Source organism: Buttiauxella sp. JUb87 (genome assembly GCF_004361975.1).
GTDB classification, from domain to species: domain Bacteria; phylum Pseudomonadota; class Gammaproteobacteria; order Enterobacterales; family Enterobacteriaceae; genus Buttiauxella; species Buttiauxella ferragutiae.
On sequence record NZ_SNVY01000001.1, the window covers coordinates 519,044 to 634,386 of the forward strand.

The following is a 115,343-nucleotide window of genomic DNA, read 5'->3' on the forward strand; positions in this document are numbered from 1 at the left end:
TTTACACCGGTTGTTCGTTAGGTATTTCGCTGGCTCCCCAGCATGGTGAAGACCGGGAAAGCGTTATTCGCAACGCAGATACCGCGATGTATACCGCAAAAGAGAGCGGGCGCGGCAAGTTCTGTGTCTTCTCACCGGAAATGAATCAGCGGGTCTTTGAATACTTGTGGCTCGATACCAACTTACGTAAAGCGCTGGAAAACGATCAGCTGGTTATTCACTACCAGCCGAAAATGACCTGGCGCGGCGAAGTCAGAAGCCTGGAGGCGTTGGTTCGCTGGCAATCGCCGGAGCGTGGTTTGATTCCCCCACTGGACTTTATTTCCTATGCAGAAGAGTCCGGTTTGATTGTTCCGCTTGGCCGCTGGGTAATGTTGAGCGTGGTTCAACAGGTGGCGAAATGGCGCGATAAAGGTATCAACTTACGCGTCGCGGTGAACGTGTCTGCACGTCAGTTAGCAGACCAAACAATCTTTAGCGATTTGAAGCAAGCACTCAAAGATCTCAACTTTGAATACTGCCCGATCGATGTCGAACTCACAGAAAGCTGCTTGATTGAAAACGAAGAGTTAGCCCTTTCGGTGATTCAGCAGTTCAGTCGTCTTGGTGCCCAGGTGCATTTGGATGACTTTGGAACGGGTTATTCCTCGCTTTCTCAACTCGCTCGTTTCCCGATTGATGCCATTAAACTCGACCAAAGTTTCGTGCGCGATATTCATAAGCAATCTGTTTCCCAGTCGCTAGTGCGTGCCATCGTTGCAGTGGCGCAGGCTTTGAATTTGCAGGTGATTGCTGAAGGGGTGGAAAACCAAAAAGAAGATGCCTTTCTGACTAAGAATGGTGTCAACGAACGGCAAGGTTATCTGTTTGCGAAACCCATGCCCGCAGCCGTATTCGAACGTTGGTTAAAACGTTATCAAGCCAGAACTGCACGTTAACTGATTTATCAAACAGATAAGTGCCATATCATCCACCTGATATGGCACTTAATAGTGCAGCATAGTTAGTTTTGGTTAGCCCTTTGAGCAAAAACCTCTTTTGCGGCAAACAGCCCGTTAAGTGCGCATGGGAAACCGGCATACACCGCCATTTGCATCATCACTTCAACAATTTCTTGCTCTGAATTGCCAACATTTAATGCCCCTTGAATATGCACTTTGAGCTGTGGTGTCGCATTGCCAAGCGCTGTCAGTGCTGCAACCACCGCAATCTCTCTGGATTTCAAATCGAGACCTGGGCGTGAGTAAATATCACCGAAGGGGAACTCAATCAGCAGTTTTGCGAAATCTGGTGCAATGTCGCTCAAGCTGTTAATGACATTTTCACCTGCATTTCCATCAACTTCTTTTAATTTTGCAAGACCACGTAAGTAGCGTTCGTTTTCCATTTTTTAATCCTTTCAGTTATGGGATGAACGCACTCTAAATTTTCCGCAGCACAGTATCCAATACCCTTTTTGTGATACCTTTTCGGTATGAATGATGCAATCGATCTGCGACAACTTCGTTATTTTCTGGCAGTGAGTGAAGAACTCAATTTCAGCCGTGCTGCGTTACGCCTGCATATTTCGCAACCGCCTTTAAGCCGACAGATCCGCCAACTGGAAGAGCAGCTTGGCGTACAATTATTTCTACGCAGTAAAACTGGGGTGACACTTACCGAGGCGGGTGCAGCATTTTTGCCGGAAGTAAAACTGACTTTGTTGCAGGCTGAAAAAGCGATTGCGGTTGCCCGTGCGTCGAAAGGTCAGGATGGTGGAAGGTTTGTTATCGGCTACACCACAGTGTTCGAACGCAGCATTATCCCTAATGTAACAATTGAATTGACCCAACGTTTTCCTGACTGGCAAATCCTCTCAAAGGGAAACTATTCCGTTAATCTGATTCGTGAAGTGCAAAATGGCACGATGGATGCCGCGTTCGTTGGTTTGCACTCCGATACCCAAGATCTGGCTGTCGAAAAAATCATAAATGACCCGTTAGTCGTGGCTATACCCCAGCATCATCGACTTGCAGCGAAACGTAGCTTAAGTTTCGACGACCTTCGTGGCGAAGCGATATTCTGGTTCGAAAGGCGTATGAATCCTGGTTTTTATGATCATTGTCAGGCGTTTTTCCAGCGCATCAATTTCAAACTTAATTTGATCCCTGAGCCAGCAGATCATCACATCATGCTGGGGCTAATTGCCGAGGGAAACGGGATCGCGCTAGTTCCTGCATCATTGCAATGTATCAAGCGGCAAGGCGTGGTTTTTCGTAAGTTGAGGGAAGAATCTCATCACCTGACGATGGGCATCGCTGTCGTCTGGTCCAGGGAAAATCAGTCGCCTGTTCTGAAAACGTTTCTTGAACAGGTTCATTGTTCCCCTGAACCGCGCAGCAAAAAGAAGACGCCATTCTGAAGAACAGCGCCAACCAACGGCAGAGCCGTATTACAACACTCTTAAACGTTAACTCGCTTTACGCAATACCGTTGCAGTATGGCGGTTTTGCAACTGCACCAGTCTTTCCATATAAGCAATATCCTTAGCTTCGAGGCAGAATGCGGCATCCACCCAGTCTTCAGTGATATCCATTAATTCCGAACGAGGTAACTGGAGGACACGTTGACGGGCGCGCAACATTGCCCGAACACCATTTAGCTTAGGCTGCAAGGTATCGATAAAGGTTCGCGTCGCAAGGTAACCCTGGCCCGGTTCAAATAATTCATCCACCAGGCCAAATTGCTGATGCCACTCAGCGGTATGTGACTCCCCTTTATAAATCAGCTCCTCAGCCAGTTTCATACCAGAGCGACGGGCAACCAGCGAATACGCTCCCATTCCAGGGAACAGGTTAAAGGCGATTTCCGGGAACCCCATGCGCGCATCCCGTTGTGCCAGGACAAAATGGTGCGCAAGTGCGGCTTCAAACCCGCCTCCTAATGCACTCCCTTCGACCATTGCAAGGCTAATCGCTCCACTATCAAAACCGCGGGAAGCCGCATGGACGCAGTCCACACACGCGCGAGCATAAGCACGAAGTGCTTCACGACGGCCTTGCTGAATTGATTCAACAAAGAAGCCCAAATCGCCCCCCGTGTTATACATGCCTTGCACCAATGAGCCGGTCACCCAAAAATCAACGACAAAACCCTCCTGCTGCACCAGATACCGCAGGTTCATGATTTCTTCGATTAATTTATGGTTGAAACAAGGGCGAGGTTGAGCTCGTAACATCATCCATACAGTGCGTCGTTCTACTTCATAATAGCCAGACAATTGAGTGAATCGAGTAGTGTCCGTGAACAATTTGCAAGTTGGCTGGTTAATGACTGTCATTATCTTATCCTCATGTTATGAAAGCGCGTTACACGCAGGATCAGACTAATCCACTACTGCATTGGTATGAATGTATTGGAGTATTTAATAATTATTACTTATGTATTATTCGATAATTGATTGATGGATAAGAGTAAAAAAGCGCCTTAGCACCTTCTCTTTTGAGGGCTTTTTTTGCATTATGACGGTAACTTTTTCCCGAAAAACAGGATGCACTATGCCGACAGTGGACCCTCTGCAACTCGCAAAGCGTATTGATACCGTGCTGGATATTTTAGTGGGAGGCGATCATACGTCAGCCATTAATAACCTGGAGATTTTGAAAGCTGAATTGCTACTCATCGCAAATGGTGATGAACAAAAAGAAAGCGACTTAAAAAAGTCGCCCTGGGAGATTTGATCTGCTGCCGGCGAAAACCGGCACAGTTTTACAAGCTCAGTGAACCAAACGCCCCTTGCCAGTCCTTTTCGAATGTTGCAATCGCAGCATTCACCGCAGGTGTTGTCAGCAATTGCTCAGTGACATCAACCGGTAACGTAATCGCTTCACAACCCGCCAACAGGCAAGACATAGCCTGATGCGGCGTACGGAAACTGGCGGCCAGAACTTTCGATTGTGGTGCATGAAGCGTCAGCAATTGCTGTAAGTCCTGCACCATTTGAATACCATCGCCACCCTGCGCATCCAGGCGGTTCACATACGGTGCGACATATTCTGCACCTGCCAGCGCTGCCAGTAAGCCTTGCGCGGCACCATAAACCGCTGTCCCGAGTGTTGGGATGCCCAGTGCTTTTAATTGCTTCATTGCCGCCAGGCCTTCGACTGTGGTTGGAACTTTTACCACCAGACCCGGAACGCGTTTCACCAACAACTCGGCTTCTTTCACCATGTCATCAGCTTGTGCGGCAATGACTTGAGCAAATAATTTGCCTTCGCCACCCAGCGCATCCTGCAACGCGGGCAACACTTCCCAAAGGGAAATGCCCGCTTTAGCTACAATTGATGGGTTGGTAGTCACGCCCTGCAAAGGCAAAACACGCGCTAAGCGTTTCACTGCGGCAACGTCAGCAGTATCTAAATACAGTTCCATAAACTCTCCAGATTTGTCGAATATCTCATTGCTCACATCATAACGTCACTGTCTGTTCCTTTGCTGATCGAAATCAATAAAACTTTCATTCGAAAGTAATCTAATTTACGAACAGAAGATAAAGGCGGACTTATGCTATTTAATATCCAACGTTACTCAACACATGATGGTCCAGGTATCCGCACCGTGGTGTTCCTGAAAGGCTGCTCCTTAGGCTGCCGCTGGTGTCAGAATCCTGAAAGCCGTGCACGCAGTCAAGACGTTCTGTTTGATGAGCGCCTATGTCTTGCAGGCTGTGAGTTATGCCCACAAGCGGCTCCCCACGCTATCAGCCGTGTTGACGACTCGTTGGTTATCGCACGTGAGAAATTGCTGGCTGACGATATGGCCGCACTGGCCGACTGCTGCCCCACTCAAGCATTAAGCGTGTGCGGTGAGACACAGAGTGTTGATGCCATCATGCAGAAAGTCTTACGTGATAAACCGTTCTACGAACGTAGCGGTGGCGGTATTACGCTTTCCGGTGGCGAACCTTTTATGCAGCCTGATATTGCTGAGCAACTGCTGCGAAAAAGCAAAGAAGCGAGGATTCATACCGCTGTCGAATCTTGCTTGCATGTACCCTGGAAATATATCGAACCGACGCTCGAACATCTCGATTTGCTGCTCGCGGATCTCAAACATGTCGACGCTCAGCGTTTCAAACAATGGACCGATGGCAGCGCCGAACGCGTGCTGGACAACTTCCGTAAGCTGGCGGCACGCAATGTCGAAATGACGATACGGGTGCCATTAATCCCTGACTTTAATGCTGATGAGCAATCTATTCGTGCCATCTGCGATTTTGCCGCCGATGAAATTGGCGTCAAAGCGATTCACTTTTTGCCTTACCACACTTTAGGTATTAACAAATACAAGCTCCTGAATCTCCCTTATACGGCCGCGCACCAACCGCTTGATGCGCCAGAACTGCTGCAATTTGCTGAGCAGTACGCAAGCCAAAAAGGGATGACCGCCTGGATAAGAGGATAAACCGATGACCCAACTGAATCTGAACACCTTAAGCCAACGCATCAAAGATCATAAAGAAGCGTTGATTCATATCGTTAAGCCGCCGGTTTGTACTGAGCGCGCACAACACTATACGGCGATTTATCAGCAACATCAGGACAAGCCATTACCCGTGCGCCGCGCCCTCGCCCTCGCCCATCACCTTGCTGAACGTACTATCTGGATTAAGCATGATGAGCTGATTGTCGGGAACCAGGCAAGCCATGTGCGCGGTGCACCATTTTTTCCTGAATATACGGTAGGTTGGATCGAAACCGAGATCGATGAACTGGGCGACCGCCCTGGCGCTGGCTTCTCGATTTCAGATGCAGATAAAGCGGTAATGCACGAAATTTGCCCCTGGTGGCGCGGCCAGACGGTACAAGATCGCTGCTACGGAATGTTCACCGACGAGCAAAAAGAGTTGCTGGCAACCGGGATTATCAAAGCCGAAGGCAATATGACCTCTGGCGATGCGCACCTGGCGGTCAACTTCCCGCTGTTGCTGGAGCTAGGTATTGATGGTTTACGTGCCAAAGTCGCTGAGCGCCGCTCACGCCTGCATCTCACCGACTGGGAAGATTTGCATAAAGAACAGTTCCTGAAAGCTATCGATATTACGTTTGTCGCGTTAAGCGATCATATTCAGCGTTTTGCGGTGCTTGCTAAAGAATTGGCGGCCAGCGAAAAACGTGTTGCACGCCGTGACGAGTTACTGGCCATGGCCGAAAACTGCGAGCTGATTGCCCACCAAAAACCGACCTCGTTCTGGCAGGCTTTGCAATTAAGTTACTTCGTGCAGTTAGTCTTGCAGATTGAGTCTAACGGTCACTCCGTTTCGTTTGGTCGCCTGGACCAGTTTCTGTATCCGTGGTATCGCCGCGATGTTGAACTCGAGCAAACTTTGGGTCGTGACCAGGCTATCGAGTTGCTGCAAAGCTGTTGGCTGAAGTTGCTCGAAGTTAACAAGATTCGTTCAGGTTCCCACTCGAAAGCATCTGCTGGTAGCCCGCTATACCAAAACGTGACCATTGGTGGCCAAACGCTAGTAAATGGTGAGGCCGTAGACGCGGTAAACCCACTCTCTTACGCCATTCTTGAATCATGCGGCCAGTTACGTTCAACACAGCCAAACTTGAGTGTGCGCTACCACGCAGGGATGAGTAATGACTTCCTCGACGCTTGCGTGCAGGTGATTCGCTGTGGTTTCGGGATGCCAGCGTTTAACAACGATGAAATCGTCATTGAAGAATTTATCAAACTGGGCGTCAGCCGCGAAGATGCTTATGATTATGCCGCTATCGGCTGTATCGAAACGGCGGTTGGTGGCAAGTGGGGTTATCGTTGCACAGGCATGAGTTTCATTAACTTCGCGCGGGTGATGTTGGCGGCGCTGGAACATGGGCGCGATGCAACCAGCGGTAAAATCTTCCTGCCACAACAACATGCGCTCTCCGCAGGCAACTTCACCCAGTTTGATCAGGTGATGAACGCCTGGGATACACAGATTCGCTATTACACTCAGAAATCCATCGAAATCGAATGTGTTGTTGATACCGTTCTGGAAGAAAATGCCCACGATATTCTTTGCTCTGCACTGGTGGATGACTGTATCGAACGCGGTAAGAGCATTAAGCAAGGCGGCGCTAAGTATGACTGGGTTTCAGGTCTGCAAGTCGGTATCGCCAACCTTGGCAACAGCCTTGCTGCGGTGAAAAAACTGGTGTTCGAACAAGGTGTCATTGGCCAGCAACAATTAGCCGAAGCGCTGGCAAATGATTTTGACGGTTTGACGGGTGAGCAACTGCGCCAACGCCTGATTAACAACGCGCCAAAATATGGTAACGATGAAGACGATGTCGATTTACTGCTGGCGCGCGCTTATCAGACGTACATTGATGAGCTAAAGCAGTATCACAATACTCGTTTTGGCCGCGGGCCTATCGGCGGGACATATTACGCAGGGACCTCTTCAATTTCTGCAAACGTGCCGTTTGGTGCTGCAACCATGGCAACACCAGATGGACGCAAAGCGACAACACCGCTGGCTGAAGGAGCAAGCCCCGCTTCAGGAACCGACCGCCTTGGGCCAACAGCCGTAATCAGTTCAGTGGGCAAATTGCCAACCAGTGAAATTCTGGGCGGTGTGCTACTGAATCAGAAACTGAATCCGGCGACACTGGATAACCCACGCGACCGCGAAAAGTTGATGATTATGCTGCGGACTTTCTTCGAAGAGCATAAAGGCTGGCATGTACAATACAACATTGTTTCCCGTGAAACCCTGTTAGATGCCAAACAACATCCTGATAAGTATCGCGATCTGGTGGTTCGTGTAGCAGGTTATTCTGCTTTCTTTACCGCCTTATCTCCGGACGCTCAGGATGATATTATAGCCCGCACAGAACACACACTTTAATAATCCAGGCGGTGCTTTATGCACCGCCCAAAATTTGGCTGACATGAATTCCAGACAACAAATTATTTTACAGATGGTGATTGATCAAGGTCGCATGAGTGTGACCGATCTCGCTAAAAAAACCGGAGTCTCAGAAGTGACCATTCGCCAGGATCTCAATCTTCTGGAGAAAAAAAACTATCTGAAGCGTATCCATGGCTATGCCGTTCCGCTGGATAGCGAAGACGTTGAAACGCGAATGATGAACAATTATTCGCTTAAACGGCATCTCGCTGATTTTGCAGCGACTTTAGTTAACGATGGCGAAACGATTTTTATCGAGAATGGCAGTTGTAATGCGCTGCTGGCACGGGCACTGGCCGAGCAGAAAAAAATCACTCTGATTACTGTCAGCAGTTACATTGCTCATCTTCTGAAAGATACTGACTGTGAAGTTGTTTTGCTTGGCGGCATCTACCAGAAAAAAAGCGAAAGTATGGTTGGGCCTCTGACACGTCAATTTATCCAGCAGGTACACTTCAGCAAAGCGTTCATCGGCATTGACGGTTTCTTGCCTGAAACTGGATTCACCAGCCGCGATATGATGCGTGCCGACGTGGTGAATACCGTGTTGGAAAAAGGCAGTGAAATCATTGTTCTGACAGACAGCACCAAGTTTGGTGCGATGCACCCCTACACGCTGGGGCCGATTTCATGTATCAATCGCGTGATCACTGATGACGGTATTAGCGAAATCACCGGTCAGCAACTGCAAGACACTGGTGTTCAAGTTAATATTGTTAAACAATTTCCCATTACGTAATCACGACGTTTAACTGCCTGCATCCCCCGCAGGCAGTCCTCATATCAGAATTATCCTGCACACCCTTTAAGATTATTTACCTGTTGTAATCCACCGTATAAATTAGAATATTTAACAGCGATATAACAGAACGTGATAATCACTGGCGTTATCTTTTAGGTCTATATCGACATGCAGTTTCACGGTAACTTTCTTTAAGTAGGTTAATTGCCTCTATACTTAAAGTGACTTATTTCCGTGAATCAATAATTCAGGAGAGAGTATTATGACCTTAAATAACAAAAAAATTGCTGCCGTTGCTTTGGCCTTGACCGTTGCGATGTCTTTGAGCGCCTGTTCTAACTGGTCTACACGTGACCGTAACACTGCGATTGGTGCCGGTGCAGGTGCTGTAGGTGGCGCGGTCTTAACCGATGGTAGTGCATTGGGTACCTTAGGTGGTGCGGCGGTTGGTGGTATTATTGGCCATCAGGTGAGTAAATAATTTTTGCTGCCAGCAAAAGCGTAAACGCTTTAATAATTATAAAAGCTATAATATTCAGGTCTGACTCCCGGCAGTCATAATAAAAGGCCACGGTAATTTTACCGTGGCCTAATTATTTTAGATTTCGATAGGTGAATCAACCGCCTGCTAATTTTACCTTCATACCTTTAGCTTCAAGCAGTGATTTAATCAGGTCGCGTTTGTCACCCTGAATTTCAATCACTCCATCCTTTAGCGAACCACCGCAACCACATTTCTTCTTAAGTTCTGCCGCTAAAGTCGCTAATTGCGCATCATCCATATCAATACCGGTTACCAGGCAAACACCTTTGCCTTTTCGCCCGCTGGTCTGACGTTGGATGCGCACCACACCATCCCCTTTTGGGCGGATGGTCGCGGCTTTAGGCTCATCAATACGTCCAGATTCTGTGGAATACACTAAACGGCTGTTATCGTCTTTCATCACGCCCCCTGCTGTAAAGAGGCCCGGATATCACGCAGAGTTTGAGCAGGATCTGTCGATTGGGTGATCGGGCGTCCAATAACCATGAAATCTACACCTGCAATCTGCGCTTGCTGTGGTGTCATAATGCGGCGTTGGTCGCCTGCATCACTACCAGCCGGACGAATTCCTGGGGTGACCAGTTTGAAGTCTTGACCCAGTTCACTTTTAAAACGCACAGCTTCTTGTGCGGAACAAACCACACCATCCAAACCACAATTCTGTGTCAATCGAGCCAGACGTTCTGCGTATTCAGCAGGCGTGGCCGTAATCCCGAGATCGGCCAAATCGTTGGCTTCCATGCTGGTCAACACGGTTACTGCAATCAGCAACGGAGCATCGTTACCAAATGGCAACAAAGCTTCACGAGCAGCACTCATCATGCGCGCCCCACCACTGGCATGAACGTTTACCATCCATACGCCAAGCTCGGCTGCGGCAGCAACTGCACGAGCTGTGGTATTTGGGATATCGTGGAATTTCAAATCGAGGAACACATCAAAGCCACGTTGCTGGATGTCTCGCACCAGTTGTGGCCCAAACAGAGTAAACATCTCCTTGCCCACTTTCAGGCGGCAATCGCGCGGGTCGATACGGTCAATGAAAGCTAAAGCTTTATCGCGATTATCGTAATCAAGTGCGACGACAATAGGAGAATCAGTGGCAACACGGGAGGAGGAGGATGCAGTTGAATTCATGGCTAAACCTTCTGATGTTGGGCAGCAATGCGGCGCAAGAGATAAACGGCAAGCATTCTACCCGCGGGAGACACAAAATTACAGTTGCCATTGCACCTTGCAAGGCACAAACGACACGGTGTTGATGTGAGGATACCAGGATTAACTATTAGTATGTTGTAACTAAAGTATGGTGTTTTTTTATAACTGGGCAATAACTAACCGTTATTGCCCATCTAACCCCCGAATAGGTTTAATCGTCGACCAGGCACGGCAAGACGGACAATGCCAGTACAGCGTGAAAGCGGTAAAACCGCATTTTTGGCAGCGATAGCGTGGTTTGGTACGCACTTGTTCGCCAACCATATCACGTAGCACCATCAGGCTCTCTTTGGCACGCCCTTCTTCCGCTTCCTGCAAGTGATAATCCATCAACCGATGGAACAGACGCATGGTCGGATGACGCTGGAGTTGGCGGTTGATATAAACCTGCGCGACTTCAGAACCTTCTTTTTGCTCAAGGATCTCAGCAAGCATCAGTTCAGCACCTGCCCCGGTATTTTCTTCAACACAACGTTTTAAGAACGCTTCCCACTCTGGTCGTTTGTCTAACTGTTGATAGCAAGTTTGCAACATTTCGAGAGTTTCGCTGACTAACTCGCTGTCTTGATCGATAACACGTTGTAGCGATTCAACGGCTTTAGCGTATTCATTACGAGCCATGAAGATACGGCCCATCATGATTGAAATACGCGCGCAGTTTTTATCGGCTGCGGCCCCTTTTTTTAGCAATGACATGGCACGTTCCAGGTCATCACTGGCAATCAACTGCAATGCTTGTTCACAATAGAAATGGGCAATTTCGGTGCGTTGTTTATCTTTACCAAGCTTAACCAGGCGCTCTGCTACATCAATGGCTTTTTGCCAGTCACTGGTAGCCTGGTGGATAAGCAGCAACTGCTGTAGTGCACCAATGCGGAAATCAGTTTCATCAATCAGTTGCGCGAACATATCTTCGGCACGGTCATACAGACCAGCCGCCATATAGTCACGGCCCAACTGTTGTACAGCCAGCAAGCGCTGATCGTAAGTTAACGAGGCACTTTCCATTAATGATTGGTGGATTCGAATGGCGCGGTCAACTTCACCACGAGAACGGAACAAGTTACCCAGCGTGAGGTGAGCTTCAACAGTGCTGGTATCCTCTTTAAGCATATCGAGAAATAAATCGACAGCTTTATCTTGCTGGTTCGACAGCAAGAAGTTAACCCCCGCCACATAGTCACGCGACAGGCGGTTAGCTTCTTGTTGCTTATCTTGATGCGCGCTTCTGCGCCCCATATACCAACCGTAAGCGGCGGCAATAGGCAAGAGCAGAAACAACAATTCCAGCATGGCAGGTTATTCCTTCACAGCCGGTACCGCCGCTGCTATGGCGTCAGAATCCGTCGTAATTTGCTGCTCAAGGCGTTTGATCTTGCGATCGGCGCGTGTTAGCGAAACACGCAAACGCAGCCAAAACAGGCCACAAATAATCCAACCCAGTAAAAAACCCGCAGCAAAAAGGGTCGCCAGTAATGTGGAGACTCGATATTCGCCTTGTGCCAGCAGATAGTTAAAAGTAACAACCTGATCGTTTTGTGCGCCCAAAGTGACTGAAATCACAAAAATCGCTAGCACCAGTAAGAAAATGAATAAATATTTCACATTACTTCCCGTCATGTGGTCTTACGCGACTATCACCATTAACATTCGAGTGGCTGGCCGGCGGCAAGAAAACTTATCACGATGAGCTTACGTTCGTAAGTCATCCGGTAAGTGAGTGCAGCCAACATCCGCGCAGCTCGAAGGTTGTTGGAGATACATTAAGCGCTAATGTTTTTCCAACTATATAAACTACCATTTCCCGGTTCTTCGTGGAATCCATTGAGCGCGTTCAATTCATAAGAAATGGGGGTTAAATCAATAATCTCAAGGCTCGGCATCCCGTTCGGCTATTTCGTCAGCTTCTTGCGGCGGCGGCGATAATGGTCCGCACAATTTCTGAGCAAGCCAGGTTGCCAGTGTTATCAGCACCCAAGAGATAAGTGTGGCAACGACTAAGTCACAGGGCCAGTGCATTCCGAGCACTAATCGACTGCCCATCACCCCCGTCGCCCAAACCAACAGTAAAGCGATGGTCCAGGTTCTTCGGCGGGGCCACAGTAGCCCTACTCCCAATAATGCCCAACTTGCCGCAAACATGGTATGCCCTGACGGGAAAGCAAAACCGGTCTCTTTTTGCCAGTGTTGGCGTAACCATTCTGGTAATTCTTGCTGCGATTTAAGCTGATTTTTTACCAACTCGCTACGCTGTTTACGTTTTAAATTGTAGAACTCATCTGTCGGAATATGTTGTGTTTTTTCAAGCCATACCACGAAAGGACGAGGTTCCTGCACTTTGTCTTTGATGACAGATTTAACGCCCTGCCCAATAAGAATAGCGGCTCCGAGAATCGCAAACAGCATCAGCGCGGCTTTTAGGCGAAACCTTAGGCACCATAAAAACCAGCCACATAGCAAAACATGGGTAATGATGCCCCAGGGTTGGGTGACGGTCTCCGTGACCCAATACATCATTTTCAACCAACTACCCTGCCCGCCAGGAACCCACTGCCAACCAGAGATCCACACGGCTAAAGGCATCACCAACAGTAATCCAGCACCCATTGTTGTTCGTTTTGCTATCGCTCGCATTGCTTATCCTTATGCTATTTGAATCTCAAGGATACCCGATAAACAGCATCGAAGGGAAAGCGGGAAGTCTTACATAGGGTAAAACCAGGAGTCTGCCCAGTCTATTAGGCGAAGTGGTCGGCGTTGTGGCAAACTAAGCAGTAGTAATTAAACAAGCCAGTCAGCTGGCAGGCACCGTAAGTGCCACTATAAGTACCTGGAGAATCACATGCAGCTTAAACGTGTGGCAGAAGCCAAACTGCCAACCCCATGGGGCGATTTCCTGATGGTGGGCTTTGAAGAATTGGCAACCGGGCAAGATCATGTTGCTCTGGTTTTTGGTGATATAACCGGAAATGATTCTGTTCTGGCGCGTGTACATTCAGAGTGTCTGACGGGCGATGCCCTATTCAGCCTGCGCTGTGACTGTGGTTTTCAGCTTGAAGCTGCATTAACCCATATCGCCGAAGAAGGCCGTGGTGTGTTGTTGTATCACCGCCAGGAAGGTCGCAATATTGGTCTGCTTAATAAAATCCGCGCTTATGCTTTACAAGATAAAGGCTACGATACCGTGGAAGCTAACCATCAGCTTGGTTTTGCCGCTGATGAACGTGACTTCACGCTATGCGCCGATATGTTTAAGTTATTAGGTGTCGATGCAGTTCGTTTGCTGACCAATAACCCGCGCAAAGTAGAAATTCTCAGCGAAGCAGGGATTAATATTGTGGAACGTGTGCCGCTCATCGTGGGCCGTAACCCTAAGAACGCACATTATCTGGATACTAAAGCCGCTAAAATGGGCCACTTGCTGTCTGAAGATTAAGTTATTTTCTCCCCCATCGCTGGGGGAGAATTCTGGCTAGTTCAGCATGTTACGAATCACATAATGCAGGATGCCGTCATTTTTGAAGTACGTCAGTTCATTACCGGTATCAATTCGGCAGCGACATTCAACCACTTCTTTTCTTCCATCCGCAAACGTCAATGATACAGGAACCGAAACGCCCGGCGTAAGGTCGTTCAGGCCACTAATATCAACAAACTCCTCGCCAGTCAGCCCTAACGTTTTGCGCGTCACACCGTCTGGAAACTCCAGAGGAAGAATGCCCATACCAATCAGGTTGGAGCGGTGAATACGCTCGAATGACTCCGCTATCACCACTCTTACACCGAGTAACCGTGGCCCTTTAGCCGCCCAGTCGCGGCTGGATCCCGAACCATATTCTTTACCGGCAAACACGGCTAACGGAATACCTTTATCGCGATAACGCATCGCCGCATCATAAATCGAAATAACTTCATCACCTGGTAGCAAGCGAGTCATGCCGCCTTCTACTCCAGGCACCATTTCATTGCGAATACGGATGTTGGCAAAAGTCCCGCGCATCATCACTTCATGGTTACCACGGCGTGAACCGTAGGAGTTAAATTCTTTACGTTCAACCCCATGATTCTGCAAATAACGCCCCGCTGGGCTATCAGGCTTAATACTCCCTGCCGGAGAAATATGGTCAGTGGTAACAGAGTCTCCCAGCATGGCCAACACGCGCGCACCATGAATATCTTGCAGCGGTTTAGGTGTGGCTTCCATATCATCAAAGAATGGTGACAAGCGGATGTAGGTAGAATCGCTCTGCCAGCCGTAAGTATCTGAGTGAGCGACTTCAATATTGCGCCATTCCGGCGTACCCTCGAACACTTCCGCGTATTCTTTGTGGAACATTTCTGTCGAAACTTGCGCGACTGCGCGGGCAATTTCCAGACTGCTCGGCCAAATATCTTTGAGATAAACCGGATCGCCTTTTTTATCATGCCCCAGCGGATCGGTTGTCAGGTTCACATTCATGTTCCCGGCCAGAGCATAAGCCACCACCAGCGGCGGTGAAGCCAGCCAGTTGGTTTTCACCAAAGGATGAATGCGCCCTTCGAAATTACGGTTCCCCGAAAGCACGGCCCCAACGGTAAGATCGCCCTTCTTGATTGCTTGTTCAATCGGATCGGGTAACGGACCGGAGTTACCAATGCACGTGGTACAACCATAACCCACCAAATTAAAGCCTAAGGCGTTGAGATACGGCGTTAGCCCAGCTTTGGCCAGATAGTCAGAAACGACTTTAGAACCCGGAGCCAAAGAAGCTTTCACCCACGGTTGGCGTTTCAACCCTAAGGTCACTGCTTTTTTAGCCAGTAGCCCCGCGGCCATTAATACACTTGGGTTGGAGGTGTTAGTACAGGAGGTAATGGCTGAAATCACGACCGCACCGTCGGGTAATTGGTACTCACGCCCGTCCATGGTGTAGTCAACTGGAGCACGATCTTTATGAGAGGTGTTCACTTCCAGTTCGTTGCTGGCATTAAACGCTTTAGGAACATCGCCTAACGGCACGCGATCCTGTGGCCGTTTCGGCCCAGCCAGACTTGCTTCTACCTCGTCCATATCCAGTGCCAGTGTGCTGGTAAATACCGGTTCATCGCCAGTATTTCGCCACATCCCCTGCACCTTCGCATAGGCTTCTACCAGCGCGATTTGCTCCTCGCTGCGTCCACTCAGGCGCATGTAATCCAGTGTCACCGCATCAATCGGGAAGAAACCACACGTCGCGCCATATTCTGGCGCCATATTGGCAATGGTCGCACGATCGGCCAGTGGTAAAGTGTCGAGGCCGTCGCCATAAAATTCGACAAATTTGCCAACCACTCCGTGCTTACGCAGCATTTGTGTGACGGTCAATACCAGGTCTGTTGCGGTGATACCTTCACGCAATTTGCCATCAAGTTTAAAGCCGACGACATCCGGGATAAGCATGGAAACCGGCTGGCCTAACATGGCGGCCTCAGCTTCAATACCACCGACACCCCAACCCAAAACGCCAAGGCCGTTAATCATCGTGGTGTGGGAATCGGTGCCGACCAGCGTGTCAGGATAGGCAACCAACTCATTGCCCTGCATTTCGCTCCACACCGCTTTACCCAGATATTCGAGATTAACCTGGTGGCAAATCCCGGTTCCCGGTGGCACCACGCTAAAGCGACTGAATGCCTGCTGCCCCCAACGCAGGAAAACGTAACGCTCGTGGTTACGCTCCATTTCGAGGCGCACGTTTTCCTCGAAAGCTTCGTCATTACCGAAATGATCAACCGTTACCGAGTGGTCGATAACCAGATCAACTGGGGACAGAGGATTGACTTTGGCGACATCGCCACCAAGACGTTTTACCGCCTCGCGCATCGCGGCCAAATCAACAACGGCGGGAACACCGGTAAAATCTTGCATTAGTACACGTGCGGGACGATAAGCTATTTCACGATCGGCATGGGCATTTTTCAGCCAACCTGCCAGGGCATGAATATCGTCCTGAGTAACGGAGTTTTCATCCTGCCAGCGCAACAGGTTTTCAAGCAGAACTTTTAACGACTTGGGTAAACGGGTGATATCCCCAAGTTCCTTTGCAGCCAGTGGCAAACTGTAATAATGATAGGTTTTATTCAGCGCCTGTAGAGTGTCCTTACTGGCCTCGCGTAGGGTTAACGACATAGCTCCTCCTTAAATTTCTTAGGATAGCGGTATCCCGGATGAAGATCAGGGACAGTATTAAAGATAACACAAAGATGTCGTAACGATTTGATAACAACCCGAATTGATAAATCAGAAGGTGTAAAGGGAAAGGAAGAGTGAATCAGCGCCCCGGCAGAGAACCAGGGCACAAGCAAGAAAGTGTTACTGAGTCAGCATCCAGACCATTTGCGCCCAAAAGGCTAACGAAACGGTAAATGCGGTGAACCATGACCAGTACTTGACGCTACAGTGAGTATTCATAAGCCGCTCTCTTTATTTTAGTAAACACTGTGACTGAATAATTAATCAGTCGATTTGAATATTGCTGTGTGTAGTGATTACTTAAAGAGTGTGCTCTTAATCACGCTTAATTATAAAGTGTGACTGACAGCAAGTTAAATAAAGGTAAATGAGAATTATATTTATTGTTTAATATGTTCGTCTGTTGAAAACAGATCGATAAAGTCATTTTGTTGTTGCGTCAGTTGCCACGACTCTGGCACCTGAACTTTTCCAGGTTTCGCTTCTTGTTGTGGTTTGTCATCTTTCTGACGCACCGTTTTCTGCGCTTGTGTTTGAGCAAAGGAAGTCATTGTTACCCCCAAAAATGCCATGCAGCCACTGCAACGACTAGCCAAAACAAACCTGAGACCAGAAACACCGCCATCCAGGCTTTACGTTTCAGCCCTGATTCCCTTTGCGGTTCTTCACTTCCAGAAGGCATTGCTAACCTCATACAATCGGCACCACTTATCATATAAACTCAAACAATCGGTATAATTAATCGCTGACTGGGATTAATCCTAAAGAAACTCTAGTACAAAAGCCAGAGAAATTGCTCCCCGATTGCAGGAAAAGATTTAATCTTTTGACCTCAAATAAATAATTGAAACATTAAATTTGCATGGCGGTAAATTATTATCTACGGTTGTCTCTTAATTGAGACAGATTAACCACTTACATCTTATGGTTAATAAAAATCTGGCGGGGTATTAATTATCAGGCGGGTTGAAACATATTCTTAAGTGCAACTGAGAAGAGGTATCTTTCCCTATGGAAAAGATACCTTGGGATATTATTTTGCGGGTAACTTAATATCTTTGAACATCGCCTCAATATCTTCGTTTGAACGTAATGCGACCGCAGTATCGACAACATCGCGAGTCAGATGTGGTGCGAAACGCTGAATAAAATCATACATGTAACTACGTAAGAACGTGCTGCGGCGGAAACCAATTTTGGTCGTGCTGTGGCTGAATACGCCCTGTGCTTCAATACGGACCAGATCCGGGTCAGAGACAGGATCAACCGCCATACTGGCTATCACGCCCACACCTAACCCCAACCTTACATAAGTTTTAATCACGTCAGCATCTGTTGCGGTAAACACAATACGCGGCGTCAAACCTGCACGATTAAATGCGGTATCCAACTCGGAGCGCCCAGTAAAACCAAAGGTGTAAGTGACCAACGGATATTGCGCCAGCTCTTCGATAGAGACAGACTCTTTCGATGCTAACGGATGATCTGGGGTGACAACGATCGAACGGTTCCAGTGATAGCACGGCAGCATCACCAAATCATCGTAAAGGTGTAATGCTTCGGTTGCTATCGCAAAATCAGCATTACCCTTGGAAACCGCTTCCGCAATTTGCGTTGGCGAGCCCTGGTGCATGTGAAGCGATACTCGCGGATAGCGTTCAATAAAGCCTTTGATCACATTCGGCAGCGCGTAACGCGCTTGTGTATGCGTCGTGGCGACGTACAAAGAACCTTTATCAGGCCAGGTGTGCTCACCCGCGACCGATTTAATCGCATCGACTTTCGACAGCACTTCACGGGCGATACGGATAATCTCTTGTCCCGCAGGCGTCACCTGCGTCAGGTGCTTGCCGCTACGAGCAAAGATCTGAATCCCCAGTTCATCTTCCAACATCCGAACTTGTTTACTGATCCCCGGCTGAGAAGTATAAAGCCCTTCGGCCGTCGAAGAGACGTTGAGGTTGTGATTGACCACCTCGACGATATAACGAAGTTGCTGTAGTTTCATGGTGTTCCATCCGCAGTAAAAGCAGCCCCGATATGAACAGCGACGGGGATTCAGACGTGGTGAAATTTTCTTAAGCCACTATATCAGTTATATCTTCTATGTATAGTTTGAAAGAAAAAATAATAATAAGGTTATATACGCAGATATAAAAAAGCCGGAGCACAGGCCCCGGCTTTCAATGTTAAAGAGAGTTACTTCTTCCCTTCAACCCACTTACCATCCACAAAGAACGCAGACCAACCGGTCGCTTTGCCTTCTTTCTCGGAGGAAACATATTGCTGTTTCGTCTTACGGCTAAAACGAACAACGGCTTTATTGCCATCAGCGTCTTGCTGTGGTGCATCAGCCAGATAACGCAGTTTTTCTGGCAGACGGTCACGGAAGCGATACAGTTCTTCAACCAGTGGCGCACGTGTTTCACGAGATTTTGGGAAAGTGTTTGCCGCAAGGAAAACACCGGCCGCGCCATCACGCAGTACAAAGTACGCGTCTGATTTCTCACAAGGCAACTCTGGTAATGGAACCGGATCTTCCTTCGGTGGAGCCACATCGCCATTACGCAGGATCTTACGGGTATTTTTACAATCGTCGTTAGTACAAGCCATGTACTTACCAAAACGCCCCATTTTCAGGTGCATTTCAGAACCACATTTCTCACACTCAACAATTGGACCGTCATAACCTTTGATGCGGAACTCACCCTCTTCGATTTCGTAGCCATCACAAGTTGGGTTGTTACCACAAACATGTAACTTACGTTTCGGATCGATGAGATAGCTGTCCATTGCGGTGCCGCATTTAGCACAACGACGTTTCGCACGCAGCGCATTGGTTTCCGCATCATCCCCTTCGAGGACGTTGAGGACTTCATTTTCCGGCACCAGGTTAATGGTGGTTTTGCAACGCTCTTTGACGGGCAACGCGTAACCTGAGCAACCTAAGAACACACCAGTACTGGCGGTACGGATACCCATTTGACGACTACACGTTGGGCAATCGATACTGGTCAGAACCATTTGGTTTGGACGCATGCCACCTTCTTCCGGATCCAGTTCAGCTTTACCCAACTGTTCACTGAAATCACTGAAGAAGTTATCCAACACCCCTTTCCACTCGGCCTGATTGTTAGCGACCTGGTCGAGGCTGCTTTCCATTTGCGCGGTGAAATCGTAGTTCATCAACTCGCGGAAGTTTTCTTCCAGGCGGTCGGTAACAATTTCACCCATTTTCTCCGCATAGAAACGGCGGTTTTCCACACGCACATAACCACGATCCTGGATGGTGGAAATGATAGATGCGTAGGTAGACGGACGGCCAATGCCACGTTTTTCCAGCTCTTTAACCAACGAGGCTTCACTAAAGCGCGCCGGTGGTTTGGTAAAGTGCTGTCCAGGGATGACTTCTACAAGCGCCAGTTCATCACCCTGCTCAACAGCAGGCAATGTGCGGTCTTCGTCGCCCTTGCGCAGCGCAGGCATTACTTTCGTCCAGCCATCAAAACGCAGCGTGCGACCACGCGTTTTAAGACGGAAATCACCCGCTTGCACCGTTAGGGTGGTGGAGTCGTATTGTGCAGGAGTCATCTGACACGCTACAAACTGACGCCAGATCAACTGGTAGAGTTTTTGCGCGTCAGCTTCCATATCTTTAAGCGACTCAGCAACCACACTCACGTCAGAAGGACGAATCGCTTCGTGCGCTTCCTGCGAGTTTTCTTTGCTGGAATACTGGTTTGCAGCGGCTGGAAGATATTTCTTACCGAAACTCTCTTCGATATAGCCACGCACCATGCCCACGGCATCCTGGCTCAAGTTGGTTGAGTCGGTACGCATGTAAGTAATGTGACCCGCTTCATACAGACGCTGAGCCATCATCATGGTTTTCTTCACACCAAAACCAAGACGGGTACTTGCGGCTTGCTGCAACGTGGATGTGATAAACGGCGCACCAGGCTTGCTGCTGGTTGGTTTATCTTCACGCTCAAGCACTGAGTAACGTGCTTTTTCCAACTCGCTAACCGCAGACATGGTCTGCTCGCGGTTAACCGGGCGGAACGGTTTGTCTTTATGGTGGCTGACCTGAACCGGCAGACTGTCACCTTTCGGCGTCGTCAGATTCGCGTCAACTTCCCAATATTCTTCTGGCACAAACGCTTTAATTTCGCGTTCGCGGTCAACAACCAGACGTACAGCAACAGACTGTACGCGGCCGGCAGACAGGCCACGGGCAATTTTTTTCCACAGCAGCGGTGACACCATATAACCCACAACACGGTCCATAAAGCGACGCGCTTGCTGTGCGTTAACACGGTCGATATTCAGTTCGCCCGGCTTTTCAAACGCCTGTTGAATGGCATTTTTAGTAATTTCATTAAACACCACGCGGCTATAACGCGTGTCATCACCACCGATAACTTCCCGCAGGTGCCATGCAATGGCTTCCCCTTCGCGGTCAAGGTCGGTTGCGAGATAGATATGGTCTGCTTTTTCAGCCAGTGATTTCAGTTCTGAAACCACTTTTTCTTTACCAGGCAGCACTTCATATTGTGCTTCCCAGTTGTGCCAGGGATCGACACCCATACGATTTACGAGCGCGCCGCGTTCATCCTTTTTGACCTTTTTGGTCCCTTTGGTGGAGGCGGAGTCAGCGCTCTTCTTGGTGGTTGATCCACTGGTCGGCAAATCACGGATATGACCTACGCTGGACTTAACCACGTAGTCATTGCCGAGATATTTGTTGATCGTTTTGGCTTTTGCCGGGGACTCAACGATGACGAGAGCTTTACCCATATTCACCTTACCTAATGTAATTCTTCCAGGAACGTCGCACGTTACTTTCACCTTCCACTGGCGACTCGCTTTTCTATATTGCGACAGCGTCAATGGATATCAACTCTTTTTTCATCACCAGCCTGATTGAGCTAAATGCGCAGGTGATTGAGATAGCGAGTCTTTCGCATCGGTGACATAGCACGACGGAAGTTTGGTTGAATGTCAAGCAATTCCGTTGCCAGATTTGCGAAAGCGTCACACTCTACCTGATAAAATGAGTTAAGCAACTTTATTAGCATGCAGCAGCGATTCCTGCCAGAACAGTAAACGGATTAAATCACCCTGGGTTTACTCAGGAATATTGCCCTTTGCAGTATAGCGGAAGTACACTACTGCCAGTTTTTAAAGGAGGAAATAATGAAACCAACCACTCAACCTATCGATAAACAATCACTACTCGTTGAAGCCAACAAAGTCATCCGCGCACATGAAGACTTCATGCACGGAATGGAAGCAACGGACGTAGAGCAAAAAAACGGGGTGCTGGTGTTCAAAGGTGAATACTTCCTTGATGAGCAAGGCTTACCTACTGGGAAAAGCACCGCGATTTTTAATATGTTTAAGCATCTTGCGCATGTGTTTGCAGATAAATATCACCTGCAAGACTAATGAAAAAAACGAGGCCAAATGGCCTCGTTTTCATTTAATGTTGTTCAGCCATAACTGGCTTACAGCAATGGTTTTTCACCACGCTGCCACCAGCGCATCAGCAGGTTATCAACGCTATTTGCCGCACTGCCGGTAAATCTGTCCATCATTTTCTTGCGGCGCGTATAGTGAACATTAATCACTTCATGATTTTTCATCAGATTGATCAGTAAATCGTCGCTGGTGCTTACTGCATCAATCAAGCCTTTTTCCAGTGCTTGCGTACCGTACCAGTGCTCACCTGTCGCCACCGAATCGATATCAAGTGTCGGGCGCATGTCATGAACAAACTGCTTAAATAGCAGGTGAGTTTCATTGAGGTCTTCGCGGAATTTCTCACGCCCCTGCTCGGTGTTTTCACCAAACAACGTCAAGGTGCGCTTGTATTGCCCTGCGGTATGCAGCTCAACATCTATATCATTACGTTTTAACAGGCGATGGAAGTTAGGCACCTGCGCGACTACACCAATCGAGCCAATAATAGAAAACGGTGCTGCGACAATTTTGTCTGCCACACAAGCCATCATATAGCCACCGCTGGCAGCGACTTTATCCACTGCGACCGTCAGACGGACTTTGTTGTCACGCAGGCGCTGCAATTGCGAAGCAGCCAGGCCATAACCATGCACGACTCCGCCTGGGCTCTCCAGGCGCAGTAGAACTTCATCCTCAGGTTTGACGACCGCTAATACCGCTGTTATCTCTTCACGAAGCGAAGTCACTTCGTGGGCATCCATACTTCCTTTAAAATCCAATACATAAAGTGTTGGTTTATCAGAAATAACCTTTTCACCCCGTTTAGCACGCGCTTTAGCTTGTTTTGCTTCCAGCTTATGTTTTTTCTTCTCTGCTTTATGCCAGATTTTTTGCTGGTGATGGTCAAGCCTTGCCACCTGCATTTCTTCCTGCATTTCCTGATATTGTTCACTTAAATTGGTGAGATGTAATTCCCCACGCTGATGTCTTTTACGCCCTGCCACATTCACGATAATGGTGACAAGAATGCCAATAGCCGCAACGACAGTGACGATTTTCGCCAAAAACAGCCCATAGTTTGCAATTAGATCCACACTTTCCGCCTTCCGTTCAGAGCATTAAATACCTGTCGCCCAGTGTAACCGAGCACTGATTCTACGTCTGCAACCAACTATAAATGCTGCGAGATGCATTCCTGAACGGCTTTAGTAAAAGGAAACTTTTGCAAAATGTTAATCAAAGGTATTGTCTCCTGTTGCCTGATTGAAATAACCGCCTCTTTCAGGCATAAAGCCTGAAGGCCAAATAAACCCAGGCATTTCTGAGAATTAAGACGCGAGCTTTGCATCGCGCGAGGAGTTGAAAGTGCACTATCAACCGAAAACTGATTTACTGCAAAACCGCATCATTTTAGTCACCGGTGCCAGCGATGGCATCGGGCGTGAAGCCGCCTTAACCTATGCGCGTTATGGGGCAAGCCTCGTGTTGTTGGGGCGTAATGAAGAAAAATTACGCACCACAGCCCAGGAGATTAACACCCGCTTCGGTGGCCAGCCACACTGGTTCGTGCTGGATTTTGCCACCGCTACACCTGCAGATTGCCAGCATCTGGCGCAAAAACTTTCCGGGCTCACTCCTCGTCTGGATGGGGTATTACACAATGCAGGGATTCTCGGCGATGTTCGGCCAATGGACGAACAAGATCCGCAAACGTGGCACAACGTCATGCAGGTGAATGTCAACGTCACCTTCTTTCTGACCCAGGCCCTGCTTCCTTTATTACTGAAGTCAGATTCAGGTTCGCTGGTGTTTACCAGCTCCAGTGTTGGCCGTCAGGGTCGTGCGGGTTGGGGGGCATACGCGGTGTCAAAATTCGCCACTGAGGGCATGATGCAGGTGTTGGCTGAGGAATATAAACAGCATAACCTACGCGTAAATTGCATTAATCCAGGCGGGACGCGCACCGCCATGCGCGCCAGTGCATTTCCAACTGAAGACCCCGAAAAGCTTAAAACACCGCGGGATTTAATGCCGCTTTATTTATGGCTGATGGGTGATGATAGTCGCCGTAAAACAGGTATGAGCTTTGACGCGCAACCCAACCGTAAACCAGGAATTTCCGAATGAGTGAAGATCGTTATCAACAACGCCAGCAGCGCCAGAAAGAAAAAGTGGATGCCCGTGTTGCAGCAGCGCAAGAAGAACGCGGTATTTTGATTGTCTTTACCGGAAACGGTAAAGGTAAAACTACCGCAGCATTTGGCACCGCCACCCGCGCAGTTGGGCACGGACAAAAAGTGGGCGTCATTCAGTTTATCAAAGGTCAATGGCCGAATGGGGAGCGTAATTTACTCGAACCTGCCGGTGTCGAATTTCAGGTAATGGCGACAGGTTTTACCTGGGACACGCAAAACCGCGAAACGGATACCGCCGCCTGCCAGGAAGTGTGGCAACACGCAAAGCGTATGCTCGCCGATAGCGCACTGGATATGGTTATCCTCGACGAAATAACCTATATGGTGGCATACGATTATTTACCGCTAGAAGAGGTGCTGGCCGCGCTGACACAGCGTCCTGAGAACCAGACCGTGATTATTACTGGCCGTGGGTGTCATCGGGATATTCTTGAAGTGGCGGATACGGTGAGTGAATTGAGGCCGGTGAAACATGCTTTTGATGCGGGTGTTAAAGCACAGATAGGTATCGACTATTAGTAAAAAACCCCTCAGTTGAGGGGTTTGATATTTTAGCTGCTGCGTCCACCACGGCGGCCGCCGCCAGTGGTTTGCGTGTGGCGTTTCACCGCACGACGAATCTGGTTCGCCTTCATGCGACGACGGTCTTTTTCAACCGCCACTTTGCTTTCTGTCTCTTCCGGCAACTCTACCAGCTTACGCAGGTAGTTGGTTGGGCCCAGGTCGAGTTCAGTATAGCCGCCACGTGGCAAGCCTTTCGGCAACTGAATGTCACCGTAACGCACACGGATCAAGCGGCTAACCTGCACACCTACCGCTTCCCACAGGCGACGCACTTCACGGTTGCGGCCTTCGGTCAGGGTCACGTTGTACCATTGGTTAATGCCTTCGCCACCGGTAAACTTGATGGTTTTAAATGCGGCTGGGCCATCTTCAAGCTGCACACCACGACCCAGTTGCTTCACTTTGTCGTCGTCAATTTCGCCGAAGACACGCACTGCATACTCACGCTCTACTTCACGGCTTGGGTGCATCAGGCGGTTTGCCAGCTCACCATCCGTCGTGAAAAGCAGCAGACCGCAGGTGTTCACATCCAGACGACCGACCGCAATCCAGCGCGCACCGCGCAGTTTTGGTAAACGGTCAAATACAGTTGGACGCCCTTCCGGATCGTTACGCGTACACAATTCGCCTTCCGGCTTATAGTAAGCCAGCACGCGACAAATCTGTTCTGCGGATTCTTTAATAGAGATCAGGTGACCATCAATACGGATTTTCAGGGCCTGAGTCACTTCAACACGGTCGCCCAGCTTGGCAATTTTGCCATCAACGCTAACGCGGCCTGCGGAGATAATGGTTTCAATTTCACGGCGTGAACCGTGGCCGGCGCGAGCCAGGACTTTTTGTAACTTTTCGCTCTTATCGCTCATTGAGCTTCCTCGGGTGTCGCCTTCACAGGCGTCGAATTGGGATAATGGGGCACATCAGCCCCATTTTAGGCCGGACAGTATAGCTGTAGATGCACTTATAAGAAAGGTTTTGCGTCGCCCACGCCTTCACGAATAACCACTGGTGCATCATCCGTTAAATCAACCACGGTTGTCGGTTGCTGGCCAAGATAACCACCGTGGATAACCAGATCGACAACCTTCTCCAGGCGGTCTTTGATTTCTTCCGGATCTGACTCCGTAAACTCACTGCCCGGCAGCATCAGCGATGTTGATAACATCGGCTCGTCCAGGACTTCCAGCAAGGCTAAGGCAATCGGATTCGACGGCACTCGCAAACCGATGGTTTTGCGTTTTTCCTGCAACAAACGACGCGGAACTTCTTTGGTGCCTTTGAGAATAAAAGTGTAATTACCTGGCGTGTTATTTTTGATTAAGCGAAACGCCACGTTATCAACAAATGCGTAAGTTGAAAGCTCCGACAAATCACGGCACATCAAGGTAAAATTGTGCCCGTCGGGTAATTGACGAATGCGGCAAATACGCTCCATTGCCGTTTTATCTTCAAGTTTACAGCCCAGCGCATAACCCGAGTCGGTTGGGTAAACAATCACGCCGCCCTTGCGAACAATTTCAACCGCCTGGTTGATCAGGCGCTGCTGTGGGTTATCCGGGTGAATATAGAAAAATTGACTCATAAAACCCTCTCTTTTGCGATGTGGCCGCCACCCCAATTCTGCCAGACAGGCACCACACCTGCCGGGAGCCAAAGCTTGCGTCCTAGCTCAATCCACGCACACGGCATATGGAAATCTGAGCCCTGTGATGCCAACAAATTAAACTGCTGGGCATAACTGGCAAGCTGGGTGCGCTCATTGGGGGCTTGCTGACACTGCGCGACTTCCATGGCATCGCCACCACTTTCGGCAAACTGCGCCAGCAATCTTTTCAGCCATTTAGCCGTCAGGTCATAACGGCCTGGATGTGCCAGAACCGCCTGCCCGCCAGAATGATGAATCACATCAATAGCTTGTTCTATTGTACACCACTGTGGCGGAACGTAACCGGTTTTCCCTTTTGCGAGATATTTCTTAAACACGTCCGCCATGGTCTTGGCTTTACCGCACTCCACCAGGTAACGTGCAAAATGCCCACGCGTGACTTCCCCGCCGTTGGCATGGCGCATCGCGCCTTCTAACGCACCGGGGATATGTGCTTTTTCAAGCCGTTCGGCGATCAACGCCGCACGTTGTACACGGCGCTCACTTTGTTGCGCCAAAAATTCCGCCAGTGCCGGGTGATGTTCATCAACACCTAACCCAACGATATGGATTTCATGATTTTCCCAGAGGGTGGAAATCTCAACACCACTGATTAAACGCAATGGCAATTGCAGACGTGATACTGCTTCCCTTGCCGCGGCAATTCCGGCTACTGTGTCATGGTCGGTGATTGCCAGAATACCAACACGCATATCGACAGCACGTTGCACCAACGCCTCGGGCGTTAACAGGCCATCTGACGCGGTGGTATGGCTATGTAAGTCGTAAATCACCGCAAGTGTGGTTTCGCTCAAAATGGCTCCGGGTGTGTTAGTAAACTTAAAAAACGCCGCTCATCATAGCGATTTTATCGATAACTAAAAATCGCTATTGACTTTGAATCATCGAACTAGTTAACTAGTACGCAAGTTCACACGATAAAGGTATCTGAAAATGAAAGCGATAATCCGCATGCACAGCTGGTGGCGTACTTCCTGATAACGGGCAGTGTAATCGCTATGGCTGTAATTCAGCCCAGATACCAGGCCCGCCAACAAAGCGGGCTTTTTTTTGAACAAAATATGAGAGCAGAACATGCAAACACAAAAACCAGCGCTCGAACTCTTGGTTAATGAAGCGCCCTATCGCGATAACCCTGGCGCAGTTTTCCATCAGCTGTGCGGAGCGCGTCCGGCAACGTTGTTGCTGGAATCGGCAGATATCGATAGTAAAGACGATTTGAAAAGCCTGCTGTTAGTTGACAGCGCGCTGCGCATTACTGCATTAGGTGACACTGTCACCATTCATGCGCTTTCAGACAACGGTGCCTCACTGCTACCCCTGCTTGATGCCGCGCTGCCTGCGGGTGTTGAAAACACACACTCTCCGCAGGGCCGAGTTCTGCGCTTCCCGGTTGTTAGTTCCCTGCTGGATGAAGATGCGCGTCTGTGTTCGCTGTCAGTGTTCGATGCTTTCCGTTTAATGCAGCAACTGGTTACTGTGCCGGTCAATGAGCGCGAAGCGATGTTCTTCGGCGGCCTGTTTGCCTATGACCTGGTCGCGGGTTTTGAAGATTTACCAGAACTGGTGCAAGACAACCGTTGCCCTGACTACTGTTTTTATCTGGCTGAAACTCTGCTGGTTATTGACCATCAGAAAAAACACACCCGCATCCAGGCGAGCTTGTTTACCCCATCAGCCGCAGAAAAACAGCGTTTGCTTCAGCGCACTGCGCAGCTGATTAAACAAATGGAGCAAGAACCAGCTGCATTGCCGGTACAAAAAGTGGAACACATGACCTGCGAATGCAGCCAAAGCGATGAAGAATTTGGCGACGTGGTTCGTAAGATGCAGAAAGCAATTCGCATCGGTGAGATATTCCAGGTCGTACCATCGCGCCGTTTTTCACTGCCTTGCCCGTCTCCGCTCGCCGCTTATCAGACACTGAAAAAGAGCAATCCAAGCCCGTACATGTTCTTCATGCAGGATAACGACTTCACCCTGTTTGGTGCCTCACCGGAAAGCTCGCTCAAATATGATGCCACTTCGCGCCAGATTGAAATCTACCCGATTGCCGGGACTCGCCCGCGTGGCCGCCGTGCAGACGGAACGCTTGACCGCGATCTCGATAGCCGCATTGAACTGGAAATGCGTACCGACCATAAAGAGATGTCCGAGCACCTGATGCTGGTTGATTTAGCGCGTAACGACCTGGCGCGTATTTGCACGCCTGGCAGCCGTTATGTTGCAGACTTAACTAAAGTCGACCGTTATTCCTTTGTGATGCACCTGGTTTCGCGTGTGGTTGGCGAACTACATAAAGATCTCGATGTTCTACACGCTTACCGCGCCTGCATGAATATGGGCACGTTAAGCGGTGCGCCAAAAGTTCGTGCGATGCAGTTGATTGCCAAAGCCGAAGGCGTACGTCGTGGCAGTTATGGTGGTGCAGTGGGTTACTTCACCGCCCATGGTGATTTGGATACCTGCATCGTCATTCGCTCCGCCTACGTTGAAAATGGCATCGCCACCGTTCAGGCCGGGGCTGGCGTGGTTCTGGACTCTGTGCCGCAATCTGAAGCCGATGAAACCCGCAACAAAGCCCGCGCTGTACTGCGCGCCATTGCTACCGCGCATCACGCACAGGAGATTTTCTGATGGCTGACATTCTGCTGCTCGATAACATCGACTCGTTCACCTATAACCTTGCCGATCAGCTGCGTGCCAATGGTCACAATGTGGTTATTTACCGCAATCACGTTCCTGCACAGACTTTAATTGAACGTCTGGCGACCATGGACAACCCGGTGCTGATGCTTTCGCCAGGCCCTGGTGCGCCAAGCGAAGCAGGTTGTATGCCTGAACTGTTAACGCGTCTGCGTGGCAAATTACCGATTATTGGTATTTGCCTGGGCCACCAGGCGATTGTTGAAGCTTACGGCGGTTATGTCGGTCAGGCAGGTGAAATTCTGCATGGCAAAGCGTCGATTATTTCTCACGATGGCGAGGCGATGTTTGCCGGTTTGCCTAACCCGCTTCCTGTAGCCCGTTATCACTCACTAGTTGGCAGCAATATTCCGGCGGGTTTAACCATTAACGCCCATTTTGAGGGCATGGTGATGGCGGTTCGCCACGATGCAGATCGGGTGTGTGGTTTCCAGTTCCATCCGGAATCCATTCTGACCACCCATGGTGCACGTTTGCTTGAACAAACTCTCGACTGGGCGCTGCTGAAATTAAAACAAGCCAACACGCTGCAACCTATTCTCGACAAGCTTTACCAGGCGCAAACCCTGAGCCGCGAAGAGAGCCACCAGCTGTTTGCCGCCATTGTGCGTGGCGAGTTGAAACCTGAACAACTGGCGGCGGCGCTGGTCAGTATGAAAGTACGTGGTGAACATCCGAATGAAATCGCTGGTGCAGCCACCGCGTTGCTGGAAGCCGCAGCACCGTTCCCAAGCCCGGACTATCCGTTTGCTGACATCGTCGGTACCGGTGGCGATGGCAGTAACAGCATCAATATTTCCACCGCCAGCGCCTTTGTTGCCGCCGCGGTTGGGCTGAAAGTAGCCAAACACGGTAATCGCAGCGTTTCCAGCAAATCTGGCTCGTCGGATTTACTGGCCGCCTTCGGTATTAACCTGGAAATGAGTGCCGAATCGTCGCGTAAAGCCCTTGACGATTTGGGCGTCTGCTTCCTGTTTGCACCGAAATACCACACTGGTTTTCGCCACGCGATGCCTGTGCGCCAGCAGCTAAAAACGCGCACCTTGTTCAATGTGCTTGGGCCGTTGATTAACCCCGCACATCCACAGATGGCGCTGATTGGTGTCTACAGTGCGGAACTGGTGTTGCCGATTGCAGAAACGTTGCGTGTGCTGGGATACAAACGTGCGGCAGTGGTACACAGCGGCGGTATGGATGAAGTTTCTCTGCATGCCACCACTCAGGTTGCCGAACTTCACGATGGCGAGATCAAAAGCTACCAACTGGAAGCCACCGACTTTGGCCTGCCAGCTTATCATCAGGATCAGCTGGCAGGCGGTACGCCAGAAGAAAATCGTGACATTCTCACCCGCCTGTTACAAGGTAAAGGAGAGACTGCTCATGAGTCTGCAGTAGCCGCGAACGTCGCTATGTTAATGCGTCTGCATGGGCAAGAAGATCTAAAAGCGAACGCACAACGAGTGCTGGAAGTGTTGCGCAGCGGCGCGGCATATGACCGGGTTACAGCACTGGCCGGAAGAGGATAAGTCATGCAGGAAACCGTATTAAAGAAAATCGTCGATGATAAGGCGATCTGGGTTGAAGCACGCAAGCAACAACAACCCCTGGCAAGTTTCCAGAACAACATTGTGCCGGCGACACGCAACTTTTATCACGCACTGCAAGGTGCCCGAACTGCCTTTATTCTGGAGTGCAAAAAAGCGTCTCCGTCCAAAGGCGTGATCCGTGATGATTTTGACCCGGCACGCATTGCCAACGTCTATAAGCACTACGCGTCTGCTATCTCGGTACTGACAGACGAGAAATACTTCCAGGGCAGTTTTGATTTCCTGCCCATTGTCAGCAACATCGTCACGCAACCGGTGTTGTGCAAAGACTTTATTATCGACGCCTATCAGATTCTGCTGGCGCGTTTTTATCAGGCCGATGCTTGTCTGCTGATGTTGTCGGTGCTCGATGACGAACAGTATCGCCAGCTTGCTGCTGTTGCGCATAGCCTGAATATGGGCGTGCTGACAGAAGTGAGTAATGAAGAAGAGCTGGAACGTGCGATTGAGCTGAAAGCTAAAGTTGTCGGTATCAACAACCGCGACCTGCGCGATTTATCCATCGACCTGAACCGCACTCGCCAACTCGCGCCTCGTTTAGGCCACGGTGTGACGGTTATCAGCGAATCGGGGATCGGCAACTACGGCCAGATCCGTGAACTCAGCCACTTTGCTAACGGCTTCCTGATTGGTTCGGCCCTGATGGGTGAAGATGACCTGAATGCTGCGGTTCGCCGTGTAACGTTGGGTGAAAACAAAGTCTGTGGCCTGACTCGTCCGCAAGATGCCCGCGCCGCCTTCGAAGCCGGGGCAATTTATGGCGGCCTGATTTTTGTGCCTGCATCACCGCGTTTTGTCAGCGATGAAACAGCCGCTGCAGTTATTGCCGCAACGCCGCTGAAATATGTCGGAGTGTTCCGCGACACGCCAGTTGACAATGTCGTGCAAAAAGCAGAGCAATTTAATCTCGCCGCCGTGCAGCTGCATGGCGAAGAAAACCAGGCCTATATAGACCAACTTCGCGCAGCCCTTCCGGCAAGTGTCCAAATCTGGAAAGCGTTAAGTGTCAAAGAAAGCCTGCCCGCTCGTGATTTAAACCATATCGATAAATACCTGTTCGACAACGGCCAGGGCGGTAGCGGCCAACGTTTTGATTGGTCACTCCTTGCAGGCCAGAATCTGGAAAACGTGATTCTCGCTGGCGGACTGGGTGCGGATAACTGCATAGAAGCAGCGAAAGCGGGCTGCGTAGGTTTAGATTTCAACTCAGGTGTCGAAAGCGCACCGGGTATTAAAGATGCTAACAAGCTGGCTGCCGTCTTCCAGACGCTGCGGGCTTACTAAGGAAAATATCATGACATTATTGAATCCCTATTTTGGTGAGTTTGGCGGCATGTACGTGCCACAAATTTTGATGCCTGCACTGCGCCAACTGGAAGAAGCGTTTGTAGCAGCACAAAGCGATGCAGAATTTCAGGCTGAATTTAACGACCTGCTAAAAAACTACGCCGGCCGTCCAACAGCGCTGACCAAGTGCCGCAACCTGACAGCCGGCACCAAAACTACCCTCTATTTAAAACGTGAAGATTTGCTGCACGGCGGCGCGCACAAAACTAACCAGGTGCTCGGCCAGGCGTTGCTGGCAAAGAAAATGGGCAAAACTGAGATCATCGCCGAAACCGGTGCGGGTCAACACGGTGTGGCATCAGCCTTAGCCAGCGCCCTGCTCGGCCTGAAATGCCGCATCTACATGGGCGCAAAAGACGTTGAGCGCCAGTCGCCAAACGTGTTCCGTATGCGTTTGATGGGTGCAGAAGTCATCCCAGTACATAGTGGTTCCGCCACATTGAAAGATGCGTGTAACGAAGCGCTGCGCGATTGGTCCGGCAGCTACGAAACCGCGCACTATATGCTCGGCACCGCAGCCGGCCCGCATCCATTCCCGACTATCGTGCGTGAATTCCAGCGCATGATTGGCGAAGAAACCAAAGCGCAGATCCTTGAAAAAGAAGGCCGTCTGCCAGATGCGGTTATCGCCTGTGTCGGCGGTGGTTCGAATGCCATCGGCATGTTTGCTGATTTCATCAACGAACCTAAAGTCGGCCTGATTGGTGTTGAACCGGCGGGTCACGGTATCGAAAGCGGTGAACACGGCGCGCCACTGAAACATGGCCGTGTGGGGATTTACTTCGGTATGAAATCGCCGATGATGCAAACCGACGAAGGCCAAATCGAAGAGTCGTATTCCATCTCTGCCGGTCTGGACTTCCCGTCTGTCGGGCCGCAGCATGCACACCTCAACAGCATTGGCCGTGCAGATTATGTTTCGATTACCGATGACGAAGCTCTGGAAGCCTTCAAAACGTTGTGTCTCAAAGAAGGGATTATCCCGGCACTGGAATCTTCACACGCGCTGGCTCACGCCCTGAAGATGATGAAAGAAAATCCAGAAAAAGAACAACTGTTGGTGGTGAACCTCTCTGGCCGTGGTGACAAAGACATCTTCACCGTTCACGACATTTTGAAAGCGCGAGGGGAAATCTAATGGAACGTTATCAACACGCATTTGAGCAGTTACAAGAACGCCGCGAAGGTGCATTTGTTCCTTTCGTGACTCTGGGTGATCCATCACCAGAACAGTCTTTGAAGATCATCGACACGTTGATTGAAGCGGGTGCTGACGCGCTGGAGTTGGGTATTCCTTTCTCTGACCCGTTAGCTGATGGCCCAACCATTCAGAATGCCGCACTGCGTGCATTTGCCGCCGGTGTCACCCCAACACAATGCTTTGAAATGCTGGCGGTAATTCGCCAGAAACACCCAACCATCCCAATTGGCTTACTGATGTACGCCAACCTGGTGTTTAACCGTGGCATTGATGAGTTTTATGCACTGTGCGCCAAAGTGGGTGTCGATTCGGTGCTGATTGCCGATGTGCCGATTGAAGAGTCTGCGCCTTTCCGCCAGGCCGCCATGCGCCACAACGTTGCGCCAATCTTCATTTGCCCACCGAATGCCGATGACGCGCTGCTGCGTGAAATCGCCACACATGGTCGCGGTTATACTTATCTGTTGTCTCGTGCTGGTGTAACCGGTGCCGAAACACGCGCTCAATTGCCGCTTCATCACCTGGTGGAAAAGCTGGCTGAGTTTGGTGCAGCCCCTTCACTGCAAGGTTTTGGGATTTCTGAACCTTCGCAAGTTAAGGATGCGGTTGCTGCGGGCGCTGCCGGGGCGATTTCAGGTTCGGCCATTGTGAAGATTATCGAGCAGAATCTTGATAAGCCGGAAGTGATGTTAAGCGAGTTGAAAGCTTTTGTGCAGAGCTTGAAAGCCGCGACGCGCACGGCATAAGCAAACACAGAGGCCGGAGCAATTCCGGCCTTTGTTATCTCAACAACATTAGAAACGATAACCCGCCGAGAACATAAACACCCACGGATCGATACGCGTATTGATGTTCTGCTGCTCGCCACCGGCTTTAAACTTCACTTCAGTGTCGATATCCATGTACCAAACCGACATGTTCAGCAGCCAGTTTTCATTGATCATGTAATCCAGCCCCACCTGGCCTGCCACACCCCACGAATCTTTAACGCTCAAATCCGATAAGCCTGCATCTTTGCCGGTCTGGTTAAAATCAGCATCAAAGAAAGTGGTGTAGTTAATACCCACGCCGACATACGGGCGAACTTTACTTTGCGCATTACCAAAGTACCACTGCGCCATCAGTGTTGGCGGCAATTGGCTCACGGTTGCGATGTCGCCCGTTGGCCCTAAGCCAACGTGATGACGAAATGGAGTGGCGGCCAGTAGTTCGATACCGATGTTATCCGTCACCATGTAATCAAATGTCAGTCCCAGTTGGGTATTGTTGCTGACGCTAAACCCGCCCATTCCCAGCACATTGTCCGAACCCTCCGTTGGACGCACGGTTGCAGAACCGGCGCGCATGAAGAATTCACCTTGTTGATGTGCCAGCGCTTCACCTGACAAACAGGTTAATGCGAGTAACGCCACAGACAGTTTTTTCATAGCCCTCTCCTTGTTATGGTTTTAACAGCGGGCTGAATATACTCATTAATGAGTACAAAGTGATCTAGCATCGATCACACTTCACTGGCTAATTTAACATTTAATGATCTGGATTAATTTTTCCGCATATTGCTTAAAATGCCACTTACCCACTCCAGATCAATTTTTCTTACTGACAGTAACTTACTCAAGGCTTACATCTTGTCGGTGCCACATCCCTTCAACCAGGGTACAATTGGCCGCTGATTTTTAACCGAGCAACATCAAGGAGAGTGCATGTCTATCACGGCGGGTTCTGTGTACCGTGACACGGGGAATTTTCTACGCAATCAGTTTGTTACTGTCTTACTGATCGCGTTGCTTTGTGCTTTTATTTCGGTTGTGATCGGTCACGCCTTTTCACCCAGCGACGAGCAAATGTCTATCCTTAGTGAGGGAGATAATTTAGCCAATAGCGTTGGGCTGTTTGACCTTGTGCAGAACATGACGCCTGAGCAACAGCAAGTGCTACTCAAAGCCTCTGCGGCTTCGACATTTTCTGGTCTGATCGGCAATGCTATCCTCGCAGGTAGCGTGCTTGTACTTATCCAGATGGTCAGTGCCGGACAACGTGTGAGTGCCCTTCGCGCCATTGGCACATCGGCGCCTGTGTTACCAAAAATCTTTATTCTGATGTTCCTGACCACTTTCCTGGTGCAAATTGGCATTATGCTGATTGTGGTTCCGGGTGTGCTGTTAGCGATTCTGCTTTCATTTGCACCGGTTATGGTTGTTCAGGATAAAGCGGGTGTTTTCCAGTCACTGCGCAGCAGCATGCGTCTTGCCTGGGCAAATATGCGTCTGGTCGCACCTGCGGTGATTAGCTGGTTACTGGCGAAAACTGCTCTTTTGATGCTCGCGTCTTCATTTGCAGCACTCTCACCGTCTGTTGGCGCGGTGATTGCAAATACGATCAGCAACCTTATTTCTGCGGTGTTGCTCATCTATTTATTCCGTTTGTATATGCTGGTTCGCCAATAACTTTCACCTGCTCCTGAGCATGGCGCTCAGGAGTCATTTTACGGAACAGATTATGAAGCAGTTTCTCGACTTCCTGCCCCTGATTGTCTTCTTCGCATTCTACAAAATGTACGATATCTACGTGGCTTCCGGTGCGCTGATTGTCGCCACCGGTTTTGCACTGGTGTACAGCTGGTACAAATTCCGCAAGCTGGAAAAAATGGCGCTGATCACCTTCCTGATGGTGGCTGTATTCGGCGGCCTGACGCTATTCTTCCATAACGATGAATTTATCAAATGGAAAGTGACGGTGATTTACGGGTTGTTTGCTGCCGCGTTGCTGATTAGCCAGTTCTTCATGGGCAAACCGTTGATTCAACGCATGTTGGGTAAAGAAATCTCGCTGCCAGAAACGGTATGGTCGCGGCTGAACATCGCCTGGGCACTGTTCTTTATCGCCTGCGGTGCGCTGAACATTTATGTAGCTTTTTGGCTGCCACAAAGCGTGTGGGTCAACTTTAAAGTGTTTGGACTGACAGCTGCCACACTGGTGTTTACTCTGCTCAGCGGCGTGTATATCTACAAGCATATGCCGCAAGAAGAGAAGTAATTCTCAAGCTTTAAGGCAAAAAAAAGCACACCTTTAAAAGTGTGCTTTTTCATTTCTGGCAATGAACAATTACACCGATTTATCCACGGTGGTATTCGAACCTGAAGTCATGATGCGAACCTTATCCCCAGGTTTAAAGGTGGTGCTGCCGTTATAATCCTGTACCACCTGGATTATTTGCCCGCCATTAGTCTTGATCTGCAAATTCACCTGTTGAGGGTTCTGCTGCTGGCTTTGACGGTGGCGTGAGGCTTCTACCCCGGCAACCGCCCCCGTGGCGGTCATAATAGTTTTCCCGGAACCACCACCGAACTGGTTACCAATAGCGGCACCTGCAGCACCTGCTGCAATGGTACGCAATGGTCTGGAATGAGTCTGGGTGGTGATAATTTGGCTATTTTGAACAACGCCGTATTCCACCAGCGTTTTGCTTCCCGCAAAACTGGGCTGGCTGGATAGCGTGAGAAGACTAAGAGCAATAAGTGCGAATTTCTTCATGTTGTCCACTGTGTAGTATCAATTAAACCGCGATTTTGCCAGTCTTAAAACAAAGCCTTTAAGTCAATAATGCTACTTCGTGACTGAATTGTCTGATGCTATTAAACTATAGCAAGATACATAGTAACTGACCCTTAGTAATTTTCAGGAAGACAAATGACTCAGCAAGACACTCCTTCAGGGGAATTGGTATTACGTACGATGGCAATGCCTGCAGACACTAACGCCAACGGCGATATCTTTGGTGGTTGGTTGATGGCACAAATGGATATGGGTGGCGCAATTCAGGCCAAAGAAATCGCCAAAGGTCGCGTAGTGACGGTTCGTGTGGATGGGATGACATTCCTCAAGCCGGTCGCGGTGGGTGACGTGGTGTGTTGCTACGCCAAATGTGTAAAAAGCGGAACCAGCTCCATTACCATTAACGTGGAAGTGTGGGTTAAAAAAGTCTCATCTGAACCTATTGGTCAGCGTTATAAAGCAACAGAAGCCATATTCATTTATGTGGCAGTTGATACCGAAGGCAAACCGCGCCCTATTCCGCGCTAACCCAAGCTGGTCGCTATGAAACCCCGTGACAATGCAGAACAAAACACACAGTTGCTGAGCTCTCAGGCCACCCTCGATTTAGTGGAAAAACTCAGCCCCCATGTCACGTATGTGAAAGTACCGGCGCGCCGTCGCCTTTACTACTCCGCGAAAGGCGTCGACATGTGTTATCTCATCCGATCGGGGTTAGTACACATTCGCCGCGACATCGATGAAATTGTGCTCAGCTTGCTGCCAACGCCCAATATTGCCGGAATCACTAATTTATTGTCTAAAACGGGAGCGGGACTGTTTCTTGAAACACTCAGTGAGTGCGAGATAGCAACGATAACCACCGAACATGCACATAAACTGGTCGATGATCTCAATCTTTGGGAGTTAATGGCGAAACACGTGACTAAAGTTGCCAGTAATATTTACCTTCTTCAGGTCAAACTGACTGCGCCGACGGCCTACGAAATTGTGCGCTTCCAGTTATTTGGCTTAATGCGTGAACCCGAAAGCCTCAGAGACAAGACGTCCGCCGCCAAATACATTATGGACCGGACGCACTTGTCTCGTAGCTCGGTGATGAAGATCCTTGCGCAGTTAAAACAAGGTGACTACGTGCAAATTGAAGACGGCATTCTCAAAGCGCTGAATAATTTGCCCGCCAGGTATTAACCCTGTAACCCCCGGTTTTTCAGCATCGGTTCGCTATATGGCGCGTGTCCCCGCCAGTCGCTGTATAAGGTTTTAAGTTCGCGACTGTTGCCCTGTGCCAAAATCGCATCGCGGAAACGCTGGCCATTTTGCGCGCTCAGCCCGCCTTGTTCGACAAACCACTGATAACCGTCGTCCGCCAGCATTTGCGTCCAGATATAGGCGTAATAACCTGCGGCGTACCCCCCGCCAAAGATATGAGCAAAATAGCTGCTGCGATAACGTGGTGGCACCGTAGCCAGATTAATCCGTTCCTTTTCGAGTGCCTGATTTTCAAACCATGCGACATCATCGATTTCACTGCCCGCAGGCAAGCTGTGCCAGTTCATATCCAGCAACGCGGCAGCGAGTAACTCCGTCATGTCGTAGCCTTTATTGAATTGCGCGGCACGGAATAATTTATCTTTCAGCGCCTCGGGCATCGGTTCGTTGGTTTGATAATGGCGCGCATAGTTGGCGAAAACCTGCGGCTGGCGCGCCCAGTGTTCATTGATTTGCGATGGAAACTCGACAAAGTCGCGTGGCGTATTGGTACCGGAAAGTGTTGCATAACGCTGGGTGGCAAACAGCCCGTGCAAGGTATGGCCAAACTCATGGAACAATGTCACAACATCATCCCAGGAAATCAGTGCCGCTTCGCCGCTGGCAGGTTTGTTGTAGTTACAGACGTTGTAAATTACCGGGTCATTTTCCAGCAACGTGGATTGTTCCACAAAGTTGCCCATCCACGCCCCGCCGCCTTTGCTGTCACGGGCAAAAAAGTCACCATAGAACAGCGCCATGCCACGCCCGTCGTTATCGAAGATTTCCCACACGCGTACATCATCGTGATAAACCGGAATATCGAAACGTTCGACAAACTTCAGGCCGAAAAGCTGGCTCGCCGCCCAAAAGACGCCATTGGTTAGCACGTTGTTGAGTTCAAAATAAGGTTTGATTTGTGCTTCATCGAGGTCGTATTGCGCATGTCGAACTTGCTCGGCATAAAATGCCCAATCCCAGACCTCTGCTTTAAAGCCGCCCTGCTGGGCATCGATAACTTGCTGGATGTCGGCCAGTTCCCGTTGCGCGCGGGCAGTCGCCGCAGGCACGATATCACGCATAAATTGCAGTGCTGCCTGTGGTGTTTCTGCCATTTGGTCGGCAATTTTCCACGCCGCGTAGCTTTCAAAACCCAGCAGTTGCGCCTGTTCAGCGCGCAGGGTTGCAAGGCGCGCCACAATCGCCCTGGTATCATTGCTATCGTTATGTTGTGTGCGTTGCCAACCAGCATTAAACAGCTTTTCACGCGTTTGTCTGTCACGCAGCGATTGCAGCGCGGGCTGTTGGGTGAAATTGAGTAAAGGAATGACGTATTTCCCCTCCAGCCCTTTAGCACTGGCCTGTTGCGCGGCAGCAGCAATTTCTGCCGGAGTTAATCCATCAAGTTGCTGTACGTCATCAACCACCAGCCCCGCCGCTTTATTAGCGGCGTGCAGACGATTATTAAACTGGCTGTTCAACTGTGCGGCTTCTTTATTCAGCACTTTCAGGCGCGCTTTTTTATCGTCGCTAAGGGTGGATCCCGCCAGGGTAAAACTCTGCCAGACCACTTCAACCAGACGCAGGGATTCGTCATCAAGCCCCAGCGTATTACGGCGCTGGTACACACTGTTTAAACGCGAAAACAGTGCGCTATTGAGGCGCATTTCATCGGCTAATTCGGCCAACTCGGCGGCAAACTCTTCATCGAGCTGTTGCAGATAATCATTGGTATTTGCCGCGGTCATGGCAAAGAAAACCTGAGTAACGCGCGCCAGCATGTGGCCGGTTTTTTCCAGCGCCAGATAGGTATTTTCAAACGTTGGAGCCGCTGTTTCGTTGGCAATCGCCGCAATTTCTTCACGCTTAATTCGTTTCGCTTCGTCAAAAGCAGGACGATAGTGACTGTCTTTGATGTCATCAAAGTGAGGGGCTTGATACGGCAATAAACTGATGCGGTAAAACGGATTAACTGACAGCATCCTGAACTCCTGAAATAAGTCCTGCAGGAAGGTGGAACACGCTCACGCTTATCCACCCTACGAAGAAAGTTAAGTGATTGTAGGGCGGATAAGCGTGAGCGTCATCCGCCAGGCTCAACTCGCCGCCTGATACACAGCAATTATTTCGGCGGTGATGGCTACAGCAATTTCGGCTGGCAGTTTACCTTTCACATCCGGCAGCCCCACCGGGCAACGTAAGGTACTGAGTTGTTCCACCGTGATGCCTTTTCCCGCCAGCCGATACTCAAAGCGCTGGCGTTTAGTCTGCGAGCCAATTAACCCGAGATAACGGTAATCACCGCGCTTAAGTATCGCTTCGGTCAACTCCAGATCCCGCGGATGGCTGTGGGTCATGACGATAAAATAACTCTGCGCAGGTGCGGCGTGAACTGCATCCAGCGGGTCTTCTGCGTGAACGGTTTTCACCCCTTGCGGGGCGTCAGAAAATAAATCGGCGCGCTCATCAACCCAGGTAATGTGACAGGGTAACGTTGATAACAGCGCCACCAGCGCCTGCCCGACGTGGCCTGCGCCAAATACCGTGATCTGCGGTTGTGCCTGAATCAACGGTTCAAACAGCACCGTGGTCATGCCGCCACAACACTGCCCAAGCCTGGCGCCCAGATTAAAATGCTCGGTATGCAGCATCGTGCTTTGCTTCTCCAGCATCGCTCGTGCCATGGCGATAGATTGATATTCCAGATGCCCGCCACCGATAGTCAGAAACGTCTGTTCACGGCCAACAATCATTTTGGTGCCACAGTTTCGCGGCACCGAGCCTTTGTCAGCCAACACAGTCAACAACACGCAAGGCTCGCGCCGCTCGCGCAACTGCATCAAAATAGCGATCCATTCATCGTCGTTCATGGCGCCTCCTGACAACCCCAAAATACGCGTTCTGGCGTGGCGGGCGCATCCAGCATTGGGTGTTTCAGGTAATCAGTGACACTTGCCACGGCGTCCTGTAAGGCGCACCACACGGATATTCCCAGCATAAACGGCGGTTCACCGACGGCTTTTGAACGATAAACGGTGTGCTGAGGGTTGGCATAATTCTCCAGCAACTTAACCCGTAAGTCGGCTGGCGCATCGCTTATCGCCGGTATTTTGTAGCTCATCGGGCTGTCGGTCAGCAACCGTCCTTTGACATCCCAGACCAACTCTTCGCAAGTCAGCCAGCCTGCCCCTTGTACAAAACCACCTTCAATTTGCCCGATGTCGAGTGCCGGGTTCAGCGAATTGCCAACGTCATGCAGAATGTCGGTACGCAACAGACGGTACTCTCCGGTCAGCGTGTCGATAATCACTTCCGAACAAGCCGCCCCCCAGGAGAAGTAATAGAATGGCTGCCCACGACCGGCGGCACGGTCGTAATGAATTCCCGGTACTTTGTAGAACCCGGTGGCAGACAGCGGGACCTGGTTCAGCCAGGCAAGACTGGCGATTTCACTAAAGCTAAAATGCCACCCTGGGACTTTCACCACGCCATTACGAAACTCCACTTGTTCGGTTTCGCAACCGTGTAAACGACAGAGCATTTCTACCAGCCGCTCTTTAATGGTCAGTGCGGCAATTTCCGCCGCTTTACCGTTGAGATCGGCACCCGATGAAGCCGCCGTCGGTGAGGTATTCGGCACTTTTCCGGTGTTGGTTGCGGTGACCTGGATCTGTTCGACGGGGATTTGCAACACCTCCGCCACCACTTGCGCCACTTTGGTGTTCAGCCCCTGGCCCATTTCTGTGCCGCCGTGGTTGAGCTGCACCGTGCCATCGGTGTAAATCAGCAGCAATGCCCCAGCCTGGTTGAGGAAACTGGAGGTAAAAGAGATGCCGAATTTTACCGGCGTCAGCGCCAGACCGCGTTTGAGTATTGGGCTGCTGCGGTTAAAATCCGTGATTTCTGTGCGGCGCTTTGCGTAATCTGCGCTGGCCTCGAGCTGACGGGTAATTTCCGTCATGATGTTGTGTTCGACCGTTTGATGGTAGTGCGTCACATTGCGTTCAGTGTCGCCATAGTAGTTACGTTTACGCACTTCCAGCGGATCAAGGCCAAGCTCCCGTGCGATGTGGTCCATAATCTGTTCGATGGCAACCATACCTTGCGGCCCGCCAAATCCACGGTAGGCGGTATTCGATGCCAGATTGGTGCGGCAACGGTAGCCAGTCACGCGCGCATCACCGAGGTAATAAGCGTTGTCGGCGTGGAACATAGCGCGATCGCAGATCGATCCTGACAGATCCAGCGAATATCCGCAGTTAGCCGCCAGATCGATAACCACTCCGTTCAACATGCCAGAATCGGTGAAACCCACGTCATAGCGCACAAAAAACGGATGCCGTTTGCCGGTAATACGCATGTCGTCACGGCGTGCAAGACGCATTTTTACCGGGCGGCCAGTTAATACCGCTACCAGCGCGGCGTGGCAGGCAATACCCGCCGCCTGGGTTTCTTTGCCGCCAAACCCACCGCCCATGCGACGCATATCTACTGTGACTTTGTTCATCGTGACGCCAAGCACTGAAGCCACCAGCTTTTGCACTTCTGTCGGATGCTGGGTTGACGACCAGACCATCACACAGCCATCTTCCCCAGGCTGGACTACTGCAATCTGCCCTTCAAGATAAAAGTGTTCCTGGCCACCGATGTGAAATTGCCCCTGAATGCGGTGCGCAGCGCTTGCCAGCGCAGCATCAGCATCACCGCGTTGATGAACGTGCGGTTCCTGAACATAGTGTTCGCGACGTAATGCCTCTTCAACATCCAGCACCGCTTCAAGCACGTCATATTCGATAGCGATCTTTTGCGCGCCTGCACGCGCGGCTTCTGGGGTATCGGCGGCTACCGTGAGGACAACCTGGCCGTGATACTCAACTTTGTCGCGGGCAAATAGCGGGTCGCCTGGCGCTAACGGGCCAATATCCAGCTCGCCGGGAACATCCTGCCAGCTAAAAACGCGGACTACACCGGGAATGGCGTAACATTCGCGAGTATCAATATTGAGGATGCGCGCGTGGGCGTGTTGGCTGAGAACCGGGCATAAGTGCAACATGCCGGGCAAAGTCAGTTTGTCATCAATGTATTCCGCTTTACCGCTGACGTGTTTATCTGCGCTTTCATGTTTGCGGCTTTCGCCTGCGCCACCGTGCAATTTGCGAGAAAACTGCTCGATCAATGACTGTTCTGACAGGCGCACAGGATTAGTTGACATAATGTTGTACCTCAAGTGCGTAAGCCGTTTCGGCGTGTTGTAGCACCAGGCGTCGTAGCAGATTTTGCGCGAGTTTCAGGCGATAGACTCCGCTGCCACGGAAATCACTTAACGGCTGGAAATCTTCGGCCAGCGCGGCACACGCCTGAGCCAGTGATTGCGAGTTGAGCGGCAAACCTGTCAGCGCGTTTTCAGCCCTTTTTGCGCACGCCGGAACCGCAGCCATGCCACCGAAAGCCAGCCGAGCGCTCTGCACTTTTCCGGCGGAAAAATGCAGGTTGAATGCGCCAAAGACTGTCGAAATATCGTCATCCATCCGTTTGGATATTTTCCATGCGGCAAACGTCGGGGAGACTGCCGCCCGCTCAATAATCACCGCAGTGATAAATTCCCCAGGTTGCAAAGCTGTTTTGCGATAACTGAGGAAGAATTCATCGAGCGGCAACGTGCGCAGTTCGTTACCGCAGCGCAATTCCAGTTGCGCACCGAGCGCCAGCAGCATTGGCGCACCATCGCCAATCGGCGAAGCGTTTGCCAGATTTCCGGCAAGCGTGGCGTGATTGCGAATTTGCGGCGAGGCAAAGCGGTCGAGCATCTGCGAAAACGCCGGGATCACTGGCTGTAAAACCTCCTGACACGCCTGCAATGTTGCCATCGCCCCAATGCGAATTTGGCTGTCGGTGATGGAAACCGTTTTGAGTTCATCCACCTGATTGAGTGCAATAATCAATGGCAGTGTCTGAAATTGCTGGGTGATAGTCAGCACCAGATCGGTACCACCAGCCAGCAAGCGAGCCTGCGGATTTTGCTGGTACAGCGATGCCAGTTGCTCAACGGTCTTTGGCAACAGGCAGCGGTTGGATTTACTAACCTCGGCGACCTGCGATTGTTGCAGCGACTTTAAGCGTGCGACAGTTTGCATCTCAGTGCGAGTAAACTGGTCAGTACGCGTACCGCAACTTTGCTGCATCGCCTGAATAATTGGCCGATAACCCGTACAACGGCACAGGTTTCCGGCGAGTTGTTTTTCTATTTCATGACGGTCAGTCGGGCTATGCGCTTTTTGCAGTGCGAATCCCGACATCACAAAACCTGGGGTACAAAAACCACATTGCGAAGCGTGGCAATCGGCCATCGCCTGCTGCACCGGATGCAACTTGCTGCCGTCTGCTAAATCCTCCACGGTCAGCAACTGTTTGCCATCAAGCTGGCTGACCAGCGTGATGCAGCTATTGGCGCTGTCATAGCGCATTTTCTCGCCATCAACCTGGCCGAGCACCACCGTACACGCCCCGCAATCACCCGATGCGCACCCTTCTTTGCTGCCACAGCGCTGTTCACTGCCGCGCAGCCAGTTCAGCACCGTGGTATTTGGGTCAACGTTATCAAGGGTCTTTAAGGTTTGATTGAGCAAAAATTGAATCATGCCGCGACCTCCAGCGAGCCACGTTGCCAGACGCATTTACCGTTTACCCAGGTGTGCCAGATGTTACGGTCATCGCCGAGCGTCATCAGCACGAACAACTTTTCATAAATATCCCGACTGTTGGCGTAGCGCAGTTTCTGCAATGGCGTTACGGCTAAGTCCAGCACCACAAAATCCGCCTCTTTACCGGGCAGGAAGTTGCCGATTTTGTCATCCAGATCCAGCACGTGTGCACCGCCCAATGTGGCGTGATAAAACGCTTCGCTAGCGCACAGACGGTATCCTTGCAGTTGGGCAACTTTGTACGCTTCGGCCAGGGTTTGTAGCATGTTAAAGGTGGTGCCTGCGCCAACGTCGGTACCAATCCCCATGCGGATCCCCCGCTCATGGCACTGTTTGAGGTTAAACAGCCCGCTGCCGAGAAACAGATTTGAGGTTGGGCAAAAGGCGATGGCCGATTCAGTGCGGTGCAGGCAATCCCATTCACACTCTTGCAAATGGATGGCGTGAGCAAACACGCTGCGTTTTCCGGTGAGTTGGTACTGGTGATAAACGCCAAGATAGCTTTCAGAGTCGGGCCACAGGTTTTTCACCCATTCCACTTCGGCACTGTTTTCACTTAAATGGGTATGCAGCCAGGTATCGGGAAATTCTTCGCGCAGTGTCTGCACCACTTTGAGTAATTCAGGTGAAGATGTCGGCGCAAAACGCGGCGTCAGCGCATAGTTCAGGCGCCCTTTTTTATGCCAGCGCTGAATCAACTCACGCGTTTGCTGATAACTTTGCGCCGGTGTTTCGGTAAGATATTCCGGCGCGTTGCGATCCATCATCACTTTGCCCGCAATGATGCGCATGGAAAGATGTTCTGCCGCGCTGAAAAGCGCTTCCACCGACTGCGGATGAACCGTGCCAAAAACCAATGCGGTGGTGGTACCGTTGCTCAACAGTTGGCCAAGGAAAAATGCTGACATTTTCGCGGCGTACGAACTGTCCTGATATTGGCTCTCAACCGGGAAAGTGTAAGTTTGTAGCCATTCGAGTAACTGCTCGCCATACGCGCCTATCATTTCTGTTTGCGGATAATGCAGGTGGGTATCAACAAAGCCGGGAATGATTAATTTGCCGCGATAATCGAGATAATCACTTTCGCTACGCAAATGCATGCGCCCTTCTTCCCATGGCAACAAAGCCACCACCGTACCACCATCAATAAATAACAACGCATCATCATGGTGACGCGCATTCGCCAGCAACTCGTCAGGACGAGTTCCGGTTTGGGTTATATCGAAGAACTGGCCGCGTAACGCCTGCGTGTAATTAACTGTCATCGCCATGCCTGTAATGGTTTTGTGAAGAATGAGTTAATGATTGCAATGTTGATGCCACATTGAGGTTTGTCTTTAATCTTTTTTATAACAGTAGCTTAGAATACATTTTCCTTTGCTGCGCAACATTTAAGCAACTTTAGAGAAGGCAATCGGTTGCCTTTGGTCGCAATCGGTTGCCTTTTGGTATTATTAGTTGAGGATGCAAAAATCCGCGGGGTCTCATGCACCAGAAAGTTGCACACGGCAGATACCGCTGCACCAGCAGCGTGCAGGCCCTTGCAACGTCGTTTTTAGCACAAAGTTGAATTATCACTAACTGCCTTAGCATGCTAAGGTATTACCAAACAAAAACCTTTGAGGAACAGTGAGATGATTATTTTGGTGACCGGTGCAACTTCCGGATTTGGTGAGAGTATTACTCGTCGTTTCGTACAACAGGGTCATAAAGTCATTGCTACTGGACGCCGTCAGGAACGTCTGCAAGAGCTCAAAGATGAGCTGGGTGAAAGCATCATTACGCTGCAACTTGATGTGCGTAACCGTGCGGCTATCGAAGTGGCGATGGAACAGTTACCGGCGGCCTGGCGCAACATTGATGTGCTGGTGAATAATGCGGGCCTGGCGCTGGGTATGGAACCGGCTCATAAAGCGGACCCGGATGACTGGGAAACGATGATTGATACCAACAACAAAGGCCTCGTGTATATGACGCGCGCCGTGCTGCCTGGCATGGTCGAGCGTGATCGCGGTCATATTATTAATATCGGTTCTACCGCGGCTAACTGGCCATATGCTGGTGGCAACGTGTACGGGGCCACGAAAGCATTTGTGCGCCAGTTCAGCCTGAACTTACGTACCGATCTGCATAAGACGGCAATCCGCGTGACGGATATCGAGCCTGGTTTGGTCGGCGGTACTGAGTTTTCCAATGTACGTTTCAAAGGTGATGACGGCAAAGTCGAGAAAACCTATGAAAACGCCAACGCTTTAACCCCTGAAGATGTGACCGAAGCGGTTTGGTGGGTGGCGACACTGCCTAAACACGTCAACATCAATACGCTTGAGATGATGCCGGTTAGCCAGACGTTTGCTGGATTAAGCATTCACCGCGAAGGTTAATCACCTTGTCCATATTCGAAGGGATTTCGGGTATGGGCGACCGTGCAAATAAATGTTAAATTTGCACGGTTCTTCCAAAAAAAGAAAAATTTAATGCTACCGTCAACATTGCTTAACCCCACTCAGCCCGTTAACCAACAAATCTATCGCATTTTGCGTCGCGATATTGTGCGTTGCCTGATTCCACCAGGTACGCCGCTGTCTGAAAAAGAAGTGGCAATCCGCTTTGAAGTGTCCCGCCAACCGGTTCGTGAAGCCTTTATCAAACTGGCGGAAACTGGCCTGGTGCAAATTCGCCCGCAGCGTGGAACTTACGTTAATAAGATTTCCGTCAGCCATGTTAAGAACGGCTGCTTTATCCGTGAAGCGATTGAGCGTGCGGTAGCGAAGCGTGCGGCAAGTATGGCGACAGACGAGCACCTTTATATGCTCGAGCAATTGCTGAACCAACAACGCACCGCCATTGACCGCAACCAGTTAGACGACTTTTTCCAGTTAGATGACGAATTTCACCAGCAACTGGCGCTGGTAGCCGATTGTAGCCTGGCCTGGGACACGGTCGAAAACATCAAAGCGACGATGGACCGGGTGCGTTATATGAGCCTTGATCACGTTTCGCCACCAGAGATGCTGCTCGCACAACATTACGATATTTTCGACGCCTTAAAACGCCATGATGAAGACGGTGTGGATCAGGCGATGTACCGCCATCTGCATGAGATTAGCCAGTCGATATTATTGATTCGTAAAGAGAAGCGTGACTGGTTTAGTGAAGAGTAATGTTTGAAGAAGAATGATTGAAGTCTCGCCCGTCACCGGGCGAGACTAGTACGCAATATTTAGAACTTAGCTACTGTCGCTTTCGCACCGTTTTCACGTAACGCCAAATAACTCTCAGTGACTCGCTGAACGAATTTCTCGTTAGCTGGCAGATCCTCACCAAAGATAGTTTTCAGCCCCAGCAGAGCTTTAACACGGGTTTCCCCTTCTTTGCTTGACGCCACCGCTTGCTGAATCGCCGGCAGCAATGGATCGCTCACTTCAATTGGATTACCCTGCTCATCAACACCGCCAACATAACGCATCCAACCTGCAACACCCAGCGCCAACAGATCAAACTGACTACCGTTTGCCAGATGCCAACGAATGGAGTCTAACCAACGTTGTGGCAGCTTCTGGCTACCGTCCATGGCAATTTGCCAGGTACGGTGGCGCAGTGCCGGGTTGGTGTAACGGGCAATTAATGAATCCGCATATTTTGCCAGATCAACACCCTGCACGGTTAAGGTAGGTGCTTGTTGTTGCAGCATTAATGCCTTAGCAGTCCGACGGTAGTTTTCATCCTGCATACATTCAGAAATATGCTGATAACCCGCCAGGTAACCCAGGTAAGCCAGGAAGGAGTGGCTGCCGTTGAGCATGCGAAGTTTCATTTCTTCGTATGGCAGAACGTCTTTTACGAGTTCCGCGCCTGCTTTTTCCCATTCAGGACGGCCAGCAACGAAGTTATCTTCGATGACCCACTGACGGAAAGGTTCGCAAGCCACAGCCGCAGGATCAGCAACGCCGGTCGCTTGTGCCACTTGTTCCAGCGTTTCAGCCGTAACCGCTGGCACAATGCGGTCAACCATGGTGGATGGGAATGTCACATTCGCTTGGATCCACGCCGCCAGTTCCGGGTTCAACGCCTGCGCATAGGCAGTAATAACGTTACGGGTGACATGACCGTTTTCAGGCATGTTGTCACAAGACATCACGCTAAATGCTGGCAGACCCGCAGCTTTACGGCGCGCCAGCGCTTCAACAATCACACCTGGCGCAGATTTTGGCTGCTGTGGATTAGCAAGATCATGGGCGATTAACGGGTGGTCCAGCAGGATGGTGCCGGTAGCTGGAGTGTGGCAATAGCCTTTTTCAGTCACGGTCAGGGAAACAATGGCCACTTCAGGTTGGGTCAGTGCACTAAATACCGCTTCCAGACCATCGACCTGCGCATGAATGGCGTCTTTCACCACACCCACTACGCGGCAATGCCAGGCGTCGGCAGACATTTCTGCCACGCTATAAAGGTTGTCCTGCTGCTTCAAATCAGCAATTTGCTGCTCGCCACCAATCAAATTGACTTCGCAGTAACCCCAGTCGCTACCATGTTCATTAGCCAGGATGTCGGCATAAACTGCCTGATGTGCGCGATGGAACGCACCAAAACCCAGATGAACGATGCGTGATACCAGTTTGCTACGGTCATATTTCGGGAGAATAGCTTTTGCAGATAAGAGTTTGTTTTCCATTTTTACAACTCGCTGTGTAGTAACTTGGGGACAGCTACAGACTACCTGCTATGGTAGTCTGCATTTTGATTTGAATTAAACTTTAGCCATTTGGTATGACACGAAATTCAAAGTTGTATAACAACTCATGGTTTGCGCTTTCACACATGCAGGCCTTTTACCGCGCGCTGTGATTTTGGCGTTTCAGCGGCATCTTCCAGTACGCTGAGGTCGCGGTCTCTGACTTCCGGCATCAGCAGTGCTGAAATCAAACCAACGACAGAGTAAGCAATCATCATCACTACAATCGGCCACCAGGAATCGGTCATGTTGACGAAAATACCCGCCAGCACCGGGCCAAAGCCGACGGCTACCAGACCACCTGCCTCTTTAGATATTGCCATTCGGGTAAAGCGATTACGCGAACCAAACATTTCTGCCATGGTGATATTTTCCAGAGCAAACAGCCCCAGTACCGCCACATTATGAATAATGATGATCGAGGCCATAATCACATTCACCTCGTTGCTCTTATCCATAATCATCGACAGCATTGGATACGCGAGAATAATCGAGGAGATACTGACGATAATATAAGGAACACGACGCCCTATTTTATCGGACAGCCAGCCGAGGAATGGAATGGTAAAGAAGCCAATCACGGAGCTAATCATCAGGGCATCGGTCGGTACACTTTTCTCAAACAGCAGTGTCTGTACGAGGTAACCGGCGAGGAAGGTTTGAATCAGCCCTGAGTTACCCGCCTGACCAAAGCGCAACCCTGTAGCCAGCCAGAATGATTTACTGGTGAACATCGCACCCAAAGAATGGGTTTTATCCGCGGCTTGTTTTGCCGCCGCAGTGTTCCCTGCTTCGTCGTTTACTTTCTCAAATACCGGGCTTTCTTTGAGGTTCATACGCAGCCAGATGGCAAAAATCATCACCACTACACTTGCGAGGAACGGCACACGCCAGCCCCAGGCCAACAACTCTTCTTTTGACAGGAAGAAGAACATGATGGCCCAGATAGCGGTCGCAGATAATGTGCCGCAGTTAGTCCCCATCGCCACCAGCGAAGAAATAATGCCGCGCTTACCTTTTGGCGCATATTCAGCAAGCATGGTTCCGGCACCGGATATTTCGGCACCCGCACCCAATCCCTGAATAATACGCAGCAACACCAGTAACATCGGCGCAAAGATACCAATTTGCGCGTAGGTCGGTAACACGCCAATTAAGGTGGTACAGATCCCCATCATGGTGATGGTAATAAACAACACTCTCTTACGACCAATGGTGTCCCCCATGCGGCCAAAGAAGAAAGCCCCCGCGATACGGGCGATGTAACCGGCTCCATAAGTCCCCATCGCCAGGATAAGTGCCATAGCGGCAGATTGTTCCGGGAAGAAGATTTCGTGGAAAACCAGTGCCGCCCCAAGGGAGTACAACTGGAAATCCATGAATTCCAGCGCGGTTCCCAGCCAACCGGAAACCGCGGCTTTAACTAAATCGGATGTACTTCTTTCAGGCTGACTATTATTTAGCTCTATTTTTGTATTCATTTTTCTGTTCTCTGCAATTTGTCGTTGTAGGTACAGCAAATATTCGGGTTCAGAGGTTGTTGCTTAGAATTTCAATAGGACCTTGCAGCATTGCTTTTGGTCTTTCTCGAAGAGTTCCATTGCATCAAGCACCTGTGTGTAGGCGTACTGGTGGGTGATGAGTTTCTCCGGTTGGATCTTCCGCTCAGTCATCCAGTTAATGACCATTGGGAATCGATTACTGTTAAGGCGCGAACTATAAATAGTCAGTTCTTTGCTAGTGATGGCCTGCTGGCTCAGAACACAGGGATCAGAAGAGAATCCCATAATGCCAATACGTGCCGCAGGCGAGGCAATGCCGATAGCTTCCGGCAAAATCGAAGGATGACAGGCAGCGTCAATGATAAGCGTCGGGCGAATGCCCAGTTTTTCGAGTTCGGTTTTCAACTCAATATGAGTGTTGTTGATGACCCGGTCAGCACCATTGGCTTTCGCCATATCCAGGCGTTCATCAATACGATCAGCAACAATGATTTCTTTCACGCCGTAAACACCGCGCAGTGCCTGAATCGAGGTTAACCCCATTGGGCCTGCGCCATAGACAAGCGCCGTATCCAGCGGGCCAGGATTCATCTGGCTACAAATGTTTGCCGCAATGGTAAACGGCTCGACCATGGTGGCTTCGTTATCGGGAATACTGTCTGGCACCCGATGTGCATTGTTGGCAGGCAAAGTGACATATTCGCTAAACCCGCCATCGCGATGTACGCCAATCACCTGAAGTTCAGCGCAAACATTTGGCCGCCCGACTAAACACGGATAGCAATGACCGCAACTCACCACCGGGTCGCCAACCACGCGCTCGCCAATGCGTGAAGACTCAACACCTTCACCCACCGCATCTATGTGGCCGAAAAACTCATGTCCAATGACGCGTGGGTATTTAGCAAACGGGTTATGGCCACGATAAATATGCACATCGGAACCACAAATACCGGCGCTGCTCACACGAATACGCACTTCTCCCGGTTGTGGTTGTGGAACGGGACGTTCTTCAATGACCAATTTTTCAGGCTGCTGTATGGTTACGCTTTTCATAGTTTTCTCTCCTGTTACCAGTTCCACAAGGTGCCATCTTCAAGGCGTGCGACCGGCAAGTAAGCAGGTTCGTAGGGGTATTTCGCGGCCAGTTTTTCGTCGAACTCAATTCCGATGCCCGGTTTTTCACCCGGGTGCATGTAGCCATTGTCGAACGTCCAGTTGTGTGGGAACACTTCGAGCATTTGTTCGGAGTAACCCATGTATTCCTGCACGCCGAAGTTCGGTACCCACAAGTCAAAGTGCAGCGCCGCAGCGTGGCAAATTGGCGAAAGGTCAGAGGGCCCATGCGAACCGGTGCGCACCTGGTAAAGCGAAGCAAAGTCGGCAATTCGGCGCATCCCACTGATGCCGCCCGCGTGAGTGATGGTGGTGCGGATGTAATCGATAAGCTGTTCTTCGATAAGTTGTTTACAGTCCCAGATGCTGTTAAATACTTCGCCCACTGCGATCGGCGTAACGGTGTGTTGACGAATTAAACGGAAGCACTCCTGGTTTTCGGCAGGTGTCGGGTCCTCCATCCAGAACAAGCGGTGTTCTTCGATGCTCTTACCAAAGCGCGCAGCTTCGATTGGCGTCAGACGGTGGTGCATGTCATGCAGCAGATGTTCGTTAAAACCAAATTTATTGCGCACCGCTTCGAAAAGCTTCGGTGTGAAATCGAGGTATTTTTCAGTGGACCACAGCTGTTCTTCCGGCCAGTCGCCTTTGGTTGCTGGTTCGTAAGCCTGCCCTTTTCCTTTTGCCATGCCGTAGGTCGTTTTCATGCCGGGCACACCGCACTGCACGCGAATGGCTTTGAAACCCAACTCTTTGTGACGCGCGTAGTCGTCCAGTACCTCGTCGATGGAATGGCCGGTGGTGTGGCAGTAAACCATCACTCCTTCACGGGATGCGCCACCCAACAATTGGTATAGCGGCATGTTGGCGGCTTTGGCTTTAATGTCCCATAACGCCACGTCGACCGCCGAAATTGCCGACATAGTGACAGGGCCACGACGCCAGTACGCGCCTTTATAGAAGAACTGCCAGATATCTTCGATGCGATGTGCATCACGGCCAATTAACTGCGGGCAGACATGATCTTTGAGGTAGGAGGCGACAGACAACTCGCGGCCATTTAACGTGGCATCGCCCAGCCCGGTGAGTCCATCGTCAGTAGTAATTTTTAGCGTGACAAAGTTACGTCCAGGGCAAGTGACAAAAACTTCTGCTTTTACAATCTTCATTCGGATTCCCTTACAACACATTGGTCGACAGTCTTCAATGCATGTAAAACTACGTCACTGCCAACTACCATACAAGTATGCTTATTGAATTTTAGCGTGTTGAGTCACAATTAATTTGTGACTCTTGCGTAGTGTTTCAGTGGGAATGCGAGAAAAGCAGGAAGATTATCCGAAGGGAAATGACGTATCAGGCGCGGCCCCAACCCGCCACGATAATTAACATGCCGCTAAACGCGACGGCCGCCCCCACCCAGTCGTATGTACTTAACTTAACGCCGTCAATCCAGCGTAACCACAGCAAAGCTGTCATCACATAAACCCCGCCATAAGCGGCATACACGCGCCCACTAGCTGCCGGATGGAGGGTTAACAGCCAGACAAACATCGCCAGTGATAATGCCGCAGGAACCAGCAACCACGCCGAACCATCGCGTTTTAACCAAAGCGTCGGTAAAACACAGCCGATGATTTCAGCGAGCGCAGTAACAAAAAAGAGCAAGGTTGTTTTGATCATATTGAACATTGTCTGGAATAATGAGGTCAATAAGTGGGTCATCTGATATATCCCACTCGCCAGTGGTATTTTTTACATCAACAAAAGGGGCTTCACCCTAAAAGGAATCGACAATGAACACAATCCTTCGCAAACGTCTGTCCGTGGCAATTTTGCCGTTGGCAATGTTGCTGAGCGCAGTTGCGTTTGTTCAACCAGCTCATGCTCAGACAAGTAAGCTGATCGTTGAGTCAGGTGACAATGCGCAAACTCGCCAGGATGCGGCGATGGACAAAGAGCAATGGAATGACACACGCCAGTTGCGTCAGAAAGTGAACAAACGCACCGAGAAAGAGTGGGATAAAGCCGACGTGGCTTTCGATGCCCGTGATAATTGCCAGAAAAGCACCAACCTTAACGCCTATTGGGAACCCAACACCCTGCGTTGTCTGGACCGTCGTACCGGTCGCGATGTCGCACCGTAACTGGCAACTGTAGTCAATAAGGCTTCTGCCTGGAAGCCTTACCACTTTGAAAGGAACTCACATGCCCCACGATTTGCAAATCAAACTTCGCCCGCTAGAACGCGAAGATCTCCGTTTCGTCCATCAACTGGATAACAACGCAAGCGTGATGCGCTACTGGTTTGAAGAGCCCTACGAGGCGTTTGTCGAATTGTCAGATTTGTACGACAAACATATTCACGACCAAAGTGAGCGGCGTTTTGTCATTGAATGTAATGGCGAGAAAGCCGGTCTGGTGGAATTGGTCGAAATTAACCATGTTCACCGCCGTGCCGAATTCCAGATAATTATTTCGCCAGACTATCAGGGCAAAGGGCTGGCATCTCGAGCCGCTATACTTGCGATGGATTACGGGTTTATGGTGCTGAACCTGTACAAGCTGTATTTAATTGTTGATAAAGAAAATGCCAAAGCCGTGCATATCTATAAGAAACTGGGCTTTATGGTGGAAGGCGAATTAATCCACGAATTCTTTATTAATGGTGAATATCGCAACACTATCCGGATGTGCATTTTCCAGCATCAGTATCTGACAGAGCACAAAACCAGCGGCAGTCTGTTAAAACCTACCGCGCAGTAAACAAGTCCATCTCACCCTGGACCAGGGTGAGATGTCCTATAAATGCGGGCTATGACAGATTCAGCGTGGCGCGATGTTTGGCAGACTCCATCCCCAGCTCAATCATTTCCATAACCTGAATAGCTTGTGCTGCCGGCACTGGGTTTTCGCCGTGACCGGTAAGAGCATCACGAATCGCCGCATAGTAAGCCGGGTAATTACCAGGCACTGTCAACAGCGTTTGTTCCGCCATCACGTCGCCCTGCGCCAGCGTTAATACGCCATCACGCATATCATAACCCCAGTCTTCCTGCGGTAGACGTTCGCCCGCTTTCAGGCGATCTTCCTGTGGGTCCAGGCCATATTTGATGTAACTGCCACGCGCTCCGTGCACGATATAACGAGCAGTTTCTGCCGCCGCCAACAAAGTGCCGTGTAAGACAACGCGGCGTTGAGGATAGGCCAGTACCGCGTGGAAGTAGTCAGTGGCTTGCGCACCCGGGCGCAACTGGCCTAAATCCACGGTCAGGCTTACCGGCAATCCGAAAAGATTTAGCGCCTGGTCGATAAGATGTGGCCCTAAGTCGTACCAGATACCACTGCCGACACCAGCCTGCTCACGCCAGCGATTGCGAACTTGCGGACGGTAGCGGTCGAAGTGCGATTCAAAATAGGCCACTTCGCCCAAAGTACCGTCTGCCAGCAGCCCTTTCAGGGTTAAGAAATCACTGTCCCAACGGCGGTTATGGAATACTGAGAGTAACAAACCACAGCTTTTTGCCAGTGCATCCAGCTCACGCGCTTGTGACAACGTCACGGTAAACGGTTTATCGACCACCACATGCTTGCCTGCTTCCAGCGCGGCTTTAGCCAACGGGAAATGCGTGTCGTTAGGTGTTGGGATAACAATCAGGTCGATATTTGGGTCGTTGAAAAGATGATGAGGGTCAGAGACAACCGGCATGTTTGGCCAGTCAGCATGAACTTTCGTGGCATCGCTGCTGGAAACACCCGCCAGGACCATGCCAGGCGTACCGACAATTAATGGTGCGTGAAAGGTTTTGCTGGCGTAACCGTAACCGATTAGTCCGACACGAATGTTATCACTCATTTGCGTTCCTCATTATTTTTGACGGTTCATTTGACACCATCCCACAGATTGTAACAACAGGTAATTATATTGTTGCGTGCTAGTTGCGTATTCCACAGCCTACCTGTCCGTAAGACGGCATCCAACTGGCGTTTTTGCCATAACCAGCCGATGAAAACTCCTAAAAATTTAAACTCGGGTTATTCGTAGATAAATAAAAAGCGATTTACGGTTATTATTCGGACAAAACAAACGTACTGCGTGCCCTTTCCTCTTTTATTTTATGGATAACCACCCCCCATGACTGCTCTCGATTATTTAATGAAGTTCCGTAAAATCAGTTCGTCCGAAAGCCTTGAAAAACTGTTTGATCATCTTAACTACACCCTTACAGATAATAATGAACTGATGAATATGTATCGCGCAGCCGATCATCGTCGGGCGGAATTAGTTTCAGGCGGACGTCTGTTTGATTTAGGCTGTGTGCCAAAATCGGTCTGGCGGTATGTGCTCTAGCATCACAGGTAGCAAAGCGCTGAAAAAACCTTATAATCCTCCCGCCTTATGATTCGCATAAGGAAAGTCTCATACTTTTTCGGGAGGTAACATGACGACGACCCAAGAACCCATGCAAGCACCTCGTATTGCAGGCTGGCTTCTGGCCCCTCTCGCCTGGCTTTTGATGACGCTTCTCAGCAGCACTATTGCGCTAGCCATTTATCTTATGATGCTCATCACCCCAGAAAGCCATCGACTTATGAGCGCACAAGGCCCCAAAATGGTGCTCCTTTGGTACACCTCAATTGCCTGTGCCATTGCCATGTGGGGTTACACCATGTGGTTGACTATTGCCTTCTTCAAACGTCGTAAGAATGTGGTACGTCATTATATTCTTTGGTTATTACTGTCAGTACTGTTAGCGATTAAAGCCTTCGCATTTTCCCCAGTAAGTGACAGCCTGGCATTACGTCAGTTGATGTTTCCTTTATTGGCTGCCGCCTTGTTGGTTCCTTACCTCAAGCGTTCACAGCGCGTGAAGCAAACATTTATTAAACCGTAATAACCCTATAATCGTTCTGTTGTCGTCATCGGCCTGTTGGCCGATAATAGGCGGCTTTTTTTTGGTTTCAGGTCTTATTCATGACAGATTATTTGCTGCTCTTTGTTGGAACGGTGCTGGTCAATAACTTCGTATTAGTGAAGTTTCTTGGTCTGTGTCCGTTTATGGGGGTTTCCAAAAAACTGGAGACCGCTATTGGCATGGGGCTGGCGACCACTTTTGTACTGACGCTGGCTTCTATTTGCGCCTGGCTGGTCAATGAGTTGATCCTTATTCCTCTCGACTTAGTCTATTTGCGCACGCTGGCCTTTATTCTGGTGATTGCCGTTGTTGTTCAATTTACCGAAATGGTGGTTCGCAAAACCAGCCCGGCGCTCTATCGCCTGTTGGGGATCTTCTTGCCACTGATTACCACTAACTGCGCGGTGCTCGGCGTTGCGTTGCTCAACATCAATCTTGGCCACAACTTCCTGCAATCCGCGCTTTATGGCTTTTCAGCCGCGGTAGGTTTTTCACTGGTGATGGTGTTGTTTGCGGCTATTCGGGAACGTCTGGCGGTTGCCGATGTGCCTGCGCCTTTTCGCGGGAATGCCATTGCACTAATCACCGCAGGCTTGATGTCTTTGGCCTTTATGGGCTTTAGCGGCCTGGTAAAGTTCTGATGAGTACTATTTGGATTGCGGTGATAGCTCTGGGCCTGTTAGGCCTGGTATTCGGGCTGATTCTCGGCTATGCCTCACGCCGTTTTCGTGTCGAAGAAGACCCGATTGTCGATAAAATTGATGAGTTGCTGCCGCAAAGTCAGTGCGGTCAATGCGGTTACCCTGGCTGCCGTCCCTATGCCGAAGCGGTAGGAAACCAGGGTGCGAATATCAACTTGTGCGCACCCGGCGGTGAGGCGGTGATGCACAAAATTGCCACATTACTTAACGTCGACCCGCAACCTATTGATGGTGATGCCGATGCGCAAGAGCCCGTGCGTATGTTGGCGGTTATCGACGAAGCCAACTGTATTGGCTGCACCAAGTGCATTCAGGCTTGCCCGGTTGACGCCATTGTCGGCGCAACCCGAGCCATGCACACCGTTATTAGTGACCTTTGCACCGGATGCAATTTATGTGTCGACCCGTGCCCAACGCGCTGTATTGATTTGCGCCCGGTCGAAACCACCACAGAAAGCTGGAAGTGGGATCTGCAAACCATCCCGGTTCGACTCATTCCGGTGGAGCAAAATGTTTAAGCTATTTACCCGTTTCAAAAAAGATAAAATTTGGGATTTTGACGGTGGCATTCATCCACCGGAAATGAAAACTCAATCCAACGGCACGCCGCTACGCCAGGTTCCTTTACCGCAAAAACTGGTTATCCCGTTAAAGCAGCACATTGGTGCTGAGGGCGAGCTGTGCGTGAAACCCGGTGATTACGTGCTGCGTGGTCAACCATTGACTCGCGGGCGTGGTCGCATGTTGCCGGTTCACGCTCCTACCTCAGGAACCGTTACCGCCATTGCGCCCCACTCTACAGCTCATCCTTCTGCGCTGGCTGAGTTGAGTGTCCTGATTGAAGCCGATGGCGAAGACCAATGGATTGAACGCGACGGCTGGCAGGACTATACCTCCCGCAGCCGTGAGGAGCTGATTGAGCGCATTCATCAGTTTGGCGTGGCAGGTTTGGGTGGCGCAGGTTTCCCCACGGGGAATAAATTGCACGGTGGCGGCGATAAAATCGAGACGCTGATTATCAATGCGGCTGAATGCGAGCCGTACATTACTGCCGATGACCGCCTGATGCAGGATTGTGCCGCGCAAATCGTCGAAGGTGTGCGCATCCTCGCGCATATCTTAAAACCTCAGCGCGTTTTAATCGGTATTGAAGACAATAAACCGCAGGCGATTTCGATGCTGCGTGCGGTGTTATGTGATACCCACGGCATTCAATTACGCGTCATCCCGACCAAATATCCGTCTGGTGGCGCAAAGCAACTGACTCAGATTCTGACGGGGAAACAGGTACCACAGGGTGGGCGTTCTTCCGATATCGGCGTGCTGATGCAAAACGTCGGGACGGCCTTCGCGGTGAAGCGCGCCATTGTTGATGGTGAGCCTTTAACTGAGCGCGTGGTGACGTTAACCGGCGGTGCCGTTCAACAGCCAGGTAATGTCTGGGCACGGTTAGGAACTCCGGTTCGCCATCTGCTTGATTTTGCAGGATTCCATCCGGGCCATGATCAACAAGTGATTATGGGCGGCCCACTGATGGGCTTTTGTCTGCCGTGGCTGGATGTTCCGGTAGTTAAAATCACCAACTGTTTGCTGGCCCCATCGGCCAACGAAATGGGTGAGCCGCAGGAAGAACAGAACTGTATCCGTTGCAGCGCCTGCGCCGATTCTTGCCCGGCTGATTTGTTGCCACAGCAGCTTTACTGGTTTAGCCGTGGGCAGCAGCACGATAAAGCCCAGGCTCACAACCTGAAAGATTGCATTGAATGCGGCGCTTGCGCCTATGTGTGCCCCAGCAACATTCCGCTGGTGCAGTACTTCCGTCAGGAAAAAGCCGAGATCCGCGAAATCGAGCTGGAAGCAAAACGCACTGCTGAAGCGAAGATTCGCTTTGAGGCACGCCAGGCGCGTCTTGAACGTGAAAAAGCCGCTCGTCAGGAACGCCATAAGAAGGCAGCGGTTCAGCCAACTGCGAAAGATAACGATGCAATTCAGGCAGCTCTTGCTCGCGTGAAAAACAAGCAAGCACAAAGCAATGAACCGATTGTGATTCAGGCAGGTAGTCTGCCAGATAACCAGCATGTTATTGCGGCGCGTGAAGCTCGCAAAGCGCAGGCTCGCGCTCGTCAGGCAGAGAAAGATACGCAAACAAGCGTGGCAGAAACCACGGCGACAGACCCGCGCAAAGCAGCCGTTGAAGCGGCTATCGCCCGTGCTAAAGCGCGTAAAGCGGCGCAAGCTGGCGAATCTGCTCCGGTAACTGAGAGTGCTGAAGTCACTAAAGTCGACGCCGTTGACCCGCGTAAGGCGGCTGTCGAAGCGGCTATCGCCCGCGCTAAAGCGCGTAAAGCGGCGCAAGCTGGCGAATCTTCTCCGGTAACTGAAAGCGCTAAAGCCACTAAAGTCGACGCCGTTGACCCACGTAAAGCAGCTGTCGAAGCGGCTATCGCCCGTGCTAAAGCGCGTAAAGCGGCTCAGGCTACAACCGAATCTGTAGCAGAATCTGCCGAAGAACAAGATCCGCGCAAAGCCGCGGTTGCTGCGGCCATCGCCCGAGTCCAGGCACGAAAAGCAGCGCAACAAATGGCATCAGAGGAATAGATGGTTTTCAAGATAGCAAGCTCCCCTTATACCCATAACCAACGCAGCACATCGCGGATTATGCTGCTGGTGACCTGCGCCACTTTGCCAGGAATCGCCATGCTGTGGTACTGGTTTGGCTGGGGAAGCCTGGTGCAGATTGCATTAGGTATCCTCACCGCCGTCGCCGCAGAGCTATTTGTGCTCAAACTGCGTAAGCAACCCCTGAAAATCCTGGCTGACAATTCAGCTGCGTTAACCGGCCTGCTGTTAGGTATGAGTATTCCGCCCCTTGCACCGTGGTGGATGGTGATTCTCGGTACCCTATTCGCCGTCATCATCGCTAAACAGTTATATGGCGGGCTTGGTCACAACCCCTTTAACCCAGCGATGGTCGGCTACGTGGTATTACTGATTGCCTTTCCTGTGCAAATGACATCATGGCTGCCGCCGCAAACTCTTGCCGCGACGGTGCCGGGTTTTGCTGATTCAGTGCATGTTATTTTCTCGGGTGCGACTGCAGTGGGCGACAGCATGTCGCAACTACGTATGGGCATTGACGGTATAAGTCAGGCGACTCCGCTTGATACCTTTAAGACCGGGTTACGTGCCGGGCATTCCGCAACGTCCCTGATGCAGGCACCTATCTACACAGGCGTACTGGCAGGAATCGGCTGGCAGTGGGTCAACCTGGCCTTCCTGCTGGGTGGCGTGTTCTTATTAATGAAAGGCGCAATTCGTTGGCATATTCCGGTCAGTTTCCTGATAACACTGGCGGTGTGTTCCACTCTGGGTTGGGTGTTTTCCCCGGAAAAATGTGCCTCGCCGGTGATTCACCTGTTCTCTGGCGCAACCATGCTGGGAGCATTTTTCATTCTCACCGACCCCGTCACTGCCTCGACGACGAATCGAGGACGCCTGATTTTTGGCGCACTGACCGGTGTGTTGGTATGGCTCATTCGCACCTATGGCGGCTATCCGGATGGCGTGGCATTTGCCGTACTGCTGGCAAATATTACCGTCCCGTTGATTGATTATTACACCCGCCCTCGTGCTTATGGGCACCGCTAAGGAGTCGTCATGCTGAAAACAATGCAAAAACATGGCGTGACTCTGGCGCTATTTGCCGTAATGGCGACCGGACTTACGGCAGTCGTCAATGCGTTAACCAAAGACACCATCGAGCAACAGGCCGTGGCCCAACAAAAGCTATTGTTTGATCAGGTGATTTCCCCCGATCTCTACGACAATAATATTCAGTCCAGTTGCCTGGTCGTCAGTGAGCCACAATTGGGCAAAGGTGAACGCCATATTTACGTGGCGCGTAAAGGCCAACAGCCCGTTGCCGTGGTGATGGAAGCGACAGCGCCTGACGGCTATTCTGGCGCCATTCAATTACTGGTTGCGGCCGATTTTAATGGCAAGGTACTGGGGTCACGTGTCACAGAACACCATGAAACTCCGGGGCTGGGCGATAAAATAGAAACCCGACTGAGTGACTGGATTACCCATTTTGCCGGTAAAACCATTGGTGGCAGTGATGACCCAAGCTGGGCGGTGAAAAAAGATGGTGGGCAGTTTGATCAATTTACCGGGGCCACTATCACACCACGTGCAGTCGTCAATGCGGTAAAACGAGCGGGACTGTTCGCTAAAACATTACCATCGCAAATTGATAACCTTCCTGTTTGTGGAGCACAGCCATGAGCGAAGTAAAAGATATTGTCGTTCAGGGGTTATGGAAAAATAACTCCGCACTAGTGCAATTGTTGGGCCTGTGCCCACTGCTGGCAGTAACATCAACCGCCACCAATGCCCTCGGGCTTGGTCTGGCAACCACACTGGTGCTGGTGCTGACTAACAGTGCCGTTTCTGCCCTGCGCCGCTGGGTTCCGGCAGAGATTCGCATCCCCATTTACGTGATGATTATTGCCTCGGTTGTCAGCACCGTACAAATGCTCATCAACGCCTATGCTTATGGTTTATATCAGTCTTTGGGGATATTTATTCCGCTGATTGTGACGAACTGTATTGTCATCGGTCGCGCCGAAGCGTTCGCCGCCAAAAGCAGTGTGCCACTGGCCGCCCTCGATGGGCTTGCCATTGGCCTGGGTGCCACAAGTGCCATGTTTGTATTAGGCTCCCTGCGCGAAATCATTGGCAACGGAACGTTATTTGATGGGGCTGATGCGTTACTTGGCAGTTGGGCTAAGGTGCTGCGCATTGAAGTCTTCCACACCGATACCCCTTTCCTGCTGGCGATGTTGCCACCGGGTGCGTTCATCGGCCTGGGTTTGATGCTGGCGGTGAAGTATCTGATCGATGAAAAAATGAAAACGCGCCGTACCGCGAAAGCGACGGCACCGGAAGGGAATCCAGAGAAAGCGTAATGAATAAAACCAAGCGGCTAGAGATCCTGACACGTCTGCGTGATAACAACCCTCACCCGACCACGGAGCTGCATTTCAGCTCCCCGTTTGAATTGCTGATCTCGGTTCTGCTGTCAGCGCAGGCCACTGATGTCAGTGTCAATAAAGCCACGGCAAAGTTGTATCCAGTGGCGAATACGCCACAAGCCATGCTCGATTTAGGAGTGGACGGCGTGAAGTCGTATATCAAAACCATTGGCCTGTTTAACAGCAAGGCGGAAAACGTCATCAAGACCTGCCAGATGCTCATTGAGCTACATAACGGTGAAGTCCCTGAAGACAGAGCGGCCCTGGAAGCCCTGCCTGGTGTAGGGCGTAAAACCGCCAATGTGGTGCTCAATACCGCATTTGGCTGGCCCACTATTGCCGTCGACACCCATATTTTCCGCGTTTGTAACCGCACCAATTTTGCACCAGGTAAAAATGTTGAGCAGGTTGAGGAAAAGCTGCTGAAGGTGGTTCCGGCAGAATTTAAAGTCGATTGCCATCACTGGCTAATCCTTCATGGCCGTTACACCTGCATTGCTCGTAAACCGCGCTGTGGCTCATGTATCATTGAAGATCTGTGCGAATTCAAAGAGAAAGTTGAACTCTGATTTCCCGCCTGCTTCTTAAGAAGCAGGGCATTCCATTCCCTTATACACTTCCTCATAGCTGCCAATACCAATAAATCCATTCATTTGTTCTGCGTATTGTTACCACTTCACTTACTTCATCTGGTGAATAATCACCCGACCAGGTTAATCGTTTTTTTACGATAAGAATTTTCCATAAATATGTGACAAAGATCACACTGATAACTTGATGTTAAATTTTGGTCATCAAAATGAAACAAATAACCACGTAATACACAGTGATAACTCCAACCAGGCAGGACAATTACCTGTACAAATCTTTACACCTGGCCTATATCACTACACATTTGCCAGTAGAGCAGAACATATAACTAAATTGCCGTTATTTTATCATTTTATGAGAGAATAAATTGGTAAAGCGCATTTTGATAAAATTTAACGCTGAATAACAATTTGGTTTGCGGAGCTTTATCTTGCACGGGATAAATGTAACAGATCATTACAAACCTCTTGCCTGAAGCCTCAGGATAGTGAACATTACCCGCCGTTTCCCCTTTCTTATAACTAAAAAAGCGAATGCACACTCGGCATAACGCTTAAAAAATTCCTGTTAAATTGGGATGTAAAAAAAGAGGTATATGTGTCGACTGCAAACAAAGAACCAGCAGAAAGCATCAGTCTGAATGCTTTCAAACAACCTAAATCGTTCTACCTGATTTTCTCTATCGAATTATGGGAGCGTTTTGGCTACTACGGCCTCCAGGGCATCATGGCCGTTTATCTGGTCAAAATGCTTGGGATGTCCGAAGCTGACTCCATCACCCTGTTCTCTTCCTTCAGTGCACTGGTCTATGGCTTAGTAGCAATTGGTGGTTGGCTGGGCGATAAAGTTCTCGGCACCAAACGTGTCATTATGCTCGGTACTATCGTACTGGCTATCGGTTATGCGCTGGTGGCATTTTCCGGTCATGATGTGGCAGTGGTGTACATGGGTATGGCGACTATCGCTGTGGGTAACGGTCTGTTCAAGGCTAACCCGTCGGCCCTGCTTTCTACCTGTTATGCGAAGGATGACCCGCGTCTTGATGGTGCATTTACTATGTACTATATGTCCATCAACATTGGTTCGTTCTTCTCTATGCTTGCCACACCGTGGCTTGCTGCGAAGTACGGCTGGAGCGTTGCGTTTTCCCTCAGCTTCGTCGGTATGCTGATTACTCTTGTGAACTTCATGTTCTGTAAGAGATGGGTAAAAGACTACGGCTCCAAACCAGACTTTGAACCTGTTCACTTCGGTAAACTGATTGCCACTATCGCGGGCGTCATTGTGCTGGTAACAGCTGCAACCTGGCTGCTGCACAACCAGGGTATCGCACGTATGGTACTGGGCGTTGTGGCTCTGGGCATCGTGATTATCTTTGCTAAAGAAGCCTTTGCCATGCAGGGCGCTGCGCGTCGCAAGATGATTGTTGCGTTCATCCTGATGGTTGAAGCGATTGTGTTCTTCGTGCTGTACAGCCAAATGCCTACTTCTCTGAACTTCTTTGCTATTCGTAACGTAGAGCACGCGATTCTGGGTATTACGTTCGAACCGGAGCAGTTCCAGGCACTGAACCCATTCTGGATTATGATCGGCAGCCCAATTCTGGCCGCTATCTATAATAAAATGGGCGACCGTATGCCGATGCCGCATAAATTTGCCTTCGGTATGGTGCTGTGTTCCCTGGCCTTCCTGGTACTGCCTGTTGGCGCTAAGTTCGCATCTGACGCCGGTATCGTATCGGTTAGCTGGTTGATTCTGAGCTATGCGCTGCAGAGTATCGGTGAGCTGATGATTTCCGGCCTTGGCCTGGCAATGGTTGCACAACTGGTACCACAGCGTCTGATGGGCTTCATCATGGGTAGCTGGTTCCTGACTACCGCTGGTGCAGCAATCATTGCCGGTAAAGTGGCTAACCTGATGGCGGTTCCTGAGAACGTGACTGATCCGCTGCAATCTCTGGCTGTTTACGGTCACGTGTTCATGCAGATCGGTATCGCTACTGCTGTTATCGCTGTTCTGATGATGATCATTGCACCAAAACTGAACCGTATGACCTTCAGTGATGAAAAAACTGAAACCTCTACGGAAACAGCTACCGCGTAATGTAGCGGGAAACATAAAATTTTAAGCCGTTAGCTTCATGCTTAACGGCTTTTTTTTTGCCGGTAAGCGCACTAACATAAGGTATCTTAGCGCCCAATAGGAGTTCAGTAATGAAACTGTATTATAAAGCTGGTGCCTGTTCCCTCTCCCCTCATATTATTCTGCGTGAAACGGGTATTGATTTCTCTCTGGTTAAGGTCGATTTAGCGGCGAAGAAAACCGAAGCAGGTGATGACTATCTTGAAGTCAATGCGAAGGGGCAAGTCCCTGCGTTGCTGCTGGATGACGGTTCACTGCTAACTGAAGGCGTGGCGATTGTTCAGTATTTGGCGGATAAAGTACCTGACCGCCAACTACTCGCTCCGGCAGGCAGCATGACGCGTTACCACACTCTCGAATGGCTGAACTACATCGCGACCGAGTTGCACAAGGGCTTCTCCCCGTTGTTCAACCCAGCAACGCCTGACGAATACAAAACCATTGTACGTGCCGCACTGGAGAAGAAATTCAAATACGTTGACGAAGAGCTGAATGATAAACAGTGGCTGATGGGCCTGCGCTTTAGCGTGGCAGATGCGTATTTGTTTACCGTGCTGCGCTGGGCGAATGCGGTGAAACTGAATCTGGAAGGGCTGAGCAACATCGAAGCGTTTATGGAGCGCATGAAAGCGCGTCCGGCAGTGGCTGCTGCATTAACAGCTGAAGGGATTTAATTAATACGGCGGATAGGCGCAAGCTTCATCCGCCATTTTTTATTACAGTTTCACTGCAGTGAAATAATGCTCAGGATTTGCAATACCTTCTTGCGCTGCCACCAGTTGCAGTTCGTACTCTTCCATTTTCTTGGTTACTACCATGATGTCGTATACCGCGGCGGTAACATGCTCCAGCGCTTCGCGTAACGTGGCACCATGCAGCAGATTCACCAATAACAGTCCACTCGTCACATCACCCACCCCGACTGGCTGACGGTCGCCAAAGTCGACCAATGGGCGGTGAATATGCCAGGCTTCATCTGCCGTCACCAACAACATTTCAAAGCGGTCATGCTGGAACGCAGCACGCGCCAGGTGTTTCACCAACACAATTTCTGGCCCCTGGGCAATCAGCTCTCTCGCGGCACTGACCGCTTCTTCAACGGTGTTTACCGTATGACCGCAGAGAATCTCAAGCTCAATTAAGTTTGGGGCAATAATGTCACTGGCTGGCATGGCATAACGAGTATGGAATTCGGCAACACCAGGTGCAACGATACAGCCCTTTTCTGGATGCCCCATTACCGGGTCACAGAAGTACTTCGCTTGCGGATTAGCTTCTTTAACTTTACGAACAATAGAAAGAATGTGCTCGCCCTGCTCGGCAGAGCCAAGATAACCACTCAGTACTGCATCACAACGCTTTAACTGCCCAATATCTGCAATCCCCTGCACAATCTCGCTGAGGTGGCTGGCTGGCATCACGCTGCCTGTCCATTTACCGTATTGGGTATGGTTTGAGAATTGGACTGTGTTCAGCGACCATACGTTGGCGCCCAGACGGCGCATCGGGAATTCGGCAGCACTGTTACCTGCATGACCGAAAACGACATGAGACTGGATGGCAAGGATATTTTTCATTTCTCTACTCGGAGGCAACGATTTTTTTAGGGGTTGCGAAATGACAACGGGTGGCAAAAATAAAGGGCGTGGTTTCCCACGCCCTTTAAGTTTATTCTCAATTACTTCCAGCAAACGAGGCAGTAATTTTTCTTACCCCGGCGCAACAAGGTGTAGCGATTGAAAAGAATATCGCTATCAGCAAAGGTATATTCCGGGTCAGACTGCTTCTCGCCATTAATGGTGATCGCGTTCTGTGCAATGGTTTTACGTGCCTGGCCGCGTGACGGTTGCAGTTCAGAATCAACCAACGCCTGTTGCAGGTCAGCACCACGATCCATTTCCACCATCGGTACGCCGTCTTGTGCCAGTTGCTCAAGGTCAGCTTCGGTCAAATCGCTCAAGTTGCCGTTGAACAGGCTGCTGGTGATACGTTTTGCTGCTTCCAGGCCTTCTTCGCCGTGAACCAGACGAGTCACTTGCTCGGCAAGCACGTATTGCGCACGCGGAGCGGTACCGCTGTTTTTGTCTTCTTCTTCCAGTGCGTCAATTTCTTCGAGGCTCATGAAAGTGAAGAACTTCAGGAAGCGATACACATCGGAGTCTGCGGTGTTAATCCAGAACTGGTAGAACTTGTACGGGCTGGTTTTCTTCGGATCAAGCCATACTGCGCCACCTTCAGTTTTACCGAATTTGGTACCGTCAGATTTGGTGATCAACGGAACGGTAAGACCGAACGCTTGTTGCTGGTGCAAACGGCGAGTCAAGTCGATACCAGAGGTGATATTGCCCCACTGATCAGAACCGCCAATTTGCAGCACCACGCCGTGCAGTTTGTTCAGGCACGCGAAGTCATAACCTTGTAACAGGTTGTAGGAAAATTCGGTGAAAGAGATACCAACATCATCACGGTTCAGGCGCTGCTTCACCGCTTCTTTGTTAATCATCTGGTTAACAGAGAAGTGCTTACCGATATCACGCAGGAAGGTCAGAACGTTCATTCCGCCAAACCAGTCGTAGTTGTTAGCCGCGATAGCTGAGTTTTCACCGCAGTTGAAATCGAGGAAAGGTGCAACCTGACGGCGGATTTTTTCCACCCACTCTTGCACTGTGTCTTCGGTATTCAGTTTACGCTCTGAGGCTTTGAAGCTAGGGTCACCAATCAAACCTGTCGCACCACCCACCAGCGCAACCGGTTTGTGGCCAGCTTCCTGGAAGCGTTTCAGGCACAGCAGTGGAACCAGATGGCCCAAATGCAAGCTGTCAGCGGTAGGATCAAAGCCGCAATACAGAGCAATTGGCCCTTGCGCCAGTCGCTGTGCTAACGCTTCTTCATCCGTTACCTGGGCGACTAAGCCCCGCTCTTGCAATTGTTTTATCAAATTGATGCTCGCCATCAAATTCTCCATCTATATACGACTGCACCTTGGCCGGTACACGGCTTTCCGCCTGTTGGCGAAAGGAGTTAATTTCTTAGGGGACATAGGATAAAGCGCCAACAGCAGGAGTGCCAGCGCTTAAAACAACAATTTCCCTATGTTATGGCGCCAAACGGTCTATTTTCCAGGAACTGCCTTCGCGCTGGTATAAAAAACGATCGTGTAGACGATGTTCGCCGCCCTGCCAGAATTCCATTTGTTCAATTGTTACGCGATAGCCACCCCAGAAACTGGGTAATGGAATGTCGCCTTGCTGGAATTTCTGTTTCAGCTCGAGGAATTTACTTTCCAGAATACCTCGTGCGGAAATTCGGCTGGACTGTTTGGAAACCCAGGCACCAATTTGGCTATCGCGCGGGCGACTGTGGAAATATTTCATCACTTCGAGGGTAGATAAACGCTCCGCAGTGCCTTGCACCATCACCTGGCGATCAAGCATATGCCAGGGGAAATGCAGGCTAATACGCGGATTATTTTCCAAATGATGCGCTTTGCGCGAACCAAGGTTGGTGTAAAACACCAGCCCGCGTTCATCATAGTGTTTGAGCAAAACGATGCGCTGATATGGCTGACCGCTCTCATCGACAGTAGCCACCACCATGGCGGTAGGATCAGCAAGTTTTGCCTCGCAAGCTTGAGCTAACCAGCGCTCAAACAAGGCTAACGGTTGTTCAGTAAGATCATTGCGGCGCAAACCACCTTTTGTGTATTCGCGGCGCAGATGCGCAATTTGTTGCAAAGAGTCGTTATCAGACATGGCGTTACGTCAGGCTATCGTAAGGTGGAGCTATTGTGCGCTCCACCCTTAGAAATCTCAACGCTTGGGATTTTGTAATTGGCAATTATCTAACACAACAGTGTCTTTCCGATAAACCGTGGCGGTATCGCCTTTCGACCAGAACACGTAAACCCCATCAGTATAACGAACACCCGATGCCGATAATCCCTGAGTCAGGGACAAGTATTCATTGTCGTAAACGAAATTCACCATGCTTTTCTGGTTATTCAATTTAACGGTGAGGGGTTTATCATCGCACTGATACTGCAAAGTATCGGTCTGCATACGCTCAACAAAAGTGTTGTAGTAGCTACATCCGGCAAGCATGAAGGGGATGGTGGCAATAAGTAGTTTTTTCATCTGCATATCCTGAAGTTCTTATTATTTCTTATAAAGGGGGAGCATAACTTCCCCCATTCACTTCAGTTTAGAGATTTAGTGCTTAAGTTAATTTCAGTTAACTCTGATTTTTCAGGGAATATTGTACAGTGGGTTGGCAGGAAAAATTGCCCCTATCACGCTAGCAGCCGATGCTCCCGTTACCGAAGGTAAATTGCCCGGTAATCCAGATAACGTTCGATAGGCAAGCCAGGCGAAAGCCAGCGCTTCCATGTCATCGCCACTGATTCCTGCTTCGTCAGTTGTCGTGACTTCGATTCCTGGCAGAAGCCCTGCCAAACGAGCCATCAATAAAGGATTGCGACTTCCCCCACCGCACACCATCAAGCGCTCACAACCACCGCTCAACAATACTTGTTCTGAAATCGTTACCGCAGTCAGTTCGGTCAGCGTTGCCTGGACATCTTCTCCGGCAAGCCCAGGGAATGCCGCGAGTTGCCGCTCAAGCCATCCATAATTGAAATACTCGCGCCCGGTACTTTTTGGTGCTGGCATCGCAAAGTAAGGATCACTCAACATTTGCTGCAGTAAGGGGATAATCACCTTGCCGCTGATCGCCCATTGCGCATCTTTATCATAGGCTTTCCCGCGCTGACGCCAGATCCAGGCATCAATCAGCATATTTCCCGGCCCGGTATCGAAACCGCGCACTGGTTGTTCAGGAATCAACAAAGAGAGATTAGCGATACCACCAATATTGAGCACCATGCGATGTTCAGTGGGATGGCCAAGTAAAGCCTGATGGAAGGCAGGGACTAGTGGAGCGCCCTGCCCACCCAGAGCCATATCACGGCGGCGGAAATCACCGACAACGGTGACTCCGGTACGGGCAACAATTTGGTTGTTATCGCCAATTTGCATAGTGTGCGCCGCTTCACCTTGTGGCTCATGCCATACAGTTTGCCCATGGCAGCCAATAGCGGTGATATCCGTATACGTCAGGCCTTGTTCGGTCATCAGAGTTTGTACTGCCTCAGCGAACAATTTACCCAGTCGATTATCGAGCTGACCGAGTTGAGAAAGAGTTAATTGCTGGCCCTGGCAGATTGCCAGAATGGCATTTTTAATATCCAAAGGAATGGGATGGCTGTAACTCGCTTGCTGAGCAACAAGATGTTCATCAATCGCAGCAAGAACGACATCAATACCGTCCAGGCTGGTGCCTGACATCACGCCGATATAACGCCCTGATTTCATCTGTTACTCCTGAAAACTCGCCAAATTGTGGGATTAAGTGCCCCATAAACTAACATTCAACACAGTGATTGATTAATAGTTTTTAACCACGTTGCGTCACAAAATGATATTGAAAGCGCTGTTATACCTCAACAATGGCAAATGGTTTAAGCCCGGTTAAAACTCACTTATCTAGAATCAATGCGACCATGTGGCTGAACTAATATTAAATTCGGCACCTAAATACCATATAATTAGGCCCGATGGATGCTCGGTTGGGCGTTTTAAGATGATCAGGAGAGTCACAAATGATTTCACGTATACTGGCGGTCTCGTTAGTAGGTTTAACTTTGGCTGGTTGCGCTAACACCAGTACGCTTTCAGGCGATGTGTATAGCGCCTCAGATGCTAAGCAAGTTCAAAGCGTAACTTACGGCACATTGGTCTCCACTCGCCCGGTACAAATCCAGGCTGGCAATGATTCAAATGTGATGGGCGCGATTGGTGGTGCAGTTCTGGGTGGTTTCCTGGGTAATACTGTCGGCGGCGGTTCGGGCCGTTCACTGGCTACAGCTGCAGGTGCTGTGGCAGGTGGCGTAGCGGGTCAGAGCGTCCAGAGCGCCATCAACAAAACTGATGGTGTTGAGCTGGAAATCCGTAAAGATGATGGCAATACTATTCTGGTCGTGCAAAAACAAGGTAAGACCCAGTTTGCTGCTGGTCAACGTGTAAGAATCGCCAGCAACGGCAGCCAAACGACTGTATCACCAAATTAATAATGAAGAGGTGGCTTGCTTGCAGGTCGCCCTACTTTATTGCGGTGGAACAAAGTTTGTAGCGCGAAGTTTGCTAAAGAGTAAGCCTCACCGAAAGATGAGGCTTACTGAGAGAAATTACTCTTTAGTCTGAAGATGAACGATGTTTTGTTCCAGTCGATTAATCAGATCAAGAAGTAGCGCTTGCTCGTCGGAACTGATCCCCAACAAAATCTCATTGCGCGTTTTTTTAATCACCGTTTCCATCTCATTGATGATTGGCTCAGCGCGTTCAGTAAGCTTAATACGTTTTGCCCTGCGGTCATTCGCGCAGGTTTGACGTGAAATAAGCCCTTTCTCTTCAAGCTGGTCGAGCGTTCTTACCAATGAGGGTTGTTCGATACCAATCGCTTTCGCCAACTGAATCTGTGACTGCTCGGGCGGCAACTGATGAATATTGTGCAGCGTAACCCAATGCGTCTGTGTCAACTCCAGAGGTTTTAGACGATGGTCAATCAGAGCACGCCAAATGCGCACTAACCTTGCCAGATCTGATCCTAGTGGCGATTCCAATTTCATCTCCTTATAATTAGCTTGCTAACTTATTATACTGATTTTAAACTATTGTGCAGGCATTCATTGAAAAATTAAATTCCTTACTTTTGCTGATGTTAAGCAACCAGCTATACTTTTAGTTTACAACTAAGTCAGGGGAAACGGCAGTCATCCCCAGTAATTTAAAGGATTATCTGACGTGATATTCAGTTTTATAACATCAGGCTTACCTCTTCAGGACTTGGTTGTCGGGGCTTCCATCTACTTTCCCCCTCTTTTCAAAGCCGTTATCCTTGGCTTTTTTATCTGGCTCATTCTGCATCATTTGCTGCGTGACTGGATGTATTCAGGCGATATCTGGCATCCGACATTAATGGATTTGTCATTATTCTCGCTGTCCGTTAGCGCAGGACTTGTCATTTTAGTGATGTGGTAAGCAATAACATGAAAACAATAAAGTACTTCTCCACGCTGCTGATTTTCGCTGTCGCCATTATTGTTGGCTGGATGTTGTGGAATTATTACATGCAATCCCCGTGGACGCGAGATGGGAAAGTGCGTGCCGAACAAGTCAGCATCACTCCTCAGGTGTCGGGAACCATTACTCAGTTGAATGTCGAAGATAACCAGTTCGTTAAAGCGGGCACCGTGCTGTTCACTATTGACCCCACGCCTTATCACATTGCCCAACTCAATGCACAAGCGCAGCTAGCCCAAACGCAGTCTGAACTGGCGAAAGCCAGCAACGAAGCACTGCGCCGCAGAAATTTACCGCGTAATTATATTTCTGCTGAAGATATGGATACGGCGAATATCAATGTCAAAGCCGAACAAGCCGCAGTTAAAGCTGCCGAAGCCACACTTGAGCACGCGAAATGGCAACTGACTCAAACAACCGTCAGCGCGCCAGTTGATGGTTGGGTCACCAATCTCTCGACCCGTACCGGTAACTATGCCACTGTGGGTCAACCGGTCTTTGCGCTTATCGACAGCCACTCTTTTTACGTGGTCGGTTACTTTGAAGAAACCAAGCTGCGCCATATCCAACCCGGTGACACTACGCAGATTGTGCTGTACAGCGGCCATGTCCCGCTAAGCGGCAAAGTGCAAAGTATCGGCCGCGCTATCTACGATCAAAGCGTGGAAAGCGACAGCAATTTAGTTCCAGATATCAAACCCAATGTGCCGTGGGTGCGCCTCGCCCAGCGCGTTCCGGTGCGCATCAAATTAGATAGAATTCCCGAAGGCGTTACGCTGGTTTCCGGCACCACCTGCACAGTTACCATAAAGCATTAATCGGCTGATGAAACTCTCCGCCCTGCAATGGCAAAACACCCCGTGGGGAAAGGCGAATGCCGGGCAATGGCGTTATGCGCTGCGTAACGCTATTGCGATGTGTCTCGCATTAACTATTGCCTATTATCTCGATCTGGACGAACCGTACTGGGCGATGACTTCAGCGGCGGTGGTCAGTTTTCCCACCGTAGGCGGTGTAGTCAGTAAAAGTTTGGGGCGTGTTGCAGGTAGCCTGATTGGTGCGACGGCTTCGCTAATCATCGCGGGGAATACGCTGAACGACCCCTGGCTGTTTACCTTCGCAATGGCGTCCTGGCTGGCGCTGTGTACGTGGAGTTCGAGTCATTTCCAGAATAACGTTGCCTATGCGTTTATGCTGGCAGGTTACACCGCCGCAATCATCGCTTTCCCTATGGTGAATACCGTCGATACCACGCAACTTTGGGATATCACTCAAGCGCGTGTTTGCGAAGTGATCGTCGGGATTTTGAGTGGGGCATTTATGATGATGGTGCTACCCAGCACATCGGATGGCACCACCCTGCTGACAGCTCTGCGGAATATGCACGCCCGGCTGTTAGAACACGCATCTATGCTGTGGAAACCAGAAACCACCGATGCCATCCGCACCGCGCATGAAGGTGTAATTGGGCAAATTTTGACCATGAATTTACTCAGGATTCAGGCATTCTGGAGTCATTATCGTTTCCGCCGCCAGAACAATTTGCTTAACTACCTCATTCATCAGCAATTGCGCCTGACCAGTGTGATCTCCAGCCTGCGCCGGATGTTGATGAACTGGCCAAACCCACCTGAAAATTTGTGGCCAGTTCTCGAAGCTTTAATCAAAGAGTTGGCGCGGGAAGAAGTTCATAAGTACACCATTGCACAACTGCTTGCGCAGATCGCCCCCAGTACTGAAGATGATTACCGGCATCAGGCTTTCTGGCATCGCCTGCGCTACTTTTGCTGGCTCTATCTCAACAGCAGCCGCTGGTTACGCGAGCTGGAAAATGCCACGCCGGTCGCTGAATTAAGCCCGCCAAAAACACCGCCACTGGCTCGTCATACCGACAATACCGAAGCGGTCTGGAGTGCTTTGCGCACGTTTTGTGTAATCACCGTTACCGGTGCCTGGTGTATCAGCACCCAATGGGACGCCGGGAGTGGTGCGTTATCACTGGCGGCCATTAGTTGTGTGCTCTACTCGTCAGTACCATCGCCGTTGAATTCGCTGACTCTGCTAATGCGCACCTTATTGTGGCTTTCGGTGTTCAGCTTCCTGGTCAAATTTGGCCTGATGGTGCAAATCACCGATCTGTGGCAATTCCTTGTTTTCTTACTGCCGCTGTTGGCAACCATGCAGTTACTGAAGCTACAGCAACCCAAGCTAGCTGGACTGTGGGGACAACTGATAGTTTTCATGGGGTCGTTTATTGCCGTCACCAATCCGCCAGTCTATGACTTCGCTGATTTTCTGAATGACAACCTGGCAAAAGTGATTGGCGTGGGGCTGTCGTGGGTTGCGTTTTCGGTGCTGCGCCCCGGTTCTGATACACGCAAAGGCCGCCGCCATATTCGTGCATTGCGCCGTGGCTTCGTCGACCAACTTAGCCGTAAACCGCAACATTCTGAGAATCAGTTTGAGTCATTGGTTTATCACCACATCAGCCAGCTCAGTAGCAGTAAAGATGAAGTGGCACGCCGCTGGCTACTGCGTTGGGGTGTGGTGTTGCTAAATTGTTCGCATGTTGTCTGGCAATTACGCGGATGGGAAACTCGCTCGGACCCGCTTTCTCAGGTACGTGATGTGTGCATTCATACTTTGCGTGACGTGATGAGTGAGCGTGGGGTTCAACAACGTTCTTTAGCCACCTCGTTGCAGGAATTGCAGCGGATGTCGGAAACACTCTCGCATCATCATAATCCGGCAGCGCGCGAACTGGCGGGGATCATCTGGCGGCTTTACTGCTCTCTTTCACAGCTAGAACAAGCGCCACCTGCCGGAACGCTGGCAGGCAGCCACTGAGTTTATTGAATTACACCGCAGGCGTAACGCGCACCACCACCACCCAGCGGTTTAGGTTGATCGGACATATTATCGCCGTCAACATGAACCATCAGCGCCTTACCTTTGACTTCATCAAGGGTTTTCATGCGCGGTGCCGTGACTGGTTCAGTTGCGCTGCCATCATTATCGACCACCAACACCGGTAAATCACCCAAGTGTCCAACCCCCATCGGCCCCATATGCTTACCGGTTTTGTCAGGATCAAGGTGACCACCAGCGGCCTCAGCAGCCGAAGGCTTACCGTTTTTCATTCCGGGGTCACAACTGCCATTGGCGTGAACGTGAAAACCATGTTCACCAGGAGGAAGAGTTCGAAGGTCGGGCGCGAAAACCAGCCCTTTATCGGTTTCGGTTATTTTCACCGTACCAAGAGAATGGTCAATTCCCTTTGACGTGACGAGATTCATTTGAACTTCAGTGCTGGCAGCCTGAACAGCAGCACAGCTAAAAAGCGTAAGAAAAGCCAGACTAATTCGCTTCATAATATCTCCCAGATTGACTTTCAGCCTGTTAAGCATAGGCCATACCAGTCGAATGCTCCGGGAGATCGCTATTTTTGTGGTTATGGCACGTCGTAACCCAGCGCAGCTTTACGAATGCGGAACCACTGTTGGCGGTTCATATCGAGGCTTAAAGAGTGAATCGCTGAACGTACGCGCTCAATCTTACCGGAGCCGATAATTGGCAACGGCTTCGCGGGTAAACGCATCACCCAGGCATAAACCACTTGTTCGATAGTTTCCGCCCCCAGTTCATCTCCCACAGCACGCAGCTCATCACGCAACGGTTGGAAAGCTTCATCATTAAACAAGCTCCCGCCGCCCAGGCAGGACCACGCCATAGGATGAATGCGCAGTTGCTGGCATTGATCCAGCGTGCCATCAAGAATCGTTGGCTGATGCACTGGGGAAATCTCTACCTGGTTCGTCGCCAGCGTAAACGGCAGACGTGATTGCAGCAGACTAAATTGCGCAGGAGTGAAGTTAGAGACACCAAAATGGCGCACTTTGCCGCTCTGATGCAGCGAGGTAAACGCCTCAGCCACTTCGTCAGCATCCATAAGCGGATCCGGGCGGTGAATTAACAGCAAATCGAGGTAGTCGGTAGCCAGTTTTTGCAGTGAAGAGTCGGCACTGCTGATGATGTGTGATTTGTCAGTAATGTAATGCCCCAGTGCATGGCCTGGATTTGCGGTGGTGGCAATCCCGCACTTGGTGACAATTTCCATTTTCTGCCGTAGGTGTGGCACCAGACGCATCGCATCGCCAAAGGCAGCTTCGCACTGATAACCACCGTAAATATCGGCGTGATCGGCTGTAGTGATTCCCAGGTCGACATGTTCTTCGATAAAACTGGCCAGCTGGCGAGCGGACATGTTCCATTCCATCAAACGCCAATAGCCCATAACAAGCCGAGAAAACTCAGGTCCCTGCGGGGAAATCGTAATGCGCTGTACCATAAAGCCTATCCTCAGTAAGAAACGAATTCTGCGAGTGAGTATAGCGAGATCAGCGAATTAAAAAAGTGAGGGTTGCTGCGGTTCTTCGGGGGGAGTGGACTTGCTTGCGCGTAATTTGCGTATCAATCTCTGGCGGCATAAGCGCAGTACTTCCTGCTTTTGCCCATCGCTCATTTGCTGCCACTGAAAACGCTCATCGCGGCTACGCATACAACCACGGCAAAAGCCGCGCTCATCCGACTGGCAGATCCCGCGACATGGGCTTTGTATCGGGAAAAACTCTAGCTGTTCAGACACCCTCACCCCCGTAATCTTGTGTTATTTCAATTGAAGCCCTTCATCCAAAATGTTGCAAGCGCGGCGGTGAATATTCTCAACACGTATCCCGAATAGCGGACGATGACCGTTTTGCTTAAATTAAGGTTCACCTAATCTTCATTCTTTAGTCTGTGCCCATTACTTATGAGCACTTATGGCTGTCATGGAAACCCTGAAAAAGTTACAGTGTAACGATTCAAAGTTTAATCTCTACTGCGCGTTCTTCTTCACCATAATCAATTTCTTGTTGATCAAACGCAGCTGGGAAATTATTGAACCAAATTCGTTCCACAGCTGGATTTTCGCCATTTCGGTGCCAGTGGTTTTATTTAGCGCCTGGTTGATAATCTTTAGCCTGATTAACCTGCCGTGGTTGCGTAAACCATTACTGGTGATTTTGGTGCCTGGCTGCGCGGCCTGTAACTATTTTATGTTCACCTGTGGCGCAGTTATCGACAAAAACATGATGACCAACGTCGTGACTTTGGTTACACCGCAATTACTGATGTGGACTGGGCTCACCGGTATTGTATGCGCAGTGTTTTTGGCCACGATTAAAATCAAACCTTCGCGTTGGTGGTACACCCTGCTATCGCGCACCGTTGGCGTACTGGCGGGTCTGCTAATCATTATTCTGGTGGCTTCCGTATTTTATAAAGACTACGCCTCGCTGTTCCGTAACCACAAAAATATCGTAAAAATTCTGCCACCTGACACTTGCATTAGACCGACTGGTCTATTACAGTTCTTTCCATGAACAGACATCCCGCACATGACACTCGTGAACATCTTCTTGCTACCGGCGAGCAGCTTTGTCTGCAACGTGGGTTTACTGGCATGGGATTAAGCGAACTGTTAAGCACCGCCGAAGTACCGAAAGGTTCCTTCTATCACTACTTTCGCTCAAAAGAGGCGTTTGGCGTGGCGATGCTGGAGAGGTATTACACCGCTTATAACCTGCGATTGCAGCAGCATTTTTCGCAAGACAGCGGGAATTACCGGGAGAAATTAATCGCCTGGTATCAGGAAACTGTCACCTGGTTTTCGCAACATGGCAGCCTGATCAGTTGTTTGACGGTTAAACTTTCGGCTGAAGTGTGTGACCTTTCAGAAGATATGCGCACAGCCTTAAATAAAGGTTCGGCGCAAATCGTTTCCCAGATTGCAGATGCACTGGAGAAGGGGCATGCCGAATCAAGCCTTAAATTAACCGACTCGGCGTTAAGCCAGGCACAAGTGATTTATGCCCTGTGGCTCGGAGCCAGCTTACAAGCGAAAATTTCACGTAGCGCGATACCGCTGGAATGCGCCCTCGCCCACGTTAGCCAATTATTAGCGGAGCCTGTCTCCTGACAGGCTTTTTTATTTACTCAATTACTAGACGACCGGTCTATTCAAAGGATAACCCATGTCAGCAGATAAATTATTTACCCCACTGAAAGTCGGTGCCATTACCACACCAAACCGCATTTTTATGGCGCCATTAACTCGTCTTCGCAGCATTGTGCCTGGCGATATCCCAACCCCATTGATGGGCGAATATTATCGCCAGCGCGCAAGCTCCGGCCTTATCATCAGTGAAGCCACGCAAATTTCTGCGCAAGCTAAAGGTTATGAAGGCGCACCCGGTCTGCACAGCGATGAGCAAATCGCTGCGTGGAAGAAAATCACTGCCGGTGTTCATGCGGCAAAAGGTCGCATTGCGGTACAACTCTGGCACACCGGCCGTATCTCTCACTCCAGCATTCAGCCAGGCCAGCAAGCGCCTGTCGCGCCATCGGCAATTTCTGCGGGTACGCGCACCTCACTGCGTGATGAAAATGGCCACGCGATTCGCGTCGACACCTCTTTGCCACGCGCGCTTGAGCTGAATGAAATCCCGGGCATCGTCAATGATTTCCGTCAGGCGGTAGGTAACGCCCGTGATGCTGGTTTTGACATGGTCGAACTGCACTCCGCGCACGGTTATTTGCTGCACCAGTTCCTGTCACCGACCTCCAACCATCGTACGGACGAATATGGCGGTAGCCGCGAAAACCGTGCGCGTCTGGTACTGGAAGTGGTCGATGCCGTGAGCAAAGAATGGAGTGCCGACCGAATTGGTATCCGCGTCTCGCCAATCGGTTCATTCCAGAACGTGGATAACGGCCCGGATGAAGAAGCCGATGCGTTGTATCTGATTGAAGAATTGAACAAGCGCGGCATCGCTTATCTGCATATGTCAGAGCCTGACTGGGCTGGCGGCAAACCGTATAGCGAAGAGTTCCGCCTGAAAGTGCGTGAACGTTTCAACGGCGTGATCATCGGCGCGGGCGCTTATACCCCAGAGAAAGCGGAGTCGTTAATCGAGAAAGGTTTAATCGACGCTGTCGCTTTTGGCCGCGATTACATCGCCAATCCGGATTTGGTCGAACGCCTGCATCACAATGCCGAACTCAACGCCCAACGTCCTGAAACCTTCTATGGCGGCGGTGCTGAAGGTTATACCGATTACCCAACTTTATAAGACCTGTCGATTGATAGCGGCGTGAATTCGCCGCTATACTTACCCTCACATTTAGAAATTAACCCTTTAATTTTACCCAAATAATTCTAGTTGTGGCCAGGCGGCAAGCTCAGGAATCCCCGGGAGCTTACTTGAGTAAATGACTGGGGTGAGTGAGTGCAGCCAACACCGTCACAACTTGAAGAATGAAGGGGAAAAGAGGAATTTATGCGCTTACTTCATACCATGCTGCGCGTTGGCGATCTGCAACGCTCTATCAATTTTTACACCAACGTACTAGGGATGACCCTGCTGCGTACCAGTGAAAACCCAGAATATAAATACTCTTTGGCGTTTGTTGGCTACGGCCCGGAAACCGAAGAAGCCGTTATCGAACTGACTTATAACTGGGGTACCGAGAGCTACGATCTGGGCAACGCCTACGGCCATATCGCATTGAGCGTTGATAACGCCACCGAAGCTTGCGAGCGTATTCGCAACAACGGTGGCAATGTAACCCGTGAAGCTGGCCCGGTAAAAGGCGGCTCCACCGTTATTGCTTTCGTTGAAGATCCAGACGGCTACAAAATTGAGCTCATCGAGAGCAAAGATGCGGGTAAAGGCCTGGGTAACTAATACTCAACTAACGGGCGGTATACCTGCCCGTTAGCTTCCCTTCTTAAAATTTGCCATAATGCGCGCTGCTTTTTCCCCGTATTAAGAGATCCTGATGTCTGACAACACGCAACTGCAAGGCCTGTGTGACCGCTTTCGTGGTTTTTATCCGGTAGTCATTGACGTTGAAACCGCTGGGTTTAACGCGAAAACCGATGCTTTACTGGAAGTCGCTGCCATCACCTTGAAGATGGATCAGGACGGCTGGTTAATGCCTGATGAAACCCTGCATTTCCATGTCGAACCTTTCGAAGGCGCTATCCTTCAGCCTGAAGCGCTGGCCTTCAATGGTATTGACCCGCACAACCCGTTGCGTGGTGCCGTCAGTGAATATGACGCGCTACATGCGATTTTTAAGATGGTGCGCAAAGGCATCAAAGACAGTGGGTGTAACCGTGCAATTATGGTGGCGCACAATGCCACCTTTGATCACAGCTTTATGATGGCCGCGGCAGAACGCGCGTCATTAAAACGTAACCCTTTTCATCCGTTTGTCACCTTTGATACCGCCGCACTGAGCGGACTGGCATTAGGCCAAACGGTGCTGGCGAAAGCGTGTATTGCTGCTGGTATGCCGTTTGATAGCAGCCAGGCGCACTCTGCACTTTATGATACCGAGCAAACCGCGCAGCTATTTTGCGAGATAGTGAATCGCTGGAAGCGTTTAGGTGGCTGGCCGCTGCCACTCCCTGCAGACCCCGAATCGTGAGCATAAAAAAAGCGACCTTAACGGTCGCTTTTTAATAACTAATAGCAAATTACTCTGCGTCTGGCTCTTCAGATTTATGCTTAGCAGCAGATTCTTTAATCAGCGCCTGCAATTCACCACGTTGATACATCTCAATGATGATGTCGCAACCGCCAACCAGCTCGCCATCAACCCACAATTGCGGGAAAGTCGGCCAGTTGGCATATTTTGGCAACTCAGCACGGATGTCCGGGTTCTGCAAAATATCAACGTAGGCGAAACGTTCACCACAGGCAGACAGCGCCTGCACAGCCTGGGCTGAGAAACCACAGCTAGGCAGTTTCGGGGAACCTTTCATATAAAGAAGGATTGGGTTTTCAGTAATCTGTTGTTGGATTTTTTCAATAGTGCTCATTGCTTGCTTCCTCAAACCTGGTCTCGGCAGTAGCCTGCCATTGTAGCGATCGATACCCTCTCCAGAAAACACCAATTTTTGCAGGGTTTCTGTGTACTACGCGATGGAGGGATAACATGTCTCAAGAATAACACTTTTCCGGTAGCTGCAAATCAGGAATTAACCCTATCCCTGATCAATAAATCACCTTATGACCTTAAGTTTGATGATTTTTTTTGCGACTGGTTACGAAACAGCACGACGATAGGTAAAAGGTTGTTAACTTTATCTCACTTAATAGATTAGAATCGGCGGGTTTCGCAAAATCATACACGGGCATGATGGTAATTATCATGCATTCATTTTAACCAGGGGATTGTCGAGTGGCGCGGATAACAAAAATTTCTATCACGCTCTGTGCTCTGCTATTTACCTTGCCGTATACACCATTGACGCAGGCGTCTGAGCACGCTCGTCCCGTGGCGGCGCATAAAGCGCACGTTGTGAAAAGCACAACCAAGAGCACAGAAAAGAGCAGTAAGAGTAAAGATAAAACCACTACCGCCAGCAAGAAAACCAACACCACCTCCAAAACAACCAGCAAGAAAAAAGAAACCACTGCCTCAACGAGCAAAACCGCTAAAAACTCCAGCAGTGCTAAAACAAAAAATCTTGCCAGTAAAGACCGCAAAAAATCCTCTCAGCTCGCGAAAGTCCAGCCTGTTGCTCTCACCGAAAAATGCAGTAAACCTCGTAAAGGTTATAAAACGCATTGCGTGAAAGTCAAAGCAGAGCAACCAACGACGATTGCCGCTGCGCATAAAGTCCGGGTGCAAAAAGCACAGAAAACGGCGATGAACAAATTGATGGGCCAGATTGGCAAACCGTATCGCTGGGGTGGGACTTCACCGCGTACCGGTTTCGATTGCAGCGGTCTGGTTTATTACGCCTATAAAGATTTGGTGAAGTTCCGTATTCCACGCACTGCCAACGAAATGTATCACCTGCGTGATGCCTCTTCGGTGGATCGTGGTGAGCTGGAAACAGGTGACCTGGTATTCTTCCGTACACAAGGTCGCGGTACTGCGGATCACGTAGGCGTGTATGTAGGCAACGGTAAGTTCATTCAGTCTCCACGTTCTGGCAGGGATATCCAAATCACTTCCTTGAGCGAAGATTACTGGCAACGCCACTATGTTGGCGCTAAACGTGTCATGACCTCCAAAACCATTCGTTAAAAATTCGTCGAAAATCTGCGCCTGCCCTTCATTGGGCAGGCGTGTTCCTCTTTTGCTTACCCTTTCAATTTGTTACCCTAAACCCGCACTAAAAGTGTTGTCTAGATGTAAACAATAATAAGGAGTTAGCAATGTCGTTCGAACTACCTGCACTACCGTATGCAAAAGATGCTTTAGCACCGCATATCTCCGCCGAAACCCTGGAATACCATTACGGTAAACACCATCAAACCTATGTCACTAACCTGAATAATCTGGTTAAAGGCAGCGCGTTTGAGGGTAAAACCCTCGAAGAGATCGTTCGTACTTCCGAAGGTGGCGTATTTAACAACGCCGCTCAGGTCTGGAACCACACTTTCTACTGGAACTGCCTGGCACCAAATGCTGGCGGCGAGCCAACTGGCGAACTGCTGGAAGCCATCAATAAATCTTTTGGTAGCTTCGCTGAGTTCAAGCAGCAATTTACTGATGCTGCTATCAAGAACTTCGGTGCTGGCTGGACATGGCTGGTTAAACAGGAAGATGGCGCATTAGCGATTGTTTCTACCTCTAACGCTGGCACCCCACTGACGACTGCAGCTAAACCGCTGTTGACTGTGGATGTGTGGGAACATGCGTACTACATCGACTACCGCAATGCTCGTGCTGGCTACCTTGAGCATTTCTGGGCGCTGGTGAACTGGGCGTTTGTTGCGAAGAATTTAGCAGCTTAATGCAAAAGTAAATGGGCCGCGATTTGCGGCCCATCTTGATCAAAGCGTAAAAATCAGTGCAGTACGGCAGTTAGTGCGCCGAAAACAATCAAAGCCAAAACAATTACCGTCGTCGTGATTGAAAATTTCAAATCGGTGCTCATCATTAAACTCCTTTTATATCCATACAATCGATGTGTCAGGGTGATTTTCCCACAACCAGAGATAAAAATCCTCCAGGTTTTAATCTGATATCAATTTTCCCTCTTCCACTTTTCGCCTGGATAGGCCAAAATCCCTCGCTAATTTGTTGCGTATCGTCAATTCAATGCCCTCCTCCCGTTTTATGTCGCAATCCCGGCATACCTGCAACCATCATGTTGCCTGTGGAGTCAGCGTACGCAAACGTTTAACATAATAGCAATCAAGGGTTTACGATATAGCCCGGAGTGAATTTTAATGGCGACAATCAAGGACGTGGCGAAGCGCGCAAACGTTTCCACTACAACCGTATCACATGTGATTAACAAAACCCGTTTTGTGGCGGAAGAAACGCGCAATGCGGTGTGGGCAGCAATTAAAGAATTGCACTACTCGCCAAGCGCCGTAGCACGAAGCCTGAAAGTTAATCACACCAAAACGATTGGTCTGCTTGCCACTTCCAGTGAAGCACCCTATTTCGCCGAGATAATCGAAGCGGTGGAAAATAGCTGCTTTGAAAAAGGCTACACCCTGATTTTGGGCAACGCGCACAACAACTTTGAAAAGCAGCGCGCTTACTTATCGATGATGGCACAAAAGCGTGTCGATGGCCTGTTAGTGATGTGCTCTGAATATCCTGAATCATTGCTCACCATGCTTGAAGAGTACCGTCACATCCCTATGGTGGTGATGGACTGGGGCGAGGCTCGTGCCGATTTCACCGACTCCGTGGTCGATAACGCTTTCCACGGCGGTTATCTTGCTGGACGTTATTTGATTGAACGCGGCCACCGCGAAATTGGCGCCATTCCCGGGCAAATGGAACGTAACACCGGTGGCGGCCGCCATGCAGGCTTTATGAAAGCACTGGAAGAAGCGGGAATTTCCATTCCGGAAAACTGGATTGTTCAGGGTGACTTTGAACCTGAATCAGGTTACCGCGCCATGCAGCAGATCATCGGCCAGTCTCATCGCCCAACAGCGGTATTCTGTGGCGGCGACATTATGGCGATGGGTGCTATTTGCGCTGCTGATGAAATGGGGCTGCGCGTGCCGCAGGATATTTCCGTTATCGGTTACGACAACGTACGCAACGCGCGTTACTTCTCACCAGCATTGACCACCATCCACCAGCCGAAAGATTCGCTAGGGGAAACGGCGTTTAATATGCTGCTGGATAGAATCGTCAACAAACGCGAAGAGTCGCAGTCGATTGAGGTTCACCCGCGTCTGATTGAACGCCGCTCTGTGGCTGATGGCCCGTTTCGCGATTATCGCCGCTAAGTGTGTGTCGGATGTCGCGCAAGCGACATCCAGCAGACTTACAGCGGCTCCTGTAACCACTCCTGATTCATCGTGTCACTATCGCCTAAGTAATCCAACAGCCAGGCCAACGCTGGCGATGCATCGTTTTGCTGCCATGTCAGGCAACATGCCGCGTCAGGGAATGGATTATCCAGCGTTAATTCGCGCCATTTCCCTGAAGCAACCCACGGTTTGGCAATATGTAACGGCACCATGCCGATACACAACCCCGCGCTCAAGCAATCCGAACCGGACGCCCAATCAGGCACTACCACGCGGCGCTGGTTATCTAACAGCCAGGTAATTCGTTTTGGTAATGAACGCGAAGTATCTTCCAGAACTAGCGATGGCCAGGCACGCAGGTCATCATCGCTTAACGTCCCGTCGCACTGTGCCAGTGGGTGCGAGGAAGCCACCACGCAACGCCAGCTCAACGTTCCCATATCACGGAAGGCATAACGCCCCCCAACCGGAATCGCCTGAGTCGCGCCAATCGCCACTTCTACGCGTCCATCCGCCAGCGCATCCCACACGCCGTTGAACACTTCCTGAAAGATACGTAATTCGATATCAGGAAAATGGCGATAGAAATCCAGCACCAGTTGCCGCGTTCGCTCCGGTTTTACAATGTTATCAACTGCAATCGCCAGGTGACCGCGCCATCCATTGGCGATCTGTTGGCACTGTTGCCGTGTCGTCATCATTTTTTTGATAACAGAGCGGCCTTCTTTGAGAAAAAAGACGCCAGCAGGGGTTAATTCAACATCCCGATGACGACGTTCGAATAGCGGAACGGCTAACCAATCTTCGAGTTGCCGCACCGTATAACTAATGGCAGACGGAACGCGGTGCAACTCTTGTGCTGCACCGCTGAAGCTGCCATTGCGCGCTACCGCATCGATGACTTCCAGCGAGTATTCTGACCACATTTCTTTGCTCACAAATTTTTTGAACGCAACCTACAAATATTAGCGTTTCACAAGCGTAATTGCACTCCGTACACTCTCGCGGCGATTAACCTGCAAGATAAAACAAGAGAAAATTATGCAACCATCAAAAGGATTTCTTATCTGGCTGGCCGGATTAAGTGTGCTGGGGTTCCTCGCCACAGACATGTATCTGCCTGCTTTCGCTGCCATTCAGCAAGATTTACAGACCGACGCCTCTGCCGTCAGTGCCAGCCTGAGTCTGTTCCTTGCCGGCTTTGCGTTTGCCCAGTTGATGTGGGGTCCATTGTCAGACCACTTCGGTCGTAAACCGGTATTACTGGCGGGTTTGAGCCTGTTCGCCATCGGTTGTATTGGCATGCTGTGGGTTGAAAGCGCCACCGCGCTACTGGTACTGCGTTTTGTTCAGGCGGTTGGCGTCTGTTCTGCGGCCGTCAGTTGGCAAGCTTTGGTGACCGATTACTATCCGGCGAATCGCGCTAACCGTATTTTCGCCACCATTATGCCACTGGTTGGCTTGTCTCCGGCGTTGGCACCGCTGCTCGGTAGCTGGATTTTGACTCACTTTGACTGGCAGGCGATTTTCGCCACTCTGTTTGCCATCACGCTGGTGCTGATGATCCCGACTTTACGTCTGAAACCCCGCACTCAGCACCATCCGCAAACCGAAGATAATAAAGTCAGCTTTACCTCTTTGCTGCGCTCACGCGTGTACAGCGGGAACGTATTGATTTATGCCGCCTGCTCCGCCAGCTTCTTTGCCTGGCTGACCGGTTCGCCATTCATTCTTAACGATATGGGTTATAGCCCGGCGGTTATTGGCCTGAGTTATGTGCCGCAAACCATCGCCTTCTTGATTGGCGGCTACGGCTGCCGTAGCGCGCTGCAAAAATGGCAAGGCAAGCAAATGTTGCCATGGTTACTTGCGCTCTACACCCTGAGCATTTTCGGTACCTGGGGTGTGGCGGTCAGCGGCCATGCCAGCCTCACGCTGCTATTGATTCCATTCTGCGTGATGGCGATTGCTAATGGTGCGATTTACCCGATCGTCGTTGCTTCAGCCTTGTTGCCATTCCCACAGGCCACCGGTAAAGCAGCTGCATTGCAAAATACGCTGCAATTAGGTTTGTGCTTCCTGGCAAGTTTGATGGTGTCATGGTTGGTCGCAACCCCGTTGTTGACCACCACCAGCGTCATGCTGGTGACCATCGTCTTAGCCATGTTGGGCTACTTGCTGCAACGCCGTAGTCATGTCAAAGTCTGGCAACCTGCTGAATCCGATGCACATTAATGTATCGTTTGCGTGACAGCAATGTAGTTAGCTTGCTAACAATATTTCATTGAATCACCGCCTGGGCGAGCCTATACTTATTTACGGCTTGACCGTCAGCACAATAATAATGACGTTTTGACGGGAGCCTTTGTGCTCCCGTTTGTTGTTTTAGAAGCTTTTTTTGTGGGCTCTCGCCCCCCTTTCTCTGTTCTACGTCGGATATCAGGCTCGCGGTATTTTCCGTGACATTTCTCACATGCCCAAAATAGCGTCTACGCTGTTTTAAGGTTCCTCTCACAATGGTGATGGAGAAGCTATGAGTTCATCGTGTATAGAAGAAGTCAGCATAAGAAATAACCCGTGGTATCGAATCGTGAGCGAAATGCTCACGCAGGCTGGCGTGGAAATTAACGGCCCGCGCCCTTTCGATATCCAGGTTAAGCATCCCGATTTTTTTAAGCGCGTGCTGCAAGAAGGCACCCTCGGGCTGGGTGAAAGCTATATGGACGGCTGGTGGGACTGCGAACGGCTGGATATATTTTTCAATAACACCATCCGTGCCGGACTTGAGAATCAACTCCCCCGCCATTTAAAAGACACCCTGCGCATTGCTGCAGCCCGAATATTAAATCTGCAATCCAAAAAACGCGCCTGGATTGTCGGTAAAGAACATTATGATCTTGGCAACGACTTATTTAGCCGGATGCTCGATGAACATATGCAATATTCCTGCGGCTACTGGAAATCAGCCACTACCCTTAGCGATGCGCAGAATGCCAAACTGAAAATGATCTGCGATAAGTTGCATCTTGAGCCAGGTATGACGCTGCTGGATATCGGCTGCGGCTGGGGTGGGCTTGCGGAATATGCCGCACGGCATTATGGGGTCGTGGTTCATGGCGTGACCATTTCTGCCGAGCAGCAGAAAATGGCTCAGGAACGTTGTCTCGGGCTGGACGTGACTATCTTGCTGCAAGATTATCGCGATTTAGAAATGCAGTTTGACCGCATTGTTTCAGTTGGCATGTTTGAACACGTCGGGCCGAAAAACTATGCCACCTATTTCAATGTGGTTGACCGCAACCTGAAACCGGAGGGTATTTTCCTGCTGCACACTATTGGTTCGAATAAAACCGATAACTGCGTTGACCCGTGGATAGACAAATACATTTTCCCGAACGGTTGCCTGCCGTCCGTGCGCCAGATTGCCGATGCCAATGAAGGCCATTTCGTGATGGAAGACTGGCATAACTTTGGTGCCGACTACGATAAAACGTTAATGGCATGGCACGAGCGTTTCCAGAATACCTGGCCGGAATTTGCCAGTAACTATTCAGAACGATTCAAACGGATGTTTAGTTATTACCTTAATGCGTGTGCCGGAGCCTTCCGCGCCCGCGATATTCAGCTGTGGCAAATCGTCTTTAGCCGCGGCATCGAACACGGCTTACGCGTCCCGCACTGATTTAATACCCCGGCTAGTCCGGGGTTTAGCATTTTCTTAACAAATCGTGAACTTCTTCACGTTTCCAGCTCTCCTTTCCTCACGAGTTTGATCTCGCTAACACTTATCTCTTTATTCAATGGAAACCGGTTTCCCTGTTGTTTCACAATCAATCCACTTACCCCGACAATAACAAGGATACCGCCATGAGCATCTACCAAAAAATGGTCAATGTGATTGAGCAAAAAGTCACTCCCATGGCCGGAGCGATGGGCTCTCAGCGCCATGTCATCGCCATCCGCGACGGCTTTATCTCTGCCCTACCGTTTATGATCATCGGTTCTTTCTTGTTAGTATTTATTTTCCCGCCGTTCTCACCTGACAGTAGTTGGGGTTTTGCCCGCTCGTGGTTGAGTTTTTCTCTCACCTACCGCGAACAGCTGATGTTGCCGTTTAACCTCAGCATGGGTGTCATGACATTCTTTATTTCGGTCGGTATTGGTGCAAGCCTCGGAAAGCACTATAAGCTCGACCCGATTATGACCGGCTTACTGGCATTTATGGCTTTTTTACTGGTCGCAGCACCGTATAAAGACGGGCAGATTTCAACACAATACTTCTCTGGACAGGGCATCTTTACCGCTCTGCTGACGGCCATTTATGCCAGCGAAATGTATGCGTTCCTCAAACGCCACAACATCACTATCCGCTTGCCGAAAGAAGTCCCAACCGGTGTTGCGCGTTCGTTTGAGATCCTGATTCCGGTGGTGGTGATTGTCGCCACGCTCCATCCGCTGAACTTATTTATTGAATCGACCACCGGAATGATTATTCCGGAAGCGATCATGCACCTGCTGGCACCGCTGGTTTCGGCCTCTGACTCATTGCCTGCGATTCTGATTTCGGTGTTTATCTGCCAGATCCTGTGGTTTGCCGGTATCCACGGTGCACTGATTGTCACCGGGATTATGAACCCATTCTGGATGGCCAACCTTTCGGCGAACCAGACCGCACTCGCCGCCGGTAACGTGCTGCCACATATCTACCTGCAAGGTTTCTGGGATCACTACCTGCTGATTGGCGGCGTCGGTTCAACATTGCCGCTGGCGTTCTTGCTGCTGCGTAGCCGCGCCATTCACCTGCGTACTATCGGTAAAATGGGCGTGGTGCCAAGCTTCTTTAACATCAACGAACCCATTTTGTTCGGTACGCCAATCATCATGAACCCGCTGTTCTTCTTGCCGTTTACTTTGGTGCCGATGATTAACGCAACCCTGGCTTACATCGCGACTAAATTAGGTTGGGTGGCACAAGTTGTGTCGTTAACACCGTGGACAACCCCGGCACCCATTGGCGCGTCGTGGGCAGCAAATTGGGCGGTAAGTCCCGTAATCATGTGCCTGATTTGTATGGTCATGTCGGCTGTGATGTATTACCCCTTCCTGAAGGCTTACGAGCGCACCCTGCTAAAACAGGACGAAGAGCGCAGTGCACAGGAAAACGAGAACCCGATTACTGTAAGTTAATTTTTTATAGCCTGCCGGTCTGGCAGGCTCGTCAAATGAGGAACAAAAATGAAATACCAATTTCCTGATAATTTTTGGTGGGGCAGCGCCAGTTCAGCACCACAAACGGAAGGCGAAACACTCGGATTTGGCAAAACGGCCACCATCTGGGATCGGTGGTTTAAAGAGCAACCGACCCGTTTCCATAACGGCGTAGGCCCGGCAGAGACTTCCACCTTCTACAAGAACTGGAAAGAAGATATTGCGCTGCTCAAAGCGCTTAATCACAACACTTTCCGTACCTCGATTTCCTGGGCTCGCCTAATTCCGGAAGGCCGCGGTACGGTCAATCAGGAAGCGGTGACCTTCTACAATCAAGTTATTGATGAATTACTGGCGCAAGGCATTAAGCCGTTCATCAACCTGTTCCACTTTGATATGCCAATGGTGATGCAGCAGCAAGGCGGCTGGGAGAATCGTGACGTTGTCACGGCTTATGCTGAATTTGCCAGCAAGTGTTTCGAATTGTTCGGCGACCGTGTAAAGCATTGGTTCACCTTCAACGAGCCAGTAGTACCGGTTGAAGGCGGCTATTTGTACGACTTCCATTACCCGAATGTAGTGGATTTCAAACGTGCAGCCACCGTGGCTTACCACACTATGATTGCGCACTCTCTGGCGGTGAAGGCCTACCACGAGCGTAACGACGGCGGCGAGATTGGCATTATCCTCAACCTCACGCCATCTTATCCACGCTCACAAAACCCGGCAGATGTGAAAGCGGCAAATATTGCTGACCTGATGTTTAACCGCAGCTTCCTCGACCCGGCGCTGCGTGGTGAATATCCGCAAGAACTGGTGGCGCTGTTGAAAGAACACGGCCAATTGCCAGTCTGCCGGCCAGAAGACAAAGCTCTGCTGGCGGCGGGTGTGGTCGATTTATTGGGTATCAACTACTACCAGCCGCGCCGCATCAAATGCCGCGACTCGCTAGTGAACCCTGACAGCCCGTTTATGCCAGAGTGGTTCTTCGAAGCCTACGAAATGCCTGGCCGCAAAATGAACCCGTACCGTGGCTGGGAAATCTACGAGCAAGGGATCTACGATATTCTCACCAATCTGCGTGAAAATTATGGCAACCCAAATTGCTATATTTCAGAGAACGGCATGGGCGTTGAGAACGAGCAGCGTTTCGATGAAAACGGCCAGATTCAGGATGATTACCGCATTGATTTTGTACGCGACCACCTGAAGTGGCTGCATAAAGGTATCAGCGAAGGCAGCAATTGCCTCGGTTACCACATGTGGACGTTTATTGATAACTGGTCCTGGTGTAACGCCTATAAAAACCGTTACGGTTTTGTCTCGTTAAACCTTGAGACACAGCAACGCACTATCAAGAAAAGCGGTGAGTGGTATCGCACGACCGCTGCAGAAAATGGCTTTAACGACCGGACGTAATCTCAGCACTCGGGCCGCAAGGCCCGTTTCTGGCTGAGAAGTGGGAAACAGACTATGTCGAATATTAATGATGTTGCACGTCTTGCGCAGGTTTCCAAAGCCACGGTTTCGCGCGTATTAAGCGGCAGTCGCGGCGTCAAAGAAGAGAGTCGTCAGGCGGTTTTACGCGCCGCCGAAATTCTGAATTACACCCCTAATGCCATTGCGCAATCGTTGAGCAGCCAGTCGACGAACTGCATCGGTGTGATTTGTGCCACCGAACATATTCAGCAGTCTACCGGTTACCTGCAAGCGCTTGAAAAACAGCTCAATCAACATCACAAGCACTTGTTATTACGCTTCGCCAATGACCACAACAGCGTGGTACAAGCCGCTCAGGAGTTATCGAAGGGGTTATGCGACGCACTGGTAGTGGTCGGCGCGCGTTTCCCACTGCCGACGCTTGCTGACGACATCATGCTGATTGACTGCCTGAGCGGTTCCGAAAATTTCAGCGTTCAATGCGATCATGTTTTTGCCGCAGAAACCGCCGTGCACTATTTGTGTAACCAGCAACGGCGGCAAATCGCCTTAATCAACTTTGCCAGCGGAGAAGCGGCAGCGTTAACACTCGAGGGCTATCACCAGGCGCTGCACAACCATGTGGTGCCTTTTAACCGCCAGTTAGTGATTGAAGATGAGTCATCAGTACGCATTGCGCTGCAACGCCTGATTAACCGTGGGGTGAAGTTTTCCGCCCTGTTAGTTACAGACGATACCCAGGCACAAGAAGCCGTGATGATGCTCAACCAGTACCAGTTAAAAGTGCCCGAACAAGTGATGGTATTTAGTCTGGATGGCTCCACCCGAATGCCGGGGTCGAACACCATTCCGGCGATTCAATACCCGCTGGAAAGTATGGCGCGTCGGGCGGTGGAATTACTGTTAGGGGAACGCCAGACCAGCGATGTGGTGCGCGGCAGTTTATTGATTGCGTAAGAATGTCGGATACGGCTCGAAACTGTAGGGTGGATAAGCCAAAGGCGTCATCCACCGTATAATCCTTATTCCTTCGGTAACAGCGCTTCCAAAGTCGCTTCACGTTGTGCCAGCACACGCTCAACGGTATCGACAATCGCCTGCGTTTGCGGGTCGATTTCAATATTAATGCGGTTGCCCAATTTCTTGCTGCCTAATGTGGTGCGCTCAAGCGTTTCTGGAATTAAATGTACACAGAAACGTGAAGCCGTCACTTCGCCCACTGTCAGGCTAATACCATCGATGCCGATATATCCTTTATGCAGGATATATTTCATCAAGGTTTTATCGCGCATTTTAAACCAGATCTGGCGGTTATTTTCCGACGTCAGGATCTTCGCCACTTCTGCCGTGGTCATAATATGCCCCGACATCAAATGCCCGCCGATTTCATCATTAAATTTGGCGGCACGCTCGACGTTAACGCTGTCGCCCACCACTAACTCGCCGAGGTTGGTGATACGCAGCGTCTCTTTCATTAAATCAAAGCTGACGTGATTGCCATTGATTTGGGTGACCGTCAGACAACAGCCGTTGTGCGCCACCGATGCCCCAGTTTCAAGGCCTGGTAACATCGCATCTGGCATTGCGACAACGTGCGTACGGAAGTTAGGTTTCTCATCAATGGAGACCAGGGTTGCTGTGCCCTGCACAATACCTGTAAACATCGTAAAGCTCCTGGTAATTAACGGCAGCTGAAAATTATATGGCAGCACTTTAACAGTTGGAAAAAAACCTTGCCAGTCATCCGCGCTACCCCACCATTATTTGACTGGCGTATTCGTTTTCTCCCGCTACAATAGTCAGGCTATTTCCCCTGCTATTCCTATTTTCCTGCCTCTTCTGGCGGTCTTGTTGTCTATCTAATAACTAAAAATAATCAGGTGTATAAATGCAGAAGTACATAGTTGAAGCCCGCCAGTTGCTAGCGCTGGCGATACCCGTAATGCTGGCGCAAATTGCACAAACCTCAATGGGTTTTGTCGATACCGTGATGGCCGGTGGCTACAGCGCAACCGATATGGCCGCAGTGGCAATCGGTACCTCTATCTGGCTACCTGCGATACTTTTCGGCCATGGTTTGTTAATGGCTCTGACGCCCACCGTCGCCCAACTCAATGGTTCTGGCCGTCGTGAGCGCATTGCCCACCAGATTCGCCAGGGCTTTTGGCTGGCGGGCATCGTCTCGGCAATCATCATGATTGTGCTATGGAACGCGGGATATATTATTCACGCGACCAAGAATATCGACCCGCAACTTGCCGATAAGGCCGTCGGCTATTTGCGTGCGCTGTTGTGGGGTGTCCCGGGCTATTTGTTCTTCCAGGTGGCGCGTAACCAGTGTGAAGGTTTAGCGAAAACCAAACCCGGCATGGTGATGGGCTTTATCGGCCTGCTGGTCAATATTCCGGTCAACTACATCTTTATTTATGGTCACTTTGGCATGCCAGAACTGGGTGGCGTGGGCTGTGGCGTTGCCACTGCTGCGGTGTACTGGGTAATGTTCTTCTGCATGATCTCTTATGTGAAGAAAGCCCGCTCAATGCGCGATTTGAAGCTGGAAAAAGGCTTCATCAAGCCCGACTGGAAAGTGATGAAGCGCTTAACTCAGCTTGGGTTGCCGATTGCGCTGGCGCTGTTTTTTGAAGTGACGCTGTTTGCGGTTGTAGCATTGCTGGTTGCGCCATTGGGGATTATTAACGTCGCCGGTCACCAGATTGCCCTGAACTTCAGCTCGCTGATGTTCGTATTGCCGCTGTCGCTATCAGCTGCGGTCACTATTCGCGTCGGCTTCCGTTTGGGCCAGGGTTCAACGCTTGATGCCCAAACGGCGGCATGGACGGGGATTGGTGTTGCAATGTGTATGGCGACGCTCACCGCTATTTTCACGATAGTGATGCGTGAACACATCGCCCTGCTCTACAACAGCAATCCGGAAGTGATTGCCCTGGCAGCACATCTGATGCTGCTGGCGGCGGTTTACCAATTGTCTGATTCTGTTCAGGTCGTCGGTAGCGGTGTGTTGCGTGGTTATAAAGATACCCGTTCGATTTTCTTTATCACCTTTATCGCCTATTGGGTTCTGGGCTTACCGAGTGGTTACATCCTGGCGCTGACCGATTGGCTGGTCGAACCGATGGGCCCGGCAGGATTCTGGACCGGTTTTATCATCGGTCTGACGTCAGCGGCAATTATGATGATGCTGAGGATGCGTTGGTTACAACGCCAGCCATCCGTGACAATTTTGCAGCGCGCTGCACATTAAACCCGAATAGCCGCCGTTATGGCGGCTATTTTTCCATCGAGTTGCGCAGATGCGCAGCAAACGAGTGAAATATGGAAGAAAATTGCGGTTTAACGCTTGCAAGGTTTAAGGGGTGCCGCTAATATTCGTCCCCGTTGTCACAGACAACACAGTGCGTCCGTAGCTCAGTTGGTTAGAGCACTACCTTGACATGGTAGGGGTCGGTGGTTCGAGTCCACTCGGACGCACCATTTTCTAGTTTTACTGCAATATGTAGTACCGCAACACACAGTGCGTCCGTAGCTCAGTTGGTTAGAGCACTACCTTGACATGGTAGGGGTCGGTGGTTCGAGTCCACTCGGACGCACCATTCTTAGTAGTAAACACCTTTATTCCCTCCCCACAGCAAAATCAACCCCTAAGCTATAACTTCTGTATTAATCAAATGACAGCGGCAATTCAAACGCGAAAGTAACGCCCAGTTCACTCTCTTTTGTCGAGCTACCCTGCGTATAACCCACTCCACTGTTCAGCGTCATCTGTTTATACAGCGGCGTTTGCCAGCCCAGTTCGATGCCCTTCAGCGTGTCTGAATGCGGGAAGGCCTGGTTTATGGGCTGTGACAGACGGTTCACCCGCGCCCAGACTAAACGCGTGCTCAGGCGCTGCTGGTTTGCCAGTACCAGTTCGAATTTTCCCGAATAACGAGTACCGTCGCCGCCCATCGCCTCACCCAGCGGCGAGCCCTGCTGGTAGTAACCCTGCTGATAGCAATAGTGGTAATAGATAATGCCGGTTTTCTGCATCCCTGAGCGGGTATCGGCCCCTTCGAGGGTCCAGTTAAGCTGGCTTTCACCCCACACATTTACGGCATGATGACCTTCTATTCCGGCAATAAAAGTATTGTGCGAGGGCAAAACGCCCGCCTGATCTTCACCCGTCACCTGCCCGTAAACGCTCAGTGGCAGGTCGATCAGCGGCGCGAGTTTCAGGCGAAAATCCACCCCGCCTAACTGGTCACCGGGATCTCTGTCCTGGCTACCGGTATTGTCACGGCCAATAAATGCATCGCCAAACGAGTGGAAGGTATTGGGCCGCCCTTTTCCGCCCCACATCATGATGCGCGAAGCCCCCAGATCCAGCGCGCTGAACGGGGAAATAGTCAAGCGACCGCCAATCAGCTTCGGTTGTTGCGGACGTTGATACTGGCGTAATTGCCCGGCCGATAGCTGATACTGCCAGCTTCCCAGCCACGACAACCACGGCGTTTCAAAAGGCGACTGGTCAGCGCGTTGCACTAAAAAGCCCACCACCGGGCGCGCCGCATCCGAGCGAATGGTGCTGCCGTCGTTACCCGGCCCCCACCATTGTGGGATTTCACCAAATGCCAGCCACTGATTAAACAGTTTCACCCCCGCGTAAGCGCCGTTAAGGTTGATGTTGGCAGAGTCCGCAATGTACTGATGGCTTTCAAACTGCGCCTGCAAATTCACATCCCAGAAATCACCATTGCTGGCAAGTGCCGCACCGATCCCATGTGCACTGGCAGGCGTGTCGGCAAAACCCAGGGGTAATGGCGGGTGGTCGGATTGCGTCCAGCCCTTTATTCTTACCGGGGCTTTCAGGAAAGCCAGGCGCTGCTCAACACGTTGAAGTACGGCCTGGTTTGCGGCACTGCTCTGCAATTTTGCCTGTGAAATAGTGCGGGTTATTTCTTCCTGGCTTAACGGCCAGGTGGAAAGGTTAATGTGAATAACGTCCCTGTCCGCCAGCCAGGTCAGATCGCTGCGCAATTGCGCGTCATTACTGACAAGCCCTGCGGCAACGCTGTTACTGCAATAACAAACTAACGCCCAGCACAGACTCTGCCGGCATAATAGAGCCAGAGGTTTCATTGCCATTCCTTTGAATTATCGCCCTGAGAAAATCCTGTTTTAATTCGCTTCCAGACTTTGATTAAATAATTCGAGCGTGCGTTTTTCTTTTAATAAATTATTTAAAAAGGTCAATAACTCAAAATCCGTATTCAAGTTAAATTTGGTCATAATCATGCGCTTGTGCGCGCCAACCGTTTTCGGGTTGATCTGTAAATCACTGGCGATCTTTTCTGTGGTATCACCACGATAAAAATGCGCCGCAATTTTGACCTGTTGCGGTGATAACGTGCGATGGCGGCAATCCAGGCAGCTCCATTGTTTCTTTTGCTCCTGTGCGGCCCGGCAATCCTCCCAGCCGCGCATAATCGTGGTTTTAGTTTTATTCACCGGCTCAGCGCGGTTCACAAAGGCAATATCAGTAATGCATAACGGTAACTCTGCGTAGCGCGGGTTTTTACTACCTTCATATAAGCCAATGACCAGGCTGTTTTTCCTGCGGGTGTGCAGTAAGGGCTGGCAAATACAGCTGACGCCGACATCATAATTTTTAAAGATAATATCCGCCGTGGCGATATTGGTTTCGTTTAACGTAACAATCTCGACTGTTACATTCATTTCTGCTGAAAATATCTGCTTCAACAGCATTTCCAGTCCATGGCGATATAAAGCATTTTGCTCATCAATAACAATTTTTAACATACCACTGCCCCAGCAAGAATCGACAACAGCAATTTCCTCGAACACCCGTTATTGATTAAAAATCAACGCCAGATTCCGGCAATAAACTCCATACCATGCACCCTATAAGCGTAGCGATAATTAATCCTTTAATCAGATATGGTCCATAGCGATATAAAAAATACATATCAATATTCCTTACTCTTTTATTACTGCGGCTACTGGTAGGTGAACGTCATGGTGACCACACTATTAATGGCTCCTGAACCCACATTCCCGCCAGGCGTGATGACCCGAGCAGCCAGGCCAAACGTGGCGGTACGCAGAGTGGGATCAATATTTGACGTCATGGTGGTGCTGTTGCCTTTCGCCAGTGTACGGTTGCTGTTATCCACCATTTGAATCGCCATGTTTGTCGCGCTGCCTGACGATGTGGCATTTTGATAGAGCGTGGCATCCGTGGGATAAGGTGTTCCCTGGAATGTGACCGTTGCTGTGACAAGTGCTGCCGGGCAATTGATCAGTTTAACGGTGAACGGTACCCACGCTGAAGCCGAGCCCGCCGTTCTGAGATCGGTACCAAGTAGTTGCCCAAAGTTAATATTCTGACTCACTGAACCTGGGTCAACCACACAAGGTGTGGGCAGTATTCGGCCTGTCACATTAATATTCACTATATCTGCGGCAAACACTGGCCCAACAGAAAATACGCTGGACAAGGCAACCATTAAATACACTTTAAGTGGCAGCATATTCTTCCCTTTTTATTATTGATAAGCCATGGTCACAGTGGCCGTTGCATTGGCTGTACCGGGCACCACCGTACTGGCGGTCTGATAATATCTGGCGGTGAATGGCACATTTAATGTGTCCCCCGCATTAACCACATTGCCGGCTGAGAAATAATTATCAAACACCGCTGGGCTGCTGTTATAGAGTAATTGGATACCAATCCCGCTGGCATTATTCGCACCCGCTGTTAATGCCATCACCGCATTGGGTTTCGAAATATAGGCCGCAGAGGTCATATTCATCATCACATTCACTGGCGCATTACAGGTTACCGGCACATTAAAAGCCTTATCCCCGGCGGTTGATCCAATACCTGAAAAATTAGCCACGATCATATCGTCTAATGGCACCGGAATATTGGCATCCACTGAACAAGAAACAGCGCGATAATAAAGTGTGCCGGTATAGGAAACCGAACTATCAGTATTGCTACCCAGACCATAACCGGTGTTATACATCCCGATACCAAACTTGGTTTGTCCTGGGGCCATAGCACCACTGCCAATAGTATTGCTGGTTTTAACTAATGCCAGAGTCATACTAATTGAATAGGTTTTGGCACTGGTGTTAGAGATATAACCTAATGGAGTATTTCGTGTATCACACGACGTCCCTGCCCCCGTTACTCTCTGACCACTCGAGTTAATGAGGGTAATACCCACGCCAGCCACCCCGGTATTATAGACGCCAGGCATACCCGAAACTTCAGTTCCCGTTCCGTAATAACAGGTGATAATCGCAATCCCCTGCGGCACCGCCGATATTGTCGAACAGTTGCCTGAGAAACTGAATACGCGTTCAGTACCGGGTATGGTTGAACCTATTGGCAAGGTTGAATCCACCGCCGTTGACGATAACGTCGCGATACCCGGTATCGCTGGCGTAGAGACACATCCGGTATTAGCAGCGAATACATTGGGGGAGATTAAACACAGCCCCAATAATAAACTGCATAGCATCATTATTCTTTTGGCAATAATAAATAAGCCCATTTCATTCCTCACTTGCACTGGCCATTAACGGTCTGGATGCCAGCCGTGTTATTTGTCTGTTTTGACAGGGAATAGGTCACCTGGCATTTTTGACTGGCATCGCTACCCCAGGTGACATTCAACGTGCCGCTGTCCGCCATCCCGGTCAGGTAAACCTGCCCTGCATCACCAACGATAAATGCCTGTGCGATTTTTTGAGTGGGGTCGCTCACCATTGCGCCAAACGGTACGGTTTGACTACCCGGACGGAGTAATGTCATCAGCACACGTTGGCCGACGTTCGCTTCAAAGTTTGCCCGCACCACCGCACCGCGCGTTGGCACCACGTTCTGGTCGGTGAGTGTCAGATCCACATTGTCCGGCAACGTTTCTGAATTTAATTGCAGACGGTCTTTGCGATACGGGCTGGTGTACGGAACAATCGCGTAGCCTCGCCAGTCGGTCTTCACGCCAGTTTGGTTATTGACTCCCACACCGCTGGCACCCGGCGCTTTCACCAGCGCAATGGTTTCACCTAACGGCTGACCAAACGTCACGCCATCCTCATGCACGACAACCCCGCCTTGCACGCCGTAATTCAGGCGTTGGCTGTGGCGGTCATAGCCATAACCCCCCTCCACTTCGCCGTAAGTACCACGGTAATCGGCATTCATGTTGCCGCTGTTACCCGTCCCCTCGGTGCCATAACCTTCCTGCACGCTCCAGCTCAGGTTATTGTCCGCAAGTGCCGTTCCGTTAAGGCCAACGCTCTGGGTGGTATTACCCTGTTTGCTGGTATTTAAGTTGTAACTGGCCCAGGTATTGGGCAAGAAACGACTTAATGGCACGCTGATATTTAAACTAAATATCTGGTCACGATCGTAAATACGCCCGTGGCCTGCTGCATCACTGCTATTACTCGCCTGTGAGTTTTCGTTGTAGCTGTAATTAAGCCCGTAACTGACGTCATTCCAGTTGTTGTTATATCCAACCCCAATTGAACGCATGGTACGATGGCTATTCCAGTAGTTTTCACTGACCCAACTTAATGATAATGAACCTGCGTTTTCCCACAGATTCTGGCTAATCGTCATCTCGCTACGGTTGCGGCGTCTTTCAATAATTGGGCTTGGGGTGCCGTCGCGCCAGGTATCCATCACTTCCTGGAGGGTATAAAAACCATTGGTCGAATAACGGTAACCGGCGATAGCAAAGTTAGTGCCGGTCTGGACGATATTCTTGCTATAACGCACGCGCCACGACTGGCCGTTATCTTTTGGCTTATCCTGCATGGTTGACCAGGCCTGAGTCACGTCAGTTGAGACGGCGCCAAAATCACCAAAGTTTTTCCCGACACCCAGCGCCAGTGACTGATAATGGCTGGCAAACTGCCCGCCGCCATAGCCCGTGAAACCAGCAGGTAAACCATAAATAGCCGTCCCCTGGGTGAATGGGGTTTTATCGACGCTGCCGTCATAAGAGCGATACTGGCCGCTGGTCAGACTGTATTTCAGCCGCCCTTCACGTTGCAGTACCGGCAGCGAAGCAAATGGCACCACCAGCTGCTGTTCACTCCCGTCAGCCTCTTTAATAGTGACGTACAAATCGCCAGACCCACCGGTTGGGAACATATCCGTGATTTCAAAGGCACCCGGTGCGACATAACTTTGGTAAATGATGTAACCGTTTTGACGGATGATCACCTGCGCGTTGGTACGCGCAATACCGCGAACAACTGGGGCATAACCACGCATGCTGTCGGGTAACATGTCGTCATCGGAGGCAATTTGCGCGCCTCTGAATGGCACGCTGTCAAAAACATCACCTGGCGATGAGCTATCACCGAGGGTTAATTGGCTTTTTAGCGAAATAATATTGCGCTGGGCGTAGGTGTATACCGTGTCCCATTTATCCTGGCCATTAGTATCCCGATTCCAGGTGGTATAGTTACGCAAACGCCACGGCCCGATATTAATACCCGGACGCAGGTTGGCATATTGTGTATTACTGTCATTGCCACTGCTGTCCCGCGAGGTATTATTCGCACCACTGAGATTGTAATTAAGCAGGAAAGCCGTAATACCATTATCCCACTGGCTTTCGGGTACATATCCGCGTGCTTTTTGTGAGATGGCTATTTGCGGAATACTCAACAATAACTGCTGAGCACTAAAACGAAATTGTGCTGAAGCCTGAGGGATCGCCGTTAAATTGGCACATTTCTCGTCGGCTGCGCCTAGATCGGGGAACTGCGGAGTTTTAACCCCCATGTCGCTGAGGTCCGCCACGCTCAGGCAGGGTTGTAAACTCTCTTTGCCCTGTGCATCTTTTTGCAAACTAAACTCAACATCACGCGTCTGTTGTTGTTCGTTATTAAGATAAATATCGACGCGATAAGTACCGGGGAGTTGTCCTGCCCCATCTTCAAACACAGAAAGATCCGTACTCCCCAGAGCTGTATTACCTTGTTCCAGTAAAGCGGGGTTAAATACATCACGGGCTTGCGCATCGAATGAAAAAGCATTCAATAAAACCACATAGCCAGAAATTAAATATGCCAATTTACTGATATTAAATGAAGGGACAGGTTTGTTGCTCCCTTTAATAATAAACATCAATTAACTCCTTGTGCAAAAGGCATGAGATACCCTGGTAATGTGGTAAACATTTATTGGTGGTTTATCGGTTTATATGTCTGCTGAAGATTTAAAGGGAGCTTTTATGCTCCGGCCCAATCGCGCCGTAGTCACTGATAATCGTCCAGGTGACGCTACCGGAGCTGGCACCCACAGGCATTGCGAAGCTCGCGGTACCGCCGGGAGCGACATAAGTCACATCCTGCACGCTTTTACCCGCCACTTTCACATCCATGAAATTCATATAGAACGGCGTCGGGTTGCTGACTTGTATATTATTCCCGCTACGGTGCCAGGATAATTTATCGGTCATCTCTTCCGGAACCCCTTTCAATCCCTGCGGGCGATAGATCAATTTAATGCGCGTTTTCACGGCAATTTGCAGTGTATTAATATTCGCCGCGACATCAGCGGAAGGAATAGCTTTGATATTCATCCAATAAAGCGATTCTTTATCGGAAGGCAAGTTGCCTCCCGCACGTACCACGCGCAAGACGTTATTTTGCCCGCCATCAAGACGGAACAGTGGCGGAGTCACCACAAAGGGGGCTTTCTCAGCGCCACCCTTTTCCATTTCCACCCACGACTGGATGAGAAAAGGCTGTTTGTCGGGGTTGCTGACGCTGAGTGAAGACTCCTTTCTGGCGCCGTCATAAATCAAGCGCGTGCCACCAACAATCACACCAGCCTGGGCTGCGCAGGTGCTAACCAGCAGGGCAACCAGCAAAGTTCCAGGGATAAATTTCATTACTACACTCCAGAATAATCAGGGATAAAAGCCGGTAACAGTAGCTACCGGCCAGCTGTTCAACTCTCAGCCCGCACAAGGCCTCAAATTGAATTAGTTGTAAGTGACAGAGAAGTCAGCGGTAGAGTTCGCAGGGCCCGCGGTCACAGTGGAAGAAGTCGCGATATAACGCGCAACGAATTCCAGGTTGTTATCAGCAGTGCTGGACAGCGGATACGCTTTAGAAGTGGTGAACAATGGCAGCACGGTATTCGCATCATCAGAAAGCTGAATACCTACGCCCGTTGCCACACCAGATTCCTGTGTCAGAGCCAAAACTGAGGTATCACCGCTAACGTTAGTACCATCGAATTTAACCATGGCGTTATGTACGGTCGCTGGGCAGTTAGTTAATTGAAGAGTGAATTTAGTAGCAGCTGCTGTAGAGCCTGCACCTGTGAATTCAGATTTTGCCACGCTACCTAAAGTCACTGTCAGTGGGTTAGATGGGGTATTCACAATCGTACAGCCGGCATCGATGATTTCACCCTGAAAATTAACCTGGCCACCCGCAGCGAAAGCAGAAGCAGTAGACAGAATGGCAGTAGCGGCGAATGCAACAGCGATTAAATTCTTTTTCATAACACTTTCCTTGAATATATTTACCGTTAATAGAAAGCCATAGCCCTTTATCTTTAATAAGGTAAAAGGGCTATCTCTGTTTAATGATCAACATTTATTGCTGAGCAATTCTCAGGCTTTCAGATAGTTAAATAGTGAAGCTAGTTATTAATTGCTTTTAGTTAAATACAGCAATTTTTACCCTTACTATTTACAGGGCAGATTTTGATATAAACACAGAGATCATTTCAACATATTTTTGGGTGTACTTTTACACCGCTAATTTCTTTTAAAAATATTTTGTTTAAGCATAATCCCAACCATCAAATTTTATTATTTTTCAAATAACGGCAAGCCTAAAATGAAAGACTTTCAATACGAAAATCCTTTTTTTTCAGAGAATTACCTATCCAAAAGCAAGAAGCCTGTTGATGACATTATGGCTTTAATAAAATACCTGACCCCCATGAGCAACAAATTAGAAACAACTGACAGACAATTCATTAACCATAAAGAAAGCGATAAGCGTATGTGCTTTATCCTACATAAAGGCAGCGTGACACTTTACCGCCGCAACGATGGGATAATATTAAACTCAGAATCTGCCCCCTACATTTTCGGGCTTAGCACCCAACACCTTGCGCAGGATTATCTTTCTATACGCACTAATGAAGACTCAGAGATCAGCTTTTTATCGATTGATGACACCAACAAAATCATCGCCCGCCATAATTTATGGAAGCAGTTAAGCTACTTGATGATTTACACCATTACGCGGATTTATGATCATTGCAGCAAAATATCGTCACTGTCGTCCTATGAGATAATCTGCCACCAACTCTATGAATTGATGAACGAACCTGAAGACGTCAGAAATCAAGTGAGTGTCGCCACTTATATCAAGGACAGAACGTTTTTATCGCGCAGCAGCATTATGAAGATTCTTGCGCAATTAAAGGAAGGGGGTTACATCGTGACAGACCGCGGGGTGTTAATTGAATTGTTTACCCCGCCGAAAAAATATTAATCACAGCAAGGTCGGTGGATTAGCGCTAGCGACATCCACCATTTTTTTGCCCGCAGCCAGGTTTAGCGTTTTTTATCGGGAATACAGACCAGCAATAAGCCGATGAAAATCACCCCAACCCCGACCAATTTTCCGGCGCTGAAACGCTCATGCAGCCACGGCAACCAGATAGCCGCCGCCCAGACCAGCACGTAACTCAAACTGAGCAGTGGGTAAGCTTTGCTGAGCGCCACGCGGCGTAATGCCATAAACCAGCATGCCATCGAGCAGACATACGCCAGCAGTCCAATCACCAGTATTTCAGCGCCAGGGCTAATTCCCCAGAATGCCGAAAAAAGCTCGCGTGGGCGGTCAATTGGCGGCAGCGCCATCATCGCCCATTTCATCATCAGCTGCGCGCAAGTGACCAACAGCACGCTCATTAAGGCCCAAACGTAGCCCATCAGGCGGCACCTCCCAGTATGCTGATGCCGCAGATGATCACCACCACGCCCAGCCAGTGCCGCAGTGACACCGGCTCATGCCAAATAAAACGCGCCGCCAGGGTGATAAAAATAAAGTTCAGGCTCAACATCGGATACGCAACGCTCACCGGCACGCGTTGCAAAACCAGCAGCCACAGCAACATCGCGCAGCCCAGCAACAGCACGCTTAACGCCAGCCAGCCCAATAAATGCAGCCGACCGCGTTTGTAAGTGGCCTGCTTCTGACAAAGCTGGCCGCCACAACTCAGTAAACTCGCCAGCACTATCAGCAAATAACTCATAAGACTGATGACAGACCTTTTTCGGGGTTCACTTCAAAATGGTGGATGGCGCTGACGCTTATCCACCCTACAAAACCAGATTTTCTGCCTTTGTCAGCACGCTATCATGGCGTTTTTTCATAGAAGAAAAGCACAAAGCGGCCTTTGCGATAAATATTATCGGGCGGTGGTACATCCTGGTCTTCCGGCACTTTATCTTTCGACAGCAACAGCACCAACGAAACATTGCCTTGTTGGCGATGTTCCGCCAGCCAGCTGGCGAAATCCTCGCGGGAGACAAAGTTATCTTGCGCATCGACGAAATTCGTCAGGCCGTAATTGAGCTCCCCCGGTTTGGCGTACATCGTAATATCGCTGCGCTTTAACTCCCAGGCGATACCCGCGCCTACCCCGACGCTATCGGCAAGAATATAACGGCTGCTCTCCAGCTCCGGGCGCACTACGTCGATGAACACTTGCGGATGTTTGGAATCGATAACTTTGTCAGGAATCACGCCGCCAACTAACAACGCCAGACCCAGCGGGCATATTGCCGCCCACTGCCAGTGCCTGGCGTTATTGCGCAGGGTAAGATAGCCGACCAGCGCCCAGACCAGGAAAGCCACTGCCGCCTGTATCGCTTTGAGCACTTCGTGACTGGCATAAAGCGGATGTTTTGCCACGCCCCAGGGCGCCAGTACCACCAGCACGGCTAAGGTACAAATCCCGCCGAAAGCGACGTTTATCCAGCCGTTGATTTTCAGGGTGCGAGTCGAAGCCAGTAATTGCGTAGCATGGCGCGCCAGCAAAATAGCCAGCGGGGCAAAACACGGCAGAATATAAGTCGGTAATTTGCCTTTCGCGATGCTAAAGAACAGCAGCGGCATCACCACCCAGCCCAGTAAATAGAGCGAGCCGCTTTCGCTTGAACGCTCCTGCCAACTGCGTTTTAGTGCACCCGGCAGCAACGCCAGCCAGGGTAAGCAACCGGCAATCAGGAAGGGAATGTAATACCAGAATGGCGCTTTATGCTGCGCGTCTTTCTCGGCGAAACGCTGAATATGCTCAACCCAGAAGAAATAGTTCCAGAATGTCGGCTCCGCTTTGGCAATAGCCAACGCCCACGGCAAGGTAATAACCACCGCGCTCAATACCGCCAGCGGGCCAAACAACAGCACCTCTTTCCAGCGTTTTTGTGCAATCACCCACGGCAACACGCCCAGCACCGGCACCGCTAATGCAAGGAAACCTTTGGTCATCACCCCCATGCCGCAGGCCAGGCCGAGCAGAATATAGCCGCCCGCCTTTCCGGCGCGGGTCTGCGCATGGGTGCCAAGCCAGAAGCTGCACATCGCCGCTACAAGCCACAGCGTGATCATCGGGTCCAGCACCGCGTAGGTGCCCACGCCATAAACCAGCAGACAGGTCAGGAAAATCACGCCAGACAGCACCGCAACGGTCTTGTCACGCCAGATACGCAACGCCAGCCAACACACCATCAGTGCGCTTAGCGTAATAGAAAACACCGAGCCAAAGCGCACCGCGAAATTGTTATGGCCGAAAATCAACTGGCTGAGATTATTGATCCAGTATCCGGCAACCGGTTTTTCGAAATAACGCACGTCGAGAAAATGCGGGACGATCCAGTTACCCGCCGCCAGCATCTCGCGGCTGATTTCCGCATAGCGTGTTTCGTCCGGTTGCCACAGGGCGCGGAATTCTAGCGGCAGCAGGTAAAGCAGAGCAAAACCTAATAACAGAACAAGCGAGTACTTTGCTGATTTCATCCGTTTAGCGCCCGATAAGTTGTTGGCAGCCTAACCAGCCTTCACGACCTGGGACCACACCGCGCACCACTCTCCCCAATGGCAAAGTGGTTAAATCTTGCGGTAATAGTTCGCTAAGTGGGCAAAACTGAATACCTTCCCGTGCTGCCATGGTCAGCAGTTCATCAAAGTCTTTGCGCATCACCATCCCTTCCACTTCGGCGTGAATGGTGTACACCGGCGTACCGCTATCTTGCTTAATACGGTCAAGGATAAAACGGTTGTAGCCTTCACGACTGACCCCTTTACCAATCACTTCATCCCAGGTCGGTAGCGTCACCGGAATTTGTACCGTTCCGCTGCTACCATCGGGTAATAGCGGGCGAAATGGTGTGGTTCCGCGGCAGTCGCTGTTGTAAGTGAATTTGAACGACTCTTTTGCCCGCACCACGCGCTGGTCAGCACGCCATCCGGCAACCGCTGAACAGCTCACCGGTTGCTCGACAATTTGGCCCAATGATTCCAGGCCAAGGCGAATTTGTTTCTCAAGATGCGCGTTCTCCCAGACACCCGCCCAGGTTTGCCAGGCAAAGTGATCCCAGGCGTGCAACCCGACTTCATGATGATCCGCCGCCGCTGCAATGATCTCCACATTGCCGTCACCGATTTTGCGGCCCGGCCATGCGGTACCCGCCAGCAAAATATCCCAACCGTAGAGCGATGCGGCTTTCGAACGCAGCATCTTCCACAGGAATTGCGGTTTCACCAGGCGCCACAAATGGCGGCCCATGTTATCCGGGCCAACGCTTAAGAAAAATGTGGCCTGAATACCATGCAAACTTAAGATCTCAAGAAGATGCGGAACCCCTTGTTGGGTGCCCCGCCATGTATCTACATCAATGCGCAGGCCAACTTTTCTCATGCCTGAGGTTCCGTCAGTTCAACTGTATTAAGGAAGAAATCCAGCGTTTCGTCGATGGTTTTTCCCATCTCGACCGTTGGCGTCCAGTTTAGTAAGCGCTGTGCATTGCGGATGCTTGGCTTACGGTGTTCCACGTCCTGATAACCTTTACCGTAATAGGTGCTGCTTTCCACTTCACGGAAGCCAGCGAACGGCGGGAAATGGTTGCGCAGCGGGTGTTTTTCAAAGCTCGCCAGCAGCATTTCAGCCAGATCTTTGATACTCGCTTCATTGTCCGGGTTACCGATATTGACGATTTGCCCATCGCAATTGTTGTTCTTATTCTCGATAACACGGAACAACGCTTCGATACCGTCGCTGATATCAGTGAAGCAACGTTTTTGACGCCCGCCATCAATCAGCTTAATCGGTGAGCCTTCTACCAGGTTGAGAATCAACTGGGTAATGGCGCGTGAACTACCGATACGTGCAGCATTCAGGTTATCGAGGCGTGGCCCCATCCAGTTAAACGGACGGAACAGCGTAAAGCGCAAACCCTCTTTCTCGCCATAAGCCCAAATCACGCGGTCGAGCAGTTGTTTGGACACCGAGTAAATCCAGCGCTGTTTGTTGATGGGGCCAACAATCAGGTTCGAGTTATCTTCATCAAAGACCTTATCGGTACTCATGCCGTACACCTCAGAGGTAGACGGGAAGATAATGCGTTTTTGATACTTCACGCAGTCGCGAATAATCTTCAGATTCTCTTCGAAATCTAGCTCAAAGACGCGCAGTGGATTACGGGTATATTCAATCGGCGTGGCAATCGCCACCAGCGGCAGCACCACGTCACATTTCTTAATGTGGTATTCAATCCACTCGGAGTGAATGCTGATGTCGCCTTCCACAAAGTGGAAGCGCGCGTTGCCGAGGAAACGGCTGATGGCATCAGAGCTAATATCCAGCCCGTACACTTCAAAGTTGTCGTCCTGCAACAGGCGCTCGGTCAGGTGGTTGCCGATAAAACCGTTTACTCCAAGGATCAGCACGCGAGTGCGGCGTTTAATAGCCGAAACCGGTTGGCTGCTGAGTAACGCCCCCGCGACCAGACCCAGAGTTTGCGCCAGTTGCGCGCCCTGCATGTATACGCCGTTGTCCGTTTGCCCGGTGAGTATTTCAAGTGCACCGCCACCCGTGGCGATCACCAGCGGGCTGACGGACAGCACGGTTCCGGCTTTCGCTGCCTGCAACCCTTCCAGCACACGGCTTTTCCAGACGATAAATTTGCTGCCGCCAACATAGCTGAAAGCACCCGGCCATGGGTCGGTAACGGCTCGCACCAGGTTATTAATTTCCTGCGCCGTGGATTGCCAGTTAATGCAGCCATCTTGCGGTGTCCGGCGGCCAACTAAGCTTGCTTTGCTGTGGTCTTGCTCAACCTGCGGGAAATGTCCGGTTTTGATGACTGGCAGAATATCTTCCAGCAGTTCAGTAGCCGCTTCCGTCAGTTTCTTGTGCAGGGTTAGCGCGGTGTCTTGTGGCGTAATCGTGACGCGATTTTGCTCAACGATGGCACCGGCATCAGCACGCTTAACCATACGATGCAGCGTAACGCCGGTTTCGGTTTCGCCGTTCACCAACACCCAGTTCAGCGGCGCGCGGCCACGATAGGCTGGCAATAACGAGCCATGCAGATTAAATGCCCCGACCGTTGCGCTTTGCAGAATTTCTTCGCACAACAAGTTGCGGTAATAGAACGAGAAAATCACATCAGCCTGTGCCGATTTAATACGATCGACCCACAGCGGGTGATTGACGTCATCCGGTGCATAAACCGGGATACTATGTTCCGCTGCCGTTCTCGCCACTGAGCCAAAGAAATGGTTTTCAGAAGGTGAATCAGGATGGGTATAAATAGCCGCGATGTCATAACCGGCGGCAACCAGTGCGTTAACACCCGCGCAGCCCATGTCGTGATAAGCAAAAACGATAGCTTTCATTGTTGATTTTCCTCAGAATTTGAAGCTGACTCGCGGCTAACCACCCGCTGAATAAAGTAACGTGGCCGGGCACGGACATCGGTGTAAATCCTGCCGATGTATTCCCCTAATAGCCCCATGCCGACAAACTGTGCGCCGATGAACATAAACAGCACCGCGAAGAGCATGAACACCCCTTCCGCCGCCCATTGCGGCCCGAAGGCAAGTCGTAAAACCACCAGCAAAACGGACAGCGCAAACCCCATTACCGCGATGATGCTGCCAAACACACTGAGCATGCGCAGTGGTGTGGTCGTCAGGCAGGTGACCAGGTCGTACATGAGATTAATCAGGCGCATAAAGCTGTATTTCGAATCGCCAAATTCGCGTTCGGCGTGATGCACCGGGATTTCCGTGGCTTTACGCGCAAAGGTATTCGCCAGAATGGGAATAAAGGTGCTGCGTTCGTGGCAATTGAGCATCGCGTCGATAATGTGGCGACGGTAGGCGCGCAGCATGCAGCCGTAATCGCCCATCGCTTTGCCGGTGGTGCTCTGAATCAGGCGGTTGATCAGCCGTGAAGCACGTTTGCGAAACCAGGTATCCTGGCGATTCTGGCGCACGGTGCCGACCACGTCGTAACCTTCATCGGCCTTCGCCACCAGGCGGGGGATCTCTTCTGGCGGGTTTTGTAAATCCGCATCCAGCGTGACAATCAAATCGCCGGTAACATGGCTAAAGCCCGCCATAATCGCGTTGTGTTGCCCATAATTGCGGTTGAGTAACACCGCAACAATATGGCTGCCTGGCGCTTCGGCGGCATCGCTTAGCATATCGGCTGAATTGTCAGTGCTACCGTCATCAACCAGCAGGATTTCGTAATCTTTACCCAGCGTTTCACACGCCGCGGTAGTGCGTTTGATAAGCTCGGGCAAGCTTTCTTGTTCGTTATAAACAGGGATCACCACAGAGACTTTGTGGATGGCTACTGGTTTGGTCATATTATTTTCCTGCGACTTCACGCAACGCGTTGATCACGCGGGAGACATCGTCATCAGTCATCGTTGGGAACAACGGAATAGAGCAAATTCGCTCACTGTTCCATTCGGTATCGGGTAAAGAGAGAGTTGGGTATCGTTCGCGGTAATACTTCTGGGTATGGGCGGCGCGGAAATGCAAACCGCTGCCGATGCCTTTTGCTTTCAGGGCTTCCATAAGTTCGTTACGTGAAATGCCGCAACGCGCTTCATCAACGCGAATAATAAATAGATGCCAGGCGTGCTGGTGTTCCCACTCTGGCTGGATAAGCGGCAAGAAAGGCGTGTTCGCCAGTTCAGCTAAGTAACGTCCGGCGATTTCTGTACGGCGAGCATTGTTTTGCGCAAGTTTGCCTAACTGCACCAGCGCGATAGCGGCATTAATATCGGCAAGATTGTATTTGTAACCAGGCGCTATCACTTCGGCTTGCGGCGCACGGCCAAGCGTCTGGCGGTCAAAGGCATCAACACCCAGCCCGTGGAATTTCAGGCTACGCATGCGGTTGGCGAACGCCTCGTCGTCGGTGACGATTAACCCGCCTTCTGCGCAAGTCATGTTTTTAATCGCATGGAACGAGAAAATTGCCGTCCCACGGTCGCCAACATGTTTGCCTTTATAGTACGTTCCCGCCGCATGTGCCGCGTCTTCAATCACCGGAATTTGGTGGCGCTCACCCACGGCGCGGATCGCGTCAATATCCACTGGCGCTCCGGCATAATGAACCGGAATAATCGCGCGAGTTCGCGGGGTTATCGCGGCTTCAATGGCGGCGGCGGTCACCATTAGCGTGTTGCGGTCAACATCAATCATCACCGGTTCAGCGCCCAGTAACACAATCATATTCAGGGTGGAAACCCAGGTCAGCGAAGGCGTAATTACCTCGTCACCCGCACCGATGCCCATTGCCATCAACGCGACGTGCATTCCGGCGGTGGCTGAGCTGACAGCAATCGCATGTTTATTGCCGGTTAACTCGCAAAAAGCTTGTTCAAGTGCCTGATTTTTTGGGCCAGTGGTTATCCAACCGGACTGCAAAACTTCACTCACCACGGCGAGTTCTTCTGGCCCGATAGCGGGACGTGAGAAAGGCAGAAATTCACTCATTGAATATTCCCATTATTAGCAGCACGAATTAGCAGCACGGTGTTCACTCCTGGAGTGACTCCAGATTAAGACGTTGCACGAATGTATTTATCATGACCCTGTGTTATTAAATAAACGTGCAACATGACTGATTCAAAATGCAGTTATCTAAACCGCGATTAAATTGAAATCAACTTAACAGAGTTTTCTTAGCTCAATATTAAGATTGCACCAGCCAGAATAAAAATCACCTTAATGGAAAATACTGACAGACATCCCAAAACCACAAAAACCAACACAACACCATGAATACATTAACTTTTAACGAAAATACCATCTATAGGGCTCATGTTTTTTTAAGTGTTTTTAATCTATTAAGGTTAAATTAAGGTTTGTAATGAATAAATAACCACTCTTGAAACAGAAATCGTGAGTTGTTTTTTGGGATATTTAAGAGGGTATTTCTTAACTTCACTGCAACTTATTTGTTCTGAGCAAATTTCAAACACTTGGTAAAAAATTGCCAGCACGTTTTAGATTCCAAATGGTATTTACTTTGGCGGCAATTATTCGGAGATATTAATGCCCGTACTTTTCAGGATTAAGCTTATCCCACTGGTTTTACTGTTGGCGGTGGTTTTTGCCTTCTTGCTTAACTGGCCCGTATTACTGCATTTTTACGATATTTTGACGCACCTTGAGCACGTCAAAATGGGTTTTGCCATCTCCATAGCGTTTGTATTGGTTGCGGCACTTAACTTTGTCTTTATGCCCTTTTCGATTCGATTTTTGCTGAAACCGTTTTTTGCCCTGTTATTTGTGACAGGCTCAATGGTCAGTTACTCGACGCTGAAATACAAAGTGATGTTTGATCAGTCTATGATCCAAAACATCGTCGAAACCAATCCACAAGAAGCCCATTCTTATCTGAATGGCTCGATCATTTTATGGCTGCTGCTGACCGGGATACTTCCGGCTATCTTGCTGTTTTTAATTAAGATTGAATATCCAGCCAAGTGGTATAAGGGCATTACATACCGTTTGTTGTCTATGGCGGCATCACTGTTGCTAATTGCGGGTGTGGCCGCACTTTATTACCAGGACTACGCCTCTGTCGGGCGCAATAACTCAACGCTAAACAAAGAGATTATCCCGGCGAACTACGTCTACAGTACCGTCCGCTATCTGCAAGATACCTACTTCACCACCAAAGAACCGTTCCAGACATTGGGTGATGACGCCAAACGTGTTGCCAATAAAGACAAACCGACACTAATGTTCCTGGTGATTGGCGAAACCGCACGTAGCCAGAATTTCTCGATGAACGGTTATGAGCGTGATACCAACGCTTTCACCAGCCAAAGTGGCGATGTTATTTCGTTTAAGGACGTTCATTCGTGCGGCACGGCCACTGCGGTTTCCGTACCCTGCATGTTCTCAAATATGAACCGCACCGAGTACAACGCCAAAAAAGCGACTAACAGTGAAAACTTCCTCGATATCGTGCAAAAAACCGGGGTTTCGCTGCTGTGGAAAGATAATGACGGTGGCTGTAAAGGCGTGTGTAAACGGTTACCGACTATCGAAATTAAACCGACCGATAACCCGAAATTGTGTAATGGTGAAACCTGTTTCGACGAGGTGATGCTGGAAAATATCGATGAAGAGATGGCAAAAATGGCCGGGGATAAGCTGGTTGCCTTTCATATCATTGGTAGCCACGGGCCGACCTATTTCCAGCGTTATCCGGCTAAACAACGCCACTTTATGCCGGAATGTGCGCGTAGCGACATTGAAAACTGTACGCAAGAACAACTGGTCAATACCTACGACAACACCATTCGTTATACCGACTATGTCGTGGCACAAATGATTGAAAAGCTCAAACTTTATAGCGACAAGTACAACACCGTGCTGCTGTATGTGTCCGACCACGGCGAGTCTCTGGGGGAAAGTGGCCTGTATCTGCACGGCACGCCGTACAAACTGGCACCGGATCAGCAAACGCATATACCGATGCAGGTGTGGATGTCACCCGGCTTTATCGCGGATAAGCACATTAATATGACGTGTCTGAAAAATAATGCTGCGAAGAACCCGTACTCCCATGACAACTTGTTCTCATCGGTGCTGGGGATTTGGGACATCACCACCCGCGATTACCACGCGGATAGTGATTTGTTCCGCGGGTGCCGGAGTTAATCCAACGTCAGACAGCTGAAAATGTCGGATGGCGCTGCGCTTATCCGACCTACTCGGTTTCATAAGGCTTTGTTTTGTAGGGTGGATAAGCACTAGCGTCATCCACCATTTACGCCAGTGGTGTCGGATGACCCTGCGCTTATCCGACCTACGCGGTTTCATAAGGCTTTGTTTTGTAAGGTGGATAAGCACTAGCGTCATCCACCATTTACGCCAGTGGTGTCGGATGGCGCTGCGCTTATCCGACCTACGCGGTTTCATAAGGCTTTGTTTTGTAAGGTGGATAAGCACTAGCGTCATCCACCATTTACGCCAGTTGTGTCGGATGGCGCTGCGTTTATCCGACCTGCGCGGTTTCATAAGACTTTGTTTTGTAGGGTGGATAAGCACCAGCGTCATCCACCATTTACGCCAGTTGTGTCGGATGGCGCTGCGCTTATCCGACCTACGCGGTTTCATAAGGCTTTGTTTTGTAAGGTGGATAAGCGCCAGCGTCATCCACCGCTTGCGCCTGTCGTTACACCTGAAAATGTCGGATGGCGCTGCGCTTATCTGAGCTACGCGGTTTCATAAGGCTTTGTTTTGTAGGGTGGATAAGCGCCAGTGTCATCCACCGCTTGCACCTGTCGTTACACCTGAAAATGTCGGATGGCGCTGCGCTTATCCGACCTACGCGGTTTCATTAATGCTTTGTTTTTGTAGGGTGGATAAGCGCCAGCGTCATCCACCATTTACGCCAGTGGTGTCGGATGGCGCTGCGTTTATCCGACCTACACGGTTTCATAAGGCTTTGTTTTGTAGGGTGGATAAGCGCCAGCGTCATCCACCGCTTGCGCCTGTCGTTACACCTGAAAATGTCGGATGGCGCTGCGCTTATCCGAGCTACGCGGTTTCATAAGGCTTTGTTTTGTAGTGTGGATAAGCGCTAGCGTCATCCACCGCAGGACTCTATTTCGCTATCGCACTAACCTCATCTTTGGTCGCCTGCGACGCGCCATTGCCCCACGTTCCTCTGACGTAATTAACCACATTGGTCATTTCATCGTCAGACATCACCTCTTTATATGCCGGCATTTTGAAAGAAATATTGCCGTGGGTTTGCGGTGTTTCGGCGCCCTGATAAACCACGGAAATCAATGATGACGGGTCTTTGGCGTTGACTACCGTGTTGTTCACTAACGAAGGGACGGTGAAATCTTTGCCTTTTCCGTCATCACCGTGGCAGGTGGAGCAATACATCGAATACAGCGTTTTACCGTCTGTCGGCGCATAAACAATG

113 protein-coding genes, 2 tRNA genes and 1 other annotated feature (2 of these 116 running past the window's edge) are annotated in these 115,343 nt (G+C 50.2%); of the genes, 57 read left to right on the forward strand and 58 right to left on the reverse strand.

Annotation, left to right across the window (positions count from 1 at the left end; genetic code table 11):
- Positions 1-938 carry the 3' portion of a cyclic di-GMP phosphodiesterase gene (gene pdeR / locus EC843_RS02315; RefSeq protein ID WP_064546397.1) on the forward strand. Its footprint begins 1,054 nt before the window's first position, so only the last 938 of its 1,992 coding nucleotides appear in the window; its start codon lies off the left edge, out of view; the stop codon is at positions 936-938.
- A gap of 65 nt (positions 939-1,003) precedes the next feature.
- On the opposite strand, the gene EC843_RS02320 is transcribed toward pdeR, so the two are convergent.
- Complete coding sequence (locus EC843_RS02320; RefSeq protein ID WP_064546395.1) at positions 1,004-1,387, reverse strand: carboxymuconolactone decarboxylase family protein; 384 nt, start codon at positions 1,385-1,387, stop codon at positions 1,004-1,006.
- A gap of 87 nt (positions 1,388-1,474) precedes the next feature.
- Between EC843_RS02320 and EC843_RS02325 the strand changes: the two genes are divergently transcribed.
- A complete protein-coding gene (locus EC843_RS02325; protein WP_133521537.1) occupies positions 1,475-2,401 on the forward strand; it encodes a LysR family transcriptional regulator in 927 nt (308 codons plus the stop codon).
- Between the two features lie 48 nt (positions 2,402-2,449).
- On the opposite strand, the gene EC843_RS02330 is transcribed toward EC843_RS02325, so the two are convergent.
- Positions 2,450-3,319 carry a crotonase/enoyl-CoA hydratase family protein gene (locus tag EC843_RS02330; RefSeq protein WP_064546391.1) on the reverse strand — a complete coding sequence of 290 codons (870 nt, stop codon included), beginning with the start codon at positions 3,317-3,319 and terminating at the stop codon, positions 2,450-2,452.
- Positions 3,320-3,536: 217 nt separating this feature from the next.
- On the opposite strand from EC843_RS02330, the gene EC843_RS02335 reads away from it, so the two are divergent.
- Entirely contained in the window at positions 3,537-3,719 is a 183-nt protein-coding gene (locus EC843_RS02335; protein ID WP_064546389.1) for a hypothetical protein, read from the forward strand.
- A gap of 28 nt (positions 3,720-3,747) precedes the next feature.
- Here the strand turns inward: EC843_RS02335 and fsa are convergent, their stop codons facing one another.
- On the reverse strand, positions 3,748-4,410 hold the full coding sequence (fsa, locus tag EC843_RS02340; protein ID WP_064546384.1) for a fructose-6-phosphate aldolase: 663 nt from the start codon (positions 4,408-4,410) through the stop codon (positions 3,748-3,750).
- A 132-nt stretch (positions 4,411-4,542) separates the two neighbouring features.
- Between fsa and EC843_RS02345 the strand changes: the two genes are divergently transcribed.
- The 4 genes from EC843_RS02345 to osmB all read left to right on the forward strand — a co-directional run bounded on the left by EC843_RS02345 (position 4,543) and on the right by osmB (position 9,165).
- Positions 4,543-5,442 carry a glycyl-radical enzyme activating protein gene (locus tag EC843_RS02345; RefSeq protein ID WP_133521538.1) on the forward strand — a complete coding sequence of 300 codons (900 nt, stop codon included), beginning with the start codon at positions 4,543-4,545 and terminating at the stop codon, positions 5,440-5,442.
- A gap of 4 nt (positions 5,443-5,446) precedes the next feature.
- Positions 5,447-7,879 carry a formate C-acetyltransferase/glycerol dehydratase family glycyl radical enzyme gene (locus EC843_RS02350; RefSeq protein ID WP_064546380.1) on the forward strand — a complete coding sequence of 811 codons (2,433 nt, stop codon included), beginning with the start codon at positions 5,447-5,449 and terminating at the stop codon, positions 7,877-7,879.
- A 43-nt stretch (positions 7,880-7,922) separates the two neighbouring features.
- Positions 7,923-8,681: a DNA-binding transcriptional regulator YciT gene (locus EC843_RS02355; protein WP_064546378.1), complete on the forward strand. Its 759-nt coding sequence runs from the start codon at positions 7,923-7,925 to the stop codon at positions 8,679-8,681.
- A gap of 265 nt (positions 8,682-8,946) precedes the next feature.
- A complete protein-coding gene (gene osmB, locus EC843_RS02360) occupies positions 8,947-9,165 on the forward strand; it encodes an osmotically-inducible lipoprotein OsmB (RefSeq protein WP_064546376.1) in 219 nt (72 codons plus the stop codon).
- 136 nt (positions 9,166-9,301) lie between these two features.
- On the opposite strand, the gene yciH is transcribed toward osmB, so the two are convergent.
- From yciH to pgpB, 5 genes are all read right to left on the reverse strand, one after another.
- A complete protein-coding gene (gene yciH / locus EC843_RS02365; protein ID WP_064546372.1) occupies positions 9,302-9,628 on the reverse strand; it encodes a stress response translation initiation inhibitor YciH in 327 nt (108 codons plus the stop codon).
- Positions 9,628-10,365, reverse strand: a complete 738-nt coding sequence (pyrF, locus tag EC843_RS02370) for an orotidine-5'-phosphate decarboxylase (protein WP_121813559.1) — start codon at positions 10,363-10,365, stop codon at positions 9,628-9,630. The genes yciH and pyrF overlap by 1 nt, the downstream gene beginning before the upstream one ends.
- Before the next feature lie 204 nt (positions 10,366-10,569).
- Complete coding sequence (gene lapB, locus EC843_RS02375; protein WP_121813560.1) at positions 10,570-11,739, reverse strand: lipopolysaccharide assembly protein LapB; 1,170 nt, start codon at positions 11,737-11,739, stop codon at positions 10,570-10,572.
- 6 nt (positions 11,740-11,745) lie between these two features.
- Positions 11,746-12,051 (reverse strand): LapA family protein, encoded by a 306-nt coding sequence (locus EC843_RS02380; protein WP_064546369.1) that lies wholly within the window; start codon positions 12,049-12,051, stop codon positions 11,746-11,748.
- A 264-nt stretch (positions 12,052-12,315) separates the two neighbouring features.
- Positions 12,316-13,080, reverse strand: coding sequence for a phosphatidylglycerophosphatase B (pgpB, locus tag EC843_RS02385; RefSeq protein ID WP_133521539.1), 765 nt, complete (start codon positions 13,078-13,080; stop codon positions 12,316-12,318).
- 208 nt (positions 13,081-13,288) lie between these two features.
- Here pgpB and ribA point away from each other — a divergent pair, with 208 nt between their 5' ends.
- Positions 13,289-13,882 (forward strand): GTP cyclohydrolase II, encoded by a 594-nt coding sequence (gene ribA, locus EC843_RS02390; protein WP_064546364.1) that lies wholly within the window; start codon positions 13,289-13,291, stop codon positions 13,880-13,882.
- Between the two features lie 36 nt (positions 13,883-13,918).
- Here ribA and acnA read toward each other — a convergent pair whose 3' ends face one another.
- The 6 genes from acnA to topA form a co-directional block, all read right to left on the reverse strand.
- Positions 13,919-16,594 carry an aconitate hydratase AcnA gene (acnA, locus tag EC843_RS02395; RefSeq protein ID WP_064546362.1) on the reverse strand — a complete coding sequence of 892 codons (2,676 nt, stop codon included), beginning with the start codon at positions 16,592-16,594 and terminating at the stop codon, positions 13,919-13,921.
- 183 nt (positions 16,595-16,777) lie between these two features.
- Complete coding sequence (ymiC, locus tag EC843_RS24945) at positions 16,778-16,876, reverse strand: small membrane protein YmiC (protein ID WP_273693565.1); 99 nt, start codon at positions 16,874-16,876, stop codon at positions 16,778-16,780.
- 161 nt (positions 16,877-17,037) lie between these two features.
- On the reverse strand, positions 17,038-17,208 hold the full coding sequence (locus tag EC843_RS24475) for a hypothetical protein (protein ID WP_166642023.1): 171 nt from the start codon (positions 17,206-17,208) through the stop codon (positions 17,038-17,040).
- A 2-nt stretch (positions 17,209-17,210) separates the two neighbouring features.
- Positions 17,211-17,372, reverse strand: a complete 162-nt coding sequence (locus EC843_RS24950) for a YmiA family putative membrane protein (RefSeq protein ID WP_121813561.1) — start codon at positions 17,370-17,372, stop codon at positions 17,211-17,213.
- A gap of 318 nt (positions 17,373-17,690) precedes the next feature.
- The gene (gene cysB, locus EC843_RS02405) at positions 17,691-18,665 is read right to left on the reverse strand and encodes an HTH-type transcriptional regulator CysB (protein ID WP_064546360.1); all 975 of its coding nucleotides are present in this window, start codon (positions 18,663-18,665) and stop codon (positions 17,691-17,693) included.
- A 191-nt stretch (positions 18,666-18,856) separates the two neighbouring features.
- Positions 18,857-21,454 carry a type I DNA topoisomerase gene (gene topA / locus EC843_RS02410; RefSeq protein WP_064546357.1) on the reverse strand — a complete coding sequence of 866 codons (2,598 nt, stop codon included), beginning with the start codon at positions 21,452-21,454 and terminating at the stop codon, positions 18,857-18,859.
- A gap of 399 nt (positions 21,455-21,853) precedes the next feature.
- On the opposite strand from topA, the gene EC843_RS02415 reads away from it, so the two are divergent.
- A complete protein-coding gene (locus EC843_RS02415) occupies positions 21,854-22,105 on the forward strand; it encodes a YciN family protein (RefSeq protein WP_064546355.1) in 252 nt (83 codons plus the stop codon).
- A gap of 59 nt (positions 22,106-22,164) precedes the next feature.
- Here EC843_RS02415 and sohB read toward each other — a convergent pair whose 3' ends face one another.
- Positions 22,165-23,214 (reverse strand): protease SohB, encoded by a 1,050-nt coding sequence (sohB, locus tag EC843_RS02420; RefSeq protein ID WP_121813562.1) that lies wholly within the window; start codon positions 23,212-23,214, stop codon positions 22,165-22,167.
- 271 nt (positions 23,215-23,485) lie between these two features.
- Between sohB and EC843_RS02425 the strand changes: the two genes are divergently transcribed.
- Together EC843_RS02425 and cobO are read left to right on the forward strand one after the other, a co-directional pair.
- Positions 23,486-24,247 (forward strand): YciK family oxidoreductase, encoded by a 762-nt coding sequence (locus EC843_RS02425; protein ID WP_133521540.1) that lies wholly within the window; start codon positions 23,486-23,488, stop codon positions 24,245-24,247.
- Positions 24,244-24,834 carry a cob(I)yrinic acid a,c-diamide adenosyltransferase gene (gene cobO, locus EC843_RS02430; protein ID WP_064546349.1) on the forward strand — a complete coding sequence of 197 codons (591 nt, stop codon included), beginning with the start codon at positions 24,244-24,246 and terminating at the stop codon, positions 24,832-24,834. The genes EC843_RS02425 and cobO overlap by 4 nt, the downstream gene beginning before the upstream one ends.
- A 32-nt stretch (positions 24,835-24,866) precedes the next feature.
- Here cobO and rluB read toward each other — a convergent pair whose 3' ends face one another.
- The 3 genes from rluB to EC843_RS02445 all read right to left on the reverse strand — a co-directional run bounded on the left by rluB (position 24,867) and on the right by EC843_RS02445 (position 27,339).
- A complete protein-coding gene (rluB, locus tag EC843_RS02435; protein ID WP_064546347.1) occupies positions 24,867-25,745 on the reverse strand; it encodes a 23S rRNA pseudouridine(2605) synthase RluB in 879 nt (292 codons plus the stop codon).
- Positions 25,746-25,840: 95 nt separating this feature from the next.
- Positions 25,841-26,461, reverse strand: a complete 621-nt coding sequence (locus EC843_RS02440) for an L-threonylcarbamoyladenylate synthase (protein WP_064546346.1) — start codon at positions 26,459-26,461, stop codon at positions 25,841-25,843.
- Positions 26,458-27,339 (reverse strand): PHP domain-containing protein, encoded by an 882-nt coding sequence (locus EC843_RS02445; protein WP_133521541.1) that lies wholly within the window; start codon positions 27,337-27,339, stop codon positions 26,458-26,460. The genes EC843_RS02440 and EC843_RS02445 overlap by 4 nt, the downstream gene beginning before the upstream one ends.
- Positions 27,340-27,499: 160 nt before the next feature.
- Positions 27,500-27,597, forward strand: a sequence feature (Trp leader region).
- A 22-nt stretch (positions 27,598-27,619) separates the two neighbouring features.
- On the opposite strand from EC843_RS02445, the gene EC843_RS02450 reads away from it, so the two are divergent.
- Genes EC843_RS02450 through trpA form a run of 5 tightly spaced genes read left to right on the forward strand, consistent with a single transcriptional unit; the run spans position 27,620 to position 34,152 of the window.
- Entirely contained in the window at positions 27,620-29,182 is a 1,563-nt protein-coding gene (locus tag EC843_RS02450) for an anthranilate synthase component 1 (protein WP_133521542.1), read from the forward strand.
- Positions 29,182-30,777 (forward strand): bifunctional anthranilate synthase glutamate amidotransferase component TrpG/anthranilate phosphoribosyltransferase TrpD, encoded by a 1,596-nt coding sequence (gene trpD / locus EC843_RS02455; protein WP_121813566.1) that lies wholly within the window; start codon positions 29,182-29,184, stop codon positions 30,775-30,777. The genes EC843_RS02450 and trpD overlap by 1 nt, the downstream gene beginning before the upstream one ends.
- Before the next feature lie 3 nt (positions 30,778-30,780).
- A complete protein-coding gene (gene trpCF / locus EC843_RS02460; RefSeq protein WP_133521543.1) occupies positions 30,781-32,142 on the forward strand; it encodes a bifunctional indole-3-glycerol-phosphate synthase TrpC/phosphoribosylanthranilate isomerase TrpF in 1,362 nt (453 codons plus the stop codon).
- A 7-nt stretch (positions 32,143-32,149) separates the two neighbouring features.
- Complete coding sequence (gene trpB / locus EC843_RS02465; protein WP_064546573.1) at positions 32,150-33,343, forward strand: tryptophan synthase subunit beta; 1,194 nt, start codon at positions 32,150-32,152, stop codon at positions 33,341-33,343.
- Complete coding sequence (trpA, locus tag EC843_RS02470; protein WP_064546333.1) at positions 33,343-34,152, forward strand: tryptophan synthase subunit alpha; 810 nt, start codon at positions 33,343-33,345, stop codon at positions 34,150-34,152. The genes trpB and trpA overlap by 1 nt, the downstream gene beginning before the upstream one ends.
- 48 nt (positions 34,153-34,200) lie before the next feature.
- Here the strand turns inward: trpA and ompW are convergent, their stop codons facing one another.
- Positions 34,201-34,833, reverse strand: a complete 633-nt coding sequence (gene ompW / locus EC843_RS02475) for an outer membrane protein OmpW (RefSeq protein WP_064546332.1) — start codon at positions 34,831-34,833, stop codon at positions 34,201-34,203.
- 276 nt (positions 34,834-35,109) lie between these two features.
- On the opposite strand from ompW, the gene EC843_RS02480 reads away from it, so the two are divergent.
- Both EC843_RS02480 and EC843_RS02485 read left to right on the forward strand, forming a co-directional pair.
- Complete coding sequence (locus EC843_RS02480) at positions 35,110-35,853, forward strand: YciC family protein (RefSeq protein WP_064546330.1); 744 nt, start codon at positions 35,110-35,112, stop codon at positions 35,851-35,853.
- A 52-nt stretch (positions 35,854-35,905) separates the two neighbouring features.
- Positions 35,906-36,442, forward strand: a complete 537-nt coding sequence (locus EC843_RS02485) for a septation protein A (RefSeq protein WP_064546329.1) — start codon at positions 35,906-35,908, stop codon at positions 36,440-36,442.
- Between the two features lie 69 nt (positions 36,443-36,511).
- Here EC843_RS02485 and EC843_RS02490 read toward each other — a convergent pair whose 3' ends face one another.
- Positions 36,512-36,940 (reverse strand): hypothetical protein, encoded by a 429-nt coding sequence (locus EC843_RS02490; RefSeq protein WP_064546328.1) that lies wholly within the window; start codon positions 36,938-36,940, stop codon positions 36,512-36,514.
- Positions 36,941-37,096: 156 nt separating this feature from the next.
- On the opposite strand from EC843_RS02490, the gene yciA reads away from it, so the two are divergent.
- Both yciA and EC843_RS02500 read left to right on the forward strand, forming a co-directional pair.
- Positions 37,097-37,489, forward strand: a complete 393-nt coding sequence (gene yciA, locus EC843_RS02495; RefSeq protein WP_064546327.1) for an acyl-CoA thioester hydrolase YciA — start codon at positions 37,097-37,099, stop codon at positions 37,487-37,489.
- A 15-nt stretch (positions 37,490-37,504) separates the two neighbouring features.
- Positions 37,505-38,152, forward strand: a complete 648-nt coding sequence (locus EC843_RS02500) for a winged helix-turn-helix transcriptional regulator (protein ID WP_133521544.1) — start codon at positions 37,505-37,507, stop codon at positions 38,150-38,152.
- On the opposite strand, the gene dcp is transcribed toward EC843_RS02500, so the two are convergent.
- From dcp to guaD, 5 genes are all read right to left on the reverse strand, one after another.
- The gene (gene dcp / locus EC843_RS02505) at positions 38,149-40,194 is read right to left on the reverse strand and encodes a peptidyl-dipeptidase Dcp (protein WP_133521545.1); all 2,046 of its coding nucleotides are present in this window, start codon (positions 40,192-40,194) and stop codon (positions 38,149-38,151) included. The two genes, EC843_RS02500 and dcp, sit on opposite strands and share 4 nt — an antisense overlap.
- A 114-nt stretch (positions 40,195-40,308) precedes the next feature.
- Complete coding sequence (gene xdhC / locus EC843_RS02510) at positions 40,309-41,082, reverse strand: xanthine dehydrogenase accessory protein XdhC (protein ID WP_133521546.1); 774 nt, start codon at positions 41,080-41,082, stop codon at positions 40,309-40,311.
- Complete coding sequence (gene xdhB / locus EC843_RS02515; RefSeq protein WP_133521547.1) at positions 41,079-43,424, reverse strand: xanthine dehydrogenase molybdopterin binding subunit; 2,346 nt, start codon at positions 43,422-43,424, stop codon at positions 41,079-41,081. Before xdhB ends, xdhC begins: the two co-directional genes overlap by 4 nt.
- Complete coding sequence (gene xdhA, locus EC843_RS02520; protein ID WP_133521548.1) at positions 43,414-44,850, reverse strand: xanthine dehydrogenase small subunit; 1,437 nt, start codon at positions 44,848-44,850, stop codon at positions 43,414-43,416. The genes xdhB and xdhA overlap by 11 nt, the downstream gene beginning before the upstream one ends.
- The gene (guaD, locus tag EC843_RS02525) at positions 44,847-46,178 is read right to left on the reverse strand and encodes a guanine deaminase (protein WP_133521549.1); all 1,332 of its coding nucleotides are present in this window, start codon (positions 46,176-46,178) and stop codon (positions 44,847-44,849) included. Before guaD ends, xdhA begins: the two co-directional genes overlap by 4 nt.
- A gap of 369 nt (positions 46,179-46,547) precedes the next feature.
- Here guaD and ydfG point away from each other — a divergent pair, with 369 nt between their 5' ends.
- Positions 46,548-47,297, forward strand: coding sequence for a bifunctional NADP-dependent 3-hydroxy acid dehydrogenase/3-hydroxypropionate dehydrogenase YdfG (ydfG, locus tag EC843_RS02530; RefSeq protein ID WP_064546315.1), 750 nt, complete (start codon positions 46,548-46,550; stop codon positions 47,295-47,297).
- Positions 47,298-47,390: 93 nt separating this feature from the next.
- Positions 47,391-48,077 carry a GntR family transcriptional regulator gene (locus EC843_RS02535; protein ID WP_064546313.1) on the forward strand — a complete coding sequence of 229 codons (687 nt, stop codon included), beginning with the start codon at positions 47,391-47,393 and terminating at the stop codon, positions 48,075-48,077.
- A 59-nt stretch (positions 48,078-48,136) separates the two neighbouring features.
- On the opposite strand, the gene EC843_RS02540 is transcribed toward EC843_RS02535, so the two are convergent.
- From EC843_RS02540 to EC843_RS02560, 5 genes are all read right to left on the reverse strand, one after another.
- Positions 48,137-49,588 (reverse strand): fructuronate reductase, encoded by a 1,452-nt coding sequence (locus EC843_RS02540; protein WP_121813574.1) that lies wholly within the window; start codon positions 49,586-49,588, stop codon positions 48,137-48,139.
- A 140-nt stretch (positions 49,589-49,728) separates the two neighbouring features.
- A complete protein-coding gene (locus EC843_RS02545; protein ID WP_064546309.1) occupies positions 49,729-51,129 on the reverse strand; it encodes an MFS transporter in 1,401 nt (466 codons plus the stop codon).
- 63 nt (positions 51,130-51,192) lie between these two features.
- Positions 51,193-52,206: a Zn-dependent oxidoreductase gene (locus tag EC843_RS02550; RefSeq protein ID WP_133521550.1), complete on the reverse strand. Its 1,014-nt coding sequence runs from the start codon at positions 52,204-52,206 to the stop codon at positions 51,193-51,195.
- Positions 52,207-52,220: 14 nt separating this feature from the next.
- A complete protein-coding gene (gene rspA / locus EC843_RS02555; RefSeq protein WP_064546305.1) occupies positions 52,221-53,435 on the reverse strand; it encodes a starvation-sensing protein RspA in 1,215 nt (404 codons plus the stop codon).
- A 187-nt stretch (positions 53,436-53,622) separates the two neighbouring features.
- On the reverse strand, positions 53,623-53,949 hold the full coding sequence (locus tag EC843_RS02560) for a YnfA family protein (protein WP_121815628.1): 327 nt from the start codon (positions 53,947-53,949) through the stop codon (positions 53,623-53,625).
- Positions 53,950-54,062: 113 nt separating this feature from the next.
- Here EC843_RS02560 and EC843_RS02565 point away from each other — a divergent pair, with 113 nt between their 5' ends.
- On the forward strand, positions 54,063-54,413 hold the full coding sequence (locus EC843_RS02565; RefSeq protein WP_064546304.1) for a DUF1283 family protein: 351 nt from the start codon (positions 54,063-54,065) through the stop codon (positions 54,411-54,413).
- A gap of 61 nt (positions 54,414-54,474) precedes the next feature.
- Positions 54,475-55,032, forward strand: coding sequence for a spermidine N1-acetyltransferase (gene speG, locus EC843_RS02570; RefSeq protein ID WP_064546302.1), 558 nt, complete (start codon positions 54,475-54,477; stop codon positions 55,030-55,032).
- A 49-nt stretch (positions 55,033-55,081) separates the two neighbouring features.
- Here the strand turns inward: speG and EC843_RS02575 are convergent, their stop codons facing one another.
- A complete protein-coding gene (locus EC843_RS02575) occupies positions 55,082-56,122 on the reverse strand; it encodes an oxidoreductase (protein WP_064546300.1) in 1,041 nt (346 codons plus the stop codon).
- 279 nt (positions 56,123-56,401) lie between these two features.
- On the opposite strand from EC843_RS02575, the gene ydgT reads away from it, so the two are divergent.
- The 11 genes from ydgT to gstA all read left to right on the forward strand — a co-directional run bounded on the left by ydgT (position 56,402) and on the right by gstA (position 66,323).
- Positions 56,402-56,617, forward strand: coding sequence for a transcription modulator YdgT (gene ydgT / locus EC843_RS02580; protein ID WP_034495755.1), 216 nt, complete (start codon positions 56,402-56,404; stop codon positions 56,615-56,617).
- A 91-nt stretch (positions 56,618-56,708) separates the two neighbouring features.
- Positions 56,709-57,161, forward strand: coding sequence for a DUF2569 domain-containing protein (locus EC843_RS02585; protein WP_064546297.1), 453 nt, complete (start codon positions 56,709-56,711; stop codon positions 57,159-57,161).
- 80 nt (positions 57,162-57,241) lie between these two features.
- Entirely contained in the window at positions 57,242-57,823 is a 582-nt protein-coding gene (gene rsxA, locus EC843_RS02590) for an electron transport complex subunit RsxA (RefSeq protein ID WP_034455395.1), read from the forward strand.
- Positions 57,823-58,401: an electron transport complex subunit RsxB gene (gene rsxB / locus EC843_RS02595; protein ID WP_064546295.1), complete on the forward strand. Its 579-nt coding sequence runs from the start codon at positions 57,823-57,825 to the stop codon at positions 58,399-58,401. The genes rsxA and rsxB overlap by 1 nt, the downstream gene beginning before the upstream one ends.
- A complete protein-coding gene (gene rsxC, locus EC843_RS02600; RefSeq protein WP_133521551.1) occupies positions 58,394-60,481 on the forward strand; it encodes an electron transport complex subunit RsxC in 2,088 nt (695 codons plus the stop codon). Before rsxB ends, rsxC begins: the two co-directional genes overlap by 8 nt.
- Complete coding sequence (gene rsxD / locus EC843_RS02605) at positions 60,482-61,531, forward strand: electron transport complex subunit RsxD (protein WP_064546291.1); 1,050 nt, start codon at positions 60,482-60,484, stop codon at positions 61,529-61,531.
- Between the two features lie 9 nt (positions 61,532-61,540).
- Positions 61,541-62,167: an electron transport complex subunit RsxG gene (gene rsxG / locus EC843_RS02610; RefSeq protein WP_064546289.1), complete on the forward strand. Its 627-nt coding sequence runs from the start codon at positions 61,541-61,543 to the stop codon at positions 62,165-62,167.
- Positions 62,164-62,850, forward strand: a complete 687-nt coding sequence (locus EC843_RS02615) for an electron transport complex subunit E (protein ID WP_064546287.1) — start codon at positions 62,164-62,166, stop codon at positions 62,848-62,850. Before rsxG ends, EC843_RS02615 begins: the two co-directional genes overlap by 4 nt.
- Complete coding sequence (gene nth, locus EC843_RS02620; protein ID WP_064546285.1) at positions 62,850-63,485, forward strand: endonuclease III; 636 nt, start codon at positions 62,850-62,852, stop codon at positions 63,483-63,485. The genes EC843_RS02615 and nth overlap by 1 nt, the downstream gene beginning before the upstream one ends.
- A gap of 619 nt (positions 63,486-64,104) precedes the next feature.
- Positions 64,105-65,610, forward strand: coding sequence for a dipeptide/tripeptide permease DtpA (gene dtpA, locus EC843_RS02625; protein WP_064546283.1), 1,506 nt, complete (start codon positions 64,105-64,107; stop codon positions 65,608-65,610).
- A 110-nt stretch (positions 65,611-65,720) separates the two neighbouring features.
- A complete protein-coding gene (gene gstA / locus EC843_RS02630) occupies positions 65,721-66,323 on the forward strand; it encodes a glutathione transferase GstA (protein ID WP_133521552.1) in 603 nt (200 codons plus the stop codon).
- Between the two features lie 42 nt (positions 66,324-66,365).
- Here the strand turns inward: gstA and pdxY are convergent, their stop codons facing one another.
- The 5 genes from pdxY to anmK all read right to left on the reverse strand — a co-directional run bounded on the left by pdxY (position 66,366) and on the right by anmK (position 71,018).
- Entirely contained in the window at positions 66,366-67,226 is an 861-nt protein-coding gene (gene pdxY / locus EC843_RS02635; RefSeq protein ID WP_121813579.1) for a pyridoxal kinase PdxY, read from the reverse strand.
- 101 nt (positions 67,227-67,327) lie between these two features.
- Positions 67,328-68,602: a tyrosine--tRNA ligase gene (gene tyrS / locus EC843_RS02640; RefSeq protein ID WP_121813580.1), complete on the reverse strand. Its 1,275-nt coding sequence runs from the start codon at positions 68,600-68,602 to the stop codon at positions 67,328-67,330.
- Between the two features lie 142 nt (positions 68,603-68,744).
- A complete protein-coding gene (pdxH, locus tag EC843_RS02645) occupies positions 68,745-69,401 on the reverse strand; it encodes a pyridoxamine 5'-phosphate oxidase (protein ID WP_064546275.1) in 657 nt (218 codons plus the stop codon).
- A gap of 57 nt (positions 69,402-69,458) precedes the next feature.
- Positions 69,459-69,782: a C-type lysozyme inhibitor gene (gene mliC / locus EC843_RS02650; RefSeq protein ID WP_064546273.1), complete on the reverse strand. Its 324-nt coding sequence runs from the start codon at positions 69,780-69,782 to the stop codon at positions 69,459-69,461.
- A gap of 111 nt (positions 69,783-69,893) precedes the next feature.
- A complete protein-coding gene (gene anmK, locus EC843_RS02655; RefSeq protein WP_064546271.1) occupies positions 69,894-71,018 on the reverse strand; it encodes an anhydro-N-acetylmuramic acid kinase in 1,125 nt (374 codons plus the stop codon).
- Positions 71,019-71,305: 287 nt separating this feature from the next.
- On the opposite strand from anmK, the gene slyB reads away from it, so the two are divergent.
- Positions 71,306-71,773, forward strand: a complete 468-nt coding sequence (gene slyB / locus EC843_RS02660) for an outer membrane lipoprotein SlyB (protein WP_064546269.1) — start codon at positions 71,306-71,308, stop codon at positions 71,771-71,773.
- Between the two features lie 117 nt (positions 71,774-71,890).
- On the opposite strand, the gene slyA is transcribed toward slyB, so the two are convergent.
- On the reverse strand, positions 71,891-72,331 hold the full coding sequence (gene slyA / locus EC843_RS02665) for a transcriptional regulator SlyA (RefSeq protein ID WP_064546267.1): 441 nt from the start codon (positions 72,329-72,331) through the stop codon (positions 71,891-71,893).
- Positions 72,332-72,506: 175 nt separating this feature from the next.
- Here slyA and EC843_RS02670 point away from each other — a divergent pair, with 175 nt between their 5' ends.
- Genes EC843_RS02670 through EC843_RS02680 form a run of 3 tightly spaced genes read left to right on the forward strand, consistent with a single transcriptional unit; the run spans position 72,507 to position 75,632 of the window.
- Positions 72,507-72,743 (forward strand): DUF1656 domain-containing protein, encoded by a 237-nt coding sequence (locus EC843_RS02670; protein WP_074388562.1) that lies wholly within the window; start codon positions 72,507-72,509, stop codon positions 72,741-72,743.
- Positions 72,744-72,751: 8 nt separating this feature from the next.
- A complete protein-coding gene (locus EC843_RS02675) occupies positions 72,752-73,603 on the forward strand; it encodes an HlyD family secretion protein (RefSeq protein WP_064546265.1) in 852 nt (283 codons plus the stop codon).
- 7 nt (positions 73,604-73,610) lie between these two features.
- A complete protein-coding gene (locus EC843_RS02680) occupies positions 73,611-75,632 on the forward strand; it encodes an FUSC family protein (RefSeq protein WP_133521553.1) in 2,022 nt (673 codons plus the stop codon).
- A gap of 2 nt (positions 75,633-75,634) precedes the next feature.
- On the opposite strand, the gene sodC is transcribed toward EC843_RS02680, so the two are convergent.
- From sodC to EC843_RS02695, 3 genes are all read right to left on the reverse strand, one after another.
- Entirely contained in the window at positions 75,635-76,156 is a 522-nt protein-coding gene (sodC, locus tag EC843_RS02685; RefSeq protein ID WP_064546567.1) for a superoxide dismutase [Cu-Zn] SodC, read from the reverse strand.
- An 80-nt stretch (positions 76,157-76,236) separates the two neighbouring features.
- Positions 76,237-77,133: an aldo/keto reductase family oxidoreductase gene (locus tag EC843_RS02690; protein ID WP_133521554.1), complete on the reverse strand. Its 897-nt coding sequence runs from the start codon at positions 77,131-77,133 to the stop codon at positions 76,237-76,239.
- 57 nt (positions 77,134-77,190) lie between these two features.
- Positions 77,191-77,430 (reverse strand): DUF1289 domain-containing protein, encoded by a 240-nt coding sequence (locus tag EC843_RS02695; protein WP_074388561.1) that lies wholly within the window; start codon positions 77,428-77,430, stop codon positions 77,191-77,193.
- A 175-nt stretch (positions 77,431-77,605) separates the two neighbouring features.
- On the opposite strand from EC843_RS02695, the gene EC843_RS02700 reads away from it, so the two are divergent.
- The 5 genes from EC843_RS02700 to rnt all read left to right on the forward strand — a co-directional run bounded on the left by EC843_RS02700 (position 77,606) and on the right by rnt (position 81,320).
- Positions 77,606-78,208, forward strand: coding sequence for a phosphoethanolamine transferase domain-containing protein (locus EC843_RS02700; RefSeq protein ID WP_064546259.1), 603 nt, complete (start codon positions 77,606-77,608; stop codon positions 78,206-78,208).
- On the forward strand, positions 78,205-78,804 hold the full coding sequence (locus EC843_RS02705; protein ID WP_121813583.1) for a TetR/AcrR family transcriptional regulator: 600 nt from the start codon (positions 78,205-78,207) through the stop codon (positions 78,802-78,804). The genes EC843_RS02700 and EC843_RS02705 overlap by 4 nt, the downstream gene beginning before the upstream one ends.
- Before the next feature lie 55 nt (positions 78,805-78,859).
- The gene (locus tag EC843_RS02710; RefSeq protein WP_064546254.1) at positions 78,860-79,957 is read left to right on the forward strand and encodes an alkene reductase; all 1,098 of its coding nucleotides are present in this window, start codon (positions 78,860-78,862) and stop codon (positions 79,955-79,957) included.
- A 207-nt stretch (positions 79,958-80,164) separates the two neighbouring features.
- Positions 80,165-80,572 (forward strand): lactoylglutathione lyase, encoded by a 408-nt coding sequence (gene gloA, locus EC843_RS02715; protein ID WP_133521555.1) that lies wholly within the window; start codon positions 80,165-80,167, stop codon positions 80,570-80,572.
- Positions 80,573-80,666: 94 nt separating this feature from the next.
- The gene (gene rnt / locus EC843_RS02720) at positions 80,667-81,320 is read left to right on the forward strand and encodes a ribonuclease T (RefSeq protein ID WP_064546250.1); all 654 of its coding nucleotides are present in this window, start codon (positions 80,667-80,669) and stop codon (positions 81,318-81,320) included.
- Between the two features lie 49 nt (positions 81,321-81,369).
- Here the strand turns inward: rnt and EC843_RS02725 are convergent, their stop codons facing one another.
- On the reverse strand, positions 81,370-81,714 hold the full coding sequence (locus EC843_RS02725) for a Grx4 family monothiol glutaredoxin (RefSeq protein ID WP_064511765.1): 345 nt from the start codon (positions 81,712-81,714) through the stop codon (positions 81,370-81,372).
- 362 nt (positions 81,715-82,076) lie between these two features.
- Here EC843_RS02725 and EC843_RS02730 point away from each other — a divergent pair, with 362 nt between their 5' ends.
- From EC843_RS02730 to purR, 3 genes are all read left to right on the forward strand, one after another.
- Positions 82,077-82,931 (forward strand): C40 family peptidase, encoded by an 855-nt coding sequence (locus EC843_RS02730; protein WP_064546245.1) that lies wholly within the window; start codon positions 82,077-82,079, stop codon positions 82,929-82,931.
- 131 nt (positions 82,932-83,062) lie between these two features.
- Positions 83,063-83,644 carry a superoxide dismutase [Fe] gene (sodB, locus tag EC843_RS02735; protein ID WP_064546243.1) on the forward strand — a complete coding sequence of 194 codons (582 nt, stop codon included), beginning with the start codon at positions 83,063-83,065 and terminating at the stop codon, positions 83,642-83,644.
- A 438-nt stretch (positions 83,645-84,082) separates the two neighbouring features.
- Positions 84,083-85,108, forward strand: a complete 1,026-nt coding sequence (gene purR / locus EC843_RS02745) for an HTH-type transcriptional repressor PurR (RefSeq protein ID WP_064546241.1) — start codon at positions 84,083-84,085, stop codon at positions 85,106-85,108.
- A gap of 38 nt (positions 85,109-85,146) precedes the next feature.
- On the opposite strand, the gene punR is transcribed toward purR, so the two are convergent.
- Complete coding sequence (punR, locus tag EC843_RS02750; RefSeq protein WP_121813587.1) at positions 85,147-86,058, reverse strand: DNA-binding transcriptional activator PunR; 912 nt, start codon at positions 86,056-86,058, stop codon at positions 85,147-85,149.
- Between the two features lie 115 nt (positions 86,059-86,173).
- Here punR and punC point away from each other — a divergent pair, with 115 nt between their 5' ends.
- The 5 genes from punC to EC843_RS02775 all read left to right on the forward strand — a co-directional run bounded on the left by punC (position 86,174) and on the right by EC843_RS02775 (position 92,737).
- Positions 86,174-87,367, forward strand: coding sequence for a purine nucleoside transporter PunC (gene punC / locus EC843_RS02755; protein WP_064546237.1), 1,194 nt, complete (start codon positions 86,174-86,176; stop codon positions 87,365-87,367).
- A 298-nt stretch (positions 87,368-87,665) separates the two neighbouring features.
- Positions 87,666-88,814, forward strand: a complete 1,149-nt coding sequence (cfa, locus tag EC843_RS02760; RefSeq protein WP_064546232.1) for a cyclopropane fatty acyl phospholipid synthase — start codon at positions 87,666-87,668, stop codon at positions 88,812-88,814.
- A 185-nt stretch (positions 88,815-88,999) separates the two neighbouring features.
- Positions 89,000-90,319, forward strand: coding sequence for a PTS sugar transporter subunit IIC (locus EC843_RS02765; RefSeq protein WP_121813588.1), 1,320 nt, complete (start codon positions 89,000-89,002; stop codon positions 90,317-90,319).
- Between the two features lie 48 nt (positions 90,320-90,367).
- Positions 90,368-91,759, forward strand: a complete 1,392-nt coding sequence (locus EC843_RS02770; RefSeq protein ID WP_133521556.1) for a glycoside hydrolase family 1 protein — start codon at positions 90,368-90,370, stop codon at positions 91,757-91,759.
- A 54-nt stretch (positions 91,760-91,813) separates the two neighbouring features.
- A complete protein-coding gene (locus EC843_RS02775; protein ID WP_064546225.1) occupies positions 91,814-92,737 on the forward strand; it encodes a LacI family DNA-binding transcriptional regulator in 924 nt (307 codons plus the stop codon).
- 65 nt (positions 92,738-92,802) lie between these two features.
- Here EC843_RS02775 and EC843_RS02780 read toward each other — a convergent pair whose 3' ends face one another.
- Positions 92,803-93,444, reverse strand: a complete 642-nt coding sequence (locus EC843_RS02780; protein WP_064546223.1) for a riboflavin synthase — start codon at positions 93,442-93,444, stop codon at positions 92,803-92,805.
- A 224-nt stretch (positions 93,445-93,668) separates the two neighbouring features.
- Between EC843_RS02780 and mdtK the strand changes: the two genes are divergently transcribed.
- The 3 genes from mdtK to EC843_RS02795 all read left to right on the forward strand — a co-directional run bounded on the left by mdtK (position 93,669) and on the right by EC843_RS02795 (position 95,391).
- Complete coding sequence (gene mdtK, locus EC843_RS02785) at positions 93,669-95,042, forward strand: MdtK family multidrug efflux MATE transporter (protein WP_064546222.1); 1,374 nt, start codon at positions 93,669-93,671, stop codon at positions 95,040-95,042.
- A gap of 153 nt (positions 95,043-95,195) precedes the next feature.
- Positions 95,196-95,272, forward strand: a tRNA-Val gene (locus EC843_RS02790).
- Positions 95,273-95,314: 42 nt separating this feature from the next.
- A tRNA-Val gene (locus tag EC843_RS02795) sits at positions 95,315-95,391 on the forward strand.
- Between the two features lie 67 nt (positions 95,392-95,458).
- On the opposite strand, the gene EC843_RS02800 is transcribed toward EC843_RS02795, so the two are convergent.
- The 7 genes from EC843_RS02800 to EC843_RS02830 form a co-directional block, all read right to left on the reverse strand.
- Positions 95,459-96,916 carry a capsule assembly Wzi family protein gene (locus EC843_RS02800; RefSeq protein WP_133521557.1) on the reverse strand — a complete coding sequence of 486 codons (1,458 nt, stop codon included), beginning with the start codon at positions 96,914-96,916 and terminating at the stop codon, positions 95,459-95,461.
- Positions 96,917-96,955: 39 nt separating this feature from the next.
- Positions 96,956-97,597 (reverse strand): LuxR C-terminal-related transcriptional regulator, encoded by a 642-nt coding sequence (locus EC843_RS02805; protein WP_064546213.1) that lies wholly within the window; start codon positions 97,595-97,597, stop codon positions 96,956-96,958.
- A gap of 197 nt (positions 97,598-97,794) precedes the next feature.
- Positions 97,795-98,328 carry a fimbrial protein gene (locus EC843_RS02810; RefSeq protein ID WP_064546211.1) on the reverse strand — a complete coding sequence of 178 codons (534 nt, stop codon included), beginning with the start codon at positions 98,326-98,328 and terminating at the stop codon, positions 97,795-97,797.
- Positions 98,329-98,343: 15 nt separating this feature from the next.
- Positions 98,344-99,360, reverse strand: a complete 1,017-nt coding sequence (locus EC843_RS02815) for a fimbrial protein (RefSeq protein ID WP_083963362.1) — start codon at positions 99,358-99,360, stop codon at positions 98,344-98,346.
- A gap of 8 nt (positions 99,361-99,368) precedes the next feature.
- A complete protein-coding gene (locus EC843_RS02820) occupies positions 99,369-101,954 on the reverse strand; it encodes a fimbria/pilus outer membrane usher protein (RefSeq protein ID WP_133521558.1) in 2,586 nt (861 codons plus the stop codon).
- 91 nt (positions 101,955-102,045) lie between these two features.
- Entirely contained in the window at positions 102,046-102,723 is a 678-nt protein-coding gene (locus EC843_RS02825) for a molecular chaperone (RefSeq protein WP_064546209.1), read from the reverse strand.
- A gap of 93 nt (positions 102,724-102,816) precedes the next feature.
- Positions 102,817-103,344, reverse strand: a complete 528-nt coding sequence (locus EC843_RS02830) for a fimbrial protein (RefSeq protein WP_133521559.1) — start codon at positions 103,342-103,344, stop codon at positions 102,817-102,819.
- A 340-nt stretch (positions 103,345-103,684) separates the two neighbouring features.
- Here EC843_RS02830 and EC843_RS02835 point away from each other — a divergent pair, with 340 nt between their 5' ends.
- Positions 103,685-104,350, forward strand: a complete 666-nt coding sequence (locus EC843_RS02835; protein WP_064546204.1) for a winged helix-turn-helix transcriptional regulator — start codon at positions 103,685-103,687, stop codon at positions 104,348-104,350.
- Between the two features lie 62 nt (positions 104,351-104,412).
- Here the strand turns inward: EC843_RS02835 and arnF are convergent, their stop codons facing one another.
- The 7 genes from arnF to arnB form a co-directional block, all read right to left on the reverse strand.
- The gene (gene arnF, locus EC843_RS02840; RefSeq protein WP_064546202.1) at positions 104,413-104,793 is read right to left on the reverse strand and encodes a 4-amino-4-deoxy-L-arabinose-phosphoundecaprenol flippase subunit ArnF; all 381 of its coding nucleotides are present in this window, start codon (positions 104,791-104,793) and stop codon (positions 104,413-104,415) included.
- Positions 104,793-105,116, reverse strand: a complete 324-nt coding sequence (gene arnE, locus EC843_RS02845) for a 4-amino-4-deoxy-L-arabinose-phosphoundecaprenol flippase subunit ArnE (protein WP_064546201.1) — start codon at positions 105,114-105,116, stop codon at positions 104,793-104,795. The genes arnF and arnE overlap by 1 nt, the downstream gene beginning before the upstream one ends.
- Before the next feature lie 104 nt (positions 105,117-105,220).
- Entirely contained in the window at positions 105,221-106,882 is a 1,662-nt protein-coding gene (arnT, locus tag EC843_RS02850; protein WP_133521560.1) for a lipid IV(A) 4-amino-4-deoxy-L-arabinosyltransferase, read from the reverse strand.
- A 4-nt stretch (positions 106,883-106,886) separates the two neighbouring features.
- Positions 106,887-107,783, reverse strand: a complete 897-nt coding sequence (gene arnD, locus EC843_RS02855) for a 4-deoxy-4-formamido-L-arabinose-phosphoundecaprenol deformylase (protein ID WP_133521561.1) — start codon at positions 107,781-107,783, stop codon at positions 106,887-106,889.
- On the reverse strand, positions 107,780-109,762 hold the full coding sequence (gene arnA, locus EC843_RS02860) for a bifunctional UDP-4-amino-4-deoxy-L-arabinose formyltransferase/UDP-glucuronic acid oxidase ArnA (protein ID WP_133521562.1): 1,983 nt from the start codon (positions 109,760-109,762) through the stop codon (positions 107,780-107,782). Before arnA ends, arnD begins: the two co-directional genes overlap by 4 nt.
- Positions 109,759-110,742, reverse strand: a complete 984-nt coding sequence (arnC, locus tag EC843_RS02865) for an undecaprenyl-phosphate 4-deoxy-4-formamido-L-arabinose transferase (protein WP_133521563.1) — start codon at positions 110,740-110,742, stop codon at positions 109,759-109,761. The genes arnA and arnC overlap by 4 nt, the downstream gene beginning before the upstream one ends.
- Position 110,743: 1 nt before the next feature.
- Positions 110,744-111,883 (reverse strand): UDP-4-amino-4-deoxy-L-arabinose aminotransferase, encoded by a 1,140-nt coding sequence (gene arnB, locus EC843_RS02870; RefSeq protein ID WP_133521564.1) that lies wholly within the window; start codon positions 111,881-111,883, stop codon positions 110,744-110,746.
- A 561-nt stretch (positions 111,884-112,444) separates the two neighbouring features.
- Between arnB and EC843_RS02875 the strand changes: the two genes are divergently transcribed.
- Positions 112,445-114,064: a phosphoethanolamine--lipid A transferase gene (locus tag EC843_RS02875; protein WP_133521565.1), complete on the forward strand. Its 1,620-nt coding sequence runs from the start codon at positions 112,445-112,447 to the stop codon at positions 114,062-114,064.
- 948 nt (positions 114,065-115,012) lie between these two features.
- Here the strand turns inward: EC843_RS02875 and EC843_RS02880 are convergent.
- On the reverse strand, positions 115,013-115,343 hold the final stretch of the coding sequence (locus EC843_RS02880; RefSeq protein WP_064546559.1) for a cytochrome c. Its footprint extends 851 nt past the window's final position; only the last 331 of its 1,182 coding nucleotides appear in the window; its start codon lies off the right edge, out of view; its stop codon occupies positions 115,013-115,015.

Bases quoted from the DNA above. Each gene is read 5' to 3' on its own strand.
- acnA (WP_064546362.1), bottom strand. From the start codon at position 16,594: ATGTCGTTAACCCTACGCGAGGCCAGTAAGGACACTCTACAGGCGCTG.
- EC843_RS02830 (WP_133521559.1), bottom strand. From the start codon at position 103,344: ATGAAAAAGAATTTAATCGCTGTTGCATTCGCCGCTACTGCCATTCTG.
- nth (WP_064546285.1), top strand. From the start codon at position 62,850: ATGAATAAAACCAAGCGGCTAGAGATCCTGACACGTCTGCGTGATAAC.
- trpCF (WP_133521543.1), top strand. From the start codon at position 30,781: ATGCAGGAAACCGTATTAAAGAAAATCGTCGATGATAAGGCGATCTGG.
- EC843_RS02490 (WP_064546328.1), bottom strand. From the start codon at position 36,940: ATGAAGAAATTCGCACTTATTGCTCTTAGTCTTCTCACGCTATCCAGC.
- EC843_RS02500 (WP_133521544.1), top strand. From the start codon at position 37,505: ATGAAACCCCGTGACAATGCAGAACAAAACACACAGTTGCTGAGCTCT.
- rsxD (WP_064546291.1), top strand. From the start codon at position 60,482: ATGGTTTTCAAGATAGCAAGCTCCCCTTATACCCATAACCAACGCAGC.
- EC843_RS02690 (WP_133521554.1), bottom strand. From the start codon at position 77,133: ATGGTACAGCGCATTACGATTTCCCCGCAGGGACCTGAGTTTTCTCGG.
- xdhB (WP_133521547.1), bottom strand. From the start codon at position 43,424: ATGTCAACTAATCCTGTGCGCCTGTCAGAACAGTCATTGATCGAGCAG.
- dcp (WP_133521545.1), bottom strand. From the start codon at position 40,194: ATGCTGTCAGTTAATCCGTTTTACCGCATCAGTTTATTGCCGTATCAA.
- EC843_RS02355 (WP_064546378.1), top strand. From the start codon at position 7,923: ATGAATTCCAGACAACAAATTATTTTACAGATGGTGATTGATCAAGGT.
- EC843_RS02575 (WP_064546300.1), bottom strand. From the start codon at position 56,122: ATGAGTGATAACATTCGTGTCGGACTAATCGGTTACGGTTACGCCAGC.
- arnB (WP_133521564.1), bottom strand. From the start codon at position 111,883: ATGAGTGAATTTCTGCCTTTCTCACGTCCCGCTATCGGGCCAGAAGAA.
- topA (WP_064546357.1), bottom strand. From the start codon at position 21,454: ATGGGTAAAGCTCTCGTCATCGTTGAGTCCCCGGCAAAAGCCAAAACG.
- EC843_RS02675 (WP_064546265.1), top strand. From the start codon at position 72,752: ATGAAAACAATAAAGTACTTCTCCACGCTGCTGATTTTCGCTGTCGCC.
- EC843_RS02775 (WP_064546225.1), top strand. From the start codon at position 91,814: ATGTCGAATATTAATGATGTTGCACGTCTTGCGCAGGTTTCCAAAGCC.
- arnC (WP_133521563.1), bottom strand. From the start codon at position 110,742: ATGACCAAACCAGTAGCCATCCACAAAGTCTCTGTGGTGATCCCTGTT.
- EC843_RS02780 (WP_064546223.1), bottom strand. From the start codon at position 93,444: ATGTTTACAGGTATTGTGCAGGGCACAGCAACCCTGGTCTCCATTGAT.
- ribA (WP_064546364.1), top strand. From the start codon at position 13,289: ATGCAGCTTAAACGTGTGGCAGAAGCCAAACTGCCAACCCCATGGGGC.
- arnA (WP_133521562.1), bottom strand. From the start codon at position 109,762: ATGAAAGCTATCGTTTTTGCTTATCACGACATGGGCTGCGCGGGTGTT.
- EC843_RS02705 (WP_121813583.1), top strand. From the start codon at position 78,205: ATGAACAGACATCCCGCACATGACACTCGTGAACATCTTCTTGCTACC.
- EC843_RS02615 (WP_064546287.1), top strand. From the start codon at position 62,164: ATGAGCGAAGTAAAAGATATTGTCGTTCAGGGGTTATGGAAAAATAAC.
- arnD (WP_133521561.1), bottom strand. From the start codon at position 107,783: ATGAGAAAAGTTGGCCTGCGCATTGATGTAGATACATGGCGGGGCACC.
- EC843_RS02875 (WP_133521565.1), top strand. From the start codon at position 112,445: ATGCCCGTACTTTTCAGGATTAAGCTTATCCCACTGGTTTTACTGTTG.
- EC843_RS02820 (WP_133521558.1), bottom strand. From the start codon at position 101,954: ATGTTTATTATTAAAGGGAGCAACAAACCTGTCCCTTCATTTAATATC.
- punR (WP_121813587.1), bottom strand. From the start codon at position 86,058: ATGTGGTCAGAATACTCGCTGGAAGTCATCGATGCGGTAGCGCGCAAT.
- arnE (WP_064546201.1), bottom strand. From the start codon at position 105,116: ATGAGTTATTTGCTGATAGTGCTGGCGAGTTTACTGAGTTGTGGCGGC.
- EC843_RS02325 (WP_133521537.1), top strand. From the start codon at position 1,475: ATGAATGATGCAATCGATCTGCGACAACTTCGTTATTTTCTGGCAGTG.
- tyrS (WP_121813580.1), bottom strand. From the start codon at position 68,602: ATGGCGAGCATCAATTTGATAAAACAATTGCAAGAGCGGGGCTTAGTC.
- EC843_RS02330 (WP_064546391.1), bottom strand. From the start codon at position 3,319: ATGACAGTCATTAACCAGCCAACTTGCAAATTGTTCACGGACACTACT.
- EC843_RS02350 (WP_064546380.1), top strand. From the start codon at position 5,447: ATGACCCAACTGAATCTGAACACCTTAAGCCAACGCATCAAAGATCAT.
- rnt (WP_064546250.1), top strand. From the start codon at position 80,667: ATGTCTGACAACACGCAACTGCAAGGCCTGTGTGACCGCTTTCGTGGT.
- xdhA (WP_133521548.1), bottom strand. From the start codon at position 44,850: ATGATTCAATTTTTGCTCAATCAAACCTTAAAGACCCTTGATAACGTT.
- yciA (WP_064546327.1), top strand. From the start codon at position 37,097: ATGACTCAGCAAGACACTCCTTCAGGGGAATTGGTATTACGTACGATG.
- EC843_RS02710 (WP_064546254.1), top strand. From the start codon at position 78,860: ATGTCAGCAGATAAATTATTTACCCCACTGAAAGTCGGTGCCATTACC.
- trpA (WP_064546333.1), top strand. From the start codon at position 33,343: ATGGAACGTTATCAACACGCATTTGAGCAGTTACAAGAACGCCGCGAA.
- rsxA (WP_034455395.1), top strand. From the start codon at position 57,242: ATGACAGATTATTTGCTGCTCTTTGTTGGAACGGTGCTGGTCAATAAC.
- xdhC (WP_133521546.1), bottom strand. From the start codon at position 41,082: ATGAACGACGATGAATGGATCGCTATTTTGATGCAGTTGCGCGAGCGG.
- punC (WP_064546237.1), top strand. From the start codon at position 86,174: ATGCAACCATCAAAAGGATTTCTTATCTGGCTGGCCGGATTAAGTGTG.
- cobO (WP_064546349.1), top strand. From the start codon at position 24,244: ATGAGTGAAGATCGTTATCAACAACGCCAGCAGCGCCAGAAAGAAAAA.
- cysB (WP_064546360.1), bottom strand. From the start codon at position 18,665: ATGAAACTACAGCAACTTCGTTATATCGTCGAGGTGGTCAATCACAAC.
- speG (WP_064546302.1), top strand. From the start codon at position 54,475: ATGCCCCACGATTTGCAAATCAAACTTCGCCCGCTAGAACGCGAAGAT.
- EC843_RS02480 (WP_064546330.1), top strand. From the start codon at position 35,110: ATGTCTATCACGGCGGGTTCTGTGTACCGTGACACGGGGAATTTTCTA.
- rsxC (WP_133521551.1), top strand. From the start codon at position 58,394: ATGTTTAAGCTATTTACCCGTTTCAAAAAAGATAAAATTTGGGATTTT.
- cfa (WP_064546232.1), top strand. From the start codon at position 87,666: ATGAGTTCATCGTGTATAGAAGAAGTCAGCATAAGAAATAACCCGTGG.
- EC843_RS02535 (WP_064546313.1), top strand. From the start codon at position 47,391: ATGCTACCGTCAACATTGCTTAACCCCACTCAGCCCGTTAACCAACAA.
- EC843_RS02770 (WP_133521556.1), top strand. From the start codon at position 90,368: ATGAAATACCAATTTCCTGATAATTTTTGGTGGGGCAGCGCCAGTTCA.
- EC843_RS02440 (WP_064546346.1), bottom strand. From the start codon at position 26,461: ATGAGTCAATTTTTCTATATTCACCCGGATAACCCACAGCAGCGCCTG.
- EC843_RS02810 (WP_064546211.1), bottom strand. From the start codon at position 98,328: ATGCTGCCACTTAAAGTGTATTTAATGGTTGCCTTGTCCAGCGTATTT.
- EC843_RS02560 (WP_121815628.1), bottom strand. From the start codon at position 53,949: ATGATCAAAACAACCTTGCTCTTTTTTGTTACTGCGCTCGCTGAAATC.
- osmB (WP_064546376.1), top strand. From the start codon at position 8,947: ATGACCTTAAATAACAAAAAAATTGCTGCCGTTGCTTTGGCCTTGACC.
- EC843_RS24475 (WP_166642023.1), bottom strand. From the start codon at position 17,208: ATGACTTCCTTTGCTCAAACACAAGCGCAGAAAACGGTGCGTCAGAAA.
- EC843_RS02320 (WP_064546395.1), bottom strand. From the start codon at position 1,387: ATGGAAAACGAACGCTACTTACGTGGTCTTGCAAAATTAAAAGAAGTT.
- anmK (WP_064546271.1), bottom strand. From the start codon at position 71,018: ATGAAATCAGGGCGTTATATCGGCGTGATGTCAGGCACCAGCCTGGAC.
- yciH (WP_064546372.1), bottom strand. From the start codon at position 9,628: ATGAAAGACGATAACAGCCGTTTAGTGTATTCCACAGAATCTGGACGT.
- ompW (WP_064546332.1), bottom strand. From the start codon at position 34,833: ATGAAAAAACTGTCTGTGGCGTTACTCGCATTAACCTGTTTGTCAGGT.
- EC843_RS02450 (WP_133521542.1), top strand. From the start codon at position 27,620: ATGCAAACACAAAAACCAGCGCTCGAACTCTTGGTTAATGAAGCGCCC.
- EC843_RS02835 (WP_064546204.1), top strand. From the start codon at position 103,685: ATGAAAGACTTTCAATACGAAAATCCTTTTTTTTCAGAGAATTACCTA.
- rluB (WP_064546347.1), bottom strand. From the start codon at position 25,745: ATGAGCGATAAGAGCGAAAAGTTACAAAAAGTCCTGGCTCGCGCCGGC.
- slyA (WP_064546267.1), bottom strand. From the start codon at position 72,331: ATGAAATTGGAATCGCCACTAGGATCAGATCTGGCAAGGTTAGTGCGC.
- EC843_RS02815 (WP_083963362.1), bottom strand. From the start codon at position 99,360: ATGGGCTTATTTATTATTGCCAAAAGAATAATGATGCTATGCAGTTTA.
- slyB (WP_064546269.1), top strand. From the start codon at position 71,306: ATGATTTCACGTATACTGGCGGTCTCGTTAGTAGGTTTAACTTTGGCT.
- EC843_RS02415 (WP_064546355.1), top strand. From the start codon at position 21,854: ATGAAACCAACCACTCAACCTATCGATAAACAATCACTACTCGTTGAA.
- ymiC (WP_273693565.1), bottom strand. From the start codon at position 16,876: ATGAATACTCACTGTAGCGTCAAGTACTGGTCATGGTTCACCGCATTT.
- ydgT (WP_034495755.1), top strand. From the start codon at position 56,402: ATGACTGCTCTCGATTATTTAATGAAGTTCCGTAAAATCAGTTCGTCC.
- EC843_RS24950 (WP_121813561.1), bottom strand. From the start codon at position 17,372: ATGATAAGTGGTGCCGATTGTATGAGGTTAGCAATGCCTTCTGGAAGT.
- pdxY (WP_121813579.1), bottom strand. From the start codon at position 67,226: ATGAAAAATATCCTTGCCATCCAGTCTCATGTCGTTTTCGGTCATGCA.
- EC843_RS02335 (WP_064546389.1), top strand. From the start codon at position 3,537: ATGCCGACAGTGGACCCTCTGCAACTCGCAAAGCGTATTGATACCGTG.
- pdxH (WP_064546275.1), bottom strand. From the start codon at position 69,401: ATGTCTGATAACGACTCTTTGCAACAAATTGCGCATCTGCGCCGCGAA.
- EC843_RS02550 (WP_133521550.1), bottom strand. From the start codon at position 52,206: ATGAAAAGCGTAACCATACAGCAGCCTGAAAAATTGGTCATTGAAGAA.
- pgpB (WP_133521539.1), bottom strand. From the start codon at position 13,080: ATGCGAGCGATAGCAAAACGAACAACAATGGGTGCTGGATTACTGTTG.
- EC843_RS02345 (WP_133521538.1), top strand. From the start codon at position 4,543: ATGCTATTTAATATCCAACGTTACTCAACACATGATGGTCCAGGTATC.
- EC843_RS02540 (WP_121813574.1), bottom strand. From the start codon at position 49,588: ATGGAAAACAAACTCTTATCTGCAAAAGCTATTCTCCCGAAATATGAC.
- EC843_RS02485 (WP_064546329.1), top strand. From the start codon at position 35,906: ATGAAGCAGTTTCTCGACTTCCTGCCCCTGATTGTCTTCTTCGCATTC.
- pyrF (WP_121813559.1), bottom strand. From the start codon at position 10,365: ATGAATTCAACTGCATCCTCCTCCTCCCGTGTTGCCACTGATTCTCCT.
- mdtK (WP_064546222.1), top strand. From the start codon at position 93,669: ATGCAGAAGTACATAGTTGAAGCCCGCCAGTTGCTAGCGCTGGCGATA.
- EC843_RS02565 (WP_064546304.1), top strand. From the start codon at position 54,063: ATGAACACAATCCTTCGCAAACGTCTGTCCGTGGCAATTTTGCCGTTG.
- EC843_RS02800 (WP_133521557.1), bottom strand. From the start codon at position 96,916: ATGAAACCTCTGGCTCTATTATGCCGGCAGAGTCTGTGCTGGGCGTTA.
- EC843_RS02545 (WP_064546309.1), bottom strand. From the start codon at position 51,129: ATGAATACAAAAATAGAGCTAAATAATAGTCAGCCTGAAAGAAGTACA.
- arnT (WP_133521560.1), bottom strand. From the start codon at position 106,882: ATGAAATCAGCAAAGTACTCGCTTGTTCTGTTATTAGGTTTTGCTCTG.
- fsa (WP_064546384.1), bottom strand. From the start codon at position 4,410: ATGGAACTGTATTTAGATACTGCTGACGTTGCCGCAGTGAAACGCTTA.
- EC843_RS02805 (WP_064546213.1), bottom strand. From the start codon at position 97,597: ATGTTAAAAATTGTTATTGATGAGCAAAATGCTTTATATCGCCATGGA.
- EC843_RS02700 (WP_064546259.1), top strand. From the start codon at position 77,606: ATGGCTGTCATGGAAACCCTGAAAAAGTTACAGTGTAACGATTCAAAG.
- sodC (WP_064546567.1), bottom strand. From the start codon at position 76,156: ATGAAGCGAATTAGTCTGGCTTTTCTTACGCTTTTTAGCTGTGCTGCT.
- lapB (WP_121813560.1), bottom strand. From the start codon at position 11,739: ATGCTGGAATTGTTGTTTCTGCTCTTGCCTATTGCCGCCGCTTACGGT.
- guaD (WP_133521549.1), bottom strand. From the start codon at position 46,178: ATGACAGTTAATTACACGCAGGCGTTACGCGGCCAGTTCTTCGATATA.
- EC843_RS02765 (WP_121813588.1), top strand. From the start codon at position 89,000: ATGAGCATCTACCAAAAAATGGTCAATGTGATTGAGCAAAAAGTCACT.
- arnF (WP_064546202.1), bottom strand. From the start codon at position 104,793: ATGGGCTACGTTTGGGCCTTAATGAGCGTGCTGTTGGTCACTTGCGCG.
- rspA (WP_064546305.1), bottom strand. From the start codon at position 53,435: ATGAAGATTGTAAAAGCAGAAGTTTTTGTCACTTGCCCTGGACGTAAC.
- gstA (WP_133521552.1), top strand. From the start codon at position 65,721: ATGAAACTGTATTATAAAGCTGGTGCCTGTTCCCTCTCCCCTCATATT.
- EC843_RS02585 (WP_064546297.1), top strand. From the start codon at position 56,709: ATGACGACGACCCAAGAACCCATGCAAGCACCTCGTATTGCAGGCTGG.
- EC843_RS02680 (WP_133521553.1), top strand. From the start codon at position 73,611: ATGAAACTCTCCGCCCTGCAATGGCAAAACACCCCGTGGGGAAAGGCG.
- EC843_RS02825 (WP_064546209.1), bottom strand. From the start codon at position 102,723: ATGAAATTTATCCCTGGAACTTTGCTGGTTGCCCTGCTGGTTAGCACC.
- purR (WP_064546241.1), top strand. From the start codon at position 84,083: ATGGCGACAATCAAGGACGTGGCGAAGCGCGCAAACGTTTCCACTACA.
- rsxB (WP_064546295.1), top strand. From the start codon at position 57,823: ATGAGTACTATTTGGATTGCGGTGATAGCTCTGGGCCTGTTAGGCCTG.
- mliC (WP_064546273.1), bottom strand. From the start codon at position 69,782: ATGAAAAAACTACTTATTGCCACCATCCCCTTCATGCTTGCCGGATGT.
- rsxG (WP_064546289.1), top strand. From the start codon at position 61,541: ATGCTGAAAACAATGCAAAAACATGGCGTGACTCTGGCGCTATTTGCC.
- sodB (WP_064546243.1), top strand. From the start codon at position 83,063: ATGTCGTTCGAACTACCTGCACTACCGTATGCAAAAGATGCTTTAGCA.
- gloA (WP_133521555.1), top strand. From the start codon at position 80,165: ATGCGCTTACTTCATACCATGCTGCGCGTTGGCGATCTGCAACGCTCT.
- EC843_RS02725 (WP_064511765.1), bottom strand. From the start codon at position 81,714: ATGAGCACTATTGAAAAAATCCAACAACAGATTACTGAAAACCCAATC.
- ydfG (WP_064546315.1), top strand. From the start codon at position 46,548: ATGATTATTTTGGTGACCGGTGCAACTTCCGGATTTGGTGAGAGTATT.
- trpD (WP_121813566.1), top strand. From the start codon at position 29,182: ATGGCTGACATTCTGCTGCTCGATAACATCGACTCGTTCACCTATAAC.